This window comes from Kitasatospora sp. NEAU-CNBT7 (assembly GCF_057220535.1).
In genome coordinates, this window is sequence record NZ_JBXQQB010000007.1 from 171090 (window position 1) to 284761 (window position 113672).

94 protein-coding genes, 1 tRNA gene, 1 pseudogene and 1 riboswitch (2 of these 97 cut by a window edge) are annotated in these 113672 nt (G+C 73.1%); of the genes and pseudogenes, 53 read left to right on the plus strand and 43 right to left on the minus strand.

The features are described from left to right. The 3 genes from AC2TEW_RS12420 to AC2TEW_RS12430 all read right to left on the minus strand — a co-directional run. Positions 1 to 591: the 5' portion of a fumarylacetoacetate hydrolase family protein gene (locus AC2TEW_RS12420; RefSeq protein WP_484623415.1), read on the minus strand. Its footprint begins 261 nt before the window's first position; 591 of the gene's 852 nt are visible here — the first part of the coding sequence; the start codon lies at positions 589 to 591; its stop codon lies off the left edge, out of view. Positions 592 to 817: 226 nt separating this feature from the next. Beyond that, on the minus strand, positions 818 to 1969 hold the full coding sequence (locus AC2TEW_RS12425) for a DUF6745 domain-containing protein (protein WP_484623416.1): 1152 nt from the start codon (positions 1967 to 1969) through the stop codon (positions 818 to 820). A gap of 122 nt (positions 1970 to 2091) precedes the next feature. Next, the gene (locus AC2TEW_RS12430; RefSeq protein ID WP_484623417.1) at positions 2092 to 2418 is read right to left on the minus strand and encodes a DUF8820 family protein; all 327 of its coding nucleotides are present in this window, start codon (positions 2416 to 2418) and stop codon (positions 2092 to 2094) included. A gap of 171 nt (positions 2419 to 2589) precedes the next feature. On the opposite strand from AC2TEW_RS12430, the gene AC2TEW_RS12435 reads away from it, so the two are divergent. The 6 genes from AC2TEW_RS12435 to AC2TEW_RS12460 all read left to right on the plus strand — a co-directional run bounded on the left by AC2TEW_RS12435 (position 2590) and on the right by AC2TEW_RS12460 (position 8887). Then, positions 2590 to 3543, plus strand: coding sequence for an STM4015 family protein (locus AC2TEW_RS12435; RefSeq protein ID WP_484623418.1), 954 nt, complete (start codon positions 2590 to 2592; stop codon positions 3541 to 3543). Positions 3544 to 3645: 102 nt separating this feature from the next. After that, the gene (locus tag AC2TEW_RS12440; RefSeq protein WP_484623419.1) at positions 3646 to 4587 is read left to right on the plus strand and encodes an STM4015 family protein; all 942 of its coding nucleotides are present in this window, start codon (positions 3646 to 3648) and stop codon (positions 4585 to 4587) included. Positions 4588 to 4597: 10 nt separating this feature from the next. After that, positions 4598 to 5719 carry an STM4014 family protein gene (locus tag AC2TEW_RS12445; RefSeq protein ID WP_484623420.1) on the plus strand — a complete coding sequence of 374 codons (1122 nt, stop codon included), beginning with the start codon at positions 4598 to 4600 and terminating at the stop codon, positions 5717 to 5719. Between the two features lie 17 nt (positions 5720 to 5736). Continuing rightward, on the plus strand, positions 5737 to 6567 hold the full coding sequence (locus tag AC2TEW_RS12450) for an STM4013/SEN3800 family hydrolase (protein ID WP_484623516.1): 831 nt from the start codon (positions 5737 to 5739) through the stop codon (positions 6565 to 6567). Then, on the plus strand, positions 6564 to 7919 hold the full coding sequence (locus AC2TEW_RS12455) for an STM4012 family radical SAM protein (RefSeq protein WP_484623421.1): 1356 nt from the start codon (positions 6564 to 6566) through the stop codon (positions 7917 to 7919). The genes AC2TEW_RS12450 and AC2TEW_RS12455 overlap by 4 nt, the downstream gene beginning before the upstream one ends. 122 nt (positions 7920 to 8041) lie before the next feature. Further along, positions 8042 to 8887 carry an STM4011 family radical SAM protein gene (locus tag AC2TEW_RS12460; protein WP_484623517.1) on the plus strand — a complete coding sequence of 282 codons (846 nt, stop codon included), beginning with the start codon at positions 8042 to 8044 and terminating at the stop codon, positions 8885 to 8887. A gap of 17 nt (positions 8888 to 8904) precedes the next feature. Here the strand turns inward: AC2TEW_RS12460 and AC2TEW_RS12465 are convergent, their stop codons facing one another. The 6 genes from AC2TEW_RS12465 to AC2TEW_RS12490 all read right to left on the minus strand — a co-directional run bounded on the left by AC2TEW_RS12465 (position 8905) and on the right by AC2TEW_RS12490 (position 14474). Further along, positions 8905 to 9888, minus strand: a complete 984-nt coding sequence (locus tag AC2TEW_RS12465; protein ID WP_484623422.1) for an ABC transporter substrate-binding protein — start codon at positions 9886 to 9888, stop codon at positions 8905 to 8907. Between the two features lie 101 nt (positions 9889 to 9989). Continuing rightward, positions 9990 to 10742 carry an amino acid ABC transporter ATP-binding protein gene (locus tag AC2TEW_RS12470; RefSeq protein WP_484623518.1) on the minus strand — a complete coding sequence of 251 codons (753 nt, stop codon included), beginning with the start codon at positions 10740 to 10742 and terminating at the stop codon, positions 9990 to 9992. An 8-nt stretch (positions 10743 to 10750) separates the two neighbouring features. Next, complete coding sequence (locus tag AC2TEW_RS12475) at positions 10751 to 11791, minus strand: amino acid ABC transporter permease (RefSeq protein ID WP_484623423.1); 1041 nt, start codon at positions 11789 to 11791, stop codon at positions 10751 to 10753. Between the two features lie 72 nt (positions 11792 to 11863). After that, positions 11864 to 12799, minus strand: coding sequence for an ABC transporter substrate-binding protein (locus tag AC2TEW_RS12480; protein WP_484623424.1), 936 nt, complete (start codon positions 12797 to 12799; stop codon positions 11864 to 11866). Next, positions 12796 to 13311, minus strand: a complete 516-nt coding sequence (locus tag AC2TEW_RS12485) for a GNAT family N-acetyltransferase (protein ID WP_484623425.1) — start codon at positions 13309 to 13311, stop codon at positions 12796 to 12798. Before AC2TEW_RS12485 ends, AC2TEW_RS12480 begins: the two co-directional genes overlap by 4 nt. Then, the gene (locus tag AC2TEW_RS12490) at positions 13308 to 14474 is read right to left on the minus strand and encodes an LLM class flavin-dependent oxidoreductase (RefSeq protein ID WP_484623426.1); all 1167 of its coding nucleotides are present in this window, start codon (positions 14472 to 14474) and stop codon (positions 13308 to 13310) included. Before AC2TEW_RS12490 ends, AC2TEW_RS12485 begins: the two co-directional genes overlap by 4 nt. Before the next feature lie 636 nt (positions 14475 to 15110). Between AC2TEW_RS12490 and AC2TEW_RS12495 the strand changes: the two genes are divergently transcribed. Beyond that, entirely contained in the window at positions 15111 to 16109 is a 999-nt protein-coding gene (locus AC2TEW_RS12495) for an amino acid ABC transporter permease (RefSeq protein ID WP_484623427.1), read from the plus strand. Continuing rightward, entirely contained in the window at positions 16106 to 18019 is a 1914-nt protein-coding gene (locus AC2TEW_RS12500; protein WP_484623428.1) for an FAD/NAD(P)-binding protein, read from the plus strand. Before AC2TEW_RS12495 ends, AC2TEW_RS12500 begins: the two co-directional genes overlap by 4 nt. Before the next feature lie 15 nt (positions 18020 to 18034). Here the strand turns inward: AC2TEW_RS12500 and AC2TEW_RS12505 are convergent, their stop codons facing one another. After that, on the minus strand, positions 18035 to 18901 hold the full coding sequence (locus tag AC2TEW_RS12505; RefSeq protein WP_484623429.1) for a tetratricopeptide repeat-containing protein: 867 nt from the start codon (positions 18899 to 18901) through the stop codon (positions 18035 to 18037). A 206-nt stretch (positions 18902 to 19107) separates the two neighbouring features. Here AC2TEW_RS12505 and AC2TEW_RS12510 point away from each other — a divergent pair, with 206 nt between their 5' ends. Further along, on the plus strand, positions 19108 to 21390 hold the full coding sequence (locus AC2TEW_RS12510) for an FdhF/YdeP family oxidoreductase (protein ID WP_484623430.1): 2283 nt from the start codon (positions 19108 to 19110) through the stop codon (positions 21388 to 21390). A gap of 64 nt (positions 21391 to 21454) precedes the next feature. Here AC2TEW_RS12510 and AC2TEW_RS12515 read toward each other — a convergent pair whose 3' ends face one another. Next, positions 21455 to 23020: a C40 family peptidase gene (locus AC2TEW_RS12515; protein WP_484623431.1), complete on the minus strand. Its 1566-nt coding sequence runs from the start codon at positions 23018 to 23020 to the stop codon at positions 21455 to 21457. A 357-nt stretch (positions 23021 to 23377) separates the two neighbouring features. On the opposite strand from AC2TEW_RS12515, the gene AC2TEW_RS12520 reads away from it, so the two are divergent. Together AC2TEW_RS12520 and AC2TEW_RS12525 are read left to right on the plus strand one after the other, a co-directional pair. Beyond that, the gene (locus tag AC2TEW_RS12520; RefSeq protein WP_484623432.1) at positions 23378 to 24547 is read left to right on the plus strand and encodes an inorganic phosphate transporter; all 1170 of its coding nucleotides are present in this window, start codon (positions 23378 to 23380) and stop codon (positions 24545 to 24547) included. Positions 24548 to 24566: 19 nt separating this feature from the next. Further along, the gene (locus AC2TEW_RS12525) at positions 24567 to 24809 is read left to right on the plus strand and encodes a hypothetical protein (RefSeq protein WP_484623433.1); all 243 of its coding nucleotides are present in this window, start codon (positions 24567 to 24569) and stop codon (positions 24807 to 24809) included. A 67-nt stretch (positions 24810 to 24876) separates the two neighbouring features. Here AC2TEW_RS12525 and AC2TEW_RS12530 read toward each other — a convergent pair whose 3' ends face one another. Continuing rightward, positions 24877 to 26415 carry an MDR family MFS transporter gene (locus AC2TEW_RS12530; protein ID WP_484623434.1) on the minus strand — a complete coding sequence of 513 codons (1539 nt, stop codon included), beginning with the start codon at positions 26413 to 26415 and terminating at the stop codon, positions 24877 to 24879. Positions 26416 to 26605: 190 nt separating this feature from the next. Between AC2TEW_RS12530 and AC2TEW_RS12535 the strand changes: the two genes are divergently transcribed. Beyond that, positions 26606 to 27637, plus strand: a complete 1032-nt coding sequence (locus AC2TEW_RS12535; protein WP_484623435.1) for a DUF3533 domain-containing protein — start codon at positions 26606 to 26608, stop codon at positions 27635 to 27637. Positions 27638 to 27673: 36 nt separating this feature from the next. Here the strand turns inward: AC2TEW_RS12535 and AC2TEW_RS12540 are convergent, their stop codons facing one another. The 4 genes from AC2TEW_RS12540 to AC2TEW_RS12555 all read right to left on the minus strand — a co-directional run bounded on the left by AC2TEW_RS12540 (position 27674) and on the right by AC2TEW_RS12555 (position 33791). Beyond that, a complete protein-coding gene (locus AC2TEW_RS12540) occupies positions 27674 to 28192 on the minus strand; it encodes a GtrA family protein (protein WP_484623436.1) in 519 nt (172 codons plus the stop codon). A 75-nt stretch (positions 28193 to 28267) separates the two neighbouring features. Continuing rightward, positions 28268 to 29710, minus strand: coding sequence for a hypothetical protein (locus tag AC2TEW_RS12545; RefSeq protein ID WP_484623437.1), 1443 nt, complete (start codon positions 29708 to 29710; stop codon positions 28268 to 28270). 294 nt (positions 29711 to 30004) lie between these two features. Then, positions 30005 to 32398: an endopeptidase La gene (lon, locus tag AC2TEW_RS12550; RefSeq protein ID WP_484623438.1), complete on the minus strand. Its 2394-nt coding sequence runs from the start codon at positions 32396 to 32398 to the stop codon at positions 30005 to 30007. A gap of 586 nt (positions 32399 to 32984) precedes the next feature. Continuing rightward, on the minus strand, positions 32985 to 33791 hold the full coding sequence (locus AC2TEW_RS12555) for a rhomboid-like protein (protein WP_484623439.1): 807 nt from the start codon (positions 33789 to 33791) through the stop codon (positions 32985 to 32987). A 576-nt stretch (positions 33792 to 34367) separates the two neighbouring features. Between AC2TEW_RS12555 and AC2TEW_RS12560 the strand changes: the two genes are divergently transcribed. The 7 genes from AC2TEW_RS12560 (at position 34368) to AC2TEW_RS12590 (ending at position 44976) form a co-directional block, all read left to right on the plus strand. Continuing rightward, the gene (locus AC2TEW_RS12560) at positions 34368 to 35090 is read left to right on the plus strand and encodes a response regulator transcription factor (protein ID WP_033819094.1); all 723 of its coding nucleotides are present in this window, start codon (positions 34368 to 34370) and stop codon (positions 35088 to 35090) included. 153 nt (positions 35091 to 35243) lie between these two features. After that, the gene (locus tag AC2TEW_RS12565) at positions 35244 to 36407 is read left to right on the plus strand and encodes a sensor histidine kinase (RefSeq protein ID WP_051811990.1); all 1164 of its coding nucleotides are present in this window, start codon (positions 35244 to 35246) and stop codon (positions 36405 to 36407) included. Between the two features lie 322 nt (positions 36408 to 36729). Continuing rightward, a complete protein-coding gene (locus tag AC2TEW_RS12570; protein WP_484623440.1) occupies positions 36730 to 40479 on the plus strand; it encodes a multifunctional oxoglutarate decarboxylase/oxoglutarate dehydrogenase thiamine pyrophosphate-binding subunit/dihydrolipoyllysine-residue succinyltransferase subunit in 3750 nt (1249 codons plus the stop codon). 251 nt (positions 40480 to 40730) lie between these two features. After that, positions 40731 to 42662: a serine/threonine-protein kinase gene (locus tag AC2TEW_RS12575; protein ID WP_484623441.1), complete on the plus strand. Its 1932-nt coding sequence runs from the start codon at positions 40731 to 40733 to the stop codon at positions 42660 to 42662. Between the two features lie 51 nt (positions 42663 to 42713). Then, positions 42714 to 42893 (plus strand): DUF6104 family protein, encoded by a 180-nt coding sequence (locus tag AC2TEW_RS12580; protein WP_030267971.1) that lies wholly within the window; start codon positions 42714 to 42716, stop codon positions 42891 to 42893. A gap of 147 nt (positions 42894 to 43040) precedes the next feature. Beyond that, positions 43041 to 43937: a DUF4097 family beta strand repeat-containing protein gene (locus AC2TEW_RS12585; protein WP_484623442.1), complete on the plus strand. Its 897-nt coding sequence runs from the start codon at positions 43041 to 43043 to the stop codon at positions 43935 to 43937. A gap of 1 nt (position 43938) precedes the next feature. Further along, positions 43939 to 44976, plus strand: a complete 1038-nt coding sequence (locus AC2TEW_RS12590) for a PadR family transcriptional regulator (protein WP_484623443.1) — start codon at positions 43939 to 43941, stop codon at positions 44974 to 44976. A gap of 118 nt (positions 44977 to 45094) precedes the next feature. On the opposite strand, the gene AC2TEW_RS12595 is transcribed toward AC2TEW_RS12590, so the two are convergent. Together AC2TEW_RS12595 and AC2TEW_RS12600 are read right to left on the minus strand one after the other, a co-directional pair. Next, positions 45095 to 46057 (minus strand): zinc-binding dehydrogenase, encoded by a 963-nt coding sequence (locus tag AC2TEW_RS12595; protein WP_484623444.1) that lies wholly within the window; start codon positions 46055 to 46057, stop codon positions 45095 to 45097. 157 nt (positions 46058 to 46214) lie between these two features. Continuing rightward, positions 46215 to 47411 carry an NAD(P)-dependent malic enzyme gene (locus tag AC2TEW_RS12600; protein ID WP_484623445.1) on the minus strand — a complete coding sequence of 399 codons (1197 nt, stop codon included), beginning with the start codon at positions 47409 to 47411 and terminating at the stop codon, positions 46215 to 46217. A 682-nt stretch (positions 47412 to 48093) separates the two neighbouring features. On the opposite strand from AC2TEW_RS12600, the gene AC2TEW_RS12605 reads away from it, so the two are divergent. The 5 genes from AC2TEW_RS12605 (at position 48094) to AC2TEW_RS12625 (ending at position 52956) form a co-directional block, all read left to right on the plus strand. Then, a complete protein-coding gene (locus AC2TEW_RS12605; protein WP_484623446.1) occupies positions 48094 to 49011 on the plus strand; it encodes an ABC transporter substrate-binding protein in 918 nt (305 codons plus the stop codon). A 409-nt stretch (positions 49012 to 49420) separates the two neighbouring features. Next, positions 49421 to 50359, plus strand: a complete 939-nt coding sequence (locus AC2TEW_RS12610; protein ID WP_484623447.1) for an ABC transporter substrate-binding protein — start codon at positions 49421 to 49423, stop codon at positions 50357 to 50359. A gap of 43 nt (positions 50360 to 50402) precedes the next feature. Then, on the plus strand, positions 50403 to 51395 hold the full coding sequence (locus tag AC2TEW_RS12615; RefSeq protein ID WP_484623448.1) for an amino acid ABC transporter permease: 993 nt from the start codon (positions 50403 to 50405) through the stop codon (positions 51393 to 51395). A gap of 44 nt (positions 51396 to 51439) precedes the next feature. Continuing rightward, a complete protein-coding gene (locus AC2TEW_RS12620; RefSeq protein WP_484623519.1) occupies positions 51440 to 52192 on the plus strand; it encodes an amino acid ABC transporter ATP-binding protein in 753 nt (250 codons plus the stop codon). Between the two features lie 125 nt (positions 52193 to 52317). Next, on the plus strand, positions 52318 to 52956 hold the full coding sequence (locus AC2TEW_RS12625) for a CGNR zinc finger domain-containing protein (RefSeq protein WP_484623449.1): 639 nt from the start codon (positions 52318 to 52320) through the stop codon (positions 52954 to 52956). On the opposite strand, the gene sodX is transcribed toward AC2TEW_RS12625, so the two are convergent. Continuing rightward, entirely contained in the window at positions 52940 to 53431 is a 492-nt protein-coding gene (sodX, locus tag AC2TEW_RS12630) for a nickel-type superoxide dismutase maturation protease (protein WP_484623450.1), read from the minus strand. The two genes, AC2TEW_RS12625 and sodX, sit on opposite strands and share 17 nt — an antisense overlap. Before the next feature lie 181 nt (positions 53432 to 53612). Between sodX and sodN the strand changes: the two genes are divergently transcribed. The 4 genes from sodN to AC2TEW_RS12650 all read left to right on the plus strand — a co-directional run bounded on the left by sodN (position 53613) and on the right by AC2TEW_RS12650 (position 56514). Continuing rightward, positions 53613 to 54008, plus strand: a complete 396-nt coding sequence (gene sodN / locus AC2TEW_RS12635; RefSeq protein WP_033818871.1) for a superoxide dismutase, Ni — start codon at positions 53613 to 53615, stop codon at positions 54006 to 54008. 182 nt (positions 54009 to 54190) lie between these two features. Further along, positions 54191 to 54673 (plus strand): GNAT family N-acetyltransferase, encoded by a 483-nt coding sequence (locus AC2TEW_RS12640; protein ID WP_033818913.1) that lies wholly within the window; start codon positions 54191 to 54193, stop codon positions 54671 to 54673. A gap of 239 nt (positions 54674 to 54912) precedes the next feature. Beyond that, complete coding sequence (locus AC2TEW_RS12645; protein WP_033818914.1) at positions 54913 to 55326, plus strand: ATP-binding protein; 414 nt, start codon at positions 54913 to 54915, stop codon at positions 55324 to 55326. A gap of 126 nt (positions 55327 to 55452) precedes the next feature. Continuing rightward, entirely contained in the window at positions 55453 to 56514 is a 1062-nt protein-coding gene (locus AC2TEW_RS12650; RefSeq protein ID WP_484623451.1) for an RNA polymerase sigma factor SigF, read from the plus strand. 71 nt (positions 56515 to 56585) lie between these two features. Here AC2TEW_RS12650 and AC2TEW_RS12655 read toward each other — a convergent pair whose 3' ends face one another. After that, positions 56586 to 57005, minus strand: a complete 420-nt coding sequence (locus AC2TEW_RS12655; protein WP_484623452.1) for a hypothetical protein — start codon at positions 57003 to 57005, stop codon at positions 56586 to 56588. A 50-nt stretch (positions 57006 to 57055) separates the two neighbouring features. On the opposite strand from AC2TEW_RS12655, the gene AC2TEW_RS12660 reads away from it, so the two are divergent. Both AC2TEW_RS12660 and AC2TEW_RS12665 read left to right on the plus strand, forming a co-directional pair. Beyond that, on the plus strand, positions 57056 to 58027 hold the full coding sequence (locus tag AC2TEW_RS12660; RefSeq protein WP_484623453.1) for a diacylglycerol/lipid kinase family protein: 972 nt from the start codon (positions 57056 to 57058) through the stop codon (positions 58025 to 58027). 369 nt (positions 58028 to 58396) lie between these two features. Further along, the gene (locus tag AC2TEW_RS12665; RefSeq protein ID WP_014138019.1) at positions 58397 to 58648 is read left to right on the plus strand and encodes a WhiB family transcriptional regulator; all 252 of its coding nucleotides are present in this window, start codon (positions 58397 to 58399) and stop codon (positions 58646 to 58648) included. 350 nt (positions 58649 to 58998) lie between these two features. On the opposite strand, the gene AC2TEW_RS12670 is transcribed toward AC2TEW_RS12665, so the two are convergent. The 3 genes from AC2TEW_RS12670 to AC2TEW_RS12680 form a co-directional block, all read right to left on the minus strand. Continuing rightward, positions 58999 to 60516, minus strand: coding sequence for a PAS domain-containing sensor histidine kinase (locus AC2TEW_RS12670; protein WP_033818916.1), 1518 nt, complete (start codon positions 60514 to 60516; stop codon positions 58999 to 59001). Between the two features lie 471 nt (positions 60517 to 60987). Next, positions 60988 to 62049, minus strand: a complete 1062-nt coding sequence (locus tag AC2TEW_RS12675) for an SIS domain-containing protein (RefSeq protein ID WP_484623454.1) — start codon at positions 62047 to 62049, stop codon at positions 60988 to 60990. A gap of 162 nt (positions 62050 to 62211) precedes the next feature. Continuing rightward, positions 62212 to 63519 (minus strand): extracellular solute-binding protein, encoded by a 1308-nt coding sequence (locus AC2TEW_RS12680; RefSeq protein ID WP_484623455.1) that lies wholly within the window; start codon positions 63517 to 63519, stop codon positions 62212 to 62214. Between the two features lie 592 nt (positions 63520 to 64111). On the opposite strand from AC2TEW_RS12680, the gene AC2TEW_RS12685 reads away from it, so the two are divergent. From AC2TEW_RS12685 to AC2TEW_RS12720, 8 genes are all read left to right on the plus strand, one after another. Then, positions 64112 to 65425, plus strand: a complete 1314-nt coding sequence (locus AC2TEW_RS12685; protein WP_033818919.1) for an extracellular solute-binding protein — start codon at positions 64112 to 64114, stop codon at positions 65423 to 65425. Between the two features lie 173 nt (positions 65426 to 65598). Beyond that, a complete protein-coding gene (locus AC2TEW_RS12690) occupies positions 65599 to 66564 on the plus strand; it encodes a carbohydrate ABC transporter permease (RefSeq protein WP_484623456.1) in 966 nt (321 codons plus the stop codon). Then, complete coding sequence (locus tag AC2TEW_RS12695; protein WP_484623457.1) at positions 66561 to 67478, plus strand: carbohydrate ABC transporter permease; 918 nt, start codon at positions 66561 to 66563, stop codon at positions 67476 to 67478. Before AC2TEW_RS12690 ends, AC2TEW_RS12695 begins: the two co-directional genes overlap by 4 nt. A 54-nt stretch (positions 67479 to 67532) precedes the next feature. Further along, entirely contained in the window at positions 67533 to 69113 is a 1581-nt protein-coding gene (locus AC2TEW_RS12700; RefSeq protein WP_484623458.1) for a glycoside hydrolase family 3 protein, read from the plus strand. A 181-nt stretch (positions 69114 to 69294) separates the two neighbouring features. Next, on the plus strand, positions 69295 to 70083 hold the full coding sequence (locus AC2TEW_RS12705; RefSeq protein WP_484623459.1) for a GntR family transcriptional regulator: 789 nt from the start codon (positions 69295 to 69297) through the stop codon (positions 70081 to 70083). 199 nt (positions 70084 to 70282) lie between these two features. After that, on the plus strand, positions 70283 to 70546 hold the full coding sequence (locus AC2TEW_RS12710) for a DUF3311 domain-containing protein (protein WP_484623461.1): 264 nt from the start codon (positions 70283 to 70285) through the stop codon (positions 70544 to 70546). Continuing rightward, positions 70543 to 72162 (plus strand): monocarboxylate uptake permease MctP, encoded by a 1620-nt coding sequence (gene mctP / locus AC2TEW_RS12715; protein ID WP_484623462.1) that lies wholly within the window; start codon positions 70543 to 70545, stop codon positions 72160 to 72162. The genes AC2TEW_RS12710 and mctP overlap by 4 nt, the downstream gene beginning before the upstream one ends. 212 nt (positions 72163 to 72374) lie before the next feature. Further along, positions 72375 to 73142 (plus strand): histidine phosphatase family protein, encoded by a 768-nt coding sequence (locus tag AC2TEW_RS12720; protein WP_484623463.1) that lies wholly within the window; start codon positions 72375 to 72377, stop codon positions 73140 to 73142. A gap of 98 nt (positions 73143 to 73240) precedes the next feature. Here the strand turns inward: AC2TEW_RS12720 and AC2TEW_RS12725 are convergent, their stop codons facing one another. Next, positions 73241 to 74218, minus strand: coding sequence for a helix-turn-helix domain-containing protein (locus AC2TEW_RS12725; RefSeq protein ID WP_484623464.1), 978 nt, complete (start codon positions 74216 to 74218; stop codon positions 73241 to 73243). 417 nt (positions 74219 to 74635) lie between these two features. On the opposite strand from AC2TEW_RS12725, the gene AC2TEW_RS12730 reads away from it, so the two are divergent. The 4 genes from AC2TEW_RS12730 (at position 74636) to AC2TEW_RS12745 (ending at position 80420) form a co-directional block, all read left to right on the plus strand. Further along, positions 74636 to 75142, plus strand: a complete 507-nt coding sequence (locus AC2TEW_RS12730; protein WP_033818926.1) for a GNAT family N-acetyltransferase — start codon at positions 74636 to 74638, stop codon at positions 75140 to 75142. Positions 75143 to 75224: 82 nt separating this feature from the next. Further along, positions 75225 to 75354: riboswitch (cobalamin riboswitch) on the plus strand. A gap of 260 nt (positions 75355 to 75614) precedes the next feature. Beyond that, the gene (locus AC2TEW_RS12735) at positions 75615 to 77954 is read left to right on the plus strand and encodes a ribonucleoside-diphosphate reductase subunit alpha (protein WP_484623520.1); all 2340 of its coding nucleotides are present in this window, start codon (positions 75615 to 75617) and stop codon (positions 77952 to 77954) included. A gap of 20 nt (positions 77955 to 77974) precedes the next feature. Beyond that, complete coding sequence (locus AC2TEW_RS12740) at positions 77975 to 78970, plus strand: ribonucleotide-diphosphate reductase subunit beta (RefSeq protein WP_484623521.1); 996 nt, start codon at positions 77975 to 77977, stop codon at positions 78968 to 78970. Positions 78971 to 79100: 130 nt separating this feature from the next. Continuing rightward, positions 79101 to 80420, plus strand: a complete 1320-nt coding sequence (locus tag AC2TEW_RS12745; RefSeq protein ID WP_484623465.1) for an acyltransferase family protein — start codon at positions 79101 to 79103, stop codon at positions 80418 to 80420. A 67-nt stretch (positions 80421 to 80487) separates the two neighbouring features. On the opposite strand, the gene def is transcribed toward AC2TEW_RS12745, so the two are convergent. The 4 genes from def to AC2TEW_RS12765 form a co-directional block, all read right to left on the minus strand. Continuing rightward, positions 80488 to 81132, minus strand: coding sequence for a peptide deformylase (def, locus tag AC2TEW_RS12750; RefSeq protein ID WP_484623466.1), 645 nt, complete (start codon positions 81130 to 81132; stop codon positions 80488 to 80490). 97 nt (positions 81133 to 81229) lie between these two features. Then, positions 81230 to 82219 (minus strand): tetratricopeptide repeat protein, encoded by a 990-nt coding sequence (locus AC2TEW_RS12755; protein WP_484623467.1) that lies wholly within the window; start codon positions 82217 to 82219, stop codon positions 81230 to 81232. Between the two features lie 106 nt (positions 82220 to 82325). Beyond that, positions 82326 to 83636 carry an HD-GYP domain-containing protein gene (locus AC2TEW_RS12760; protein ID WP_484623468.1) on the minus strand — a complete coding sequence of 437 codons (1311 nt, stop codon included), beginning with the start codon at positions 83634 to 83636 and terminating at the stop codon, positions 82326 to 82328. Further along, on the minus strand, positions 83633 to 85054 hold the full coding sequence (locus tag AC2TEW_RS12765; RefSeq protein ID WP_484623469.1) for an HD-GYP domain-containing protein: 1422 nt from the start codon (positions 85052 to 85054) through the stop codon (positions 83633 to 83635). Before AC2TEW_RS12765 ends, AC2TEW_RS12760 begins: the two co-directional genes overlap by 4 nt. A 415-nt stretch (positions 85055 to 85469) precedes the next feature. On the opposite strand from AC2TEW_RS12765, the gene AC2TEW_RS12770 reads away from it, so the two are divergent. Next, positions 85470 to 86759 (plus strand): carbohydrate-binding protein, encoded by a 1290-nt coding sequence (locus tag AC2TEW_RS12770; RefSeq protein WP_484623470.1) that lies wholly within the window; start codon positions 85470 to 85472, stop codon positions 86757 to 86759. Between the two features lie 64 nt (positions 86760 to 86823). Here AC2TEW_RS12770 and rsrA read toward each other — a convergent pair whose 3' ends face one another. The 4 genes from rsrA to AC2TEW_RS12790 all read right to left on the minus strand — a co-directional run bounded on the left by rsrA (position 86824) and on the right by AC2TEW_RS12790 (position 89569). Then, the gene (gene rsrA, locus AC2TEW_RS12775; protein WP_484623471.1) at positions 86824 to 87165 is read right to left on the minus strand and encodes a mycothiol system anti-sigma-R factor; all 342 of its coding nucleotides are present in this window, start codon (positions 87163 to 87165) and stop codon (positions 86824 to 86826) included. Then, the gene (locus AC2TEW_RS12780; RefSeq protein ID WP_199520530.1) at positions 87162 to 87812 is read right to left on the minus strand and encodes a sigma-70 family RNA polymerase sigma factor; all 651 of its coding nucleotides are present in this window, start codon (positions 87810 to 87812) and stop codon (positions 87162 to 87164) included. Before AC2TEW_RS12780 ends, rsrA begins: the two co-directional genes overlap by 4 nt. Before the next feature lie 357 nt (positions 87813 to 88169). Further along, entirely contained in the window at positions 88170 to 88805 is a 636-nt protein-coding gene (locus tag AC2TEW_RS12785; RefSeq protein WP_484623472.1) for an alpha/beta hydrolase family protein, read from the minus strand. Positions 88806 to 88819: 14 nt separating this feature from the next. After that, positions 88820 to 89569 (minus strand): SOS response-associated peptidase, encoded by a 750-nt coding sequence (locus AC2TEW_RS12790; RefSeq protein WP_484623473.1) that lies wholly within the window; start codon positions 89567 to 89569, stop codon positions 88820 to 88822. A gap of 162 nt (positions 89570 to 89731) precedes the next feature. Between AC2TEW_RS12790 and AC2TEW_RS12795 the strand changes: the two genes are divergently transcribed. The 5 genes from AC2TEW_RS12795 to hisN all read left to right on the plus strand — a co-directional run bounded on the left by AC2TEW_RS12795 (position 89732) and on the right by hisN (position 94261). Then, a complete protein-coding gene (locus tag AC2TEW_RS12795) occupies positions 89732 to 90445 on the plus strand; it encodes a M50 family metallopeptidase (protein WP_484623474.1) in 714 nt (237 codons plus the stop codon). A gap of 98 nt (positions 90446 to 90543) precedes the next feature. Continuing rightward, the gene (aroA, locus tag AC2TEW_RS12800) at positions 90544 to 91863 is read left to right on the plus strand and encodes a 3-phosphoshikimate 1-carboxyvinyltransferase (RefSeq protein WP_484623475.1); all 1320 of its coding nucleotides are present in this window, start codon (positions 90544 to 90546) and stop codon (positions 91861 to 91863) included. A gap of 16 nt (positions 91864 to 91879) precedes the next feature. Further along, entirely contained in the window at positions 91880 to 92935 is a 1056-nt protein-coding gene (rsgA, locus tag AC2TEW_RS12805; RefSeq protein WP_484623476.1) for a ribosome small subunit-dependent GTPase A, read from the plus strand. 103 nt (positions 92936 to 93038) lie between these two features. Beyond that, positions 93039 to 93362, plus strand: a complete 324-nt coding sequence (locus AC2TEW_RS12810; protein WP_484623477.1) for a DMT family transporter — start codon at positions 93039 to 93041, stop codon at positions 93360 to 93362. A gap of 101 nt (positions 93363 to 93463) precedes the next feature. Further along, positions 93464 to 94261 (plus strand): histidinol-phosphatase, encoded by a 798-nt coding sequence (hisN, locus tag AC2TEW_RS12815; RefSeq protein ID WP_484623478.1) that lies wholly within the window; start codon positions 93464 to 93466, stop codon positions 94259 to 94261. A 250-nt stretch (positions 94262 to 94511) separates the two neighbouring features. Here the strand turns inward: hisN and AC2TEW_RS12820 are convergent, their stop codons facing one another. The 4 genes from AC2TEW_RS12820 to AC2TEW_RS12835 all read right to left on the minus strand — a co-directional run bounded on the left by AC2TEW_RS12820 (position 94512) and on the right by AC2TEW_RS12835 (position 101844). Continuing rightward, on the minus strand, positions 94512 to 95990 hold the full coding sequence (locus AC2TEW_RS12820; protein ID WP_484623479.1) for a catalase: 1479 nt from the start codon (positions 95988 to 95990) through the stop codon (positions 94512 to 94514). Between the two features lie 237 nt (positions 95991 to 96227). Beyond that, on the minus strand, positions 96228 to 98201 hold the full coding sequence (locus tag AC2TEW_RS12825) for a tetratricopeptide repeat protein (protein WP_484623480.1): 1974 nt from the start codon (positions 98199 to 98201) through the stop codon (positions 96228 to 96230). A 501-nt stretch (positions 98202 to 98702) separates the two neighbouring features. Continuing rightward, positions 98703 to 98776, minus strand: a tRNA-Met gene (locus tag AC2TEW_RS12830). 56 nt (positions 98777 to 98832) lie between these two features. Further along, the gene (locus AC2TEW_RS12835; RefSeq protein ID WP_484623481.1) at positions 98833 to 101844 is read right to left on the minus strand and encodes a UPF0182 family membrane protein; all 3012 of its coding nucleotides are present in this window, start codon (positions 101842 to 101844) and stop codon (positions 98833 to 98835) included. A 207-nt stretch (positions 101845 to 102051) separates the two neighbouring features. Between AC2TEW_RS12835 and AC2TEW_RS12840 the strand changes: the two genes are divergently transcribed. Further along, positions 102052 to 102627, plus strand: a complete 576-nt coding sequence (locus tag AC2TEW_RS12840; protein ID WP_484623482.1) for a PPA1309 family protein — start codon at positions 102052 to 102054, stop codon at positions 102625 to 102627. A gap of 36 nt (positions 102628 to 102663) precedes the next feature. On the opposite strand, the gene AC2TEW_RS12845 is transcribed toward AC2TEW_RS12840, so the two are convergent. The 4 genes from AC2TEW_RS12845 to AC2TEW_RS12860 form a co-directional block, all read right to left on the minus strand. Next, positions 102664 to 103728 (minus strand): YlbL family protein, encoded by a 1065-nt coding sequence (locus tag AC2TEW_RS12845; RefSeq protein ID WP_484623483.1) that lies wholly within the window; start codon positions 103726 to 103728, stop codon positions 102664 to 102666. Between the two features lie 49 nt (positions 103729 to 103777). After that, the gene (locus AC2TEW_RS12850; RefSeq protein WP_368666634.1) at positions 103778 to 103942 is read right to left on the minus strand and encodes a hypothetical protein; all 165 of its coding nucleotides are present in this window, start codon (positions 103940 to 103942) and stop codon (positions 103778 to 103780) included. 175 nt (positions 103943 to 104117) lie between these two features. Beyond that, positions 104118 to 104558: a molybdenum cofactor biosynthesis protein MoaE gene (locus tag AC2TEW_RS12855; protein WP_051814206.1), complete on the minus strand. Its 441-nt coding sequence runs from the start codon at positions 104556 to 104558 to the stop codon at positions 104118 to 104120. 120 nt (positions 104559 to 104678) lie between these two features. After that, positions 104679 to 105827 (minus strand): NAD-dependent epimerase/dehydratase family protein, encoded by a 1149-nt coding sequence (locus tag AC2TEW_RS12860; RefSeq protein WP_051814205.1) that lies wholly within the window; start codon positions 105825 to 105827, stop codon positions 104679 to 104681. A 190-nt stretch (positions 105828 to 106017) separates the two neighbouring features. On the opposite strand from AC2TEW_RS12860, the gene AC2TEW_RS12865 reads away from it, so the two are divergent. Together AC2TEW_RS12865 and AC2TEW_RS12870 are read left to right on the plus strand one after the other, a co-directional pair. After that, positions 106018 to 107667 (plus strand): zinc-dependent metalloprotease, encoded by a 1650-nt coding sequence (locus tag AC2TEW_RS12865; RefSeq protein WP_484623522.1) that lies wholly within the window; start codon positions 106018 to 106020, stop codon positions 107665 to 107667. Continuing rightward, complete coding sequence (locus tag AC2TEW_RS12870; protein ID WP_484623484.1) at positions 107664 to 108266, plus strand: NUDIX hydrolase; 603 nt, start codon at positions 107664 to 107666, stop codon at positions 108264 to 108266. Before AC2TEW_RS12865 ends, AC2TEW_RS12870 begins: the two co-directional genes overlap by 4 nt. A 224-nt stretch (positions 108267 to 108490) precedes the next feature. Here the strand turns inward: AC2TEW_RS12870 and AC2TEW_RS12875 are convergent. Next, a pseudogene (locus AC2TEW_RS12875) lies at positions 108491 to 109060 on the minus strand (M48 metallopeptidase family protein); the annotation flags it as partial. A 431-nt stretch (positions 109061 to 109491) separates the two neighbouring features. Between AC2TEW_RS12875 and AC2TEW_RS12880 the strand changes: the two are divergent. Further along, complete coding sequence (locus tag AC2TEW_RS12880) at positions 109492 to 110625, plus strand: ThiF family adenylyltransferase (protein ID WP_484623485.1); 1134 nt, start codon at positions 109492 to 109494, stop codon at positions 110623 to 110625. A 615-nt stretch (positions 110626 to 111240) separates the two neighbouring features. Further along, positions 111241 to 112584 (plus strand): ABC1 kinase family protein, encoded by a 1344-nt coding sequence (locus AC2TEW_RS12885; RefSeq protein ID WP_484623486.1) that lies wholly within the window; start codon positions 111241 to 111243, stop codon positions 112582 to 112584. Between the two features lie 392 nt (positions 112585 to 112976). Here the strand turns inward: AC2TEW_RS12885 and AC2TEW_RS12890 are convergent, their stop codons facing one another. After that, a complete protein-coding gene (locus AC2TEW_RS12890; protein ID WP_484623487.1) occupies positions 112977 to 113387 on the minus strand; it encodes a putative WhiB-interacting protein in 411 nt (136 codons plus the stop codon). After that, positions 113384 to 113672, minus strand: partial view of a WhiB family transcriptional regulator gene (locus AC2TEW_RS12895; RefSeq protein WP_082527184.1) — the 3' portion only. It continues 80 nt past the right edge of the window; 289 of the gene's 369 nt are visible here — the last part of the coding sequence; its start codon lies beyond the right edge, outside the window; the stop codon is at positions 113384 to 113386. The genes AC2TEW_RS12890 and AC2TEW_RS12895 overlap by 4 nt, the downstream gene beginning before the upstream one ends.

Consider the following 113672-nt stretch of genomic DNA (forward strand, 5'->3'; position numbering starts at 1 on the left):
CGGGTCGCCGACCTCGTCCGGGGTGACCAGCCAGGGCCCGAGCGGGGTGAAGGTCTCGGCGGACTTGCCCTTGTCCCACTGGCCGCCGCGCTCGAACTGGAAGGCCCGCTCGGTCACGTCGTTGACCGCCGCGTACCCGGCGATCACCTCGGCGGCCTGCCGGTGGTCGTCCAGGTAGCGGGCGGTGCGGCCGATCACCACGGCGAGTTCGACCTCGTAGTCGGTCTTCTCGCTGCCCCGCGGCACCAGCACCTCGTCGTGGGGGCCGACCACGGTGTTGCTCGGCTTGAGGAACACCACCGGCTCGGTCGGGAGCTGCGCGCCGGCCTCGGCGGCGTGGTCGCGGTAGTTCAGGCCGATCCCGACCACCTTGCCGGGCCGGGCCACCGGGGCGCCGGTGCGCTGCCCGGCGAGGTCCACCCGGGGCAGCTCGCCGGCCTCGACGGCGGCGGCCAGGGCCGCTCGGTCCAGGCCCGCCAGGAAGGCGCCGTCGATGTCCGCGGTGCGCTCGGAGAGGTCGTACGCGGCGCCGTCGCGGCCCAGCACGACCGGACGCTCGGCGCCCGCGGGGCCCACACGGAGGAGCTTCACTTGCCCATCACCACCTGGTTCGTCGCATCTCGACAGGGAGGTGACACACCTCTCCCGTCCTATGCCTCTGAGGTATATCAACGGCCTGGCCTGCGAACCAGTGGCCGGGGCTCGGCGAATTCCTATCAATCCGTACAGGCTGCCGGGGCCCGGAATCGGGTGGCCGTACCCTTGACAACCGGCCGCAGGACGGCCGCCGGGTGCCCGGGGCCCGACCGAGGTCCGCTCAGGTCTCGCGCTGCGGCTGGTACTCCTGCTCCGGGACGCCGAAGGTCCAGGCCACCCCGGCCCGCGCGGTCCGGGTGGACGGCGGGACCCGCAGCCAGTACGTGCGGAAGGTGCCGTCCGGCTCGGCGGTGGAGTTGACCACCTCGACCATCACCACCGGCTCGTCGTCCGGCAGCTGGATCCGCCACAGCACCCCGGTGGCGTCCCGATGCAGCGGCTCGGCGCCGGAGTCGGCGAGGTAGCGCTCGTAGCCGTAGAACTCCAGCATCACCCGGCGCAGTTCGGCGTTCTCCTCGGTGCGGATCCGCTCCGGGGTGACGGCGGCCAGCCCGGCCAGGAAGCCGGGCGGCACCGGCATGCCGCGCCAGGCGTGCAGGGCGAAGCCGTCCGGGTAGGCGAGCGCCGGGCCGTCGGCGCGGTCGAGCCGGCCGGCCTCGTCGCGGTGCAGCTCCGCGGGGCGCTCGCTGACCAGCGCCACGCCCTCGTACGGCCACCACCAGCCGGCGCCGCGGGCGATCTCGGCGAGCGGTGCCAGCGGGTGCGGTCCGTCCAGCGCCCCGGCGGCGTCGAAGGCCGCCAGCCAGGCGGCGTCGTGCGGGCCGAGCACGCCGTCCAGCAGGGCGAGCCGGGCGGCGGAGCGGACAGTGCGGGCCGTGTCCCGGGCGGCCGGCGGGTCGTCGTCGGTGGGGGCGGGGGCGAGCCGGTCGAGCACCGCGTCCCGGATCCGGGCGGCCAGCGCGCCGGTCTGCGGGCCGAGCTCGCCGCCGGTCAGCGCCCACAGCTCGGCCCAGCCCAGGGCGCCGAGCCCGGCGTGCAGCCGCTGCCGGGCAGCCTCCCAGGGCGCGGTCCTGATCCGCTCCCGGACGCTCACCGCGCCGCCGGACCCGACCCCGGCCGCTTCGAGCACGGCGAGCGCGCCGTCGAGCGGCAGCCCCTCGGGGGCGCCGCCGCGCAGCGCGAGCGCGCCGAGCGCAGCCGCGTGCGGGGAGCCGAACCACACCACGGCCGCGGGCTCGGCCAGGCCCGCCGCCCGGTACGCCGCGCGCACGGCCCGTTCGACGGCCGGCCGGTCGGCCGCGCCGGTGCCGGCCACCACCTCCCGCCAGCGGGCCACCGCCTCGCGGGGCGCGGACTGCTGCTGAACCACCATCGGAGTGCTCCGTTCCTTCTCGCCGGTCATCTGTCGCCCGCCCTCCCTGTCACCCGGGTCGCCCGGGTCGCCCGATCCGTCCGGGTCGCCCGAGTGCCCGTCGCCCTCGCCGCCCCGCCGGGTCAGTCCGCCACCATCCGGACCGCGCCCGGGGTGTACTCGCGCTGGCGCACCACCCGGTACCAGCCCTTGGGCAGCGCGATCACCGCGTGCTCCTCGTGCACCACCCGCCCGCCCTCCGGCAGCCGGAGCCAGGCGGCGGCGAACGGCCCGGCCTCACGGCGCAGCTCGCCGGGGCCGACCACCGCGTGGGCGTGGCCGGTCACCTCGCCGAGCGCCAGCACCATCCGGCCGCGGGGATCGCGCGGCTGGGGCGGCAGCGCGCCCACCACGCCCGGTACGGCGCTCTCCTCGACCGGCACGATCAGCACGTCACCCTGGCGGTACATCAGGCCTCCTGCGGGGTCGGCCCGACGGGTTGCCGGACCTCCGACCCAGAAGCTAGGGCCGGGGTCTGACAACCGGTCGGGGCGCGCGGGCGGACCCGCACGCCGGTCGCACACATGTCGGAGCGGCCTGGTAGACAGGTCGTCGTCCCGCCCCCTCACCAGGAGCAGCACATGGCCCTCAGCGAGCACCCCGACCACTTCCACGGCCTGCCGGTCTTCGACCTCGTCCCCGCACTGGAGGAGGGCGCCGAGCTGCCCGACGCGGCGGCCGTGGCCTGGAAGATCGGCCTGGACTACGACGCCGAGGAGACCTTCGAGCAGCGCTGGGAGCAGTTCCTGGCAGCCGTGGACACCGAGCGGGTGACCGCCGTGGTGATCGGCGCCTGGTGGCAGGAGGAGCAGGAGCCGGCCGCCGAGACGGTCCGCCTGGTCGCCGGCAGCGCCGGGCGGCTGCCCGCGCTGCGGGCGCTGTTCTTCGGCGAGGTCACCTACGAGCAGTGCGAGATCTCCTGGATCCAGCAGTCCGACGTGACGCCGTTCCTGACCGCCTTCCCGCAGCTGGCGGAGCTGGTGGTGCGCGGCGCGAGCGGCGGGTGGGACGGCGAGCCGGGCCTGGCGCTGCAGCCCGTGCGGCACGAGGCGCTGCGCACGCTGCGGTTCGAGAGCGGCGGGCTGCCCGCCGAGGTGGTCCGCGCGGTCGGCGCCTGCGACTTCCCGGCGCTGGAGTCGCTGGAGCTGTGGCTCGGGGTCGACCACTACGGCGGCGACGCCACCATCGCCGACCTGGCGCCGATCCTGGGCGGGTTGCGGCTGCCCGCGCTGCGGCGGCTCGGCCTGCTCGACAGCCTGGCGCAGGACGAGATCGCGGCGGCGGTCGCGCACGCCCCGGTGGTGGCCCGCCTGGACCACCTGGGCCTGTCGATGGGCGTGCTGACCGACGAGGGCGCCGGCGCCCTGCTGGAGGGCCAGCCGCTCACCCACCTCGGCTCGCTGGACCTGCACCACCACTTCCTCACGAAGCCGATGCAGCAGCGCCTGACCGACGCCCTGCCGGGGGTGGAGGTCGACCTCTCCGAGGCCGGTGCGCCGGACGAGCGCCGGCGGTACGTGGCCGTCGCCGAGTGACCGGCCGGTAGCCGACGCCCGGCCCACCGGGCGTCGCCGGGGCCTGGTAGACAGGTCCCGGCGATCACCCCAGCCGGTCCCGCCCCGCCCCAAGGAGCAGCCATGACGGTCAACAGGCACATCGAGCGGTTCCACGGACTGCCCGTGTTCGAGTTCTCCGCCGACCCGGACGGCGACGCGGCGGCCGCCCTGCCCGCGGCCGACGCCGTCGCCTGGCGGATAGCCGTCGAGTACGACTCCCCCACCGGCTTCGAGGAGACGCTGGGCGCGTTCCTCGACACGGTCGACACCGACCGGGTCCGCGCCCTGGTGATCGGCGCGTGGTGGGCCGACGGCTACGAGCCGCTGACCGCGGCGCTGGCGGCGGTGACCGGCGCCGCCGGCCGGCTGCCGGGGCTGCGCGCGCTGTTCGTCGGCGACGTCACCTACGACGAGTGCGAGATCTCCTGGCTGGAGATGTGCGACGTGACGGGCGCGCTGACCGCGTTCCCCGCGCTCCACGAGCTGGTGGTGCGCGGCGGCAGCGGCCTGGTGCTGCGGCCGGTGCGGCACGAGGCGCTGCGCGCCCTGCGGCTGGAGGCCGGCGGCCTGCCCGCCGAGGTGGTCCGCGCGGTCGGCGCGGGCGACTTCCCCGCGCTGGAGCGCCTGGAGCTGTGGCTCGGGGTCGACGAGTACGGCGGCGACCACTCGCTGGAGGACCTGGCACCGTTCCTGACCGGGGTGCGCTTCCCGGCCCTGCGCCACCTCGGCCTGGAGAACTCCGAGTACCAGGACGAGATCGCGGCGGCGGTCGCGCACGCCCCGGTGGTGGCCCGCCTGGACCACCTGAGCCTGGCGATGGGCGTCCTCACCGACGAGGGCGCCGGCGCCCTGCTGGAGGGCCAGCCGCTCACCCACCTCGGCTCGCTGGACCTGCACCACCACTACCTCACCGAGCCGATGCAGCAGCGCCTGACCGAGGCCCTGGCGGGGGTGAAGGTCGACCTCTCCGACGCCGAGGACGAGGAGGACGAGGAGGACCGCTACGTGGCCGTGGCCGAGTAGCGCCACCGTCGTGACGTCCCCCTCCCTGACCGTCCTCGGCAACCCGGGCCACCGGCGGGTCACCCTGTTCGCCGCCGCCCGGGCCGCCGGGCTGCCCGGGCCCGCCGTCCTGCCCTGGGCGGACGTGCTGCGCGGCACGTACCGGATCGCCCCGGGCACCGTGCTGCGGGTCGAGTCGCCCGGCGAGGACGAGGAGGTCGACCGGCTGCTGCGCGGCCCCGCCCTCGGCGCGCGCTACGCGCCGACCCGGGTGGAGGGCGGCGCCGCCTGGTACGCGGGGCTGACCGCCGCACTGGCCGGCGTGGCCCGGGCGGTCGGGCGGGCGCCGGGCGCCCGGCTGCTGGCGGACCCGGACGAGATCGCGGTGATGTTCGACAAGCGCCGGGCGCACCGGCGGCTGGCGGACGCCGGGGTCCCGGTGCCGCGCGCCCTGGACGGTCCGGCCCCGGGCGGCTGGGCGGAGCTCAAGGAGCGGCTGGCCGCCGCCGGGCTGCACCGGGTGTTCCTGAAGCCCGCGCACGGCTCCTCGGCCTCCGGGGTGGTGGCGCTGCAGTTCGGGCCGCGCGGGCAGCTGCTGGCCACCACCTCGGTCGAGCCGGCCGACGACGGACTGCACAACTCGCTGCGGGTGCGCGGCTACCGGGACGAGCGCGAGATCGCGGCGCTGGTCGACCGGCTGGCGCCGGACGGCCTGCACGTCGAGCAGTGGGTGCCGAAGGCGGCGCAGCGCGGCCGGGCCGCCGACCTGCGGGTGGTGGTGGTCGCGGGCCGCGCCACCCACGTGGTGGTGCGCACCAGCGGCCACCCGATGACCAATCTGCACCTGGGCGGCGCCCGCGGGGACACCGGGCTGGCCCGGGAGGCGGCGGGCCCGGCCTGGCCCCGGCTGCTGGAGACCGCCGAGCGGGCCGCGGCCTGCTTCCCGAACTCGCCGATGGCCGGGGTGGACGTGCTGCCGACCGCGGCCTGGCGGCGCGGGCTGGTGGGCGAGGTGAACGCCTTCGGCGACCTGCTGCCCGGCCTGACCGGGCTGCCCGGCGGCCCCGCCGAGGGGCTGGACACCTACGGCGCCCAGCTCGCCGCCCTGCTGCCCCACCTCGAGCCCGCACCACCGACCGGAGCCACCCGATGAACGATCAGATACCCGACATGCGGCAGGTGGTCGGCAGCCACGACCTGCTGCTGGTGACCCTGGACACGCTGCGCTTCGACGTCGCCGAGGAGCTGGCGGCGGCGGGCCGGATCCCGCACCTGGCGGCGTTCCTGCCGGGCGGGCGGTGGGAGCGCCGGCACTCCCCCGGCAGCTTCACGTACGCCTCGCACCAGGCGATCCTGGCGGGCTTCCTGCCCACTCCGGCGCGCCCGGACGGGCCGCACCCGCGGCTGTTCGCGGCCCGGTTCGCGGGCTCCGAGTCCACCGAGTCCCGCACCTGGGTGTTCGACACCCCGGACCTGCCGTCGGCGCTGGCGGCCGCCGGGTACCGGACGGTCTGCATCGGCGGGGTCGGGTTCTTCAACAAGCAGGGCCCGCTGGGGTCGGTGCTGCCGGGGCTGTTCCAGGAGAGCCACTGGGAGCCGGAGATGGGCGTGCCCTCGCCGACCTCGTTCGAGGCGCAGGTGGCCCGCGCCGAGGAGGTCTGTGCGCGGCAGCCGGCCGGGCAGCCGCTGTTCCTGTTCGTGAACGTCTCGGCGCTGCACCAGCCGAACTGGTTCCACCTGCCGGGCGCCGCCCGCGAGCACGGCGACACCCGGGCCAGCCACGCGGCCGCGCTGGAGTACGTGGACGCCCACATCGGGCGGCTGTTCACCGCGATGAGCCGCCGCCGGCCGTGCTTCGCGATCGTCTGCTCCGACCACGGCACCGCGTACGGCGAGGACGGCTACACCGGCCACCGGATCGGCCACGAGGTGGTCTGGACGGTCCCGTACGCGCACTTCACCGTCCCCGCCGCCGGGTCCGCCGAGGAGGCAGCCGCATGACCACCGTGAGCACCGCCGCCGGGGGCCCGGACGCGGCCGCCGAGGCCCTGCGCCCGTACCAGTCGTACGTCTACGCGTACCCGCACAAGACCGCCTACCGGGCGCTGCCCGAGCGGCCGGAGCTGGGCGCGCTGTGGGCGGGCGAGCCGCAGCACGCGCTCTCGCTGTACCTGCACATCCCGTTCTGCGAGGTGCGCTGCGGCTTCTGCAACCTGTTCACCCGGATCGGCAGCCCGGAGGGCCTGACCACGGCCTACCTGGACGCGTTGGAGCGGCAGGCCACCGCGGTCCGGGCGGCGCTGGACCCGGACGCCCGGTTCGCGCTGGCGGCGTTCGGCGGCGGCACCCCGACCTATCTGACGGCCGCCGAGCTGACCCGGCTGTGCGACATCGCCGAGCAGCGCGCGGGCGTCGACCTGCGGGCCGTCCCGCTGTCGGTGGAGGCCTCCCCGGACACCTGCACCGCCGACCGGCTGGCGGTGCTGGCCGAACGCGGCACCACCCGGCTGAGCCTCGGCGTGCAGTCGTTCCTGGACGAGGAGGCCCGCTCGGCGGTGCGTCCGCAGAAGCGGGCCGCGGTCGAGGCCGCGCTCGGGCGGATCCGGGCGGCGGGCTTCCCGGTGCTCAACATCGACCTGATCTACGGCATCGACGGCCAGAGCGAGGCCAGCTGGCTGCGCTCGCTGGACGCCGCGCTGGCCTGGCGGCCGGAGGAGCTGTACCTGTACCCGCTGTACGTGCGGCCGCTGACCGGTCTCGGCCGGCGGCCGGCCGAGGCCACCGGGGCCGGCTGGGACGCCCAGCGCCTGGCCCTGTACCGGGCCGGCCGGGACCACCTGCTGGCCAACGGCTACCAGCAGGTGTCGATGCGGATGTTCCGCCGGGCCGGCTCCCCGGCGGGCGACAGCGAGTACGCCTGCCAGACCGACGGCATGGTGGGTCTGGGCTGCGGCGCCCGCTCGTACACCTCCCGGCTGCACTACTCCTTCGACTACGCGGTCAACGCCGGCCAGGTGCGCGGCATCATCGACGACTACGTGGCCACCGAGGACTTCTCCCGGGCCGAGCACGGCCGCTGGATGGACGACGGCGAGGCCCGCCGCCGCCACCTGATCCAGTCCGTGCTGCAGGCCGAGGGCCTGGACCTCGCCGGGTACCGGCTGCGCTTCGGCAGCTCGCCGGCCGAGGACTTCCCCGCCGAGCTGGCCGAGCTGACGGAGCGCGGCTGGCTGGAGGGGCGGCCGGAGCGCCTGGTGCTGACGCCGGAGGGGCTGGCGTACTCGGATGCGATCGGCCCGCTGCTGTTCTCGGCCGAGGTGCGGGAGCGGATGAACGCGTACGAGGCGAAGTGACGGTCTTCCTGGGCCTGCCGGGGCAGGCGGCGGCCCCCGCGCCGCAGCCGCCGGACGAAACGCAGCCACCGGACCGAGCGCCGCTGCCGGGCCGGACGCAGCCGCCGGACCCGGCGGGGCCGCTGGACCTGACGGTCCTGTACCGGGGTCCGCTGGCCTCCTGCGACTACGACTGCCCGTACTGCCCGTTCGCCAAGCGCCGGGACGCCCCGGCGCAGCTGCGGGCGGACCGGGCGGCGCTGGAGCGGTTCACCGCCTGGGCGGCGGCGCAGCGCGGGGACACGCTGTCGCTGCTGTTCACGCCGTGGGGCGAGGGGCTGGTCCGGTCCTGGTACCGGCGGGCGCTGGTGGAGCTGAGCCGGCTGCCGCACGTGCGGCGGGTGGCGATCCAGACCAACTTCAGCTGCCGCACCGACTGGCTGGCCGACGCCTGCCTGGACACCCTGGCGTTCTGGATCACCTACCACCCCGGTCAGGTCACCCGGGAGCGCTTCCTCGCGAAGTGCCGGGAGCTGACGGCGCTGGGCGCGCGGTACAGCGTGGGCGTGGTCGGCGAGCCGGAGCACCTGGCCGCGGCCCGGCGGCTGCGGGCGGAGCTGCCGCCGGAGGTGTACCTGTGGGTCAACGCCGCCGACGGCCGGAGCTACACCGACCGCGAGGCCGCCGACTGGACGGCGCTGGACCCGCTGTTCGGCTACAGCCGCGACCCGCACCCCAGCGGCGGCCGCCCGTGCCGGACCGGTGAGTCGGTGATCTCGGTGGACGGCGACGGCACGGTCCGCCGCTGCCACTTCGTCCGCCCCCCGCTGGGCAACCTGTACGACGGCTCGTACCGGGCCGAACTGCGGCCGCGGCCCTGTCCGCTGCCGGTGTGCGACTGCCACATCGGCTACGTGCACCTGGAGACGCTGCCGCTGTACGACGTCTTCGCGGGCGGGGTGCTGGAGCGCATCCCGTTCGCCGGCTGACGGCGTGCCGGTGCGGGTCAGCCGGTCTTCGGCAGGCCGGGCGGGTTGATCTCCGAGGTCGGGACGGCCTCGCTGTCCAGGCCCCAGCGCTTGAGGACCTGGGCGTAGGTGCCGTTCCCGAGCACCTCGTTGATGGCGCCGTTGAGCGCCTTGACCAGGCCGTTGTCCTTCTTGGTGGTGGCGGCGATCTTGCCGAGGACCTGGTCGCCGGCGCCGGAGTAGGTGCCGATCACCTCGGTCTCGCCGGTCTGGGCGGCGTGGAAGGCGGCGGTCGGGTTGGGGCCGAGGTAGGCGTCGATCCGGCCGGAGGCGAGCGCCAGGTAGTAGTCGGAGGAGTTCTGGAAGTACTTGATGTCCACCGGCTCGAGACCGGCCTTGACGTTGGCCTCGTTCCAGGCGATCAGCAGCTTCTCCTGGTTGGTGCCGGAGGCGACGGCGATGGTGTGCCCGGCGACGTCCTTCGGGCCGGTGACCTTCCAGCCGGCGCCCTTCTTGGCCTCGAAGCCGAGGATGTCGAGCCGGTAGGTGGCGAAGTCGTACTTCTCCTTGCGGGCCTCGGTGACGGTGATGTTGGTGAGGCCGACGTCGTACTTGCCGCTGTCGAGACCGACGAAGACGTTCTCCCAGGAGACCGGGTTGAGTTCGACCTTCAGGCCCAGCACGTCGCCGATCAGGTAGGCGAGGTCGGGTTCGGCGCCGATGATGGTCCGGTCGTCGGTGGCGTGGAAGTCCAGGGGTGGCACGGTGCCCAGTGAGTCGACCACTTGGAGGGTGCCTCTCCTGCGGATCTCGTCCGGGACCAGCGCGGCGATCGCGTCCACCTTGGCGGTGGTCACTCTCTTCTGGTCCGGCGTCAGGTTCACGGCGATCCCGTTCGGGGCCACCGTGCCCTTGGCGGCGCCGAGGTCGGCGGAGGCGCCGGTGGAGGAGCCGCAGGCGGTGAGCGCCAGGGCGGCGGGAAGGGCGGCGGCCAGCACCAGGGCGCGGCGGGGCAGGGGCATGACGGAACTCCGTTTCGGGGAAGGGGCGTTGCCAGGAGGGGTGGTGCCGGGAGGGGTGGTGCCGGGAGGGGTGGTGCCTGGGGGGTGTTGCCGGACGAGATCTAGAGCACCTTGGAGAGGAAGGCGCGGGTGCGTTCGTGCTGCGGGTGGTCGAGGACCTCGGCGGGCGGGCCCTGTTCCACCACCACCCCGCCGTCCATGAAGACCACGGTGTCCGCCACCTCGCGGGCGAAGCCGATCTCGTGGGTGACCACGATCATGGTGGTGCCGCCGGTGGCCAGGTCCTTGATCACGTCCAGCACCTCGCCGACCAGCTCGGGGTCGAGGGCGGAGGTCGGCTCGTCGAAGAGCAGCACCTTGGGTTCCAGCGCCAGCGCCCGGGCGATGGCCACCCGCTGCTGCTGGCCGCCGGAGAGCCGGCGCGGGTAGCTGTCCGCCTTGTCGGCCAGGCCGACCCGGGCGAGCAGCTCCAGGGCGCGGGCCCGCGCCTCGGCCTTGGGGACGCCCAGTGCGCTGACCGGGGCCTCCACCAGGTTCTCCAGCACGGTCAGGTGGGGGAAGAGGTTGAAGTTCTGGAACACGAAGCCGAGCCGGGTACGCTGGCGCAGCACCTCGCGCTCCTTGAGCTCGTACAGCTTGCCGCCGGAGCGGCGGTAGCCGATCAGCTCGCCGTCGATCGCGACGTAGCCGCGGTCGAGCTTCTCCAGGTGGTTGACGGCGCGCAGCAGGGTGGACTTCCCGGAGCCGGACGGACCGAGGATGACCGTCACGGAGCCGGCCTCGGCCCGCAGGTCGACGCCGCGCAGGACGTCGAGCCGTCCGAAGCTCTTGTGGACCCCGCGGATGTCCACCATGGCCGTGGTCACGAGCTGCCTCCCGAGGGTGCGGAGAGCCGGCTCTCCTGGATCTGGCGGACGAGGGCGCGGGCGCGCTGGAGCGGGGTCGGCGGCGGGGTGCGTTCGGCGCCGCGGGCGAAGTACCGCTCGACGTAGTACTGCCCGACCGACAGCAGGGTGGTCAGCAGCACGTACCAGGCGGTGGCCACCATCAGCAGCGGCACCACCCGGCCGGTGCGGCCGTAGACCACCTGCACCTGGTAGAAGAGTTCGCCGATCGCCATCACGTAGACGATCGAGGTGCCCTTGAAGAGCGAGATCACCTCGTTGGCGGCGTTCGGCAGGATGCCGCGCATGGCCTGCGGCAGGACGATCCGCCAGGCCTGCCGCAGCCGCGGGATGCCGAGCGCCGCCGCGGCCTCCAGCTGTCCGGCGTCCACCGAGATGACCCCGGCGCGGATGATCTCGGCGGCGTAGGCGGCCTGGTGAAGGGCCAGGCCCAGGACGGCGGCGCCGAGGGCGCCGAGCACGTCCATGGTCTCGAACTCCCAGACGGTCGGCCCGAACGGGACACCGAGGCCGAGCCGCTTGTACAGGTACGAGAGGTTGAACCAGAAGACCAGCTGGACGATGAGCGGGATCGACCGGAAGGCCCAGATGTACGTCCAGGCGATGGTCTGCAGGATCGGGCTGCGCGACAGCCGCAGGGCGGCGATCACCGCGCCCAGCGCGAAGCCCAGGACCGTTCCGTAGCAGGTGAGTTGGAGGGTGGTCCCGACGGCGCGCAGGATGCTGTCGGTGGCCAGGTAGGCCCGGAAGGTGGGCCAGTCCCAGCCGGGGTTGGTGGCGAGGCCGTTCAGGAACTGCGCGACCACCACGACCGCGGCGGCCCCGGCCAGCCACCGCCAGGGGTGGCGGGCCGGGACGACGGGCAGCACGGCCGGGTCGCCGGCGCTCGCGGACGGGTGCTTCTCGGAGGAGCGTCCCCCGGGCGGATGTGTCCCGGGCGGGTGTGTCCCGGGCAGAGGTTTCTCGGGCGGATGTGTCTCGGGGGCGGCGACGGTCATGGCGGCCGGGTCCTCCGTTCGAGCCAGCGTCCGGCTGGCGGGGGTGTGCGGCACGGGATCAGCGGCGGCGGATCACGGGTGCTCGGGCGGGCTGATCAGCGATTCGGGGATGGCCGAGTCGGTGGTGCCCCACTTCTGCAGGATCCGGCCGTAGGTGCCGTCCTTGATCAGCTGATTGACCGCGGCCTGGAACGCCGGGGTGAGCGGCGAGCCCTTCTTGAACGCGAAGCCGACGTCCAGCCGGTGGAACTCGCCCAGGAACCGGGTCCCGGAGGCCGGCCGGCTCGCCTGGTAGCGCAGCCCGTTGATGGTGGACATCACCACGTCGACCCGGCCCTGCTGGAGGCCGGTCAGGGTGGCGCCGCTGTCGGCGAAGGCCCGGACCTCGTACGGCTTCTTGCCGGCGTCGGTGCACACGCTCTTCTTCGCGTTCAGCGTGGTCTCGAAGGTGGTGCCGACGCCGGTGCCGATGGTCAGGCCGCAGAGCTGGACCAGGTCGGTGACCGGCTGGAGGGCGGTGTTGTCCTGCTTCACGGCGAAGCCCTGGCCGTCGTCGATGTACGTGACGAAGTCGATGGTCTTGAGGCGCGCCGTGGTGACGCCGAAGTTCCCGGCGCCCAGGTCGTACTTGCCGCTGTCCAGCGCCGGGAGGATGGTCTCGAAGGCGGCCTCCTCGCGCTGGATGGTGATGCCCAGCACCTTGGCCACCGCGTCCGTGAAGTCGACGTCGATGCCGGCCGCCTTCTTGACCGCGGGGTCGGGGAAGTAGGCGCTGGGCGGGGTGCCCCCGGCGCCGCCGAGCCTGAGGGTGCCCGCGGTACGGACCTGCGGCGGCAGCAGCGCGGCGATCGACTCGACCTTCTGCTCGCCCGCCACCACGTCCTGCCCGGCCGCCGGTGCGCCCGGGGCCCCGGCGGCGGCCTGCGGCCCGGCGGCCGGGGCCGAGCTGCAGCCGGCCAGCACCAGGGCGGTGGCGGCGGCGAGCACGGCCGGGAGTGCGCGTCTCACGGTGCGGAGCCTTTCGACGGGCCGGCGGGGTGCCGGTCGGTGAGGTGCTTCTCGAAGGGGAGCGGGCGGAACTCCGGCGGGTCGGGGTCCGGATCGGACAGCGGGGTGTAGCCGGCCGCCAGGTAGAGCTGCTCGGCCTCGGGCTGGCGCGGCCCGGTGGTGAGGTGGATCCGCCGGTAGCCGCCCGCCGCGGCGGCCCGCTCCAGTTCGGCCAGCACCCGCCGGGCGAAGCCCCGGCGGCGGTGCGCGGAGTGCGTCCACATCCGCTTGATCTCGGCGGTGGTGTCGTCGTAGCGGCGGTACGCCCCGCCGGCCACCGGCTCGCCGTCGGCCAGCAGGAGCAGCAGCAGGCCGTGCGGCGGGGCGAACTCCTCGGCCGGGTAGCGTGCCATCTCGGCGTGCCCGCCGGGCCCGTACCGGGTGACGTACTCGTGGGTGAGTTCGCGCACCAGCGGTTCGGTCAGCGGGTCGCCGAGCCGGACCCGCTGGACCTCGAACAGCGGGGTGCTCACGCCTGCACCGCGATCAGCCGGTGCCGGTCGCGCTCCTCGGCGGCGGCCTCGGCGGCGGCCCGCTCGGCGGCCTTGGCCGCGTCCCGCCGGGCGACCTCCTCGCGGACGATCGGGATGACGTGCCGGCCGAAGTCGATGGCGTCGCCGACCAGGTCGTAGCCGCGGGCGGAGAGGATGTCGGCGCCCAGGTCGTAGTAGTCCAGCAGGGCGGCGGCCACCGTCTCCGGGGTGCCGACCAGCGCGTTGGAGTTGCCGGCGCCGCCGGTGGCGGCGGCGGTCGGGGTCCACAGCGCGCGGTCGTAGCGCTCGCCCTGCTCGGCGATCTCGATCAGCCGCTGGGAGCCGGTGTTCTGCGGCGCGCCGCCGACACCGCGGCGGACCAGGTCCCCGCCGGACTCCCGCCGGGCCTTGATCGCGGCGACCGTGCGGTGGGCCTTCTCCCAGGCGAGTTCCTCGGTCGGCGCGATGATCGGCCGGAAGGCCACCTGGATCCGCGGGGTGTCGGTGCGGCCGGCGGCGCGGGCGGCCTCCTTGACCCGTTCGATCTGCTCGGCGGTGGCGGCCAGCGGCTCGCCCCAGAGGCAGTAGATGTCGGCCTCGGCGCCGCCGGCCGCGTAGGCGGCGGGCGAGGAGCCGCCGAAGGAGACGTTCGGGCGGGGCTGCTGGACGGGGAAGACGTCCGAGACGAAGTCGTTGAACCGGTAGTACTCGCCCTCGTGGTCGAAGGGCTCGCGGCTGGTCCAGGCCTGCTTGACGATGCCGATGTACTCGCGGGTGCGGGCGTAGCGCTGGTCCTTGGTCAGGAAGTCGCCCTCGCGCTGCTGCTCGTGGTCGCTGCCGCCGGTGATGAAGTGCACGGTGAGCCGGCCGTCGCTGATCCGGTCCAGGGTGGCGAAGGTCTTGGCGGCGAACGTCGGGTAGGAGACGTTGGGGCGGTGGGCCAGCAGGATCTGGAGCCGGTCCACCTTGGCGGCCAGGTAGGCCGCGGACGGCGCGGGGTCGGGGGCGCCGGCGCCGTACGCGAACAGGACCCGGTCCCAGCCGTGGTCCTCGTGGGCCCGGGCCAGGCGCAGGGTGTAGTCGCGGTCGAAGGCGGCGGTGGTGCGGGGCGTGGTCTCCGAACCGTCGCCGGTGGCGGCGATACCGAGGAACTCGACGGGCATGGGTGCTGGCCTTTCCTTGCGGGTGCGGGCCTGCCGAGGGGCGGCCCGGCGCGGGAGGTGCTGGCAGGGCGGGAGGTGCGGGACGGGTGCCAAATGGGCGGCGCGGCGGGGCGCGCCGACGTGGGCGGGACGGGCGAACCGGCCGTCAGGCAGCGGAGTGTGACGGGAGATCGGCGGAGAGGGGAAAGAGTTCTGGCGGCAGCGCACGCCTGTCGTTCCGTCGGCTACGACGGCTTCCCGGCCCCGCGACGGGGCGGACCGAGGGAGGTCTCCGAGGGGAGATGGGGCCGGTCAGGCGGCCCGCTGCCGGGTCAGCCGCAACACGCCGCGGACCACACCCGACCGAAGTCGATGTGGCCGCGCGTGACCAGACGCTGCTCGGCATTCATGCCGTCAGTTGACCAGCGAACCTCCGCGTTCGTCAACCACCGTCCGAAATCGGCCCGCCGTACCGCCGTCCCGGCCCGGGCGGCGGACCTTGACACGGCGGGGCAGCGCCCACGTACGATCGGCCGCGGAGTGAGTGCGTATCCGGAACCGGGCCAACCGGCCCGGATCCAGGCCGGGTTGAGGGACCCGGCGCGCGCGTGACGGACAGTCGGCCCCCGCCTGCCCGCTCGCATCTGGAGCCCCGCCATGGCCACGTCGCCCGACGTCCTGCCCCTCGCCGCCTCCTCCCCGCCACCCGGACGCCCGGGCCCGGCGCGCCCGGCCTCGCCCCCGGACACCGCCGAACTGCCGATCGTGCCGCGCCGCCGCCCCGGCCGGCTGGCCGCGGCCGCCGTGGCGCTGCTGCTGCTCGCGATGGCGCTCAACTCCGTGGTCCGCAACCGGGCCTTCCAGTGGGAGGTGGTGGGCCAGTACCTGACCACCACCGCGATCACCCGCGGCCTGCTGCTGACGCTGTGGCTGACCGCGCTGGTGATGGTGCTCGGCTTCGCGCTGGGCACCCTGCTGGCGCTGGCCAGGCTGTCCGGCAACCCGGTGCTGCAGGCCTTCGGCTGGGGGTTCGTCTGGGTGTTCCGGGCGACCCCACTGCTGGTCCAGCTGCTGTTCTGGTTCAACATCGGCGCGCTCTACCCGCACCTGGGGGTGGGGGTGCCGTTCGGCCCGGAGTTCCTGAGCGTGCGGACCGTCAACCTGCTCGGGCCGGTCCTCACGGCGGTGATCGGGCTCACCCTGCACGAGGCCGCGTTCGCCGCCGAGGTGGTGCGCAGCGGGATCCTCTCGGTCGACCAGGGGCAGCTGGAGGCGGCCGCCTCGCTGGGGCTGTCGCGGCGCCGGGTGCTGCGGCGGATCGTCGTCCCGCAGGCGATGCGGACGATCGTGCCGACGGCCGGGAACATGCTGATCGGCACGCTGAAGGGCACCTCCATCGTCAGCGTGCTGGCGGTGCAGGACCTGCTGTACTCGGCGCAGCTGGTCTACAACCAGACGTACCAGGTGATCCCGCTGCTGATGGTGGCCACGCTCTGGTACATCGGGGTGACCAGTGTGCTGTCGGTCGGCCAGTACTACCTGGAGCGGTACTACGCCCGCGGCGCCACCCGGGACGGGCTGCCGCCGACCCCGCTGCAGCGGGTGCGGGCGCTGTGGCGCGGGCCGGCCGCCGGGGTGGCGGGGGCGGCCCGGTGAGCACCCTGGTGATCGTGGGGGCCGGGCCGCGCGGCACCGGCCTGCTGGAGCGGCTGGCCGCCAACGCCGCCGAACTGCTGCCGCCCGGCGCGCCGTTGGAGATCCACCTGGTGGATCCGTACCCGCCGGGCGGCGGCCGGATCTGGCGGGAGCGGCAGTCGCCGCTGCTGCGGATGAACTCGATGGCCGAGGACGTGACCATGTTCACCGATGCGACCTCGACCGCGCAGGGGCCGGTCCGCCCCGGGCCTTCGCTCGCCGAGTGGGCCCGCGAGCCGGAGCGGTACCCGCCGTACCGGCCGGTGGCCGATCCGCGGATCCGGGCCGAACTGGCGGCCCTGCGGCCGACCGACTTCGCCACCCGGCAGGCCCAGAGCGCCTACCTGGACTGGGTGTTCCGCCGGGCCGCGGCCGACCTGCCCGCGCACGTCACGCTGACCGTGCACCGGGACACCGCCCGCTCGCTGACCGGCCCGCCGGACGGCCCGCAGCTGGTGGAGCTCTCCGACCGGGTGCTGGTGGCCGACCAGGTGGTGCTGACCCTCGGCCACCTGGAGCCGGCGGCGGACCCGCGGCACCGCGAGGCGGCCCGGTTCGCCGCCCGGCACGGCCGCTTCCACCTGCCGCCGGCCTTCTCCTCCGATGCCGACCTGTCCGCGCTCGCCCCGGGTGAGCACGTCCTGGTGCGCGGCTTCGGGCTGGCCTTCGTCGATCTGATGGCGCTGCTCACCGAGGGCCGGGGCGGCCGGTTCGAGGAGGGCCCCGACGGCCTGGTGTACCGGCCGTCGGGCCGCGAGCCGGTGCTGCACGTGGGCTCGCGGCGCGGTGTGCCGTACCACTCCAAGACCGGCTACCGGCTGCAGGGCCCGCCGGCGCCGCTGCCCCGGTACTTCGACGCGGCGGCCGTGGACGCCCTGACCGCGCGGCCCGGTCGGCTGGAACTGCGGCGCGACGCCTGGCCGTTGATGGCCAAGGAGATCGGCTTCGGCTACTACCACGAGCTGTTCCACGCGCATCCGGAGCGCACCGCGCTGCCCTGGGCGCGGTTCCTGACCGGCTACGACCGGCTCGGCTGGTACGACCCGGAACTGGCGGAGCTGGTCGCGGGGGCGGTCCCCGACCCGGCCGACCGGCTGGACTTCGAGCGGCTGGACCGGCCGCTCGACGGGGTCCGGCTCGCCGACGGCGAGCAGTTGCAGCGGCACCTGCGCGGCTACGTCGCGGCCGACGCCGACCGCCGGGCCGACCCGCGGTACAGCGCCGACCTCGGTGCCTTCCTCGCCCTGCTGTCGCTGTACGGGCAGCTGCCGCGGCTGCTCGCCTCCGGCCGGCTGTCGGCCCGGTCGGTGGCGCGGGAGCTGGACGGCTGGTGGTTCGGCTTCTTCAGCTTCCTGGCCTCGGGTCCGCCGGGGTTCCGGCTGCGGCAGCTGCTGGCGCTGTCCGAGGCGGGGGTGGTGCGGTTCCTGGGCGCCGGGGTGGAGGTCGCCCTCGACGGCTCGGACGGCACCTTCGTGGCCACCAGCCCCACCGTGCCCGGCCGGCGGGTGCGGGCCACCGCGCTGATCGAGGGGTACCTGCCGCAGCACGCCCTCGCCCGCACCGCGGACCCGGTGCTGGCCGGGCTGTACCGGGCCGGCCGGCTCACCGAGGAGGAGGTCCGCGACGACGGGCACCACTACCGCTCGGGTCTGATCGTCACCACCGTGCCGGACGGGCGGATCCTCGACCCGGTGCTCGGGGGCGCCCCGCACCCGCGCCGCACCGCGCTCGGCCCGCCGACCAACGGCCGCTCCCAGGCCGCGTTCGCCCGTCCGCGCACCGACGCGCCCGCGTTCCGCCAGAACGACGCGGCGGCGCGCGCCCTGTTGCGGGCGCTGGTGGGCGCGGCGGCGGTCCCGGCCGGGCCGTGACCGCCGCCGGCGGGGTCAGGCGGGCCCGGCGGGCCGGCCGAGCGCGAGGGTGGTGACCTGTTCGACGGTCAGGTGGTCGGGCGCGCCGTAGATCCGGTCGGCGAGGCCCTTGAGGCCGGTGCGGCGTTCCAGTTCGGAGAGGCAGTCCAGGGCCTCGCGGTCGGTGTCGAAGTCCCACACCGTCAGCCGGTGGACGATCGCGACGGCCTCGATCCAGCCGAGCCCGGGCGGTGCGCCGGGTGCGCGGCCGAGCTGCTGGGCGGCCCGGCCGAGCGCGGTCCTGGCCTCGCCGAGCAGTTCGTGCTCCTCGCCCAGCGCCTGCTGGACCTGCGGCACGAGCTGGACCAGCTGGTGGACGCTCCCGCCGAGGTCGCCGACGGCGGCGGTGTGGGCGGCGTACTGCACGCGGGCCCGCAGCACCCGGGCGTCGTCGGCGCCGACGGCCGCGGTCAGCGCGGGCAGCAGGTCGTGCAGCCGGCGCAGCGCGCCGCCCGCATCGCCCGCGCGTCCCACCTCGGCGGCCAGGTCGAGCCGGGCGGTGAGGGTCTCCGGGTCGCCCGCGCCGAGCGCCTGCGCCATGTCGAGGATGACCTGTTCCAGCAGGTGGATCGCGGCGGCCGGGTCGCCCGCCTCGCCCTGCCGACGGGCGGTCTCGCGCCAGGTGGCCAGGGTGTCCCGGTCGTAGCGGCCGAGTTCGCCGACCATCTCGCGGGCGACCGCCTCCAGCAGCTCGGCGGCGCCCTGCGGGGTCCGGGCCACCTCGGCGGCGGCGCGCAGCCGGATCAGCAGCTCGCGGACGGCGGGCACCGCGTCGGCGGGCGCCTCGGCGGGGCCGAACCGGCCCTGCGGATCCTCGGTGGACGGCGGCATCGGCTGGCTCACTGGCTCGGCACTCCTCGGCGGGCGGGGTCGGGCGGCATTTTTGACGGGGTCGGGCCCGGTCGGGCGCGGCCGGGCGGTTCGGACGCGCAATTCTGGCGCGGGGGCCGGACCGGGTGCCACCCCTGTGGGACCGGATCCGGGCAGTGCGAGGATGGACGGGCAGGGGCACGGCGACGGCGCCACCCCACCAGCAGGAGGTGTCAGCCATGGCCAAGCAGGCCCCCCAGAGCGACCCGGCGCAGGACGCGCCCGAGGTCGGTGCGCCCAAGCACGCGGCGGCCGGGCTCACCGCGGTCGCCAAGAGCCTGCAGATGGCCGGCGAGCAGATGGGCGCCCGGCGGACCCTGGCCACCCTGCGCAAGGTCAACCAGCCGGACGGCTTCGACTGCCCCGGCTGTGCCTGGCCGGAGCCCGGGAAGACGCACACCGCGGAGTTCTGCGAGAACGGCGCCAAGGCGGTCGCCGAGGAGGCGACCGAGCGGCGGATCACCGCGGAGTTCTTCGCCGCGCACCCGGTGTCCGAGCTGGCCGAGCGGTCCGGGTACTGGCTGGGCCAGCAGGGCCGGCTCACCGGGCCGATGCTGCTGGAGGAGGGCGCCACCCACTACACCCCGGTCTCCTGGGAGCGGGCGTTCTCGATCGTCGCGGACGAGCTGAAGGCGCTGGACAGCCCGGACGGCGCGGCCTTCTACACCTCGGGCCGCACCAGCAACGAGGCCGCGTTCGCGTACCAGCTGTTCGCCCGGCAGCTGGGCACCAACAACCTGCCGGACTGCTCCAACATGTGCCACGAGTCCTCGGGCTCGGCGCTGACCGAGACGCTGGGCGTCGGCAAGGGCAGCGTCCACCTGAAGGACCTCTACCAGGCCGACCTGATCATCGTGGCGGGCCAGAACCCGGGGACCAACCACCCGCGGATGCTCTCCGCGCTGGAGCGGGCCAAGCGGGCCGGCGCCAAGGTGGTCAGCGTCAACCCGCTGCCGGAGGCGGGGCTGGAGCGGTTCAAGAACCCGCAGAACGCCCGCGGTCTGGTCGGCGCGGGCACCAAGCTGACCGACCTGTTCCTGCAGATCCGGCTCGGCGGCGACCTGGCGCTGTTCCGGGCGCTGAACCAGCTGGTGCTGGCCGCGGACGGCGGGGTCGACCACGCCTTCATCGCCGAGCACTGCCACGGTTTCGAGGAGTTCGCCGCCGAGGCGGCCGCCACCGAGCGGGCCGAGGTGCTGGCGGCGACCGGCCTGCCGTGGGAGCAGATCGAGGAGCTGGCCGCTCTGGTACTGGCCTCCGAGAAGATCATCGTCTGCTGGGCGATGGGCCTGACCCAGCACAAGCACGCGGTGCCGACCATCCGCGAGGTGGTCAACTTCCTGCTGCTGCGCGGCAACGTCGGCCGCCCCGGGGCGGGGGTCTGCCCGGTGCGCGGACACAGCAACGTCCAGGGCGACCGGACGATGGGGATTTTCGAGCGGCCGAGCGCCGCCTTCCTGGACGCCCTCGGCAAGGAGTTCGACTTCGAGCCGCCGCGCGAGCACGGCCTGGACTCGGTGGACACCATCCGGGCGATGCGCGACGGCCGGGTCAAGGTGTTCTTCGCGATGGGCGGCAACTTCGTCGCGGCCACCCCCGACACGGACGCCACCGAGGCGGCGATCCGCAGCTGCCGGCTGACCGTGCACGTGTCGACCAAGCTGAACCGCTCGCACGTGGTCACCGGCGCCCGGGCGCTGATCCTGCCCACCCTCGGCCGCACCGACCGGGACCGGACCGCGGCCGGGCCGCAGTTCGTCACCGTCGAGGACTCGATGAGCATGGTGCACTCCTCGCGCGGCGGGCTGCGGCCGCCGTCCGAGCAGCTGCTGTCGGAGGTGGCGATCGTCTGCCGGCTGGCGCGGGCCGCGCTGGGCCCGCAGAACCCGGTGCCGTGGGAGGAGTTCGCCGAGGACTACGACACCGTCCGGGACCGGATCTCCCGGGTGGTCCCGGGCTTCGAGGACTTCAACGAGAAGGTCCGCCGGCCCGGCGGCTTCGTGCTGCCGCACGGCCCGCGCGACCGCCGGGCGTTCCCCACCGCCACCGGGAAGGCCAACTTCACCGTCAACCCGCTCACCGCGCCCGAGGTCCCGGCGGGCCGCCTGCTGCTGCAGACGCTGCGCTCGCACGACCAGTACAACACCACGGTCTACGGTCTGGACGACCGCTACCGCGGCATCACCGGCGGCCGCCGGGTGGTCCTGGTGAACCCGGCGGACGCGGCCGAGCTGGGTCTGGCCGACGGCGCGTACACCGACCTGGTGAGCGAGTGGCGGGACGGGGTCGAGCGGCGGGCCCCGCATTTCAGGGTGGTGCACTACCCGGTCGCGCGGGGCGGCGCGGCCGCCTACTACCCGGAGACCAACGTGCTGGTGCCGCTGGACTCCACCGCCGACATCAGCAACACGCCGACCTCGAAGGCCGTGGTGATCCGCTTCGAGCCGGACAGCGGCAGCTGAACGCGGACCGGCCCGGCCCCCCCGCGCGGGGGGCCGGGCCGTCGTGTTCCCGGGCGGCGGCCGGTCAGTCCTGGGCGTGCCCGGTGCCGCTGGGCGAGACCTTCGCGGACGCGGAGGAGGGGTCGGCCGCCGAGGACCCGGACCCGGACGGGGTCCCGGTGGCGGTGGCGGGGTCGCCCGGGGTGGCCGTCCCGGCCGGCGGGGTGCCGGTGGTGGACGGTGTGCCGGTGCCGGTCGTCGGCGCCGACGGGCCCGTCGAGGAGCCTCCGCTCGGGGTGCCGGAGCCGGACGGGGTGCCCGAGCCCGACGGGGTGCCGGACGGGGTCCCGCCGGTGGACGGCGAGGGGGTGGTGTCGGGGGTGGCGGGCGCGGTCGGCGGGGTGACCGGCGGAGCGGGCGGCGCCGGGGTCAGGGTGGACGGCTTGGCGGGGGCGATCCGCACCGCGCCGACCTTGACGTCCGGAACCTTCCAGGCGCCGCCCTTGTCGTCGGCGGCGGCGTCCGGGTCGGGGCGCACCACGCCGAGGATCGGCATCGCGCCGATCTGGGACACCTTGACCACGTCACCGGTGTGCGGCGCCTGCACGATCAGGCCGCCGCCGATGTACATCGCGATGTGGGTGGCCCCGCTGTGGTAGACCACCAGGTCGCCGGCCCGGATCTGGTTCAGCGGGACGTGCTTGAGCTGGGCCCACTGCTCCTGGCTGGTGCGCGGGATCGACACCCCGGCGTGGATCCAGGCCTGCGAGGTGAGGCCCGAGCAGTCGAAGACGTCCGGGCCCGCGCCGCCCCACACGTAGTCCTTGCCGAGCTGGGCGAGCGCGTAGGCGACCGCCTTGCGGCCGGCCTCGGACGGCGTGCGCTCGCCCTTGCCGAGCACGCCGGAGGCGAGGAAGGCCAGCTGGGCCTGGTCGGCCTGCTGCTTCTCCAGCTGCTCCAGCTCGGTGCGCTGGGCGCCGGTCAGCGAGCCGACCAGCTGCTCGACGTCGGCGAGCTTCTTGGTCACCTCGCCCTTGGCCTGCTCCTCCTGGGCGGTCACGGCCTGCTGCTGGGCGAGCGAGAGCTCGGCCTGCTGCTGGAGCACGGTCAGCCCGGCCCGGTCCGCCTTGAGGCGGTCCAGGAACGCCGACTGCGAGCGCCCGGCGGCCTGCAGCAGCTCGGCGATGACCACGGCCTCGTACGGGTCGTCGGCCATCAGCAGCTCGCCGAGCTCGGAGGCGTGGCCGTTGCGGTACTGGGCGGCGGCCAGCTGGGCGGCCAGGTCGCTGCCGGCGTCCACGGCGGCCTGCTGGCGGGTGATCTGGGTCCGCAGGTCGGCGAGGCCGTTCTGAAGTTCGGCGAGCTTGGCCACCGAGCCGTTGTACTGCTCGGTGGCGGCCTCGGCCTGCTGGTAGAGCTGGTGCAGCTGGTCGAGGAGCGGGCCGAGGGTGGCCTTGGCGTCGGCGAGCGGGTCGGCGCCGGGGGCGACGGTCGGCGCGGCCACCGGGGGCACCGGCTCGGGCGCGGCGTACGCGGCACCACCGGCCAGCGACAGCGACAGGGCCGCGGCGGCGAGCACCGCGCCGCACCGCAGGGCGGCCCGCACCCAGGGCCGCAGCCCGGCCGAATCCATCCCCTGTGCAGCGCCCATCGGCCTGTTCTCCCCCATCCGGCGACCCCCGGCCGGGCGTCCCCCCGGCCGATGTACCCGCTGATCCTGCCATGGGAGGGCCGCTGCGGGGCAGATGGCACCGGTACGTACTGATGAACTTCTCATCCTGGCCGCAGGACACTGTGAGACAGGTCTCATCAAAGCATCATCAGATCGGTCATTTCACGCAAAAGTGCTGATCAGGGCCCCTGGCGACCCCGTCCGGACGCCCGCCGGAAACCTCCGAGACACCATCAGAACCCTGATTCCCGACCGAGTTAACCTCCCGTTCACCGAGTCTCCCTACGGTCTGCGTGACACCAGCGTCAGTACGACAACTACGACGATTGTTTGGGTATGGAACACATCACGTTCCTGGTGGCCGTTGTGATCATCACGGCGCTCGCCTTCGACTTCACCAACGGTTTCCACGACACCGCCAACGCGATGGCCACCTCCATCGCCACCGGTGCCCTGCGCCCGAAGGTCGCGGTCGCCATCGCGGCCACCCTGAACTTCGCCGGGGCCTTCCTCTCGGTCAAGGTCGCGACCACCATCTCGGGCGGCATCGTCAACGAGAAGGCCGGACTCCACCCCGAAGTGATCTTCGCGGCCCTGGCCGGCGCGATCCTGTGGAATCTGCTGACCTGGCTCAAGGGCCTGCCCTCCAGCTCCTCGCACGCGCTCTACGGCGGCCTGATCGGCGCCACCGTGGTCGGCGCCGGGGTGAGCGGCGTCAACTTCAGCGTCGTGGTCAGCAAGATCCTGATCCCGGCCGTGGCCGCCCCGCTGGTGGCCGGCGTGGCCGCCTGGGGCGCGACCAAGCTGGCATACCTGATCACCCGCGGCGGCACGGACACCACCACCAAGGGCTTCAAGCGGGGCCAGATCTTCTCCTCCTCGCTGATCTCGCTCGCCCACGGCACCAACGACGCCCAGAAGACGATGGGCATCATCACCCTGACCCTGGTCTCCGTGCACGCGCTGCCCAAGGGCGCGCTGCCGCCGCTCTGGGTGATCATCAGCGCCGGCGGCGCCATCGCGCTCGGCACCTACATGGGCGGCTGGCGGATCATCCGCTCGATGGGCAAGGGCCTGGCCGACATCAAGGCGCCGCAGGGCTTCGCCTCCGAGACCGCCGCGGCCACCGCGATCCTCACCTCCACCCACATGGGCTACGGCCTGTCGACCACCCAGGTCTGCTCCGGCAGCATCATGGGCGCCGGCCTCGGCGGCCCGAAGGGCTTCCTGCGCTGGGCGCTGGTCCGCCGCATGGTCTACACCTGGGGCCTGACCCTGCCGGCCGCCGCGCTCGTGTCGGGCGCCGCCGCGTACGTCGCGGGCCTCGGCGCCTGGGGCGTGGCCGTGGTCGGCGTGGCGCTGGTGACCGGCGCCGGCTCGATGTGGGTCATCTCCCGCCGCCAGCCGGTGAGCGCCGACAACGTCAACGACGTCACCCCGGTCGAGGTCCCCGGCGCCCCCGCGCCGGTCAACCCGACCCCCACCACCACCGCCGTCGCGGCCTGACGGCGAGAGGCAGCCAGACATGAGCATCAAGTGGGCCGCACTCGGCCAGACCGCGGGCTTCAGCCTGCTGATCACCCTCGCGGTGGTCGCCGTCTTCGCCCTCGGCAACCTCGCCCTGAACCGCCGCGAGGCGGCCGTGAAGGCGCGTGCGGCCGGCACGCCCGGCGCCGGCAGCGGCACCCTGGCGCTGGCCGGGGCGGGCGTCTGCTTCACCGCCTGCGCGGGCGTCGTGCTGTACGGCATCTCGCTGATCGCGGGCTGAACCCCGCCCGGTACGCCGAAGGGCCCCGCGGAGCTGCTGCTCCGCGGGGCCCTTCGCCGTCCGCGGGTCAGTCCCTGACCAGCTCCGGGGCCGGCCGGACGGCGGGCTCCTCACCGGTGCGCAGCGGCACCTCGCGGATGAACAGCACCACCAGGAAGGCCAGCAGCGCGAACGGCGCGGCCACCAGGAAGACCAGGCCGACGCCGTGCCCGAAGGCGTCGGTGACCAGCGGCACCAGCGGGCCGGGCAGCCGGTGCAGGTCGGGGATCTCGCCGCCGCCGAGGGCGGCCCCGGCGCCGGGGTTCACGTGGGCGGCGGCGAGGTTCTCGGTCAGGTAGTGCGTCACGCGGTCGGCCAGCAGGGCGCCGAGCGCGGAGACGCCCATCGCGCCGCCCATGGTCCGGAAGAAGGTGACCACGGAGCTGGCGGCGCCCAGTTCGTTGCGGGGGACGGTGTTCTGGACCGCGAGCACCAGGTTCTGCATGGTCAGGCCGAGGCCGACGCCGGTGACCGCCATGGCGAGCGTGAGCGCGCCGTACCCGGTGCCGGCCCGGACGGTGCCGAGCAGGCCGAAGCCGACGGCGAGCAGCAGGGTGCCGGCCACCAGGTAGGCCTTCCACCGCCCGTAGCGGGTGATCAGCCGGCCGGCCACGGTGGAGGAGACGGCGAGGCCGAGGATCATCGGCAGGGTGAGCAGTCCGGCCCGGGTCGGCGACTCCTCCTTGGCCAGCTGGAAGTACTGGCTGAGGAAGGTGGTCGCGCCGTACATCCCGACGCCGACCAGGACGCTGGCCACCGAGGCGAGCGCGACGGTGCGGTGCCGGAACAGGTCGAGCGGGACGATCGGCTCGGCGGCCCGGCGCTCGGCCAGGACGAACAGGACGGCGAGCGCGAGTCCGCCGCCCACCATCAGGGCGCTCTGCCAGGACAGCCAGGCGTAGTTCTTGCCGGCCAGGCTGATCCAGATCATCAGCAGGCTGACCGCGGCGGTGATCAGCAGGGCGCCGAGGTAGTCGATCCGGGCCTTGCGGCGCGGCGCCTCGGGCAGGTGCAGGGTGCGCTGCAGCACCACGATGGCGAGCAGCGAGAACGGGATGCCCACGTAGAAGCACCAGCGCCAGCCGAGCCAGTCGGTGTCGACGATGACGCCGCCGATCAGCGGGCCGCCGATGGTCGCGAGGGCGAAGACGGCTCCGAAGTAGCCGCTGTAGCGGCCGCGCTCGCGCGGCGGGACCATCGCGGCCAGGCAGATCTGGGCCAGTGCGGTGACGCCGCCGGCGCCGATGCCCTGGAGCACGCGGCAGGCGATCAGTTCGCCGGTGTTCTGGGAGAGGCCGGCCAGCGCCGAGGAGGCGATGTAGATCACCAGGGCGATCTGGACCAGCAGCTTCTTGCTGACCAGGTCGGAGAGCTTGCCCCAGAGCGGGGTGGAGGCGGTCAGCGAGAGCAGTGCCGCGGTGATCACCCAGGTGTAGGCGGACTCGCCGCCGTGCAGGTCGGTGAGGATCCGCGGCAGCGCGTTGGAGACGACGGTCGAGGAGAGCACGGCCACGAAGAGGCCGAGCAGCAGGCCGGAGAGGGCTTCGAGGACCTGTCGGTGGGTCATGGGGGTCGTCGGCATACGGATCCTTCGACGGGAGGTTTGTTGCGTTTAGCAACCATACGGAGAAATGGTTGAATGAGGCAACTTTCCAGCCGGCCCGGGCGGGCGCCCGCCACCGCACCCGCACGCCCGGAAACTACTTCATGATATGAAGTATCCATCCGCTTTGCCCTTATATCCAAGGAGCTGTGCGATGACTGAGCCGGCATCAGGTTTCCTGGCCGAACTCAAGGACGCCGTGACCCCCCGGGCCGCCCTGCTCGTGATCGGCGTCCTGCTGCTCCAGCTCGGCTTCATCACCTCGTACGTCGGGGCGCTGCACGACCCCGGCCCGCACGAGCTGTCGATCGCCGTGGTCGCCCCGCCGCAGGCCGCCCCGCAGCTGGTGGCCGGCCTCGAAGCCGTCCCGGACGACGCCGTCCGGGCCTCCACCGCCCCCGACCGGGCCACCGCCGAGGCCCGGATCAAGGACCAGAAGATCTACGCCGCCTGGCTGGTCGACCCCGCCGGCACCCGCGACACCCTGCTGGTCGCCGACGCCCGCGGCCCGGCCGCCGCGCGGGCCGCCACCGAGATCGTCACCGCGCTCGAGCAGCGGCAGGGGCGCACCCTCGCCGTCGAGGACGTCGTCCCGCTGGCCGACGGCGACGCCGAGGGCCTGTCCTCCTTCTACCTGGTGGTCGGCTGGTGCGTCGGCGGCTACCTGGTCGCCTCGATCCTCGGCATCAGCGCCGGCTCCCGGCCCGCCAACACCCACCGGGCACTGATCCGGCTGGGCACCCTGGCCGTCTACTCGGTGACCGCCGGGATCGGCGGTGCGGTGATCATCGGCCCGGTGCTGGGCGCGCTGCCCGGCTCCGTCTGGCCGCTGGTCGGCCTCGGCTCGCTGGTGGTGTTCGCGGTCGGCGCGATCACGATGGCGATGGAGTGCCTGTTCGGCATCGTCGGCATCGGCCTCGCCGTGCTGGTCTTCGTGGTGCTGGGCAACCCCAGCGCCGGCGGGGTCTTCCCACCGCCGCTGCTGCCGCCGTTCTGGCGGGCCATCGGGGCCTGGATCCCGAATGGCGCCGGCACCGACGTGGCCCGCTCCCTCGCCTACTTCGACTCCACCGGCATCACCGTGCCGCTGCTGGTGCTGGCCGCCTGGGCGGCGGTCGGCGTCGCGGTCACCCTGGCCACGGTGGTGCGCCGGCCCGGCGGCGAACCGCCCGCGGCCGCCCTCTGACGGCCGGCCCGGCCCCGGGCGGCGTACGTCCGGCGGTCAGACCCGCTCGGAGGCCCGGCGCCCGGGCTCCACACGGGGCGAGAGCCGGGTGAAGACGAACCGGTTCATCGCCCAGAACCGGAACGCCATCGCCAGCAGCGTCCCGACGATCATCCCGCTGAGGAAGTCGGCCGCCTCCTGGGTGAGGTGGCCGACCTGCGGTTCACGCAGCTCCAGCACGTACCGGGAGAAGGCCAGCGGCAGGTCGTTGACCACGATCGCCACCGCGCTGACCGCGAAGTACATCGCCGCCTCGCGCTGCCGCCCGGCGGCCCGGAACGACCACTGGCGGTTCAGCACGTACGAGAGCACGGTGGCGATCAGGGTCGCGATGGTCAGCGCGAGCACCGGCTTGTCGTGCAGCACGGTGAGCTTCAGCCCGAAGTTGATCACCAGGGTCAGGGCGAAGCAGGTACCGCCCACCATCATGAACTTCACCAGCTTGCGGTGTTTCACCAGGAACGGGCGGTACCGCTTCGGTACCCGGATCAGGGCGCGCTGAGTGGGCGACGGCACGGCGAAAGTGTTGCACGTCACACCGCCCGGCCGGTATTCGGCGCGGGGGCGTGGCGCCGGTCCGCGCCCCCGCCGTCACCTCTCGGCGATCCGCAGCACCCCGGTGGTGGTGCCCTGGAGCACCACCCGGCCGGGTGCCACGGTCCCGGCCATCTGCAGGGTGTCGAAGACGAAACCGCTGCCCAGCCACGTGGTGCGGACCACCGCGCCGGTCGCCGGGTCGATCTCGGCGTAGGAGTAGGGGTCCAGGATCGAGGCGGCGTCCGTTCCGGGGATCACCGGGGAGCGCAGCACGGTGCGGATCAGCCCGTCGGCGGTGGACAGCCGGGGCACGGCCGCCGACCGCAGCCGGTTGTCCCAGACCAGGTCGCAGCCGGAACCGTCGGCCCGGACGTCCACCCGGCTGAACCCGCCGGTGAAGGCGGCCGAGGCGGGCACGCTCGGCCCGGCCCCGTCGGGCAGCTTCGGGTACGGGTAGCCGTAGGTGCCGGCCACGAAGACCGCGTTGCCGGCCGCGATCGGCGAGTTCTCGCTGCCGCTGCCGCCCGCCCTCAGCACCGGCACCGAGCAGACCTGCTCGCCGCTGCCGGTCCGGTACACCAGCAGGTGGACGGTGGGCGCGGCGTTGTCGACGACCGTCAGGTAGTCGGTGCCGGTGGCCGGGCCGAAGAAGGTCGGGGTGGAGCCGGTCCCCCAGCTGAGCTGGCCCGGCTTGCGGCCCGGCCCCCGGTCGTACGGCTGCCGCCAGGCGATCCGCGGGGTGCCGTCGGCGTCGGCGGTCAGCAGGTAGGTGGCGTGGGTGGTGGCGACGGCGGTGCCCCCGGGCGCGGTGGAGATCGAGTTGGCGATCTGCTCGCCCGCCGGGAGCGCCAGGGTCCGTACCGCGCCGGTACGGTCGTCGGCGGTGCCGACCACCCCCTTGCCGGTGGCGAACCAGACCCGGCCCTGCCAGTCCGGCGACAGCCCGGTGACCGCGTCGCCGTCGGGGACGGCCCCGGCCAGCGGCAGCCGGCCGTCGACGAACAGCTCCCAGCCGCCCGCGGCGGTCCGGCGGTGGCCGATCCGCAGCAGGTCGCGGTCACCGTCGACGGCCACCAGCCGGTCGCGCTGGTCCAGGTAGGCGTACACCCCGCCGAGCAGCGAGCCCTTGGCGAGCGGCAGCTCGGCCAGCGAGCGGCCGTCGGTCGGGTCCAGCAGGTGGACGGTCGGGGTCAGGCCGAAGATCGCGGTGCACAGCGCCACCGGGTAGCCGTCGGCGCCGACCAGGACGGTCGGGCAGGCCGAGGCCAGCGCGGTGCGGTGCGAGGTCAGCGCCGTGCCGGGGCGCGGGCCGGGCAGCCCGGTGGCGTCGGAAGAACCGGTGTCGCCGTGCATGGTGGCGGTGCCGTCGGGGCCCGCGTACGGGTTGTGCGGCGGCAGCGGGCCGAAGCCGGTGGCCGCGGCGGGTCCGGCCGCGGCGGCGGTGAGCAGGGCGGCGACCGCCAGGACGGCGGCGCGGGCGGGCAGCGCGAAGCGCATAGGGGTGTCCCGTCAGGTGTGAGGAGGGTCGGACCGCGCGGCGGTGCACACACCCGGACGTGCTCCCGGCCACGGCCGGGCGGGGACACCGCGATCAGAGCGCGGTGCGACAGCTCGCGGAGCACGCGTACGCCAGGTCGACGTCGAGTCGACGGCTCAGGTACGCGTGGCGATGCATGGGGCCAGCCTGACGTACTGACGGACCGTCTCACAACGGTGTCTCAGAGTGCGGGCGGGACAGCCCGCGAGGGGCGCCGGGATGGTCCCGGCGCCCCTCGCTCCCACGGCCGCGCCCTACGCCGCGACCAGCACCTCGGCCGGCTCCAGGGCCAGCTTCAGCACCTCCCGGACATCGGACACCGGGTGCACGGTGAGGCGCTCCAGCACCTCGGCCGGGACGTCGTCCAGGTCGGGCTCGTTGCGCTTCGGGATGATCACCGTGGTGATGCCCGCCCGGTCGGCGGCCAGCAGCTTCTGCTTCACCCCGCCGATCGGCAGCACCCGCCCGGTCAGCGAGACCTCACCGGTCATCGCCACGTCGGTGCGCACCTTGCGCCCCGAGAGCAGCGAGGCCAGCGCGGTGGTCATGGTGATGCCCGCGCTCGGACCGTCCTTGGGCACGGCACCGGCCGGCACGTGCAGGTGGATGCCCTGCTCGCGCAGCCCGGTGACGGGCAGCTCCAGTTCGGCACCGCGCGACCGCAGGAAGGAGAGCGCGATGTGCGCGGACTCCTTCATCACGTCGCCCAGCTGACCGGTCAGGGTCAGCCCGGTCGAGCCGGTCACCGCGTCCGCCAGCGAGGCCTCGATGTAGAGGACGTCGCCGCCGGCGCCGGTCACGGCCAGCCCGGTCGCCACCCCGGGGACGGCCGTGCGCCGCTCGGCCGGCTCCTGGGCCGACTCGGGCACGTGGTGCGGCCGCCCGATCAGGGCCCGCAGGTCGTCCGGGCCGATCGCGGCGGGCAGCGCGCGCTCGCCGAGCTCGCTCTGCGCCGCCACCTTGCGCAGGATCCGGGCGATCGACCGCTCCAGGTTCCGCACGCCCGCCTCCCGGGTGTACTCCCCGGCCAGCCGGCGCAGCGCGCCCTCGTCCACCGTGGCGTCCTCGGTGCGCAGCCCGGCCTTCTCCAGCTGCCGGGGCAGCAGGTGGTCACGGGCGATGACGACCTTCTCGTCCTCGGTGTAGCCGTCCAGGCGGACCAGCTCCATCCGGTCGAGCAGCGGCTCGGGGATGGCCTCCAGCACGTTGGCGGTGGCGAGGAACACCACGTCGGAGAGGTCCAGCTCGACCTCCAGGTAGTGGTCGCGGAAGGTGTGGTTCTGCGCCGGGTCCAGCACCTCCAGCAGGGCGGCCGCCGGGTCGCCCCGGTAGTCGGAGCCGACCTTGTCGATCTCGTCGAGCAGCACCACCGGGTTCATCGACCCGGCCTCCTTGATGGCCCGCACGATCCGGCCGGGGATGGCCCCGACGTAGGTGCGGCGGTGGCCGCGGATCTCGGCCTCGTCCCGGACGCCGCCGAGCGCGACCCGGACGAAGGAGCGGCCCATCGCGCGGGCCACCGACTCGCCGAGCGAGGTCTTGCCGACCCCGGGCGGGCCGACCAGCGCGAGCACCGCGCCCCCGCGGCGCCCGCCGATCAGGCCGAGTCCCTGGTCGGCCCGGCGCTTGCGGACGGCCAGGTACTCGACGATCCGGTCCTTCACGTCCGCCAGACCGGCGTGGTCGGCGTCCAGCACCGCGCGGGCGGCGGCGATGTCGTACGCCTCCTCGCTGCGCTCGTTCCAGGGCAGCTCGAGGACGGTGTCGAGCCAGGTCCGGATCCAGGAGCCCTCGGGCGACTGGTCGGAGGAGCGCTCCAGCTTGTCGACCTCCTTGAGGGCGGCCTCGCGGACCTTCTCCGGCAGCGCGGCGGCCTCCACCCGGGCCCGGTAGTCGGCCTCCTCGTCGGCGGCGTCGCCGTTCAGCTCCGCCAGCTCCTTGCGGACGGCCTCCAGCTGGCGGCGGAGCAGGAACTCCTTCTGCTGCTTGGCCACGCCCTCCTCGACGTCCTTGCGGATGGTGTCGTTGACCTCCTCCTCGGCGAGGTGGTCGCGCAGCAGGGTCAGCGCGTACTCCAGGCGGGCCACCTGGTCGGCCTCCAGCAGCACCTTGAGCTTCTGCTCGGCGGTGGCGAAGGGGGCGTAGCCGATGTTGTCGGCGAGCTCGCCGACGTCGTCGATGGCGGCCACCCGGTCGACGATCTGCCAGGCGCCGCGCTTGCGCAGCCACTGGGTGGACAGCGCCTTGTACTCCTTGACCAGCTCGGCGGCGCGGCCGGCGACCGGCAGCCCGGCGTCGGACTCGCGGAACGCCGTGGTCTCGACCCAGAGCGCGGCGCCCGGGCCGGTGGTGCCGGACCCGATCCGGACCCGGCGCACCGCGCGCACCAGGGCGGCCGGGTCCCCGTCGGCCAGCCGGCCGACCTGTTCGACGGTGGCCAGCGTTCCGACCGCGGCGTACGAGCCGTCCAGCCGGGGCACCAGCAGCACCTGGGGTTTGCCCGCCCCGCCGGCCCCGGCCCGGGCGGCCTCGACGGCGGCCCGGACCTCGGCGTCCTTGAGGTCGAGCGGGACGACCATGCCGGGGAGCACGACCTCGTCGTCGAGCGGCAGCACGGGCAGAGTGAGCGGAGTGGACGTCGATGCCATGATCTCTCCCCAGTCAGCGAAGTTGAGTTGACCTGACTAAGGTTTGGCGCCGACGGATTGTTCCCGGGCCTGTGTTCGCTGTGAGCGATCGACCCCGCACCGCCCCCGACGGCGCCGGCGGGCACGGCATCGCCGCAGGCGGGAGCGGTGCAGGTGGAACTGTCCGGAGCCGACGCACGGGCCGATGCGGGCGACTCCGCACCGCCCCCGGCGGCGCCGCAGGCGAGAGTCGGTACGGCCGACAGCGCCACGGATCGAACCCGGCGCAGGCAGGGACCTGGCACGCACGGCATCACCCCAGACGGGCGCCGAGGCAGCCGGACCCGGCGCAACCGACGCCACCGCGGACCGAAACCGCCGCAGGCGGCACCGAAGGCGACCGACGCCGCCCCGGGCCCGCACCGGCGGGGCCGACGTCGCCACCGGCCGGAACCCTGCGCGCCCGGCGTCACCACAGGCAGGCGCCGGCGCAGCCGGGAGCCCACGCCGCCACCAGGGGCAGAACCGGGCGTCTACGACACCGCCGCAGGCGGGAGCCGGCGGGCGCGGCCCGGGTGGGCCGGGCGGGCCCGGGCCCGCGTCGGGGTCAGGCCTCGGAGCGGGCCGGGGCGGGGCGCCGGGGGCGGGCCGTCGGCCAGTGCGGCAGCGGCAGGGGGCGGCCCGGGCCGCCGCGGCCGCGGCGCACCCGGCCCCACAGCGCGACACCGACCAGCAGTGCGGCCGGGTGCCCGACGGCGGTGACCAGGTCGGTGTCGGTCAGCACCTGGCGACCGACCAGGGCGCCGGCCACCCCCAGCACGGCCACCCGGCCGGGCAGCGGCAGCAGTCCGGCCAGCGCGCCCAGGCAGGTGAGCACGCCGTAGCTGACGCCGATGTCGAGTTCGTCGAGTGCGCCGGAGGCGAGCGCGCCGCCGGCCACCGCGCCGGCGACCACCGCCTGGGAGAGCAGGGTGGCACCGATGTGCCCGGTCGCGAAGACGCCGGCCGCCCGCCGCCCGCCGATCCGGCGTTCCAGCGGGGCGAGGGTGGCGAGGAAGGCCCAGAAGTACGGCATCCACACCGGCCCCGCCACCCAGAAGCCGCTGAACAGCAGTGCCGAGACCGGCCGGACCAGCAGGTTGTGCACATCGCTGCTGGAGGCGCTCTGCAGGCGCCGCACCAGCTCGGGGTCGCCGAAGCGGGCGAAGAGCGTGGTGCCGAGCAGCAGCGCGAGGTAGCCGAAGGTGAACGGGTTGCGGCGCGGCGTCGGCAGCAGCCGCAGTGCGGCGCGCAGCGCGGCCGGCCGGGAGCCCGCGGGCAGGAGGGGGTGCAGGGGGGAACGGAGGCGTGCGCGCAGCCGTACGCGCAGGAGCGCGGCGGGACGAGGGTCGGTGGGCACCGCGTCGTCCGCCATCGCGCCTCCGTCCGCGGATGAGCCGGTCACGCCTCGCTCAACGCCCGTGCGGGCGCCGGAGATCCCCGCCGAAGTTTGTCGTGCCCACGATACGTCCACCAGCTGGGAGTCCGCTGGGGATCTGCTGAGAATTCCTCAGGTCGCCCCACGTGACCGGGACCCGCCCTGGTACGGACCAACCCTCTGCCTACGGACGAGTAGCTTCCCGTCCCGGGCGGGTTATTCGAATGGGAGGCATACATACCGTCACAAGAGCCGATTTCGGCCGGGTAAGGTATCGCCCCGTGCCCCGGTCCGGGCCCGGTCCGAGACCGGGTCCGAGCTGGTCCGCGGGCCGGAAATGTCCGGTCCACCTGCCGGAACACCCACGGTGTCCGTACTCTGCGATGAGTACGGAAGAGGTGCGTCGACCCACACGGCGCACCGTCCGCACAGCGCCTTCGGCGGAAGGGCGCTCCGCGGATCCGGGCCCGGGCACAGCCCACGACGGAAACAAGACGACTACGAGCGGAGCCCCGCCACCCCCACAGGTGGCCGGCCCGCAGCCCTGGGGGCGGTGGCGTGACCGTGACAGAAATGCAGCAAGAGAACACCAGCAGCACGGTGGGCACTCAGCGACGAGTACTCGTCGTCGAGGACGAACCCACCATCGCCGAGTCCATCGCGGCCCGGCTGGGCGCGGAGGGCTTCAAGGTCGCCGTGGCCCACGACGGGCCCGGCGCGGTGGACGGCTTCCACACCTGGCAGCCCGACCTGGTCGTGCTCGACATCATGCTGCCCGGCTTCGACGGCCTGGAGGTGTGCCGCCGGATCCAGGCGCAGCGCCCGGTGCCGGTGCTGATGCTGACCGCGCGCGACGACGAGACCGACCTGCTGGTCGGCCTCGGGGTCGGCGCGGACGACTACATGACCAAGCCGTTCTCCATGCGCGAGCTGGCGGCCCGGGTCAACGTGCTGCTGCGCCGGGTCGAGCGGGCCCAGCAGGCGGCCAGGACGCCGGCCCTCGGCAGCCTGCGCTTCGGCGAGCTGGAGATCGACCACGTGCAGCGCCGGGTGCGGCTCGGCTCGGGCGACGTCCACCTGACGCCGACCGAGTTCGACCTGCTGGCCTGCCTGGCCGCCCAGCCGCGCGCGGTGCTCACCCGCGAGCAGCTGCTGGCCGAGGTCTGGGACTGGACGGACGCCTCCGGCACCCGCACGGTCGACAGCCACGTCAAGGCGCTGCGCCGCAAGATCGGCGCGAGCTGGATCCGCACCGTGCACGGTGTCGGGTACGCCTTGGAGGCGCCGCTCTCCTAGTCGGGCGCGCCGACGGCTCGGGCCTCCGGGGGGCCCTGGTCGTATCCGCGCCCGGCTGGCTGCTGCACCCGCTCGCCGCTCGCACCGGCGGGCCGTCCGCACCCGCGCCGTGCGGAACGAAGTCCGCGGTCCGGGGCCGACGTCAGGGACACCATGACCTTTCCACAGCAACGCAACGGGGACGCCAAGGCCTCTCCGCCCCCCAGCCTGGCCACCCGCGCCGTGCTGCGGGTCTGGGCCGACATCCGGCCGCTGGACCCGGTCCGCTCGATCAAGGGCAAGCTGGCCCTGCTGGTGATCGTCTCGGTGGTGCTGGCGACCGGCATGGTGGTGGTCGCGATCAGGTCCGAGACCCAGATCCGCATCATCATGATCTTCTCGATCATCGCCTCGCTGCTCTTCATGCAGTTCCTTGCGCACGGGCTGACCGCCCCGCTGCGCGACATGACCGCCGCCGCCCGCGCGATGGCCGACGGCGACTACAGCGCCCGGGTGCACGTCACCTCGCGGGACGAGATCGGCGAGCTGGCCGCCACCTTCAACCGGATGGCCGGTGACCTGGAGGCCGCCGACCGGCACCGGCGCGAACTCATCGCCAACGTCTCGCACGAGCTGCGCACGCCGATCGCCGCGCTGCGCGCCGTGCTGGAGAACGTGGTGGACGGCGTGGTGCGGCCCGACCCGGTCACCCTGGGCGCCGCCCTGGAGCAGACCGAACGCCTCGGCCGGCTGGTCACCCACCTGCTCGACCTGTCCAAGCTGGACGACGGCGTGGTCCCGCTGGACGCCCGTCCGTTCGAGGTCCAGCCGTTCCTGGACGGCGTGCTGCGCGGGGTCACCGTGGACGGCGCGACGGCCGGCGGTGCCTACGCCCGGCGCGGCGACGTCCGGCTGCGCCTGGACGTGGAGCCCGGCGGGCTCAGCGCGGTGGCCGACCCCGAGCGGCTCCACCAGGTGGTGGCCAATCTGGTGGACAACGCCTGCAAGCACTCCCCCGCCGGGGGCACGGTGACCGTGCTGGCCCGCTCCGGGGCCGAGCCGGGCGCCCTGCTGCTGGCCGTGGAGGACCAGGGCCCGGGGATCCGGGTGGAGGACCGCGAGCGGGTCTTCGAACGCTTCGGCCGGGCCGGCAGCGCCACCGCGCAGGGCCCGGGCGCCGACGGCGGCACCGGCCTCGGGCTGGCCATCGCCCGCTGGGCCGTCGACCTGCACGGCGGCGAGATCAGGGTGGCCGAGGCGGTCCGCGGCTGCCGGATCGAGGTCACCCTCCCGGGTGCGGCCGTCCGGGGTGCCGCGGTGGACGGCGTACCGGTCTGAGCGCCGGTCCGCCGCCGGCGGCCTCCACCGGGTTGTCACACAACTGGGACACACGGCGGGCGGCCGCGATGGCCGGATCCGTCCGCACCGCCCGCCAGCTGGGCTTTTGTCCGATTTGATGCCAGTATGGATAGGCGAATGGTGCGCTCCAGTTCCCATCCCTGACGGCTTTCTAACGCACACATTCGGCCAAATAGCAGCCCGACACTGTGATCTGGGCGACGCCTGGCCCCCGGGGACTGCGCGATCACTGGTCAGGGGCGTAGCCTTAATCCCCGCTGTCCACCATCCCAAAAGGAAGCGGAAGAGGGCGGTTGCCCCGATGTCGCCACACCCAGAAACCCCCAGCAGCTCGGCAAGCTCCACCACTGGCTTCGGCCCCAATGAGTGGCTCGTCGACGAGATCTACCAGCAGTACCTCCAGGATCCGAACTCGGTCGACCGAGCCTGGTGGGACTTTTTCGCCGACTACAAGCCCGGTACCGAGGTGACTTCAGTGACCCAGGCCGCAACCCCGGTCGGCCCCACGCCGACCACCGTTGCCGCTCCCGCTGCCCCTGCCGCTGCCGCTCCGGCCGCGCCCGCCCCCGCTGCCCCGGCGCCCGCGCCGGTCCAGCCGGCGCCCGCGCCCGTTGCCGCGGCCCCCGCCGCGCCCCCGGCGCCGAAGGCCGCGGCTCCCGCCGCCGCCCCGGCCGCCGCGGCCGACGGGCCCGAGCTCGTCCCGCTGCGTGGTCCGGCCAAGGCGGTCGCCACCAACATGGACGCCTCGCTGGAGGTCCCGACCGCGACGTCGGTGCGTGCCGTTCCGGCCAAGCTGCTGATCGACAACCGCATCGTCATCAACAACCACCTGCAGCGCGCCCGCGGTGGCAAGGTCTCCTTCACCCACCTGATCGGCTACGCCCTGGTCCAGGCCATCAAGGCCAGCCCGGGCATGAACCACAGCTACCAGGTCAAGGACGGCAAGACCTACCTGGTCAAGCCCGCCCACGTGAACCTGGGCCTGGCCATCGACCTGGTGAAGCCGAACGGCGACCGCCAGCTCGTGGTCGCGGCGATCAAGAAGGCCGAGACCCTCGACTTCTTCGGCTTCTGGCAGGCCTACGAGGACATCGTCCGCCGGGCCCGCGCCAACAAGCTGACGATGGACGACTTCACCGGCGTCACCGTCTCGCTGACCAACCCCGGCGGCATCGGCACCGTGCACTCCGTGCCGCGCCTGATGCAGAACCAGGGCACCATCGTCGGCGTCGGCGCGATGGAGTACCCGGCCGAGTTCCAGGGCTCCTCCCCGGAGACGCTGGCCCGCCTGGGCATCTCCAAGATCATGACGCTCACCTCGACCTACGACCACCGGGTCATCCAGGGCGCGGCGTCCGGCGAGTTCCTGCGCACCATCCACCAGCTGCTGCTCGGCGAGCACGACTTCTACGACGAGGTCTTCGAGTCGCTGCGGATCCCGTACGAGCCGGTGCGCTGGGCGACCGACGTCGCCACCACCCACGACGACGAGGTCAACAAGACCGCGCGCGTCATGGAGCTGATCCACGCGTACCGCGTGCGCGGCCACCTGATGGCCGACACCGACCCGCTGGAGTACAAGCAGCGCAAGCACCCCGACCTGGACGTCGTCCAGCACGGCCTCACGCTGTGGGACCTGGAGCGTGAGTTCGCGGTCGGCGGCTTCGGCGGCCAGAAGATGATGAAGCTGCGCGACATCCTCGGCCTGCTGCGCAACTCGTACTGCCGCACCGTCGGCATCGAGTACATGCACATCCAGGACCCGAAGCAGCGCAAGTGGATCCAGGAGCGGGTCGAGAAGCCGTACACCAAGCCCGAGCGCGAGGAGCAGCTGCGCATCCTGCGCCGGCTGAACTCGGCGGAGGCCTTCGAGACCTTCCTGCAGACCAAGTACGTCGGCCAGAAGCGCTTCTCGCTGGAGGGCGGTGAGTCGCTGATCCCGCTGCTGGACGCGACCATCGACGCCGCCGCCGAGCACCGCCTGGACGAGGCCGTCATCGGCATGGCCCACCGCGGCCGCCTGAACGTGCTGGCCAACATCGTCGGCAAGCCGTACGCCCGGATCTTCGGCGAGTTCGAGGGCAACCTCGACCCCAAGTCCATGCACGGCTCCGGTGACGTCAAGTACCACCTGGGCGCCGAGGGCACCTTCACCGGCCTGGACGGCGAGACCATCAAGGTGTCGCTGGCCGCCAACCCGTCCCACCTGGAGACGGTCGACCCGGTCGTCGAGGGCATCGCCCGCGCCAAGCAGGACATCCTGGACCAGGGCGGCACCACCTTCCCGGTGCTGCCGCTGCAGATCCACGGCGATGCGGCCTTCGCCGGCCAGGGCGTCGTCGCGGAGACGCTGAACATGTCGCAGCTGCGCGGCTACCGCACCGGCGGCACCGTGCACGTCGTGGTCAACAACCAGGTCGGCTTCACCGCCCCGCCGGCCTCGTCGCGCTCCTCGATGTACTGCACCGACGTGGCCCGGATGATCGAGGCGCCGATCTTCCACGTCAACGGCGACGACCCGGAGGCCGTGGTCCGCGTCGCGCGGCTCGCCTTCGAGTTCCGCCAGGCGTTCCACAAGGACGTCGTGATCGACCTCATCTGCTACCGCCGCCGCGGTCACAACGAGGCCGACAACCCGTCGTTCACCCAGCCGCTGATGTACGACCTGATCGACAAGAAGCGCTCGGTGCGCAAGCTCTACACCGAGGCGCTGATCGGTCGCGGCGACATCACCATGGAAGAGGCGGAGCAGGCGCTCCAGGACTTCCAGGGCCAGCTGGAGAAGGTCTTCTCCGAGGTCCGCCAGGCCGCCGGGACCCAGCAGCCGGCCACCAACGGCAAGCCGGTCGCGGACTTCCCGGTCTCCATCCAGACCGGCATCTCCGAGGAGACGGTCAAGCGGATCGCCGCCTCGCAGGTCAACCTGCCGGACTGGCTGACCGTGCACCCGCGCCTGCTGCCGCAGCTGCAGCGCCGCGCCGCCTCGGTCGAGGACAACACCATCGACTGGGCCACCGGCGAGACCCTCGCCATCGGCTCGCTGCTGATGGAGGGCCACCCGGTCCGCCTGGCCGGCCAGGACAGCCGCCGCGGCACCTTCGGCCAGCGCCACGCGGTGCTGATCGACCGCAACAGCGGCGAGGACTACACCCCGCTGCTGTACCTGACCGAGGACCAGGCCCGCTACACCGTCTACGACAGCCTGCTGTCGGAGTACGCGGCGATGGGCTTCGAGTACGGCTACTCGCTGACCCGCCCGAACGCGCTGGTCATGTGGGAGGCGCAGTTCGGCGACTTCGTCAACGGCGCGCAGACCATGGTGGACGAGTACATCGCCTCCGCCGAGCAGAAGTGGGGCCAGCACTCCGGCGTCACCCTGCTGCTGCCGCACGGCATGGAGGGCCAGGGCCCGGACCACTCGTCCGCCCGCCCGGAGCGCTTCCTGCAGCTGTGCGCGCAGGACAACATGACGGTCGCCATGCCGACCACCCCGGCGAACTACTTCCACCTCCTGCGGTGGCAGGTCCACAACCCGCACCACAAGCCGCTGGTCGTCTTCACCCCGAAGTCGATGCTGCGTCTGAAGGCCGCGGCGTCGGCGACGGCGGAGTTCACCTCCGGCTCGTTCCGCCCGGTGATCGGCGACTCCACGGTGGACCCGGCGAACGTCCGCAAGGTGGTGATCACCTCCGGCAAGTTCTACTACGACCTGGAGGCGGCCCGCACCGAGCGCGGCATCACCGACACCGCGATCGTCCGGGTCGAGCGGCTCTACCCGCTGCCGGTGGCGGAGCTCCAGGAGGAGCTGAGCCGCTACGGCGAGAACGTCCAGTTCATCTGGGCCCAGGAGGAGCCGGCCAACCAGGGTTCCTGGCCGTTCATCGCGATGAACCTGGTCGACCACCTGCAGGTGGTCGTCGGGCGCAGCGCCAACGGCGGTGCCCGGCTGCGCCGCGTCGCCCGTCCGGCCTCGTCCGCCCCGGCGGTCGGTTCGGCCAAGCGGCACGCCGCCGAGCAGCAGGCGCTGCTCGACGAGGTGTTCAGCATCTGATCCGCTGACGGCGGGTCACCACGACGCCCGGGCCCGGGCCTTCGCTGCGGCGGAGGTCCGGGCCCGGGCGTCCGTGCGATCAGGGGTGCGGACGTTCGCCGCGGACGTCCGCCACGGCCACAGCTCGGCAACCAATTGGACAACCGGCTGGGAGCGGAAGCTGACGCACCGATAGGTTGGCCCCGGACGCCACCGCCCGTGTCCGCACCGGGCGGCGGCCGAAGGACACTCGCCACAGGGGGGCCACCGTCATGACCGCCGACACGCCGCGGGACGCCGCCGCGCCGCTTGCGCCGATCTTCCAGCCGCTGCACCCCGACGACCCGCGCGAGGTGGGCGGCTACCGGCTGTTCGCCCGGCTCGGCGCGGGCGGCATGGGCCGGGTGTACCTCTCGTACACGCCGGGCGGGCGGCCGGTGGCGCTGAAGGTGGTGCGGCCGGAGTTCGCCGAGGACGCGGAGTTCCGCCGCCGGTTCGCCCAGGAGGTGGCCAACGCGCAGCGGATCCACGGCCTGTACACCGCCCAGGTGATCGACTCCGGACCCGCCGCCGAGGCGCCGTGGCTGGTCACCGCGTACGTCCCGGGCCCGTCGCTGCAGCAGGTGGTGCGCGAGCACGGCGCGCTGCCGGTGCGTACGGTGCTGCTGCTGATCGGCGGGATCGCGGAGGCGCTGCAGGCGATCCACAGCGTCGAGGTGGTGCACCGCGACCTGAAGCCGGCCAACGTGCTGATCGCGGCCGACGGTCCGCGTGTGATCGACTTCGGGATCGCCCGGGCCGCCGACGCCACCGCGCTGACCGGGACCGGGTTCCGGATCGGCTCGCCCGCCTTCATGTCCCCCGAGCAGGCCCAGGGCAGGCCGGTCACCCCGGCCACCGACGTGTTCGCGCTCGGCGCGCTGGCCGCGTACGTGGCGGGCGGGACCCCGCCGTTCGGCGAGGGCCCGGAGACCGCGGTGCTGTACCGGGTGGTGCACGAGGAGCCGGTGCTGGACGGCGTTCCGGACGGGCTGCGCGAGCTGCTGCTGCGCTGCCTGGCCAAGCGGCCCGAGGACCGGCCGCGGCCGGCCGAGATCATCGACATCGCGCGCAGCCACCCGGCGGTCGGCGGGCAGCTGCGGTTCGCCGAGGACTGGCTGCCGCGGCAGATCAACACCGAGATCACCCGGCGCTCCGACCTGCCGAAGACCCCGCCGACCCCGCTGCCGGTCCCGCCGCCGCCCACCGCTCCGCCGGCCCCCTCGACGGCGCCGGGCGCGACGGCCGGGTACCCGCCGGCGCCGGCCGGGTACCCGACCGGGCCGGTGGCCGCGGCGCCCGCGGGCGCGTTCGGGCCGCCGCCCGCCGGTGCGTTCGGGCCTCCGACGCTGCCGACCGAGGCGCCGACCGGGCCGGTGGCACCGCCTGCGGCCACCGTGCTGCACCAGCCGTCCTTCGACACCCCGCCGCCGGGCCCGGTGGTCCCCGAGTCCCGGCCGGCCCCGGCGCCGCAGCGCAAGGGGGTGTCCTGGAAGGTGCTGCTGACGGTCGCCCTGGTGATGGCGCTCGGCGGCACGGTCGGCGGTGTGGTGCTGATGGACAAGCTGGGCGACAAGGGCGGCTCGTCCGCCTCGGGGAACACCGCAGGCCCGGGCTCGTCGGGCTCGTCCGCCGCGGCCTCCTCGGCGCCGCGGGCGAGTGCGCCGGCCCAGGACGCGGACTCGCCCGCGGCCTCGCCCTCGCCCTCCCCCAAGGCGAAGAGCAGCGCGGGCTCCGACAGTGCGGCGGGCGCCGGCAGCGCGGCACCGTCCGGCCCGGCCAAGTACACGACGGTGTACGAGAACCGCGAGCTGGCCAGCCCCGACTCCAGCCACAGCTTCGACCTGGCCAACGGCATCGTGGTGCCGGACTCCTCGTACCCGGCCTGGGCGCTGTCGCCCTCGTACGACGACTTCAACTGGTCGTCGGGGAGCAGCGACGCGTACATCACCCGGGACCAGTCGCTCAGCCCCGAGCAGTGCTCGACGGCGATCGACCAGCACCCGGTGGCCGATCTGAAGTACGACGACCTGCCGCCCGGCCGGATCTTCTGCCTGCGCAACCGGGCCAACGGCGGGGTGGTGGTCGGCAAGGTGGTCGAGCAGGGCAACAAGTCCACCGGTGCGGTGAAGATCTCGTTCACCTACTACCGCAACGACACCTGACCCGCCCGCACTATCCTGACCAGGTCAGATCCCACCGGACCGGAGCGCACCGTGTACTTCACCGACCGCGGCATCGAGGAACTGGAGAGCCGGCGCGGCGACGAGGAGGTCACCTTCGAGTGGCTGGCCGAGCGCCTGCGCGAGTTCGTCGACCTCAACCCGGACTTCGAGATCCCCGTCGAGCGGCTGGCCACCTGGCTGGCCAGGCTCGACGACGAGGACGAGGACTGAGGCGAGCCGCCCAGCGACGGCCCGGAAGGCACCCGCCTTCCGGGCCGTTCGCGTGTCCGGGCGCGGAACCGCTTGACTTCCCCGATTCGCGATATATCGTGTTGAGCAGTGGAACGCGATACATCGCGAACGGGAGGCGGGACCCCAATGGGCCAGTGGACGGTCAGCGAGCCTGACAGGATCAACTTCGACGAGCCGGTCAACACCCTGCACGTACGGATCATCGGCGGCGCGGTGAACGTGGTGGCCGGCGACGGCCCCGCCCGGCTGGAGGTGACCGAGGTCGACGGGGAGCCGCTGCAGGTCACCCTTGACGGCGGGGTGCTCACGGTCGCCTACAAGGACCTCGACTGGCACGAGTTCGGCGAGACCCTCAAGTCCGTGCAGTCGGTCAAGAGCTTCATCAGCTCGCTGCGGCGCAAGCGCCGCGCGGTGGTCTCGCTGACCGTCCCGGCCGGCGCCGAGGTCAAGGTCGGCACCGTCTCCGCCGAGTCCACCGTCTCGGGGATCGCCGGCAAGGTCGGCGCGCACAGCGCCAGCGGCGGCGCCACCCTGGTCGGCCTGTCCGGCACGGTGCAGGCCAACACGGTCTCCGGCGACGTGGACGCCCAGCGGGTGGCCGGCGACCTCAAGGTCAACACGGTCTCCGGCGCCATCACGCTGGTGGCCGGCACCGCCGACCGGATCCTCGCCAACTCGGTGAGCGGCGCGGTCACCCTCGACCTCGACGTCACCACCCCGACCGACATCAAGGTCTCCACGGTCAGCGGCCAGGTCGGTGTCCGGCTGCCCTCGCTGGCCGACGCCAAGGTCGAGGCCGGCACCACCACCGGCGACGTCTCCAGCACCTTCGAGGAGCTCACCGTCACCGGCAGCTGGGGCGCCAAGCGGCTCACCGGCCAGCTCGGCTCCGGCACCGGCAAGCTGGCGGTCACCACCGTCTCCGGCCCGGTGACCGTCCTGCGCCGGCCCGACGCGGACGACGACCACGGCGGCCCGGCCAAGGAGCTCCCGGCCGGTCCCGAGCTGACCAAGGAGGTCTGAGATGACCCCGGTCTTCGGCCACGGCCGACTGCGCCTGTACCTGCTGAAGCTGCTCGACGAGTCGCCGCGCCACGGCTACGAGGTGATCCGGCTGCTGGAGGAGCGCTTCCAGGGCCTGTACGCGCCCTCGGCCGGGACGGTCTACCCGCGGCTCGCCAAGCTGGAGAAGGAGGGCCTGGTCACCCAGAGCACCGAGGGCGGCCGGAAGGTCTACCGGCTCACCGACGCGGGCCGCCAGGAGCTGGCCGGGCGTCAGAGCGAGCTCGCCGAACTGGAGTTGGAGATCCGGGACTCGGTCGCCCAGCTGGCCGACGCGATCCGCGAGGACGTCCGGGACAGCGCCAAGGACCTGCGCGAGGAACTCTGGGGCGAGGCCAGGCAGGCCACCACCGCCAGGCCCGGCAACGCCGGGGACCCGTGGGCGGGCCCGTGGGGGGACCGGGAGTCCTGGCAGCGCGCCAAGGACGAGTTCGCCCAGTTCAAGGCGCAGGCCAAGGACCAGGCCAAGCGCGCCAAGGAGCAGGAGCGGGCCGCCAAGGAACAGGCCAAGGCCGCCGAGCGGGAGGCCCGCAGGCTGCGCGAGGAGTCGAAGGCGGCGCGCAGCGCGGCGCAGCAGGAGGCGCTGCGGCTGAAGCGGCGGGTGGAGCAGCAGGTCCGCGAACACGCGAGCCGCGGCGACTGGTCGACCGGCCTCGCCGAGGGGCTGGCCGAGCTCACCAAGGGACTGTCCTCGCTGGCGGACGCGGCCCGCTGGGGCGGCCAGCAGGAGTCCGAGGAGATCCGGGTGACCCGGATCGACCTGGACAAGGACACCGACACCGCGGAGCCGCACGCGGACACCGCCGCCGAGCTCCCCGAGTGGGCCCGCACCGACGCCGGCGCCGCCCCGGACCGCGAGCTGGACCGCCTGCTCGACCGCTTCCGCGACCAGGTCAGGGACACCGCCCGCGACTCCCGCGGCGTGACCCCCGCCCAACTCGCCGAGGCCCAGGCCGCCCTGGCCACCGCCGCCGCCCGCATCCGACGCCTCTTCACCTGACATCCCGACAGTTCCCCGCGTCCCTGGCCCAGAGGGCAACCCCCAGGGGCGCGAGGAACTGCGCGAAGCGGAAGGTACGAACCCGCACCCAACCGTCGACAGGGCTCGGATCAGCGCCTCACGGCCTCAGCACGATCTTCCCGAACACATCCCCCTCGGCCAGCCGCGCGAACCCCTCCCGCGCCTCCGCGAGCGGCAGCACGCTGTCGATGACCGGCCGCACCCCGGCCGTCCCGCACAGCGCCAGCAGCCCCGCCAGCTCCTCCTTGGTCCCCATGGTCGAGCCGACCACCCGGAGCTCCAGGAAGAAGATCCGGTTGAGCTCGGCGGCCGCCGGGCTCGGCCCCGAGGTGGCGCCGGAGATGACGATCGTGCCGCCGGGGCGCAGCGACTTGACGGAGTGGGACCAGGTGGCCGCGCCGACCGTCTCCATCACCGCGTCCACCCGCTCGGGCAGCCGCGCGCCGCTCTCGAACGCGGCGTCCGCCCCGAGCTCGACCGCCCTGGCCCGCTTGGCCTCGTCCCGCCCGGTGACCCACACCCGCAGTCCGGCCGCCTTGCCGAGGACCACCAGCGCGGTCGAGACGCCGCCGCCGGCGCCCTGCACCAGGACGGTGTCGCCGGGCTTGACGCCGGCGTTGGTGAACAGCATCCGGTAGGCCGTCAGCCAGGCGGTGGGCAGGCAGGCGGCCTGCTCGAAGGAGAGCTCCGCGGGCTTGGGCAGCAGGTTCCAGGTCGGCACGGCGACCCGCTGGGCGAAGGTGCCCTGGTAGCGCTCGGTCAGGATGGAGCGCGGCTCGGTGGGCCCGACGCCGTGGCCGCTCTGGCCGATGACGGAGTGGATGACCACCTCGTTGCCGTGCTCGTCGATGCCCGCCGCGTCGCAGCCGAGGATCATCGGGAGCCGTTCGGCGGGCAGTCCGACCCCGCGCAGGGACCAGAGGTCGTGGTGGTTGAGGGTGGCGGCCTTGACCGTCACCACGCTCCAGCCGGGTCGGGCCTCGGGCTCGGGGAGCTCGCCGAGCTCCAGCCCGCTCAGCGGATCGGCGGGGTCGATACGTGCGGCGTAGGCAGCGAACATGATCCGGACGATAGCCGCGACGGCCGGGGCCCGGAACCACGCGTCGGTGTGACCTGCACCGCGTGTCCGTCCCCGGCCGTCCGCCGCTCGTCCTTCGGACGCCCGTTCCCGGACGCTCCCGGAGCGCCCGTTCCCGGAACCCGTCCGCGGGGCGCCGTCAGAGGCGGGCGACGCCCTCGGCCCGGGCGGCCTCGGCGACCGCCTTGGTGACCGCCGGTGCGACCCGCTCGTCGAACGGCGACGGGATCACCTTCTGCGGCGTCAGCTCGTCGGCGACCACCGCGGCCAGCGCCTTGGCGGCCGCGAGCTTCATGCCCTCGGTGATCCGGGTGGCCCGGACCTGGAGGGCGCCGGCGAAGATGCCGGGGAACGCCAGCACGTTGTTGATCTGGTTCGGGAAGTCCGAACGGCCGGTGGCCACCACGGCGGCGTACTTGTGCGCCACCTCGGGGTGGATCTCCGGGTTGGGGTTGGCCATCGCGAAGACGAAGCAGCCCTCGGCCATGGTGGCGACGACGTCCTCGGGGACGGTGCCGCCGGAGACGCCGATGAAGACGTCGGCGCCGGCCAGCGCGTCGGCCAGCGAGCCCTTGATCCCGGTCCGGTTGGTCAGCGCGGCGATCTCGGCCTTGACGTCGGTCAGGTCGCCCCGGCCCTCGTGGACGACGCCGCGGCGGTCGCAGACGGCGACGTCGCCGATGCCGGCCGCGACCAGCATCTTGGCGATCGCGATGCCGGCCGCGCCGGCGCCGGAGATGACCGCCCGCAGGCTGCCGATCTCCCGGCCGCTCACCTTGGCGGCGTTCCACAGGGCCGCGGTGGTGACGATCGCGGTGCCGTGCTGGTCGTCGTGGAAGATCGGGATGTCCAGGGCGTCCTGGAGCCGGCGCTCGATCTCGAAGCAGCGCGGGGCGGAGATGTCCTCCAGGTTGACGCCGCCGAAGGAGGGCGCGAGCCGGACCACGGTCTCGACGATCTCGTCCACCTCGGTGCAGGCCAGCGCGATCGGGACCGCGTCCACGCCGCCGAACTGCTTGAACAGGATCGCCTTGCCCTCCATCACGGGCAGCGAGGCCTCGGGGCCGATGTCACCGAGGCCGAGCACGGCGGTGCCGTCGGTGACGACCGCGACCACGTTCGACTTCCAGGTGTAGTCGTTGACCAGGTCGGGCTGCTCGGCGATGGCGGTGCAGACCCGGGCCACGCCCGGGGTGTAGGCCAGGGACAGGTCGTCCGCGTCGCGGACCGGAACCGTCGCCCGGACCTCCATCTTGCCGCCCCGGTGGAGGGCGAAGACGTCGTCGACGGGATCGACGGTGTCCTGAGTACTGGATTGGATGATCTCCGCTGCCACGATGACCTCTTCGTCATTGATCAGCGAGAGCGCGTCCGGCGGCCGGCCGACCCGGCCGGGGACGGAAAACCCGGGTACGCGGACCGCGTACCCGGTGGCCGGGATCGGGGCACGGCCTTCGGGCGGCGCCCTCGGATGAGGGTTTCAAGTGTTCTGCGCTGTACTTCCGGTCTTACCCAGGCATCACCAGCCGGAGCCGGGAAGGTGACAGACACCGCTTGAGCCTAGGTCGGGCGAAGGCACCGCACCTGTGCCTTTTCGTCCTTGTCACGCACTGTTCACGGCCTTTGAGCCACTTGACGGCACCGGATCTCGGAAGGATCAGGCGCCAGCGACGGCAACGGCCGGGCCAGCACGGACACCCGTAGGAGTGAACGCAGACACGGAGGGGAGCCGGTGCCTCGGATCCAGAGTCGACGTCTGCGGCTTCCGGTCCTGCGCACCCCGGTCCTGTCGCGAACCGGCGGTCTGTGTTCGGGCTTCGGGGGTTACCCGATACCGGATTCTGACACACCCGAGACCCGGGACAGGAGGGTGGGATGGCAGGATCCTCGCAATCGACCACCGGAACCGGACGGGCCCACCCCCTCTCGGCAGCACCGAGACGTGCCCGTACACCGCCGGCGCACACCCGCGCACCCGGTGGGACAGCACCACCCTCTCCCACAGGAGGACCAGCTCCATGCACCACAGCGCCCGCATATCCGGCCGCTTCACCAGATCCGGCGCCGCCGTCGCGGCCGGGTCCCTGCTCCTGACCGGCTGCAGCTCGATCGGCGCGGCCAAGTCCCCCGAGGAGGAGCTGCACGACCGGCTCCCCGACGCGGTGAAGACCGCCGGCGTCCTGCGGATCGGTTCGGACGTCAACTACGCGCCGGTCGAGTTCAAGGGACAGGACGGGCTCCCCACCGGGTTCGACCCGGATCTCGCCGAGGCCATCGGGCGGCAGCTCAAGGTCAAGATCAAGATCATGGACACCGACTTCGACAAGCTGATCCCGGACCTCCAGGCCAAGCAGTTCGACGTCGCGATGTCGGCCCTGACCGACAACCGCCAGCGCCGGGACGGCACGGACGACAACGGGCAGCAGGTCAACCCGGGTGTCGACTTCGTGGACTACTTCCTGGCGGGCACCACGATCCTGGTCCCCAAGGGCAACCCCAAGAAGATCAAGTCCCTCGACGACCTGTGCGGCCAGACCGTCGCGGTCCAGCGCGGCACCACCCAGGCGGCCATCGCCCAGCGCCAGACCGGCGCCTGCGACAAGGCGCACAAGACCCTCACCATCACCCTGACCGAGACCGACAACGACGCGCTGGCCCTGGTCGCCTCGGGCAAGGCCGTGGCCGACATGAACGACTACCCGGTCGCCGCCTACACCGTGCAGAAGGGCTTCAACGGCGCACAGTTCGAGATCACCGGGCAGCAGCTGCAGCCCTCGCCGTACGGTCTCGCGGTCGCCAAGGAGAACACCGAGCTGCGCGACACGCTGGCGAAGGCGGTGAACCAGATCATCCGCAGCGGTGAGTACGACAAGATCCTGGAGAAGTGGAACCTCAAGGACGGCGCCGCCCAGAACGCGGTGGTGAACGGCGGCTGAGGCCGCAGGCGGCCGGGGTGCTCGCCTTGAGCACTCCGGTCTGCATACTTATACACAGGGTGACAGGGGCACGGAATTCGTCCGAATAGCGGACATTGAGGCGCCTCGTTATCCGATTTTGATCTGCAGACGGACCCGTTCCCCGGTACTCAGTGGCAGGATTCCACCCAACTCGGTCGCAGCGGCCTTCCCCCAGCCCAAGCAGCCGGGTGTCGTCCCAGTCGAGGCAGTTCGATCAATTTCGTCCACCTCGGCGGAGGGTGGCGATTGAATTCAGGCAGGACCAGCACAAACCGAACGACCGGTCGCGGCCGGCCCGGACAGCGACGCCCGGGTCCGACGCCTCCGGTGCACCGCTTCCCCCGGCGGCGTGCTCCGCCCGTCTCTCCTACAGGAGGAGATCCCCCTGATGTCCGCTCGTACCCCGCGCCCCCGCCTCGTCGTGGCCGGCGCCGCCCTCGCCGCCGGCACGCTGCTGCTCACCGCCTGTAGCAGCAGCAGCTCCTCCGGTTCCGGTTCCGGCTCCAGCGCCGTGAACCCGAGCGCGTCGGTTTCGGCGGTGACGGCCGACCCCGCGCTCGCCGCTCTGGTCCCCGCCGACCTCAAGTCGTCCGGCAAGCTGGTCGTCGGGTCGGACGCCTCCTACGCCCCGAACGAGTTCCAGGACGACAAGGGCACCATCGTCGGCATGGACGTCGACCTGGCCAACGCCATCGCCGCCAAGCTGGGCCTGAAGGCCGACGTCCAGAACGCCGGTTTCACCGCGATCATCCCGGGTATCGGTGCCAACAAGTACCAGCTCGGCATGAGCTCCTTCACCGACACGAAGGAGCGCGAGCAGACCGTCGACATGGTCACCTACTTCACCGCCGGTACCGGTATCGCGGTCAAGAAGGGCAACCCCGACAAGATCTCCGCCGACGACCTGTGCGGCAAGAAGATCGCGGTGCAGACCGGCACCACCCAGGCGGACCAGATCACCGACGTGATCAACCCCGCCTGCGTCGCCGCCGGCAAGCCGCCGGTGCCCAACGACGGTGACAAGTTCGACCTGCAGACGGACGTCACCAACGCCGTCGTCTCCGGTCGCGACCAGCTGATGATGGCCGACTCCCCGGTCATCGACTACGCGATCAAGCAGACCGAGGGCCAGCTGGAGAAGCTCGGCCCCACCACCGACTCCGCCCCGTACGGCATCGCGCTCGCCAAGGGCTCGGCGCTCACCCCCGCGGTGCAGAAGGCGGTGCAGTCGCTGATGGACGACGGCACGTACAAGCAGATCCTCCAGAAGTGGGGCGTCGAGGCCGGCGCGATCGACAAGGCGCAGCTCAACGGCGCCACCAGCTGATCTCGTCCCCTTCGCTCCGAGCGACCTGTTCTGAGGCCACATCGTGAACTCTCTCCACAAGGGGCCGGAGGCGACCCCGGGACGGCATGAGGCCATCAAGGCCGTCCCGGTCCGTCACCCCGGCCGGTGGGTCGGCGCCGCAGTGATCCTGCTGTTCGCGGCCATGCTGATCCACGCCATCAAGACCAACCCCGCCTTCAAGTGGAACCTGGTCGGTCACTACCTCTTCGACGACCGCATCCTGCACGGCCTGGTGGTCACCCTCGAGCTGACCGGGCTGGCCATGGTCATCGGCGTGCTCGGCGGGATCCTGCTGGCCGTGATGCGGCTGTCGCCGAACCCGCTGCTGTCCGGCACCGCCTGGGTGTACATCTGGGTGTTCCGCGGCACGCCGGTGCTGGTGCAGCTGGTGTTCTGGAACTTCCTCGGCGTGCTCTGGGCCCGGCTGTCGATCGGCATCCCGTTCGGCCCGTCGTTCTGGTCGCAGGAGACCAACGTCCTGATCCCGACCTTCGTCGCGGCCCTGCTGGGCCTCGGCCTCAACGAGGCCGCGTACATGGCGGAGATCGTCCGGGGCGGCATCCAGTCGGTGGACGAGGGTCAGCACGAGGCGTCCCAGGCGCTCGGCATGAGCCGGTTCGACACCATGCGGCGGATCATCCTGCCGCAGGCGATGCGGGTGATCATCCCGCCGACCGGCAACGAGACCATCTCGATGCTGAAGACCACCTCGCTGGTCAGCGTGATCGCCCTGGAGGAGCTCTTCCGGGCCGGGCAGAACATCTACTCGCGCAACTTCCAGAGCATCCCGCTGCTGATCGTGGTCAGCCTCTGGTACCTCTTCCTCACCTCGATCCTGACCATCGGGCAGTATTACATCGAGCGCCATTACGCCCGCGGCTCCAACCGGGCCCTGCCGCCCACCCCGCTGCAGCGGATGCGCGGACTGTTCCAGGGCCTGCGGTCGAAGCCCGCACCGAAGCCCGCCGACGCCGGTGTCCACGGCGGCGGCGGTGAAGGAGGCGGTCTCGGATGACCGATCTGACGAACAACCCCACCGAGGCCCAGCCCGGCGGCCTGATGGTCCGCGCCGAGGGCGTGCGCAAGTCGTACGGCCTGGTCGAGGTCCTCAAGGGGATCGACCTGGAGGTCCGGCAGGGCGAGGTGTTCTGCCTGATCGGCCCGTCCGGTTCCGGCAAGTCGACCTTCCTGCGGTGCATCAACCACCTGGAGAAGGTCAACGCCGGCCGGCTCTGGGTCGACGGCGACCTGGTCGGCTACCGCCAGAAGGGCGACAAGCTGTACGAGCTGAAGGACCGCGAGGTCGCGATGAAGCGTCGCGACATCGGGATGGTCTTCCAGCGGTTCAACCTGTTCCCGCACATGACGGCGATAGACAACGTCATCGAGGCGCCGGTCCAGGTCAAGGGCGAGTCCAAGGCCGCCGCCCGGGAGCGCGGGATGGCGCTGCTGGAGCGGGTCGGGCTGGCCGACAAGGCCAAGAACTACCCGTCCCAGCTCTCCGGCGGCCAGCAGCAGCGGGTCGCCATCGCCCGGGCGCTGGCCATGAAGCCCAAGCTGATGCTGTTCGACGAGCCCACCTCGGCGCTCGACCCCGAGCTGGTCGGCGACGTGCTGGACGTCATGCGGGGCCTGGCCGAGGAGGGCATGACCATGATCGTGGTCACCCACGAGATGGGCTTCGCCCGCGAGGTCGGCGACGCGCTGGTCTTCATGGACGGCGGTGTGGTGGTGGAGGCCGGCCACCCCCGCGAGGTGCTCGGCAACCCGCAGCACGAGCGGACCAAGGCGTTCCTGTCCAAGGTGCTCTGAGCCCGGGGCCGCGGCCCCGGAGCGCGTCACGGCGGTCCACCGGTACTCCGGTGGGCCGCCGCGGTGCGTCCGGAACGTAATACCCTGGAGGCTGTATACCCGTTACCGCCTCTGGAAGGACCACCGTGGAGCTCGCTTCGTACGCCGACTTCGCCGTCCGGCTGGTGAACAGCGAGGAGCCCGAGCGCGGCACCGACGGACTGACCACGGTGGACGCGGTGCGCGCGCTGTTCAAGGTCCCCTCGCGGGCCGCCGCGCTCACCGACGAGTCCGACCTGCCGCGGCTGCGGGCGGTCCGGACCCGGCTGCGCGGGGTGTTCGAGGCCGCCGCCGAGGGCGAGGACGTCCGGGCGGTCGACCTGCTGAACAGCCTGATGGTCGAGTACCCGGTCAGCCCGATGGTCTCCGGCCACGACGACCTGGACGAGACCGGCAGGCCCCACTGGCACCTGCACCTGGCCGACAACGCGCCCACCGCGGCCGCCAACTACGCGGCCGTGGCCTGCATGGGGCTGGCCATCCACCTCACCGAGCTCGGCGTGGACCGGCTCGGGATCTGCCAGGCCGCGCCCTGCCGCAACGCCTACCTGGACACCTCCACCAACCGCTCCCGCCGGTACTGCTCCGACCGCTGCGCGACCCGCGCCAACGTGGCCGCGTACCGGGCGCGCAAGCGCGAGGAGGCCCAGCGGGGAGAAGCGCTGCGGGGAGACGCCCAGCGGGGAGAAGCACTGCGCGGGGCCCAGCTCACTCCCCGTCCCTGAGCGCACCGTCCCTGAGCGCCCCGTCCCCCAGCACCCCGTCCCCCAGCACCGGCGGGGTGCGGTCCACCCCCAGCCGGCGCAGCGCCGCGGCCGGCAGCAGCGTCCACGGCCAGCCGGCCAGCGCCCGTGCCAGCCAGGGCGCCGGGGCGAGCCACGCGGGGGCCGGCCGCAGCCGCAGCAGCACCCGGCCGAGCACCAGCTCGTCCGGGACCGCGCCGTACTCCCGGCTGTCGGTGCGCACCAGCGGGTTGTCGGAGAGCATCCACCAGCCGCCGGGGCGGCGGCCGACGGCCCGTTTGACCACCAGCAGGTCCTGCTGGAACGGGTGCCGGAACAGCACCACCGCGCCCGGCCGCAGCGGCGCGCCGTAGCGGACCAGCACCTGGTCGCCGTCGCGCAGCAGCCGGCGCATCGACGGCCCCGCCACGTCCACCACCCCGAACGGCGCACCGCCGCCGCGCCGACTCACCGGCATCCGTTCACCCCTGACCTCGTGTCCGCTGCTGTGCACCCTCCAGTGTGGCGTGCCCGGCGCACCGCCCGGTATCGGCCGGTTCGGCCTCATCCTTTGGTCCCGGGCCCACGGGGCAGACGCGAAGTGCGGGGCGCGTGCGGGTAATCTCGGGCGCGGGAAGACGATCCAAGGAAGGACTCCCATGTTCTCTCGTCTGTTTGCTCCGCGCGTCACCGCGCACGCCCACTGCGACCTGCCCTGCGGTGTCTACGACCCGGCCCAGGCCCGGATCGAGGCCGAGTCGGTGAAGGCCACTCAGGAGAAGTACCAGGCCAACGAGGATCCGCAGTTCCGCGCGCGCGCCATCGTCATCAAGGAGGAGCGCGCCGAGCTGGTCAAGCACCACCTCTCCGTGCTGCACACCGACTACTTCAAGGCCCCGCACTTCGAGGCCTACCCCGGTCTGCACGACCTGTTCAACCGGGCCGGCAAGGCCGCCTCGGCCGCCAAGGCCTCCTCGGACCCGGCCACCGGCCAGGCCCTGCTCGACCTGATCGCCGAGATCGACGCCATCTTCTGGGAGACCAAGAAGGCCTGATCACGGCAGCCACTGCCCCGGCGGAGCCCCGGCCCGCCGGGGCAGTGCCGTACCCGGCCGCACCCCGCCGGCCATACCCCGCCGACCGGCGCCGCGTCCAGGGCCGGAAGGTCCCGGCGCGGGCCGCCGCAGGGGCAGAAAGTCCTTCCCGGCCGGGCCCCGCGTCCGAGTACGCTCGCCATATGATCCGCACCGCCGTCACCGCCGACGTCCCCGTCATCCACGCCCTGATCCGCGAGCTGGCCGAGTACGAGAAGGCCCCGCAGGAGGCCAGGGCCACCGAGGAGCAGCTGCAGGACGCGCTGTTCGGTGCGCACCCGGCGCTGTTCGGGCTGATCGCCGAGGACGACGCGACCGGGGAGCCGGTCGGCTTCGCGCTGTGGTTCCGTAACTTCTCCACCTGGCGCGGGACCCACGGGGTGTACCTGGAGGACCTGTACGTCCGTCCGGGCAACCGCGGCGGCGGCCACGGCAAGGCGCTGCTGACCGAGCTGGCCCGGATCTGCGTGGAGCGCGGCTACTCCCGGATGGAGTGGTCGGTGCTGGACTGGAACGCGCCGTCGATCGGCTTCTACAAGTCGCTGGGCGCCGTCCCGATGGACGGCTGGACCGTCTACCGGCTCACCGACGAGCCGCTCGCGGCGCTCGGATCGACCCCGCGCTGAGCCCGTGGCGGCCGCCGGGTTCGCTCGTTCCCGTGACGGTGGCCGAAGATCACGACATCTGTCCCCCGATCGCGGTAACGTCACGGGCGGATGCACGGCGTTCCGGCCCTTCCCAGTGGGTATGACCGGAACGTACCGCACCACCGCTGCGCACAGTTGGGGCGAAGCAGTTGAGCCATGCAAGAGGAAGTGCCGCGGCCGTTCGGCCGCAAGCACCGCGCGTCACCCAGGAGGTGAGGGTGTCCCAGATCGACGGCGAGCCCGGAGTGAAGGACTTCGTGGAGGTCCGGCTGCCCGCTGCGGGGGCCTACCTCTCGGTGCTGCGAACGGCGACAGCCGGTCTCGCGGCCCGGTTGGACTTCACCCTGGACGAGATCGAGGATCTCCGGATCGCGGTGGACGAAGCCTGCGCCATCCTGCTCCAGCAGGCTGTCCCGGGTTCCGTCCTGAGCTGCGAGTTCCGGCTGGTCGGCGACTCCCTGCGGGTCACGGTCAGCGCACCGACCACGGACGGGCGGGCCCCCGAGCGGGACACCTTCGCCTGGACGGTGCTCTCCGCGCTGGCGGGCGAGGTGGAGTCCTCGGTCGAGGCGGACAACACGGTCAGCATCAGCCTGCACAAGAAGCGCGGCGGGTCGTCCACCCCGGCGTAGCCCGTCGTGCCGCAGTCCCCCGCCGTACGCACGGTGTCGTATTCACCGCGCGTACGGCGCCCCGTATCGCAGTGCTCTGCGGTACAACCAGTGAGAAGTGCTCCCGGAACGGAACGGGTGATCGCCGTGAGTGATCTGGACCGCACAGCTGCCGCCGCCGGCGCGGCCGCCGCCGACCTGACCGTCCGTGCCGAGTCCGCGGTCCTCGACCGCGGTACGGCCGGCCCTGCCGTACCGCCGCAGGCGAGCGCCGCCCGCACCGCCGCCCAACCCGACGCGCACCCGAAGGACTCCCACCGGATGACCCAGCCGACCGATCCGACGCCCGAGCGGCCCGAGGCGGTGCCCGCGGGCCAGAGCGACGCGGACGGGCTCAGGGCCGCCGCGGAGGCCGTCCGCGGTGCCGTGCCCGCCCAGGGGCACCGCTCGGGCGCGCCGGACCGGGAGGCCGCCCGGGCCCTGTTCGTCCGGCTGGCCGCGCTGCCGGAGGGGTCCGCCGAGCGGGTGGAGATCCGCAACCAGCTGGTGCGGATGCACATCCCGCTGGTCGAGCACCTGGCCCGGCGGTTCCGCAACCGGGGCGAGCCGCTGGACGACCTGACCCAGGTCGCCACCATCGGCCTGATCAAGTCGGTGGACCGGTTCGACCACGAGCGCGGGGTGGAGTTCTCCACCTACGCCACGCCCACCATCGTCGGTGAGATCAAGCGGCACTTCCGGGACAAGGGCTGGGCCGTCCGGGTCCCGCGCCGCCTCCAGGAGCTGCGGCTCTCGCTCACCACGGCGACCAGCGAGCTCTCCCAGCGGCACGGCCGCTCCCCGACGGTGCACGAGCTGGCGGAGCACCTGGGGATCTCCGAGGAGGACGTGCTGGAGGGCCTGGAGTCCGCCAACGCGTACTCCACCCTGTCGCTGGACGTGCCGGACAGCGACGACGAGTCGCCGGCCGTCGCGGACACCCTGGGCGCCACCGACGAGGCGCTGGAGGGCGTGGAGTACCGGGAGTCGCTCAAGCCGCTGCTGGCCCAGCTGCCGCCGCGCGAGCAGAAGATCCTGGTGCTCCGGTTCTTCCGGAACATGACCCAGTCGCAGATCGCCGCCGAGGTGGGCATCTCGCAGATGCACGTCTCCAGACTGCTCGCCCGCACCCTCGCCCAGCTGCGGGAGAAGCTGCTCGTCGAGGAGTGAGAACGGGCGCGGACACACCGACGGCCGGAGGGTTCCTCCCTCCGGCCGTCCGTCGTCTCCGGGCCCGGGCCTCAGTCCTGCGGGCGGTACAGCAGCGCGGTCACCTTGGGGTTGAGCAGTGCCACGATGCCGGTCAGGCCCAGCACCGCGACGGCCACGGCGGCGCCGGCCATCGCGCCGCCGGACTGCCCCATGTAGTAGGCGACCGGCAGGCAGATCGAGTTGGTGAGCACCGCCGGGCTGCGGCCCCAGCGGCGGCCGAGCAGCAGCGCCCGGCCGGCCAGCAGCGGGAGCAGGCCCATCAGCAGCAGCACCACGCCGCCGGCCTCACTGCGCCCGAGCGCCGCCGGGTCGCCGGCCAGTCCGGCGACGAGGTCGTAGACGCCCCATCCGGCCAGGGCGACGCCCTCCAGGACGGTGATACCGGCGCCGAGCAGCAGCGGGGCGGGCCGGGCGGGCGCGGGGGCGGGAGCGGGGGATTCTGCGGTCACTCCAGCAGGGTAACCGCCGTCCCTCCGGTACCGACCCGTAGGCTGGCGCCATGCGCGCTCTCCTGGTCGTGAACCCCAAGGCGACCACCACCAGCACTCGGACCCGGGACGTGCTCACCCATGCGCTGCGCAGCGATCTGAAGCTGGACGTCGCGCACACCGAGTACCGGGGCCACGCGCGCGACCTGGCCCGGGACGCGGCCGCCGAGGGCGCGGTGGACCTGGTGGTGGCGCTGGGGGGCGACGGCACGGTCAACGAGGTGGTCAACGGGCTGCTGGCGCAGGGCCCTTCGGAGCGGGTGCCGCGGCTGGCGGTGGTGCCGGGGGGCAGCACCAACGTGTTCGCCCGGGCGCTCGGGCTGCCCAACGACCCGGTGGAGGCGACCGGCGCGCTGCTGGACGCGCTGGCGCACGGGCGGGAGCGGGCGATCGGGCTCGGCAAGGCGATGACGGAGGGGCTGCCGGACCGCTGGTTCACCTTCACCGCGGGCCTCGGTTTCGACGCGGGCGTGGTCGGCCGGGTGGAGCAGCAGCGCCGGGCCGGGCGCAAGTCCACCCACGCGCTGTACGTGAACCAGGCGCTCCGGCACTACGTCACTGAGCGTGAACATCGCCGTTCGGGCCCCGTCACCCTGGAAATGCATGGGCAGGAGCCGGTTCCGGGCCTGGTCCTGGCCATAGTCTCCAACACCTCGCCATGGACCTATCTGGGCAGCCGCCCGGTGTTCCCCTCTCCCTCGGCCTCCTTCGACACCGACCTCGACGTCTTCGGCATCACTCGGATGACGGCGTTCGGCACGGCTCGAACGGTCCGTCAGATTCTGCGCTCGCACGCCCCTGCGGACGGGGGCGCCAAGGCCTCCGGGCCGAGCGGCAAGCACGTCGTCTCCTATCACGACGTCCGGCACTTCACCTTGGTTTCACAGGAACCGGCCCCGTTTCAGGTCGACGGGGACCACCTTGGAGACAGGAGTCGCGTCAGTTTCACAGGCGTTCGGCGGGCACTGCGTGTGATTGTGTGACCAGAAGGGGGTCCCGCCCTTCTTCTCGAACGCGCTAGCCCCCTTCACCCCATAGAAGTACGGGCTGTGAGCTAGGCGACACCGAAGAATCAAAAATTCCTCCCCGAAGGGGGTTGTATCCGAGCCCGAGGTTTGCGAACCTCTACATGGCGATCGGGACACGTCGCAGCGACAGCGGGAACCAGCCCTCACGGGCGTGGCCGCGGCGAATCCCTTGATAGCCGGAACCCCACCCCAGCACAGACCACCCGGGCCCGATGGGCCTTTGGTCCCTTTTGCTGTTGCGGGATTCGTGAAAGCGTTCACATTCACAAGCCATCGAGTGTGTCGGCCGGGCCACAGCCCGGCGACCGGAGGAGTTGGACGACCATGGACTGGCGCCACCGCGCTGTCTGCCGCGAAGAGGACCCGGAGCTGTTCTTCCCGATCGGGAACACCGGTCCTGCTCTGCTGCAGATCGAGGAAGCCAAGGCCGTGTGCCGCCGCTGTCCCGTCATGGAGCAGTGCCTGCAGTGGGCGCTGGAGACCGGCCAGGACGCCGGCGTCTGGGGCGGCATGAGCGAGGACGAGCGTCGTGCGATGAAGCGTCGCGCCGCCCGCAACCGCGCCCGCACCGCCTGACACATCGTCAAGCAGCAACCCGATCAACCCATGATCAAGGGCTCCGCCGCATCGGACGGCCGAGCCTTCCGCTCAACGGACCGCGCCTCGGCGAGGTCCCACGACGCGAGCGGCCCAGGCACTTGATACTGCTCACTGAGAGCAATATCGTGGAGCCCAGGCGCTCACCGTGTGCAACACACGGGGCGGGCGTCGCGCCACCCAGAGCCCCCGTTCCGGCCGACTCCCCCCGACGGCCGGAGCGGGTCGAGAGGCCCTGTCGACCCACCCCCCCCCGGTCGACAGGGCCTCGTTTCGCTCTCCGCCGCCCGCCGCGAGGCCGCCGGAGCGGCCCCACCGGCGGACGCGCCCTACGGAACCGGGATCTCCAGGACGACCTTGGTGCCGCCGCCGGGCGCCGCGACCATGTCGAAGGTGCCGCCGAGTTCGCCGGTCACCAGGGTGCGGACGATCTGCAGTCCGAGGTTGCCGCCCTGCTGGGGGTCGAACCCCTCCGGTACGCCCTTGCCGTCGTCCTGCACCGTGATCAGCAGGTACTCGTCCGGCTTGGCCCCGCCGTTCCAGCTGTCCGACCAGCCCATCCCGGTCGCGGGGGCGCGTCCGCGCAACGCGCTGACCTCCAGGTTCCCCGAGGCGGACGGGCCGAAGGCGTGCTCCAGGGCGTTCTGCAGCACCTCGGTGAGGATCATCGCCAGCGGGGTGGAGATCTCCGCCGAGAGGATGCCGAAGCTGCCGGTGCGCCGGGCCACCACCCGGCCGTCCTGGGACAGCTCCACGCACATCGCCAGCACCCGGTCGGCGATCTCGTCGAAGGCGACCTGCTCGTCCAGCGCCTGGGAGAGCGTCTCGTGCACGATCGCGATCGAGCCGACCCGCCGGACCGCCTCGTCCAGCGCGGCCCGGCCGGCGTCCGAGTCCATCCGCCGGGACTGCAGCCGCAGCAGCGCCGCCACCGTCTGCAGGTTGTTCTTCACCCGGTGGTGGATCTCCCGGATGGTGGCGTCCTTGGTCATCAGCTCCCGGTCGCGGCGGCGCAGTTCGGTGACGTCCCGGCAGAGCACCAGCGAGCCGGTGAGCTGGCCCTTGGGCTTGAGCGGGATGGTCCGCAGCGTCACCACACCGCCCTGCGCCTCCACCTCGGTCTGCCGGGGGGCCCAGCCGCTGGCCATCTTGACCAGCGCCTCGTGCACCGCGCCGCGCGAGGGCGGCACCAACTCGGCGGTGGTACGGCCCAGGTGGCTGCCGACCAGGTCGGTGGAGAGCCCGATCCGGTGGTAGGCGGAGAGTGCGTTGGGGCTGGCGTAGGTGACCACGCCGTCCACGTCCAGCCGGATCAGGCCGTCGCCGACCCGCGGCGCCGCGTCCATGTCGACCTGCTCCCCCGGGTACGGGAAGGTGCCGGCCGCGATCATCTGGGCCAGGTCGGAGGCGCTCTGCAGGTAGGTGAGCTCCAGCCGGCTGGGAGTGCGGACGGTCAGCAGGTTGGTGTTGCGGGCGATCACGCCCAGTACCCGCCCCTCCCGGCGGACCGGGATCGACTCCACCCGGACCGGCACCTCCTCGCGCCACTCCGGGTCGCCCTCGCGGACGATCCTTCCCTCGTCGAAGGCGGCGTCCAGCAGCGGCCGGCGGCCGCGGGGGACCAGGTGGCCGACCATGTCGTCGTGGTAGGAGGTGGGGCCGGTGTTGGGCCGCATCTGGGCCACCGAGACGTAGCGGATGCCGTCCCAGGTGGGGATCCACAGGACCAGGTCCGCGAAGGAGAGGTCGGAGAGCAGCTGCCACTCCGAGACCAGCAGGTGGAGCCACTCCACGTCGGCACCGGTGAGGGTGGTGTGGCGGCGGACGAGTTCGTTCAGCGAGGGCACAGCCCGAGCCTAGTCACCCGGCCCGGGCGGCGGCCTGCCGGAGTGGCCCGCCACGTTGTCCAGACCAATTCCGGCCGCGCCCTGGACAACCCAGATTGGTCTAGTCCACAATGAAGACGCACCAAGGAGAAGCCCCCCGCGCACACTGCCCTGACCGCGCGAGGCGACTCCTCGGTCGGGTGCCGCCGGAGTGGGAGTCCCGCACAACTCCCGCCTCTCCAGGCGCCCGACGACAGCTCCGGGCTGCGGTGCCGCACAGGTTGAGGGTCCTGTGTCGGCGCCGTGGCCCGTAGTGCTTCTCCGCCTCCGGCGGGGTTGCTCGGGGCGGGCAGGCGGCCGACCACCGAAGGGGCGCCGGGGGCGGAACGGCGCGGGCGGTAGGCGCGGCGCCGCACTCTCCCGCCTTCGCGCCGTTCCCCGCGCCCCTTCGGGAGACCCCGCGCCCCTTCGAAGAACGCTGCCGGGCGGGGGTCAGTGGGTCTCGGTGACCTTGGCGAGGGCGCGGGGGGCGTCCGGGTCCTGGCCGCGGGCGATGGTGACCTCGTAGGCGAGCAGTTGCAGCGGGAGGATCTCCAGGATCGGCTGGACCTCCTCGGGCACCCCGGCCGGCAGCACGAAGCCCGCCGACGCGGCGCGCACCTGCTCCCGCTGGCCGATCACCACCAGGTCGGCCCCGCGGCCCCGCAACCGGTCCAGCACCGGCTGCAGCGCCTCGCCGCCCTTGCCGTCCGGCACGATCGCGATCACCGGCGAGACGTTGTCCACCATGGCCAGCGGCCCGTGCAGCAGGTCCGCGCCGGAGAACGGGCTGGCCGGGATGTACGTGGTCTCCATCAGCTTCAGCGCCGCCTCCCGGGCGGTCGGGTAGCCGTACCCGCGCGAGGTGATCACCAGCCGCTGGGCGAACCGGTACCGCTCGGCCAGCGCCTTCACCTCGGCCTGCCGGGCGAGCACGTCGGCGGCCAGCCGCGGCAGTGTCCCGGCCGCCGCGCCGTCGCCCCCGCGCAGCCCCTCGACCAACAGGTAGAGGGCGAGCAGTTCGGCGGTGTAGGTCTTGGTGGCGGGCAGGGCCTTCTCCGGTCCGGCCAGGACGTCGATGTGGAACTCGGAGACCTCGGCCAGCGGCGAGGCCGCGTTGTTGGTGACCGCCAGGGTGATCGCGCCGGCCTCGCGGGCGGCCTTGGTGGAGGCGACCAGGTCGGGCGAGCCGCCGGACTGGCTGACGGTGATCACCAGCACGTCGGTCAGATCGGGCCGGGCCCCGTACGCGGTGGTGGTGGACATCGAGGTGAGGCCGGCCGGCTTGGCGAGCAGGACCTCGATCAGGTACTTCGCGTACAGCGCCGCGTTGTCGGAGGTGCCGCGCCCGGTGAGCAGGAAGAACCGGGGCGCGCGGGCGGCGATCTCGGCGGCGATCCGGCGGATCTTCGGGGCGCCCTCGTCGAGGATGCGCTGCAGGACGGCCGGCTGCTCGGCCATCTCGGCCGCCATGATCCTGCCGGGTGCCGGGGAGAGGGCGTGAGGGTCGGACATCTGGTGTGCCTCCGATGAGATGGGTCGACCCCGCTCGGACGGCTGCCCGGCGGGGACCTCTACGGCGGCGAGTCCGCACACTCGCTGCGGGCGCCGGTCCGGCCGGCGTCCACGGTGATCCTACGGGGGCGGCACCCGCCGGGCACGGGTGCCGCCGCGGTCTCAGGACGGGTTGTTGATCAGCTGGTCGATCTGCGCGTCGGCGGCCTTGGTGGCGTCCTCCACCGACTTCCCCTTGAGGATGTCGTTCAACATGTTGACCAGCACGTTCTGCTTCTCGACCGCGCCCCAGCCGGGTGCCATCGGGATGAACCAGGCGTCCGGCACGGCGTTCGCGGCGGCGGCGGTGGCGGGCTTGGAGCGCAGCGGGGCCAGCTGGTTGAGGTTGTTCGGCAGGGTGTCCTTGTCGACCAGCATCTGCTGGGACTTGGCGGAGGTGAACATCCGGATCCAGTCCGCGGCGAGCGCGGGCGCCTGGGACTTGGCGGTGACGGCGAGGTCGGAGCCGCCGATGAAGGAGGGCAGCGGCTTGCCGTTCGGGCCGGGCATGCCGGCCAGCTTGACGGTGTCCTTCAGCTTGGGGTCGCCGGTGATCGCCGCGGTCGCGACCGAGACCTCCCAGCCGTTGCCGTACAGCATCGCGGCCTTCCCGCGGCCCAGCACGTTGGCCTGGTTGAGCTCGTTGACCTTCCAGTCGCCGTGGTTGTACTTCTTCACCAGGTCGACGAAGTGCTGCACGCCCTGCTGGGACTTGGGGTCGCTGAGCGTGCCGTGCCAGGTGCCGGCGCTGTCGAAGCGGGCGATGGCGCCGCCGTAGGCCGTGACGTAGGACATCGCCGCGTACCAGTAGGGGCCGGGGAGGTAGAGCGCGGAGAATCCCGCGGTGCCCTTGTTCTTGGCCTGGATCTTGTCGAGCGCCGCGAACAGTTCGTCCTCGGTCTTCGGGACCTCCGCACTGCCGGTCGCGTCCTGGAACAGCTGCGAGTTGAAGATGCCCACCCGGGCGCCCGCGTAGTACGGGACGCAGTAGAGCTTGTCCTGGTAGGTGCAGGTGTCGGTGAGGGCCTTGATCCAGCTGTCCGAGTTCTCGAAGGTGGTCCGGTCCACCGGGTTGAGCGCGCCGGTGAGGATGTACTTCATGGTCTCGGTGTTGCCCAGTTCGACCACGTCCGGGGCGTCCCCGGCCTTGATCGCGGTGTCCAGGTTGGCGATCTTGTCGGTCCAGGTCTGGTAGCTCAGCCGGAGCTCGACCTTCGGGTACTTGGCCGCGAACTCGTCGTTGACCTGCTGGACCAGCTCCGGCCAGGTGGTCTGGGCCTCGTTCATCAGCCAGACGGTGACGCTGCCGGTGAGGTTCTTCGGATCCGTGGCCGCCGAGGCCGCCGCTCCGCCCGGTCCGCCCGAGGAGCAGCCGGCGACGGTGGACAGCAGTGCGGCGGCGCTCAGGACGGCCAGGATCTGACGCTTCACGCAATTCCTCCGGGGACGCACGGGGTCTGCGCAGTGGTACAGACCAGATTGCTCGGATCCTGGCCTAGACCACTTGTGGCGTCAACGCGCCGACGGGACCCAAGTGACTTCCGTTGCAGACCCGTTGTCCAGCCTGAGCGGTGCGCGTCAAGAAATCCGTTTAGGGGCCGATTGAGGACCCTTTAATGCCGGCTTAAGGAACCGGCCGCCGGACCGGGGTGCGGCGGGCCGCCGGCGGGTGGTCGGGTGGGCATCGTCCACCCGATCGGTCAATTTGCCCCGTTCCAGGGGCTTTTGCGAGCCATGTTGGTCCGGACCAACCCCCGTTGGCCACCGGCAGTGCACGGTCGCATCAAGCGTTGGTAACGGCTTGCCCCGACGCCTGGGGAACCCTTGACGCCCTTCATTGGTCCATGCCAATCTCCAGGCGTTGGTCTAAACCAATGGTCTACTCCACCGCACGGATTGCACCGCCGCCCGCGGCAGTTCGTATCCGCGCCATCCGGTGACATCCCCCCACAGGCACAACGACGCTCAGGGCGCAGGCCCGGCAGCCCGGTGCCATTCCTTGCTCATCCCTATGGAGGATGGTTTGAACCGCAAGATCGCAGCCGTGGCCGCCATTGCCACCGTGCTCGTCGCTTCCGCTTGCTCCTCGTCCGGTTCCAGCAGCGACGCCAAGCAGGCCACGCTCAGCAAGGACGGCAAGGGCAAGACCGTCACCGTCTGGCTGATGGACGACGCGCAGAAGGGCTGGCCGGCGGTTGTCGACGCGGCCAAGAAGCAGTTCGAGGACGAGACCGGCGCCACCCTGAAGATCGAGTGGCAGACCTGGACCAACTACACCACCAAGCTCGACACCGCGCTGCTGTCCGGCAACGCGCCCGACGCCCTGGAGCTCGGCAACACCCAGGCCGCCAAGTACATCGAGGCCGGCTCCTTCGTCGACCTGACCGGCGTCAAGGGTCAGTTCGACAACTCGGACAAGTGGCTGGACTCGCTGGCCGCCTCCGGCCAGAGCGCGGACGGCAGCAAGACCTACGCCGTGCCGTACTACGCCGGCGCCCGCGTGCTGATCTACCGCAAGGACCTGTTCGCCGCGGCCGGCGTCACCAACCCGCCGACCACCCTGGACGAGCTGAAGGCGGGCCTGGCCAAGGTCAAGGCCGCCAACGCGAACGTGCCCGGCTTCTCGGCCCTCTACATCCCCGGCCAGAACTGGTACACCGCCACCGCGTTCGGCGCCGGCACCTTCGGTGTCAAGAACGTCATCGCCAAGAAGGACGGCGACAAGTTCACCGGCACGCTGACCGACCCCAAGTTCGTCGACGGCATCAAGACCTGGAACGACCTGCAGAAGGAGTTCTCGGTCGGCGGCACCACCACCGACGAGGCCACCCAGGACGCCCTGATGGCCAAGGGCAACATCGCCGCGATCATCGGCGCCGGCTGGGAGGTCGGCTCGGTCGTCGACCCGAAGACCGGTGACCCGTCGCTGGCCGACAAGCTCGGCACCATCGCCCTCCCGGGCACCGCCGCCGGCGCCCCGACCCCGGCCTTCCTCGGCGGCTCCGACCTGGCCGTCCCGGCCAAGGCGGCCAACGCCGGCCTCGGCGCGACCTTCCTGCAGATCTACACCAACACCAAGCAGCAGACCGAGCTCGCCAAGTTCGCGATCCCGAACAACAAGACCCTGGTCGCCGCCTACAAGGCCGCCAAGCCGGAGAACAAGGCCGCCGGTGACGCGGCCGAGGGTTCGACCTGGTTCATCCCGAACTCGCCGCTGTGGTCCGGCGCCGACGAGACCGCGCTGAAGAACGCCTTCGGTGCGATCGCCGCCGGCGGCGACCCGGCCGCCGAGCTGAAGAAGGCTCAGGACACGATCGTCAAGGACCTGAACGGCTGAACCGGCTGACCGCAGCGTCCTGGGGAGCCCGCCGGGGCCCCCGGGCCTGCACACACTGAGCGCCGAGGGGGTGGGCAGTTCGCGGCAACCGCGGACTGCCCACCCGTGCGCCAGGACCCACCAGTTCCGCGGGCCCGGGAAGGACCCTGATGAGTGTGACTACCAACGAGGCCGTGACACGGTCCGACACGGCCGGGCCCGCCCCGGCGGCCAGGCCCGCGGCGCGCGGCTTCTTCGCGGCCGGCCGGCACATCCCGTACGCGCTGATCCTGCCGGCGGTCGCCGTGCTGCTGGGGATCATGGCGTACCCGCTGTTCAGACTGTTCGACCTGTCGTTCCAGAACATCAACCGGTACGCCTACATCGTCAACCCGTCGCTCGGGAAGTACATCGGGTTCGACGGCTTCGGCAAGATCCTCGGTGACGGCCAATTCTGGGAGGTCGTGCTCCGCTCGGTCTACTTCACGGCCGAGCTGGTCATCCTCTCGATGGTGCTGGGCATGCTGTTCGCCCTGCTGCTGAACCGGGTCTCGAACTGGGTCAAGGTCACCGTCATCACCGTGCTGATGTTCGTCTGGGCGATCCCCGCCCTGGTCAGCGGCACCGTCTTCCGCTGGCTGTTCGCCAGCAACGGCGGCGTCGTCGACTACATCGGCTACCTGCTCACCGGTGATGAGTCGGTCAAGCACTACGACTGGTTCGGCGACCCGACCGTCGGCCTCTACGTGGTCAGCGCCTCGGTGATCATCTGGGGCGCGCTGCCGTTCCTGGTGCTCGGCCTGAACGCCGCGCTCACCCAGGTGCCCAAGGAGCTGATGGAGGCCGCCAAGCTGGACGGCGCCGGCCCGCTGCAGGCCTTCCGGCACGTGGTCATCCCGGTGATCCGGCCGTTCCTGCTGGTCACCACGGCGCTCAGCTTCATCTGGGACTTCCAGGTGTTCGCGCAGATCTTCTCGCTGCGCAACACCTCCCCCGAGGACGGCTACTGGACCATCGGGATCTACCTGTACGAGAAGGGCATCGTCGCCTCCAAGTACAGCGACAGCTCGGTGATCTCGATCGCCATGATCGTCCTCATGCTGGCGGTGCTGGTCTTCTACATCCGCCAGATGCTCAAGATCGGAGCCAACGAGCGATGACCACCCTCGACGTACAGCCGGCCCCGCAGGCCGAGCCGGCCGCGGCCGGCGCCAAGGTCCGGGCCAAGGTCCGCGCCACCGGCGAGAGCCGGGCGATGACCTGGGTCTGGAACACCCTCGGGATCTGCTTCGCCGCCGTGATGGGCTTCCCGATCTACTGGATGATCATCACCACCTTCAAGACCAACCGGGACCTGATCTCCAAGGACCCGACCTTCTGGCCCAGTTCGTTCTCGTTCGACAGCTACTCGACGATCTTCGACGACAAGGCCTTCCTGCCGGCCCTGCAGAACACCGCCGTGATCACCCTCGGCTCGGTGCTGCTCGGCCTGGTGATCGGCTTCCTGGCCGCGGTCGGCGTGGCCCGCTTCAACTTCCGCGGCCGCAACTTCTTCATCGTCACCATGCTGGTGGTCCAGATGGTGCCGCTGCTGGCCATCCTGATCCCGCTCTACGTGGTGATGAACGAGGCCGGGCTGACCAGCACGCTCATCGGCGTGGTCCTCGCGTACCTGGTCTTCACCGTGCCGTACGTGGTCTGGACGCTGCGCTCGTTCATCGTCAACATCCCGGCCGAGCTGGACGAGGCGGCGATGGTCGACGGCTGCACCAAGTGGGGCGCCTTCTTCCGGATCATCCTGCCGCTCACCCTGCCCGGTCTGATCACCACCGGGGTCTACACCTGGATCCAGGCCTGGAACGAGTTCATCGTCGTCAACACCATGCTCAGCAGCGGCGGCAAGCAGACCTCGATGGCCTGGCTGACCTTCTACGCCACCACCCCCACCCGTGGCGCGGACTACGGCGCGCAGATGGCCGGCGCCCTGCTGGTCTCGGTGCCGGTGATCCTGCTGTTCGTGATCTTCCAGAAGAAGGTGTCGGCGGGCCTCACCGCCGGTGCGGTCAAGGGCTAGCCCTTCCTCACCCCACCGCACCTCCAGCACTTCTCATCCCCCAGGGAAGGAACCATGGCGACTCCTGGTACGGAAAGCGTCGAACTCCTGACGGACGCCGGAGCGGTCCTCCAGCCCGGTTTCGCCGGCCTGACCGCGCCCGACTGGCTGCGCCGCAGACTCGGCGAGGGCGAGCTGGGCGGGGTCGCCCTGTTCGGCCGCAACATCCGTACCCCGCAGCAGGTGGCCGGTCTGACCGGGGAGCTCTACGCGCTCAACCCGGACCTGCTGATCGCCACCGACGAGGAGGGCGGCGACGTCACCCGGCTGGAGGTGACCAGCGGCTCCTCGTACCCGGGCAACCTGGCGCTCGGCCGGGTCGACGACGTCGAGCTGACCGAGCGGGTGGCCCGCTCGATCGGCTTCGACCTCGCCAGCGTCGGGGTCAACCTGGACTACGCACCGAGCGCGGACGTCAACTCCAACCCGGACAACCCGGTCATCGGGGTGCGTTCGTTCGGCGACGACGGCGAGCTCGCCGCCCGGCACACCGCCGCGTACGTGCGGGGCCTGCAGTCGGCCGGTGTCGCGGCCTGCGCCAAGCACTTCCCGGGCCACGGCGACACGGTCGGCGACTCGCACCTCGGGCTGCCCCGGATCGACCTGGGCCAGGACAAGTTCCAGCAGCACCTGCTGCCGTTCCGGGCCGCCATCGCGGCCGGCGTGAAGAGCATCATGACCGCGCACATCCTCTTCCCCGCCTACGACGAGCGGCTGCCCGCCACGATGTCCGCGGCGATCCTGACCGACCTGCTGCGCGGCGAACTCGGCTACGACGGGCTGATCGTCACCGACGGCATCGAGATGGGTGCCATCTCCGGCACCCACGGCGTGGCCTCCGGCACCGTCCAGGCCATCGCCGCCGGGGCCGACACCATCTGCGTGGGCGGCGGCCTGCACGACGAGGACGCCTTCCTGTACCTGCGCGACGCGCTCGTCTGGGCGGTCCGCGAAGGCCGGCTGCCGGCCGAGCGGCTGCACCGGGCCGCCGAGCGCAACCGGGCCGTGGCCCGCTGGTCGGCGGCGGTCCGCCGGTCCCAGGTCGGCACCCACGGCGAGGTCGGGATCGGCCTGGCCGCGGCCCGCCGGGCGCTGCGGGTGCACGGCGAGCTGCGGCCGCTCCAGGGCGTGCCGCACGTGGTCGAGTTCTCCCCCGGCGCCAACATCGCGGTCGGCGAGGAGACCCCGTGGGGGGTGGCCGGGCCGCTCGCCGAGCTGATCCCCGGCACCACCCGGGCCCGGGTCGGCGCCCCGGCCACCCGGATGGAGGGCTCCGGCCTGCTGCACGTCCCGGTCGCGGCCGAGGGCGCGGAGGTGGACGTCGCGCCGCTGCTCGGCGCCGCCGTCGGCCGTCGGCTGGTACTGGTGGTCCGTGACGTCCACCGGCACCCGTGGATGCGCCGCGCCGCGCTCGCCCTGGTCGAGGCCCGGCCGGACGCGGTGGTGGTCGAGATCGGCACCGCGCACGGGCTCGGCGAGCTGTTCGGGTCCCGCGGGGTGACCGTGCTGGCCACCCACGGCGGGTCCCGGGTGTGCGGGATCGCCGCCGCCGAGGCGCTCGCCGGGCTCGGGGTGCCGACCGCCCAGTCGGGCTGATCCGTTACCGTTCCTGCCGTCCCCCGCGGGTGCCCCGGCGGTTGCCGGGGGTTCCCGCCGGGGACGTCCGGATTTTGGTTGCAGAAGGGAACTCACGCCGACCGGCCCCCGCGTGCGACCATGTGCTGATAGATCGATGGAGGAGCCGGTGACGGCTGCACTGCGAGGAGTGAGAGCGGCCATGAGCGGCGACAGGGACACGGCGGACCTCCCCGGAGGAACCACGGTGCCGGCCCAGTCCGGACCTGCCACCGACACGGCGGCGAGGATCCCCAAGTACTACGGCCTGAAGCGGCACCTGCTGCAGCTGACGGAGGTTCAGCCGGCGGGCACGCCGGTGCCGCCGGAGCGGGCGCTGGCGGCCCAGTTCGACACCTCCCGGACCACCGTCCGCCAGGCCCTGCAGGAGCTGGTGGTCGAGGGCCGGCTGGAGCGGATCCAGGGCAAGGGCACCTTCGTCGCCAAGCCCAAGGTCGCCCAGGCACTGCAGCTGACCTCGTACACCGAGGACATGCGCGCCCAGGGCCTGGAGCCCACCTCCCGGCTGATCGAGCTCGGCTACATCACCGCCGACGACCGGCTCGCCCCGCTGCTGGACATCAAGCCCGGCGGGCGGGTGCTGCGGATCGAGCGGCTGCGGCTGGCCAACGGCGACCCGATGGCGATCGAGGTGGCCCACCTGTCGGCCAAGCGCTTCCCGGCGCTGCGCCGCAACCTCGCCAAGCACAACTCGCTGTACACCGCGCTGCGCGAGGTCTACGGCGTGACGGTGGCCGAGGCCGAGGAGACCATCGAGACCACCCTGGCCAACCCGCGCGAGGCCGGTCTGCTCGGCTCCGACCTGGGCCTGCCGATGCTCCAGCTGTCCCGGCACTCCTTCGACACCGAGGGCAAGCCGGTGGAGTGGGTGCGCTCGATCTACCGCGGCGACCGGTACAAGTTCATCACCCGGCTCAAGCGCCCGGAGTAGGCGGCGATTTGCCCGGATTGGACCGATCCGTCCGTCCGGCACGCGAGAAGTTCTGTCATGAGCAGTGACACAGGTCACTGCGTGCCCTACATTTCGCTCCCGTACTGACTACTGGTCACCACAGGTGCTGCTCGGCGGGCGGACAGTGATGTGCGCTGCGGCGCCGACGAGGTGAGCCCTCTTCAGCCGGAGCCGTCACATGTCGTCAGAAGTCCCCGCTCAGCCGCCGGTCACACCGGCCCGGGTGCTCGCCGGGCTGTGCCTGGCCGTCCCCGTCGTCGCGATGCTCTGGGTCGCCTCCTACACCAAGGAGGGGCCCGAGCTCGGCGGCGTCCCCTTCTTCTACTGGTACCAGCTGATGTGGGTGCCGCTGTCGGCGGTGTTCACCGTCGGGGCGTACCTGCTGATCAACCGGGACGAGAAGGCCCGCCGGGCCGCCGCCGCGGGCGGTGGTGAGCGGTGAAGGACGTCAACGGCGTCGCACTCGCCGTCTTCCTGCTGTTCTTCGTCGCGGTCACCGTGATGGGCTTCCTCGCCTCGCGCTGGCGCCGGGCGGACGACGCGCTGCACCTGGACGAGTGGGGCCTGGGCGGCCGCAGCTTCGGCACCTGGATCACCTGGTTCCTGCTCGGCGGCGACCTGTACACCGCGTACACCTTCGTCGCGGTGCCGGCGGTGATCTACGGCGCGGGCGCGGCGGGCTTCTTCGCGGTGCCGTACACGATCATCGCGTACCCGCTGGTGTTCCTGTTCCTGCCGCGGCTGTGGTCGGTCTCCCGGGTGCACGGGTACGTCACCCCGGCCGACTTCGTGCGCGGGCGGTACGGCTCCAAGGGGCTGTCGCTGGCCGTGGCGCTGACCGGGATCCTGGCCACCATGCCGTACATCGCGCTGCAACTGGTCGGCATCCAGGCCGTGCTGGACGTGCTCGGGGTGGGCGGCAGCGGGAACTGGTTCATGAAGGACCTTCCGCTGTTCCTGGCCTTCGGCGTCCTGGCGGCGTACACCTACTCGTCCGGGCTGCGGGCGCCGGCGCTGATCGCCTTCGTCAAGGACACCCTGATCTACGTCGTGATCATCGTGGCGGTGATCTACATCCCGATGCGGCTCGGCGGGTACGGGCACATCTTCGACGCGGCCGCGCAGAAGTTCTCCGCCAAGAAGCCGGACGGCACCCCGGTGGGCTCGCTGATCACCGGCCCGAAGGCGCAGTGGGGCTACGCGACGCTGGCACTGGGCTCGGCGATGGCGCTGTTCATGTACCCGCACTCGGTCACCGGCGTGCTGGCCTCCAGGTCGCGCAACACGGTCCGCCGGAACATGGCCCTGATGCCCGCCTACTCGCTGATGCTGGGCCTGCTGGCGCTGCTCGGCTTCATGGCGGTGGCGGCCGGGGTCGGCAAGGGCGTGAAGGGCTTCAACGCCCAGCTGTCCGTGCCGCAGCTGTTCGAGGACATGTTCCCGGACTGGTTCACCGGGGTGGCCTTCGCCGCGATCGGGATCGGCGCCCTGGTGCCGGCCGCGATCATGTCGATCGCCGCGGCCAACCTGTTCACCAGGAACGTCTACAAGGAGTTCATCCGACCGGACGCCACCGCCGCGGACGAGACCAGGGTCGCGAAGATCGCCTCGCTGCTGGTGAAGGTCGGCGCACTGGCCTTCGTGCTGACCATGGACAAGCAGTTCGCGATCAACCTGCAGCTGCTGGGCGGCCTGTGGATCCTGCAGACCTTCGTCTCGATCGTCGGCGGCCTGTTCACCCGCTGGTTCCACCGCTGGGCGCTGCTGGCCGGCTGGGCGGCGGGCATGGTCTACGGCACCTGGAAGGCGTACGGGGTGTCCTCGCCCGCCACCAAGCACTTCGGCGGCAGTTCGGCCGAGATCCCCGGGATCGGCGAGATCGGCTACATCGGGCTGACGGCGTTCGTACTGAACCTGGTGGTGGCCGTGGTGCTGACGCTGGTGCTGAGGGCGGCCAAGGCCCCCGAGGGACTGGACGCCACCTCGCCGGGCGACTACACCGCCGACGCCGGGGAACCCTCCATCGAGAAGGCCCCGCAGCCTGCGGTGGCGCACTGAGGCGGCGCACCGAAACAGCCGGCGCACTGAGGCATTGGGGGCGCACTGAAATCCGGCACGCGCCCTGCAATGCCGTACGCGCCCTGTGATCGCGCCGTCGCCTCGGTCGACACTGGTCGGCACTTGAGGTGACGGCGCGATCATATCGGGTGATCATCCATGTGGCGGGCCGTTCGTCCCGGGCAGAGACACGGAAACGGGGAGACGCTGCCATGACAGAGCTGGGCACCATCCTGAACGGACACCGGGGCCGGCACGAGGGCGTCAGACTGCCCTCGCTGCTGATCGCCACCCGGCACGGCGAGTCGACCGCCAATGTGGAGTTCCGGCACGCCGACGCGACCGGCGCGCTGACCGTACCGATCACCAGCCGGGACGCCGACATCCCGCTCTCCATCCGGGGCCAGGCCCAGGCCCGGGCGCTCGGCCGCTGGTGGGCCGAGCTGCCGCCGGACGACCGGCCGCGCAGCGTCTGGTGCTCGCCGTACCTGCGCACCACCGAGACCACCCGGATCGCGCTCGCCCAGGCCGGCGGCCTCGGCGCGGTGCCGGTCACCACCGAGGTGCGGCAGGACGAACGGCTGCGCGACCGCGAGCTGGGCGTGCTGGAGATGCTCACCAAGGCCGCCATCGACAAGGAGCACCCCGCCGAGGCCGCCCGCCGCCGCCGGATGGGCGAGCTGCACTACCGGCCCCCGGGCGGCGAGTCCTGGCTGGACGTGGCCCTGCGGATGCGCAGCCTGCTGGCCGACCTGACCCGGGAGGAGGACGGCCGGCCGGTACTGGTGGTCGCCCACGACTGCACCGTGCTGATGCTGCGCTACATCCTCGACCGCCTCACCGAGCAGCAGCTGCTCGCCCTGGAGCCGGTCCGCAACTGCTCGGCCAGCCGCTGGCGGGCCGAGCACGGCCGGCTGGTCCCGGCCGGCTGGAACGACACCGGCCACCTGGACCGGGCACCCGACCGGCCCGCCGACTGAACCGCGTGCCGGTCCGGCGGTCCCGGCCGGGTGCGCGGGCGGCCGCGCGCCGGTCCGACGCGCCGGTCCGACGGGGGCCCGGAGAAGGCCGCGAGGGGTCAGCGGAGGCTCTCGGCCCGCTGCTGCGCCGGCGTCCCGCCGAACGCCCGCCGGTAGGCCTGCGGGGTGGTGCCGAGCCGGCGGCCGAAGTGGTGGCGCAGGGTGGCCGCGTTGCCGAAGCCGCAGCGCGCCGCGACCGCGTCCACCGGCTCGCCGGTGGCCTCCAGCAGGCGCTGGGCCAGCAGCACCCGCTGGCCGGTCAGCCAGCGGTGCGGGGTGGTGCCGGTCTCCTGCTGGAAGCGGCGGGCGAAGGTGCGCGGCGACATGTGGGCGCGGGCGGCCAGCTGCTCCACGGTGAGCTCGCGGTCCAGGTGGTGGCGCAGCCACTCCAGCAGGCCGCCCAGCGACTCGCCGTCCTCGGCCGGCAGCGGGCGGGCGACGAACTGCGCCTGGCCGCCCTCGCGGTGCGGGGCGACCACCATCCGGCGGGCGATCCCGCGGGCCACCTCGGGCCCCTGGAGCTTGCGGACCAGGTGCAGGCAGGCGTCGATGCCGGAGGCGGTGCCGGCCGCGGTGATCACCGGGTCCTCGTCGACGTACAACACGTCGGGCTCGACCGTGGTGAGCGGGAAGCGTGCGGCGAGCAGGTCGGAGTGGCGCCAGTGGGTGGTGCAGCGGCGGCCGTCGAGCAGGCCGGCCGCGCCGAGCAGGAACGTGCCGTTGCAGATCGACAGCACCCGGGCGCCGCGCGCCACGGCGGCCCGCAGGGCCTCGATCAGCGGGGCCGGGTAGTCGTCCCGGATGCCGGTGGCGGCGGCGATCACCAGGTCCGCGCCGGCGATCCGCTCCACGCCGTGCGGGACGTCGACGCTGAAGCCGGCGTGGGTGCGCAGCGGTCCCGGGCGGGCCGAGGCCAGTGCGAAGTCGTAGACCGGCAGGCCGTCGTCGCTGCGGTCGAGGCCGAAGACCTCGCAGGCGACGCCCAGTTCGAAGGGGTGGATCTCCTCCAGCACCACGGTGACGACGTTGGTCAGCATGGCCCCAGGATGCCGGTGGCAGCTTTTCGAGGCAAGTGGTCTTTTCTGCCACTCGTGGCCGGGTCCGGCCGTCGCGAGAGTGGAGCGCATGGACTCTTCGGCACTCATGGGCGTACTCGCCCCGGCCGCCGCGGTCGGGGCCTTCGGCCTGCTCGGCCTGCTGGCCGGCCGCGACCTGGAACGCACCTCCCGGCACGGCCGGGACAACTGGCACCGCCCCGGCGGCTACCCGGCCGACCCCGGCCGGCCGGACCGGCTGCACGGCGCCGCGGCCGGAGCGGGCACCCCGACCGCCGCCGCCCCGCCGCCGGCCGCCCAGCCCCCGACCACCCCGCCGCCGGCCGGCCCGGCCTTCGCCACCCGGCTCGCCACCACCCTGGCCGCCGCCGCCGATCGGGGCCCCGGCAGACTGGTGGCATGGACACCGCCCCCGACCTCGTCATCCGCCGGGCCCTCCCCGAGGACCTGGACGCCGCCGGAGCCCTCTCGGTCGAGGTCTACGTCGGCGAGGGCTACAGCCGCCCGGACGGGCCCTATCCCGAGCTCCTGCGGGACACCCGGCGCCGCGCCGAGGAGGCCGAGCTCCTCGTCGCCGTCGACCCGGCCGGCGGAGCCGTGCTCGGCAGTGTGACCTTCGCCCCGGGCGGCAACCCGTGGGCCGACATCGCGGCGCCGCACGAGGGCGAGATCCGGATGCTGGCGGTGGCCCGGGCGGCCCGCGGCCGGGGCGCCGGGAGCGCGCTGGTGCGGGCCGCGATGGCGCGCAGCCGGGAGCTGGGGCTGACCGGGATGGCGTTCTCGACCCGCCCGGCGATGACCGCGGCCCACCGCGTCTACGAACGGCTGGGGTTCCGGCGGAGCCCCGAGCGGGACTGGGAGCCGGCCCCCGGCATTGATGTGATCGTCTATTCGATCACATTCTGACGGCTCACCCCGTGGCGCAACGCAGTCGAGCGACCACGACACGCGGCACTACATCTGGTGGCGCATCCTGACCCCGCCCACAACATGTATGCTCGCTCTCGCTGTCGACGCAGGGGAACCCGGTGGGAGTCCGGGACTGCCCCGCAACGGTGAGCGGGCTTCGCAACACCCTGACCCGCGAGTCCGAGACCTGCCGACGGCGTGCCACACGGCTTCCCCGCAGATGCCTTGCAGCACCGCAGTACTTGTCCGGGCCTCGCGGGTGGGCCGGGGTGGGACCACGCACGCCTGGTGATTCGGCGTGCCGCTCCGCCCTGCCTGAAACGGTCCGGCCGATCTCGTCCGCCGCCGCCACAGGAGAGAGTGCGCCTTGACCGTCGCCGCCTCAGTCGCCCTGCCGTCCCAGGGTTCCTCCCCCAGCCTCCGGCCGGGTGGTGCCACCACCGCCGCCGACGCTGATCCCGGTGCCGCGCTGCTGCGCCTGCTCACCGACCGCAGCGTCGACCTTCCCCAGGTGGACCCCGGCCACGTCGCCGCCGCCGCGCTGCGCGGCCGCCACGCCGGCTCCGACTTCGCGGAGCTGCGTGGACTGGCCGTGGAGGCCGCCGCGTCGATGATCGCCGAGGACCCGCAGTACTCCAAGCTCGCCGCCCGGCTGCTGGCGCTGGAGATCTCGGACGAGGCCGTCGGCCAGGGCGCCGTGTCGTTCTCCGCCTCGATCGCCGTCGGCCACACCGAGGGCCTGATCGGCGACACCACCGCGGACTTCGTGGCGAAGCACGCGGACGCCTTCGACGCCCTGATCGACGAGCGCGGCGACGACCGCTTCGAGTACTTCGGCCTGCGCACCGTGCAGTCCCGCTACCTGCTGCGGCACCCGATCACCCGCAAGGTGATCGAGACCCCGCAGCACTTCCTGCTCCGGGTGGCGGCGGGCCTCGCCGTGGGCGACGGCGAGCGGGCGGTGCGCGAGGTCGCGGAGCTGTACGCGCTGATGAGCGCGCTCTCCTACCTGCCGTCCTCGCCGACCCTGTTCAACTCCGGCACCAAGCACCCGCAGATGTCCAGCTGCTACCTGCTGGACTCGCCGCTGGACAACCTGGACTCGATCTACTCGCGCTACGCGCAGATCGCCCGGCTGTCCAAGCACGCCGGCGGCATCGGCCTGTCCTACAGCCGGATCCGCTCGCGCGGCAGCCTGATCCGGGGCACCAACGGCCAGTCCAACGGCATCGTGCCGTTCCTGCGCACCCTGGACTCCTCGGTCGCCGCGGTCAACCAGGGCGGCCGGCGCAAGGGCGCCGCCTGCGTCTACCTGGAGACCTGGCACGCCGACATCGAGGAGTTCCTGGAGCTGCGCGACAACACCGGCGAGGAGGCCCGCCGGACGCACAACCTGAACCTGGCGCACTGGATCCCGGACGAGTTCATGCGCCGGGTGAACGCCGACGCCGACTGGTCGCTGTTCTCCCCGGCCGACGTGCCCGAGCTGGTCGACCTGTGGGGCGCCGACTTCGACGAGGCGTACCTGAAGGCCGAGCAGGCCGGCAAGGCCGTGCGCACCATCCCCGCGCAGACCCTGTACGCCCGGATGATGCGCACCCTGGCGCAGACCGGCAACGGCTGGATGACCTTCAAGGACGCCTCCAACCGCGCCGCCAACCAGACCGCGCTGCCCGGCCGCACGGTGCACTCCTCCAACCTGTGCACCGAGATCCTGGAGGTCACCGACGACTCCGAGACCGCGGTCTGCAACCTGGGCTCGGTCAACCTCGGTGCCCACGTCGCCGACGGCGCCACGGCCGGGGACCTGCTCGGCGCGATGGACTGGGACCGGCTGGACGCCACCGTGCGCACCGCCGTGACCTTCCTGGACCGGGTCATCGACATCAACTTCTACCCGACCCCCGAGGCCGGGAACTCCAACTCTCGCTGGCGCCCGGTGGGCCTGGGCGTGATGGGCCTGCAGGACGTCTTCTTCAAGCTGCGGATCGACTTCGACTCGGCCGAGGCCAAGCAGCTGTCGACGCTGATCGCCGAGCGCATCATGCTGACCGCCTACGAGCGCTCCAGCGAACTGGCCGAGGAGTTCGGGCAGCACAGCGCGTACGGCGAGACCCGCGCCGCCCGCGGCCAGCTGCACATCGACCACTTCGACGCGGCCCCGCAGTGGACCGCCCGCTGGGACGCGCTGCGCGCCAAGATCGCCGTCACCGGCCTGCGCAACTCGCTGCTGCTGGCCATCGCGCCGACCGCCACCATCGCCTCGATCGCCGGCGTGTACGAGTGCATCGAGCCGCAGGTCTCCAACCTGTTCAAGCGCGAGACGCTGTCCGGCGAGTTCCTCCAGGTCAACCCGTACCTGGTGCGTGAGCTCAAGGAGCTCGGCGTCTGGGACCAGCAGACCCGCGACTCGCTGCGCGAGTCCAACGGCTCGGTCCAGGAGCTGGGCTGGCTGCCCGCCGAGGTGCGCTCGCTGTACCGGACCGCCTGGGAGCTGCCGCAGCGCGCGCTGATCGACCTGGCCGCCGCCCGGCAGCCGTACATCGACCAGAGCCAGTCGCTGAACCTCTTCATGGCGGCGCCGACCATCGGCAAGCTCTCCTCGATGTACGCCTACGCGTGGAAGGTCGGTCTGAAGACCACCTACTACCTGCGTTCGCGCCCGGCCACCCGGATCGCCCAGGCCGCGTCCGGCGCCGCCCGCACCGCCGCCCCGGTGCCGGTGCCCACCCCGACCCTGACCCCGGAGGAGGAGGCGGCCCTCGCCTGCTCCCTGGAGAACCCCGAGTCCTGCGAGGCCTGCCAGTGAGTTCCGCCGATCGCGACAAGATGCTGCTCGACCCCGGCTTCGAGCTGACGCTGCGTCCGATGCGCTACCCGTCGTTCTACGACCGGTACCGGGACGCGATCAAGAACACCTGGACCGTGGAGGAGGTGGACCTGCACTCCGACGTCGCCGACCTCGCCAAGCTGAGCGAGGGCGAGCGGCACATGATCGGCCGGCTGGTCGCCTTCTTCGCCACCGGTGACTCGATCGTCGCCAACAACGTGGTGCTGAGCCTCTACAAGCACATCAACTCGCCCGAGGCCCGGCTCTACCTGTCCCGGCAGCTGTTCGAGGAGGCCGTGCACGTCCAGTTCTACCTGACGCTGCTCGACACCTACCTGCCCGATCCCGAGGACCGGGCGGCGGCCTTCGCCGCGGTGGAGAACATCCCCTCCATCCACCAGAAGGCGCAGTTCTGCTTCAAGTACATGAACGCCGTCGACCACCTGGACTCGCTGCAGTCCAAGGACGACCGCCGCGCGTTCCTGCTGAACCTGATCTGCTTCGCGGCCTGCGTCGAGGGCCTGTTCTTCTACGGCGCCTTCGCGTACGTGTACTGGTTCCGCAGCCGCGGTCTGCTGCACGGCCTGGCCACCGGCACCAACTGGGTGTTCCGGGACGAGTCCATGCACATGGACTTCGCCTTCTCGGTGGTGGACACCGTGCGCGAGGAGGAGCCCGACCTCTTCGACGACGAGATGGCCAAGCAGGTCACCGAGATGCTGGAGGAGGCCGTCGAGGCCGAGCTCCAGTTCGCCCGTGACCTGTGCGGCGAGGGCCTGCCCGGGATGAACACCGAGTCGATGCGGGAGTACCTGCAGGCCGTCGCCGACCAGCGGCTCGCCCGGCTCGGCATGCCGGTGCGCTACGGCTCCAGCAACCCGTTCGGGTTCATGGAGCTGCAGAACGTGCAGGAGCTGACCAACTTCTTCGAGCGCCGGGTCTCGGCGTACCAGGTCGCGGTCGAGGGCTCGGTCGCCTTCGACGACGACTTCTAGGCCGCCCCGGGAACCCGGTTCCCGGCCGCCCGCCACCGCCGCCCCGTCGTGCATGACGACGGGGCGGCGGTGCTGTTGCGGCCCGGTCACCGGCGGCCTTCGGATTCGAACAATGCGCTAGCCTCTTCGGGTGTCTCACACCTCACCCGTACCGACCCTTGAGGCGCACCCTCAGCCGGGTCCCCCGCCCGGCCCCGCCGTCGCCGCGGCGACGCCCGCGAAACCTCGTCTCGGCTGGCTCGACGCCTTGCGCGGGCTGGCGGCGCTGACCATCGTGGTCCAGCACTTCAGCCAGTTCCTGCTGCCCGGACTGTTCGCCCGCACCAGCCACTGGCTCGATCTGGGCTCCTACGGCGTCTTCCTGTTCTTCCTGGTGAGCGGCTACATCGTGCCCGCCTCGCTGGAGCGGCGGGGCAGCGTCCGCGGCTTCTGGGTCAGCCGGCTGTTCCGGATCTACCCGCTGTGCCTGGCCGTGGTCGCCGCCGGCGTCCTCGTCTGGAAGCTGGACGCGTACCGCACCCTCTCCCCGGTCAACGGGTTCTCCACGGCGCATCCGGCCATCGCCGCGCTGGGCAACCTGACGATGCTGCACGACTTCCTGGGCATGGGCGGCACGCTGTTCGTGATGTGGACGCTCTCCTACGAGATGGCGTTCTACCTCCTGGTCGCCGCGCTGTTCGTGCTCGGGGTGCACCGCCGCAGCGCCGAGATCTCGGTCGTCTTCGCGGTCGCCGCGGTCGCCCTGGTCGGGGTCTTCCCGCTGATCCGCCTCGGCCACGACCTGGACGGGGTCCGGCGGTCGACGGCGCTGGTGGCCGCCGTGATGGCGGCGGGGCTGCTGCTGGTGATGAGCCGGCGCCGGCCGCTCGCGGTCCTCGGCGCGCTGCTGCTCGGCGGTCTCTCCCTGACCCTGCTGGTGACCAGCGGCCGGACCGGCTGGTTCAGCATGGCCATCCTGGCCACCATGTTCGCCGGCACCGCGTTCTACCGGGCCGAGCAGGGCCAGATCCGCCGGGTCACCTGCGCGGTGGCCGGCGCCGTCGCCTTCGGTGCGATCGTCTGGGTCGGCACCTGGTACGGCGAGGGCGACGTGGTGGCCGTCGAGGTGCAGAAGCAGTGGCCGATCACCATGTTCGCCACCTGGGCGACCTTCGGCGTCGGGTACGCCCTGCGCAACCGCCGCATCCCGCGGTTCCTCGCCTGGCTCGGCTCGATCAGCTACTCGATCTACCTCGTGCACGCCGTACTGCTGTGCGTCCTGCTCCGGCTGGTCGGCCCGAACGCCACCACCGACCTCTCCACCGCGGCCCGGCTCGGGCTGGGTGCCGGGTTCTGCGTCGTCGTGGTCCTGGTGAGCCACCTGACCTTCCGTCTGGTCGAGCAGCCGTTCCAGCGGCTCGGCCACCGGGTGACCCGGCGGGTCGAGCGGATCGGCGGGCGCGCCGGCTGACCGGGGCGGCAACGCGAAGGGCCGGGGCGCGACGTGCGCGCCCCGGCCCTTCGGCGTTGCCGGTCCGTCAGGCGTTCGGCACGGTGGCGTAGCGGGCGGTGCCCTCCGCCATCTGCTTCAGGGCGTCCTTGCGGTCGCGCTTGGAGAGCCGGTCGATGTACAGGTACCCGTACAGGTGGTCGGTCTCGTGCTGCAGGCAGCGGGCGAAGAAGCCGGTGCCCTCGACCCGGATCGGGTTGCCGTCCTTGTCCTGGCCGGTGACCGCCGCGTAGTCCGGGCGGGCCAGGTCCATGTAGGCGGTGGGCACCGACAGGCAGCCCTCGGGCGAGTCGTCGAGGACCCGGCGGCCGGCCGGCAGGTCCTCCAGCACCGGGTTGATCACGTGGCCGATGTGGCGCACGCCCTCGTCGTCCGGGCAGTCGTAGACGAAGACCTTGAGGTCCACGCCGATCTGGTTGGCCGCCAGGCCGACGCCCTGGGCCGCCTCCATCGAGACGAACATGTCGTCGATCAGCGCGGAGAGTTCGGCGTCGAACGAGGTGACGTCCTGGCACTCGCGGTGCAGGACGGGGTTGCCGACCACGGTGATCGGCCGGGCGGTGCCCTTGGAGAGGTCGGGCACCTCCCCGATCACCTGCGGGGCCGCGGGCTCGTCGTGGCCGTGCTGATGGCCGTGCTCGTGGTCGTGCTCGTGGTCGTGCTGGTCCGCCATGGTCGCTTCCGCTTTCGTGGATCTACCGGATGTACCGCTCAAGGGTACGGCCCCCCGATCCCGGCCGGTCCTTACTCCGCGAAGCCCGCACCGGGTCTCAGCAGACCTCCTCCAGGTCCCGGTAGGCCCGGGTGGCGGGCGAGGCGGCCACCCAGCGCTCCAGCAGGATCCGCACCAGCGCGGTGGGCGCGGCGATCCCGCACTCCCGCTCCGCCAGCCAGGCGGTGCCGGTGCTGCCCTGGCTGAGGTGGCTGAGGTGGCCGGGGTGGAAGGCGTCACCGTCGTCGTGCGGGTCGTGGTGCACGGTCCGGCCGTCGTCGATCGCCATCCGGCTCTCCGAGCAGGCCCGGCACAGCAGCCGCACCGAGGAGGTCCAGTCCTCGGCCGCGTAGCCCGCGTCGGACACCAGGCGCTCCAGGGCGTCCCGGTCACCCGCGGTGGCGGCCTGTAGCAGCACCACGTGGGTCGGCACCGGGGACGGCGCCCACAGCTCGATCTCGTCGAAGACCGGGTACGCCACCGAATCCGCGACCCGCTCGCCGTTCGGTGCGCCGTCGTGCAGCACCACCTCGCCCCAGCGGCGGCCGGAGGACGGCAGCGGGATGGACAGCACCTCGATCCGGGCCGGGTCCAGCCGGCGGCCCCACACCACCTCGGACTCGCCGTCCGGGGACAGCCGCACCGGGGTGGTGCCCAGGTCCAGCTCGATCGTCGCGGCGGCGGCCGCGGCGGGGGCGCCGGGCAGCTTCAGGCCGTACGCCTGCCAGGCGCGGCGGGCCAGCGGCCAGTCCTGCAGGGCGGTGGCGGTGATGCCGAGGTTCCACCAGTCCGGGGCACCCTGGCCGCGGTCCAGCAGGGCGACGGCGCGCAGGCCCGCGGTGCGCGACTGCTCCCAGTCACGGCGGAACTTGTGCAGCAGGGCCAGGTTGAACCAGGAGTCGGAGAGCCACGGTTCGAGGTCCGCGGCCATCACCAGCAGGGCCCCGGCGTCCTCGTACCGGCCGTCGCCGATCAGCGTGAAGGCCCGGTCGGTCGTCTGCCGCCAGGTGGCAGACGGCCGGTGCCGTGCGCGGTGGAAGATCCTCACGTTCGTCCCTTGCCGTCCGTCGTCACCGGGTCGCCCCGCCTCGGGTGTTCCCGCCACGACCGCATCCAACCACGGCACCCGTGACACGCGCTCCCCGCGCGGTCGTTCAGTTGGCCGCACGGCCGTCACCCACCGTCGCCGCCGGTCCCCCGCCACCCACTCTGACCAGCGCGTCCAGCACCACCGGGTCGTAGGCGCGGCCGCGTTCCAGCCGGAGCCGTTCCAGCGCCTCCAGCCGTCCCGCCACCTCGGTCAGGCCGGCGCTGCGCGCGGCGGTCAGCAGGTCGTCGTGCGCGTTGGCGACCCGGATGATCCGGGCGGCCACCGGCAGTGAACGGTCCGGGCGGCCGTCGGGCAGCCGCCCCGGGTCGGCCAGCATGGCGACCTGCTGCCAGACCTGCCGGGGCACCCCGGTGCGCCGGATCACCTCGCTGCCCAGCCGGGCGATCCGCTGCTGCTCCTCGGCGGGCAGCAGGGCGGTCGCGCCGTCCGGGACCGGCTCGACCAGGGAGAGCTGGCCGATGTCGTGCATCAGCGCGGCGTACTCCAGCATGGCGAGGTCACGGGTGCCGAGGCCCAGTTCCCGGCCGAGCGCGCAGGCGGTGTCGGCGACCCGCCGGGCGTGGCCGGGCGTGGTGTAGCCGGCCACCTCGGTGGCCCGGGCCAGCGCGGCGATGGTCTGCCCGGTGGTGGTGCGGACGGCCGCCGCCCGGCGGAAGGCGGCCCGCGCCAGCAGCAGCGGGGAGCAGAACAGCGGCAGCGCCCACAGTCCGACCTCGCCCGCCAGCAGGCTCAGCAGCATCCCGGTGGCGACGATCGCCGAACCGATCCCGGCCAGTGACCGCAGTTCGTCCTCCAGCGCGGCGGCGAACCGCACCCCGGTGCGGGAGCGCTGCAACACGGCCGCCAGCGCGGCGTCGCAGAGCGCGGCCAGCGCGGCCACCGCGATCAGGAACGCCCCGTACCGGGGGCCGGTCAGCGGGAGCCGGTCGATCGCGCCGCTGGTGTACAGCGGCTGGAACAGCACCGCGGCGAAGGCCGCCGTGAGCAGCCGGCGCACGGCGGCGTCGGCCCGCGCCCGGACCGCCCCGGGCGGGCGCCCGGCCGGCCGCCGCAGCAGCGCCCCGGCCAGCGTGCCGAGCCCGGCCACGGTCACCACCTGGAGGGTGCCGTGCGAGGTCGGCAGCCCGCGCAGCGGTCCGAGCAGGGCGTACGCCAGGGCGGCGGCGGTGCCGACCGGGGCCTGCTCCCGGTCGCCGGGCAGGACCACCCGGACGCACTCGCCGGCCGCGATCAGGGCGACGAAGGCCAGCGCGACGGCCGGCTCGGCCAGACCGTGCACGACGGTGTGCGCCAGCGCCGCCACGAACAGCCCCGCCGCCGCCCCGTACAGCGCCGCGGGCGCCGCCCCGCTCACGAGGGACCGCCCCGGGTGGGGACCGCGGGGCCCCGGCCGCGGGACCGGCGGGCCGGCTCGGGCACCCCGAGCGGGATGTCCGGCACCTCGCCGTCCCAGCCGCCGGGCGGCGGCGGCTCGACCTGCCAGCCGTGCCGGTCCAGGGCGCTGACCAGCGCGCCGACCATCACCGGGTCGAACTGGCTGCCGGCGCAGCGGCCGAGCTCCGCCACCGCCTCGTCGACCGGGCGGCCGCGCCGGTAGGAGCGGGTGGAGGTCATCGAGTCGAAGGCGTCGGCGACCGAGATGATCCGGGCGAACTCGGGGATCCGGCTGCCGGCCAGCCCGTCCGGGTAGCCGCGGCCGTCGAGGCGCTCGTGGTGGTGCAGGATGCCGTCCCGGGCCTCGCCGAGGAAGGCGAGGTCGCGGACCAGGTCGTGGCCGGCCACCGGGTGCACCTCGACCGCGTGCCGTTCGGCCTCGCTGAGCGGACCGTTTCGGCGCAGCAGTTCGGTGGCGACGGCGAGCTTGCCGACGTCGTGCAGGGTGCCGGCGAAGTGCAGGGTGCGGATCCGGTCCTCGGCCATGCCGAGCTGGCGGGCGATCAGCACCGAGGCCCGGCCGACCCGCTCGCTGTGCCCGCGGGTGTAGGCGTCCTTGATCTCCACCGCCTGCACCAGGGCCTGGACGGTGGCCCGGTGGGCGGCCTGCTCCCGGTGGGTCTGCGCGGACACCCAGGCGGAGATGGACAGCGGCAGCAGGGCCAGCAGCACGGCGAGCGCGCCGTACGGGCCCTGCCAGAGCACCGCGACCATCAGTCCGGCCGCGCCGTGCAGCAGCGCGGGCACCAGGCACGCCCACAGTGCCCGGGGGCCGCCGATCGGTTCGCCGCTCCCGGACAGCCGCCGCACGATGCCCACCAGGACACCGTTGACCACACAGAACACCAGGACGGCGGCGAGTGCGCCGAGCGCCGCGGCGGGGAAGCGGGAGCCGAGCAGCAGGCGCGGGCCGCCGAGCAGGTGGAAGGCAACCGCGCCGGCGAAGGCGGCCAGTGCCAGCTGGGCGGCGTTCCACAGCCGGCGCACCGGGCCGGGCCGGGCGGCGTTGCCGAACAGCGCGGCCGGGACCGCGACCAGGGCGGCGGCGGCCGGGGGCAGCATCAGCACACCGGCGAACAGGACGGGGAAGAAGCTGCTGCCGCCGCGCCGGCCCGGCCGGTCCGGGTGCGGGGCGCGGCCCGCGAGCCGGCGCCAGATCCGGGAGCACGGGGTGGGCGCGCCGTCCGCGAGCGACTCGAGGCACAGGTGCAGCAGCGCCAGGGGCGCGAGCCGCCGCAGGTCCACCGGTCCGCCGAGCCAGTCGGCGGGCGCGGGCGCCACCAGGGGCAGCAGGCACAGCAGGCCGGCCAGCAGCACCCCGGCGACACAGACGGCCACCGGGCCCGGCAGGGGCGCCCCGTCGCGATTCCTGGCGATACCGGCCTCCCCACCGCGTGCTCCGGCCCTGCGTCGTGAGGGCCAGTCAGGAGGATAGGGCGCGACCCGCGGGCTGCGGCGCACGATGGCGGATTGCCGCTGCCGCCACCGCGTCAGCTCACCCGAACGAGTGAAACGGCGTGCCGGTGGGCCGGCTCCACCGCCGCGCCGCAACGGGACCTTAAGAGAGTCCCAAGCCTGCGCCGGGCTCTTGACCCCCACAGGTGGTCCAGTCCATTTTATGGAGCAGCCCGGTCTCCGGTCAGGTCGGTCCCGGGCCGCAATCCCCCTGCCGCGCACCTCGGTTCAGCGCCATCCGGCCGCGCCCCGCCGCGGCCGGGCGATCCCCCACACCCCCGCTCGGAGAGGTTCCGCCATGGAACGCACCATGCTCCGCTCCCCCGCCGCACCGCCCGGACGGCACCGCCGCCGCCGGGGCGCGGTCGCCGCCGCCGCCACCGCCGCGCTCGGCCTGCTGGCCGGCGGCGTGGCCGCGCTGTCCGGCACCGCGGCGTCCGCCGCCCCGGCCGCCGCCGAAGCCCTGGGCAGCAACTGGTACGCCTCGGCGCCGTACCTGATGCCGGAGGACAACAGCCCGCCGGACCCGGCCGCGGTGATGGACGCGACCGGCCAGAAGGCCTTCCAGCTGGCCTTCATCCTGGACGCGGGCGGCTGCCGGCCCGCCTGGGGCGGCACCTCCTCGATCGACACCGACACCGTGATGCCCGCGGTCATCCAGAAGATCCGGGCCAAGGGCGGCGACGTCTCGGTCTCGGTCGGCGGCTACGGCGGCAACAAGCTCGGCCAGGGCTGCGGCACCCCGGAGGCGACCGCGGCCGGGTACCAGAAGGTGATCACCAAGTACCAGCTCAAGGCGATCGACTTCGACCTCGAGGAGCCCGAGTACGAGAACACCGCGGCGATCCACAACGAGATCGGCGCCGCGAAGATCCTCCAGCGCGACAACCCGGGCCTGTACGTCTCGATCACCACGGCCGGCACCAACGCGGGCACCGGCTGGTTCGGGACCCAGATGCTGCTGGAGGCCAAGGGCCAGGGCTTCACCCCGGACAACTACTCGATCATGCCGTTCGACGGCGGGTTCAACGGCGCGGCCGCGCAGACCGACGCACTGGTGAAGTTCAACCAGATCCTGCAGACCACCTTCGGCTGGAGCGAGGCCACCGCCTACGCCCACGAGGGCGTCTCGCTGATGAACGGCCGCACCGACGCCGCCGAGTACTTCCGGCAGGCCGACTTCCAGACCGTGCTGGACTTCGCCACCGCGCACAAGCTGGCCCGCTACACCTACTGGTCCGTCAACCGGGACCGCCAGTGCGCGGGTCCGGTCGATCCGGGCCTGTCCGGCTCCTGCTCCAGCGTGGCGCAGAACGACTGGGACTTCACCAAGTTCACCGTGAAGTTCGCCGGGGCGACGCCGCCCACCACCCCGCCGACCAGCCCGCCGCCGACCAGCCCGAGCCCCAGCTCCAGCCCCACCTCGGGCTCCTGCACGCTGCCGGCCTGGAGCGCCACCACCACCTACACCAACGGCAACCAGGTCTCCTACCAGGGCCGCAAGTACCACGCGAAGTGGTGGACCCTGAACGAGGTCCCGACGGCCAGCGGCCAGTGGGGCGTCTGGGCCGACGACGGTCCCTGCTGACGACGGCGCGGGCCGGCTCCGGGACCTCCCGGGGCCGGCCCGCGCGCGTGCGGGTGCGGGGGCGCTACTCGGCGGTGGCCGCCGCCGGGGCGCCGTGCCCGGCCGGCGGACCGTCGGCGGCGGAGGCCGCCGCGGCCTGCGCGGAGCGCTGGCCGGCCCGGATCGAGTCGATCCGCGCCAGCACCTTGGTGCGCAGGTCCGCAGGCGTGTCGTCGCAGCCGCAGGACCGCTTGATCAGCGCCTTGATGGCCTGTTCGAGACCGTACTTCTCCAGGCAGGGGGAGCACTCCTCGAAGTGCACCCGCAGCTTGGCGCAGTCGCCCTCGGCCATCTCGTTGTCGAGGAATTCGTAGAGGTGGTCGAGCACCTCGCCACACTCGGTGTCGTGCGGATCGCCGCAGCTCATGAGCCCGCGCCCTTCGCTTCCTGCCCTGCTCCACTGCCCGCCGGGACCAGCCCGCGGTCACGGGCGTAATCCTCCAGCATGCCGCGCAACTGACGGCGGCCCCGGTGCAGTCGGGACATCACCGTACCGATGGGTGTACCCATGATGTCCGCGATCTCCTTGTACGCAAAGCCCTCTACGTCCGCGAGATACACCGCGATGCGGAATTCCTCCGGGATCGCCTGCAGGGCGTCCTTCACGTCGCTGTCCGGCAGGTGGTCGAGCGCCTGCGCCTCGGCCGAGCGCAGCCCGGTCGACATGTGCGACTCGGCGCGCGCCAGCTGCCAGTCCTCGATCTCCTCGGCCGCGGTGCGCTGGGGCTCGCGCTGCTTCTTGCGGTACGAGTTGATGAAGGTGTTGGTGAGGATGCGGTACAGCCACGCCTTGAGGTTGGTGCCCTCACGGAACTGGTGGAAGGACGCGTACGCCTTGGCGAACGCCTCCTGCAGCAGGTCCTCCGCGTCGGCCGGGTTGCGCGTCATCCGGAGCGCCGCCGAGTACATCGGGTCGAGGTACATCAGCGCGTCACGCTCGAAGCGCTCGCGCCGGGCCTCCTCGCTCTCGTCCGCGGACACCCGGAAGGTGTCCTCGCCGATCGCCTCGGCCAGCTCCTCGCCGGTCAGCGCCTCGCCCGCGGGCAGCCCCTCGTCCGGGGTGCCCACGTCCGGCACGGACTCGTCATCGGTCGCGACGACCGGACCCACCTCCTCGACAGCACCGGCCCGGCCCACCACGGGCCGACCCGAGATGGAGGATATCGGGCTCACGGGCTTCTCGCCCGCGACCAGCCACTCCGACCAGTCGGGTACGAGGGCGTTGGCCGCCGCTCGCTCCTCCGGCCGCTCGGGGCACGCGATCGAACCCATGTGCTGCGCCGCCTTTCACCCGGGACTCTGCTGACGGTGGGGTCAACCATCGGACACCGTTTCGCATTCCCGGGCCCGGCGGCGGCCCGGCCGGGCGGCTCAGACCAGGCGGGCCAGCCAGTCCGCGACCGCCCCGGTGATCAGGTCGAGCACCTCCTGCGGACCGAGCGCGGCCCGCTTGGGGACCTTGAACCCGTGGCCCGCCTCCGGCACCTCCACCAGCCGGTGGGTGGCGGGCAGCCGCGGGAACTCCGCGGGCCCGCCGAAGGTGTCCGCGCCGCCCTGCACCACCAGGGTGGGCAGACCGCTGCCGAGCAGTTCGGCGGCCCGGCTGCGCTCGGGGCGGCCCGGCGGGTGCAGCGGGAAGGACAGCGCCAGGACGCCCGCCGCACCGGACGCCAGACCGGTCCGGCAGGCCACCCGGGCGCCCGCGCTGCGGCCGCCGACCACCAGCGGCACCTCGGCCGCGGACAGCGCCGGAACCACCGGCAGCCAGCCGCCGTCCAGGGTCTTCGGCGGCGGCGCGACCTTCTTCCCGGCCACCCGCCAGGGCTGCTCGACCAGCGCGACGGCGAAGCCGAGCGGCGGCAGCACCCGCGCCAGCGCCTGCAGGTCGGCGGCCTCCACGCCGCCGCCCGCGCCGTGGCCGAGCGCCAGTGTGGCCCGCGGCCGGCCGGCCGGCTCGAACAGGGTGATCCGGGCGTCGCCGGCGGGGGTGGGGACCAGACTCTGCACGCGTGGCTCCGGGGTCAGAAGAGGGTGGTTCGGTCCTCGTCGGTCAGCTCGCGGACCAGCTCGGGACCGTTGTTGCGGATGCTGCCGACGGCGGCGCCCACCGGGTGCACCCGCAGCGCGCCGGGGGCGGGCGGCACCAGCAGCGACCGCAGGTCGTCCGGGTCGGTGCGGGCCGGGTCGAGCCAGGCGTCGAAGCCGCCCGGGTCGAGGAAGAGCGGCATCCGCTCGTGGATCGGCGCGAGCAGCGGCTCGGCCTCGGTGGTGACGACCGTGCAGGTGACCCGCCAGGCGTCCGGGTGGTCGGCGGGCAGCGTGCGGTCGCGCCAGAACTCGTACAGGCCGGCCAGCGCCAGCACCCCGCCGTCCGCGCGGGAGACGAAGTACGGCTGCTTGCCGGCCCGGCCCTTGGCCCCGGGTATCTGCTGCCACTCGTAGTAGCCGTCGATCGGGAGCAGGCAGCGGCGGGAGGCGAAGGCCTGCCGGTAGGCGGGCTTCTCGTGCACGGTGTCGGCCCGGGCGTTGATCATCTTGACCGCGGTCTCCGCCGACCTCGACCACGCCGGCACCAGGCCCCAGCGCAGCACCCGCAGCTGCCGCACCGGCGCCGGGCCGCCCCGGGGGGCGCGGTCCAGCACCACGTAGGCCCGGTCGGTGGGGGCCACGTTCCAGCTCGGCGCGAGCGTCTCCGCAGGGTCCCACTGCTCCACCCCGAAGAGCTCGACCAGGTCCTCGGGCGCGGTGGAGGAGGCGAAGCGTCCGCACATGGGGATCAGCTTGCCATGCCCGCGCCCGCCGCACGGCGCCGCTGCGCGGAGCGGACCCGTACGGCGGGAACGGCCGCGGGGAGAACCGCGCGCTACCGCTGCACCGTCCCCGCATGGGAGGCTGCCGCTCCGGCAGAGGACCGAGCGAGGTGGACGGTACGGATGGACATCGCTGACGTGTGGCACCGGCTGGTGGACCCGCAGCCCATGCCGCCGGGCTGGCTGGTGCTGGCCACCGCCGCCGCCGCGCTGCTCGCGGTGGTGCTGCACCCGGCCTGGCGGCTGAGCCGCAACGTGGTGACCATCGCGCACGAGGGCGGGCACGGCCTGGTCGCCCTGCTCACCCGGCGGCGGCTGTCGGGCATCCGGCTGCACTCCGACACCTCGGGCCTGACCCTCTCCTCCGGTCCGCCGACCGGCCCTGGCATGGTGCTGACCGCCGCGGCCGGCTACACGGCGCCGTCGCTGCTGGGGCTCGGCGGCGCCGCCCTGCTGGCCGCCGGCCGGGTCACCGCGCTGCTGTGGATCTCCATCCTGCTGCTGGCCGGGATGCTGATCATGATCCGGAACGCCTTCGGGGTGCTCTCGGTGGTGGTCACCGGGGCCGCGTTCGTGCTGGTGTCCTGGTACGGCGGCGACGAGCTGCAGGCCGGCTTCGCCTACCTGGGCGTCTGGTTCCTGCTGCTGGCCGGGGTGCGGCCGGTGGTCGAGCTCCAGCGCAAGCGGCGGCACGGCGGGGCGCCCGACTCGGACGCCGACCAGCTCGGCCGGCTGACCGGGGTCAGCCCGCTGCTGTGGGTCACGCTGTTCCTGGTGGTCTCGCTGGTGTGCCTGCTGATCGGCGGCGGCCGGCTGCTGGACTGGCCCACCCGCTGAGCTGCGGCCGGCCGGGGCGGGGCGCAGCGTCCGCACGCCCCCGGCACGCGCCCGGGCGCCGCACCGGCCGGTACACCCACCACCCCTAGACTTGGCGCATGACCGACACCCTGTGGCCTGCACCCGTCGCCACCGCCGCCGTCGACGCGACCGTGACCATCCCCGGCTCGAAGTCCGCGACCAACCGCGCGCTGGTGCTGGCGGCGCTCGCGGACGGCCCGGGCTGGGTCCGCCGGCCGCTGCGCAGCCGCGACTCGCAGCTGATGGCGGACGGTCTGCGGGCGCTCGGCGTCGGCATCGAGGAGACGGTCAACGCGGCCAGCGGCGGCACCGGCGGCGGTGAGGCCTGGCGGGTCATCCCGGCCGGCCGGCTGCGCGGCCCGGCCCAGGTGGACGTCGGCAACGCCGGCACCGTGATGCGCTTCCTGCCCCCGCTCGCGGTGCTCGCCGACGGCGCGGTCCACTTCGACGGCGACCCCCGCTGCTACGAGCGCCCCCAGCACGGCGTGATCGACGCGCTGCGCGCCCTCGGGGCGCGGATCGACGACGGCGGGCGCGGCGGCTTCCCGCTCACCGTGCACGGCACCGGTTCGCTGGACGGCGGCCCGGTCGAGCTGGACGCGTCCTCCTCCTCCCAGTTCGTCAGCGCCCTGCTGCTGTCCGGCGCCCGCTACAACAACGGCGTGGAGATCCGGAACACCGGCTCCACCGTGCCCTCGCTGCCGCACATCCGGATGACCGTCGACATGGTCCGCAAGGCCGGCGGCCAGGTCGACGCCCCCGAGGACGGCGGCGAGAAGGACGTCTGGCGGGTCACCCCGGGCGCACTGATCGGCCGCGACCTGGTGGTCGAGCCGGACCTCTCCAACGCGGCGCCGTTCTTCGCCGCCGCGCTGGTCACCGGCGGCCGGGTGACCGTCCGGGACTGGCCGAAGCACACCTACCAGCCGGGCGACCAGCTGCGCGAGCTGTACACCCGGATGGGCGGCGAGTGCCGCTTCACCGACGAGGGCCTGGAGTTCACCGGCACCGGCCGGATCCACGGCATCGAGGCCGACCTGCACGACGTCGGCGAGCTCACCCCGGTGATCGCCGCGGTGGCGGCGCTCGCCGACTCGGAGTCCCACCTGTACGGCATCGCGCACCTGCGGCTGCACGAGACCGACCGGCTGGCCGCGCTGGCCAAGGAGATCAACGACCTCGGCGGCGACGTCACCGAGACCGAGGACGGCCTGCGGATCCGCCCGCGCACCCTGCACGGCGGGGTCTTCCACACCTACGAGGACCACCGGCTGGCCACCGCCGCCGCCGTGCTGGGCCTCGCGGTCAAGGGCGTCGAGGTGGAGAACGTGGCGACCACCGCCAAGACCCTGCCGGACTTCCCGCAGATGTGGTCCGACCTGCTGGGCCAGAGCTGACGGGAAGTAGAACAGCATGCGCCGCTACGGCAAGGACGCCGACGAGGACGACATCCGCAACCGCCCGGGCCGCAAGGGCTCCCGGCCGCGGACGCGGATCCGGCCCAAGCACGAGGACGCCGCCGAGGCGATGATCCTCACCGTGGACCGGGGCCGGCTGACCTGCCTGGTGGACGCGGGCACCAAGCAGGAGCGCCAGGTCATCGCCATGAAGGCGCGTGAGCTGGGCCGCAAGGGCGTGGTGGTCGGCGACGTGGTCAACGTGGTCGGCGACCTGTCCGGCGAGGCCGACACGCTGGCCCGGATCGTCCGGGTCGAGGAGCGCAGCTCGGTGCTGCGGCGCACCGCGGACGACGACGACCCGTACGAGCGGATCGTGGTCGCCAACGCCCAGCAGCTGGCGATCGTCACCGCGCTGGCCGACCCGGAGCCGCGGCCCCGGCTGATCGACCGCTGCCTGGTGGCGGCGTACGACGCCGGCATGGAGCCGCTGCTGGTGCTCACCAAGTCCGACCTGGCCCCGGCCGAGCCGCTGCTGGAGGCGTACGCGCCGCTGGGCATCCGGTACGTGGTGACCCGGCGGGACGAGCTGGAGACGGTCGGCGCGGAGGCGGTCCGGGAACGGCTGCGCGGACTGTCCACGGTCTTCATCGGCCACTCCGGGGTCGGCAAGACCACCCTGGTGAACGCGCTGGTGCCGGAGCGCCAGCGGTCCACCGGGCACGTCAACGCCGTCACCGGGCGCGGCCGGCACACCACCGTGTCGGCGCTGGCGCTGCGGCTGCCGCCGCCGCCCGGGGCCAAGCCGGGTTCGAAGAAGGCGCTGGATCCGGGCTGGGTGATCGACACCCCGGGCTTCCGGTCCTTCGGGCTCTCGCACATCGACCCGTCCCGGGTCATCCTCGCCTTCCCCGACCTGGAGCCGGGCACCGTGGACTGCCCGCGCGCCTGCAGCCACGACGAGCCGGACTGCGCGCTGGACGCCTGGGTCGCGGACGGCCACGCCGACCCGGCCCGGCTGTACTCGCTGCGCCGGCTGCTCTCCACCCGCGAGGCGGGCGAGGGCGACTGACCCACGTTCGGCCGGTCGGGAGGTGTCGGAGGGCCCCGGCGTGGCGATCATAGGAAGGTCGGACCGTCCGGTCCGGTGCCGCCGGGCGCAGGGAGACAGCGCGATGCCATGGGCCATGGTGATCCTCGCCGGTCTGCTGGAGACCGGCTTCGCGGTCAACCTCAAGCTGAGCCACGGCTTCACCAAGCTCTGGCCCACCGTCGCGTTCTGCTGCTTCGCGCTGGGCAGCTTCGGCCTGCTCACCCTCTCGCTGAAGTACCTGCCGGTGGGCAGCGCCTACGCGGTGTGGACCGGGATCGGGGCGGCCGGCACCGCGGTGTACGGGATGGTCTTCCTGGACGAGTCCAGCAGCACCCTGAAGCTGCTCTCGATCAGCCTGGTGATCGCCGGGGTGGTCGGGCTCCAGCTCAGCGGCAGCGGGCACTGACCGCCGGGGCGTCCCGGTCCGCCCGGCCCGCCCGGTCCGCCCGCGCGTCCACCGAGCGAGCCGTGGTGTCGGGAACGCGGGCGGCTCGCTATCGTTCGGGCATGGCCGACTACCACGACGATCTCCGCCTTGCCCACGTCCTCGCCGACTCGGCCGACTCCGTCACCATGGAGCGCTTCAAGGCGCTGGACCTCAAGGTCGAGACCAAGCCCGACCTGACGCCCGTCAGCGACGCCGACAAGGCCGCCGAGGAGCTGGTGCGCAGCGTGCTGCAGCGGGCCCGGCCGCGCGACGCGGTGCTCGGCGAGGAGTACGGCCTGCAGGGCAACGGCCCCCGGCGCTGGGTGGTCGACCCGATCGACGGCACCAAGAACTACGTCCGCGGGGTGCCGGTCTGGGCCACCCTGATCGCGCTGCTGGAGGAGGGCGTGGACGGCGAGCTGCAGCCGGTGGTCGGCATCGTCTCCGCCCCCGCGCTGAACCGCCGCTGGTGGGCGGCCAAGGGCCTGGGCGCGTACGCCGGCCGCAGCCTGGCCAAGGCGAGCCGGATCTCGGTCTCGGGCGTGGCCGACCTCGGCGACGCCTCGCTCTCCTACTCCTCGCTCACCGGCTGGGAGGAGCGCGGGCGGCTCGACCCGTTCCTGGACCTCACCCGGGCCTGCTGGCGGACCCGCGCGTACGGCGACTTCTGGTCGTACATGATGGTCGCCGAGGGCGCGGTGGACATCGCGGCCGAGCCCGAGCTGAGCCTGTGGGACATGGCCGCGCCGTGCATCGTGGTGCAGGAGGCCGGCGGCCGCTTCACCGGTCTGGACGGCTACGACGGGCCGAACGGCGCGGACGCGGTCGCCAGCAACGGGCTGCTGCACGAGGAGGCGCTGCGCCGTCTGAGCGTCTGAGCCGCCGGTCCGGTCCGGCCGTGTGACCGACCGGCCGGCCCCCCGGTCAAGTGGCCGTCCGGTCGGCTCCTCGTCCGGTCAACTGGTCGCGGGGGGGGGGGGGGGGGGGGGGGGGGGGGGAGCGGGGAATCGATAGGCAATAACTCCCTCCCTTTTTTGCCCCGCTCTGTTCTTCCTCTTTTTTGTTAAATTGCTCGGGGTCCCGAAACCCCCTTCCCCCCCCCCGGGCCCGCAGCTCGTGCGGCCGCCGCTACTTCTGCTTGCGCAGCCCGCGGACGGCCTCCTCCAGGCGGCGGCCGTAGTCGGCGTCGGCCCGGCGGAAGTTGTCGATCGCCCGCTCGACGATGTCGTCGCGGTCGGCCGAGACCTTGCCGATGAAGCCCGCCAGGTTGGCGATCAGGCGCTGCTTCTCCTCCTCGGAGAACAGCCGGTAGAGGCTGCCGGCCTGGCCGAAGTCGTCGTCCTCGGCGTGCGCGGGGGCCTCGTGGGTGCCGGTGGCACCGGCCACCGGGACGGCGGCCCACAGCGGGCGGCCGGTCTGCACCGGGCCTCCGAAGCTGTTGGGCTCGTAGTTCTTGCGGCGGCCGTGGCGGCCGTCGTAGAGGTGGCCGTCGCGGTGGTTGGTGTGCGCCTCGGTGGCGTGCGGGCGGTTCACCGGCAGGTGGTCGGCGTTGATGCCGACCCGGTAGCGGTGGGCGTCCGCGTAGGCGAACAGGCGGCCCTGGAGCATCTTGTCCGGGGACGGGCCGATGCCGGGGACGAAGTGCGCCGGGGAGAAGATCGACTGCTCGACCTCGGCGAACACGTTGTCGGGGTTGCGGTTGAGCTCCAGGCGGCCGATCTCGATCGGCGGGTAGTCGGCGTGCGGCCAGACCTTGGTGAGGTCGAAGGGGTTGAACCGGTAGGTGGCGGCGTCGGTGGCGGGCATGATCTGCACCTGCACGGTCCAGCTCGGGAAGTCGCCGCGCTCGATCGACTCGCGCAGGTCCCGCTGGTGGCTGTCCGGGTCCTCACCGGCGAGCGCGTTGGCCTCGGCCTGGGTGAGGTTGCGGATCCCCTGGTCGGTCTTGAAGTGGTACTTCACCCAGAAGTGCTCGCCGGCCTCGTTCTGCCACTGGTAGGTGTGCGAGCCGTAGCCGTTCATGTGCCGCAGGGTGGCCGGGATGCCGCGGTCGCCGAACAGCCAGGTCACCTGGTGGGTGGACTCGGGCGAGAAGCCCCAGAAGTCCCAGACGTTGTCCGCCTCCTGCGAACCGGTGTACGGGTCGCGCTTCTGGGTGTGGATGAAGTCCGGGAACTTGACGGCGTCCTTGATGAAGAAGACCGGGGTGTTGTTGCCGACCAGGTCGTAGTTGCCGTCCTCGGTGTAGAACTTCAGCGCGAAGCCGCGCGGGTCGCGGACCGCGTCCGCGGAGCCCAGGCTGCCCGCCACGGTCGAGAACCGCAGGAAGGTCTCGGTCTGCTTGCCGACCTCGGACAGGAACGCCGCCCTGGTGTACGGCGTCACGTCGGCGGTCACCGTGAAGGTGCCGTAGGCGCCCGCGCCGCGGGCGTGCACCACGCGCTCCGGGATGCGCTCGCGGTTGAAGTGCGCGAGCTTCTCGAAGAGGTGCTGGTCCTGGAGGAGCGCCGGGCCGCCCACACCGGCCGTCTCGGTGTTCTGGTTGTCGGCGACGGGCGCGCCGGCCTCCGTGGTGAGGGTGGGCCGCAGGTCGTCCTGGGTGGTCATGGCATGCCTCCGCGTGGTCCGGTCGTGACAGACCAGATCCTAGCTTGGACATTGTCTAAGTCAACACGTGCACCAATCCCAGAGGCTTCCTAGGTCACTGGGCCGGGCAGCGCTCTTCGCGTCCCGGACCGGGCGGCGCTGCTCAGGGGCGCGGAGAACTGCGCGACATCGGAAGTGACGGCGCCGCACCTTCCGTTTCGCGCAGCTCCGCCCCCGGCCTCCAGCCGGGGTTACGCCTCAGGCGCTGAGTTCCGCGTTGAGCGCGCCCAGCAGCCGTGCCGCCCGCTCCGCGACCTCCGCCGGCCCGTACTCGCCCGCCCGGCGGCACCAGTTCTCCGCCTGCACCGGCTCACCCCGCCGCAGCGCCAGCAGTGCGAGCCGCAGTGCCGCCCGCCCGTGCCCGGCATCCGCGGCCCGGGTGTACCAGAGCATCGCCTCCGCCTCGGAGTCCTGCCGGGCCAGCAGCAGCCCGAGGTTGAACGCCGCGCTGCGGCTCCCCGCCTCCGCCGCCCGCCGGTACCAGCTCTCGGCGATCTCCAGTGCGCCGCGCTCGGCCGCCCGCACCCCCATCCGGACCTGGGCCCGCCGGTGCCCGGCGTCCGCGGCCACGGCGTACCAGTGCTCCGCCTCGGAGTCCACGTCGCCGCGCCGGTCCAGCAGCGAGGCGAGCCGGAACGCGCCCTCCGCCGAACCGCCGACCGCCGACTGGCGGTAGCGCTCGAGTGCGGCCGTCAGGTGACCGCGCTGCTCCTGGGCGACGGCCAGCTGAAGCGCCGCCTCGCCGTGCCCCTCCGCCGCGGCGCGCGCGTACCACTCGTGCGCCTGCTGCTGATCCCCGCGCCCGGCGTGCAGCACACCGAGGTTGAACGCGCCGTCCACGCTGCCGGCTTCGGCCGCCTTGGAGAACCAGGGCTCGGCGCCGGACTCGTCACCGCGCTGGAGCAGGATCACCGCCAGCGCGTTGCAGGCCTCCCGGTGCCCCGCGTAGGCGGCACGGCGGTACCACTGCTCGGCCTGCGCCTCACGGCCGGCGCCCGCGCACAGCAGGCCGAGGTTGAACGCGCCGTTGTGGTCGCCCGCCTCCAGTGCCACCCGGTACCAGCGCTCGGCCTCGACCGGCTCGTTGCGGCTCGCGTGCAGCGCGCCGAGCGCGTTGGCGGCGGTGCCGTCACCGGCGTCGGCCGCCTCCTGCCACCACTCGGCGGCCGCGGTCAGGTCGCCGGTGTCGCGCAGCAGGAAGCCCAGCGCGCAGGCCGCCCGGGCCTCGCCGTTCTGCGCGGACTGCCGGTACCAGCGCGCGGCCTCCTCGACCAGCGCGGGCTCCTCCTGGGCGCGCTCCTCCAGCAGCACGCCGAGCCGCAGCGCGGCGCGGGCGTGGCTGCGCGCGGCGGCGGTGCGGTACCAGGTCTCGGCGGTCTCCTTGTCACCGGCCGCCTCCCGCATCCGGGCCAGCCGGTACGCGGCCTCGCGGTGCCCGGCGTCGGCGGCCGCCTTGAACCAGCGCTCGGCCCGGACGTCGCGCCGATGCTCCATCAGATCGCCCAGCGCGTACGCCCCGAGCGGGTGGCCGTGCTCGGCCGCGAAATGCAGCCAGTACTCGGCGGCCTCCTCCTCGCCCTGGTCGCGCAGTTGCAGACCGAGCGCGTGCGCCGCCGGGGCGCTGCCCGCGACGGCGGCCTGCCGCCACCACTGGGCGGCCTCGGCGCGCTGGCCCTGCTGGTGCAGCAGCACACCCAGGTTGTTGGCGGCGGCCCGCAGCCCGGCCGCCGCGGCCGACCGCAGGTACGGCTCGGCGTCGGCGAGGTCGCCCCGGCGCAGCAGCAGCGCACCGAGCTGGCTCGCCGCGTTGGCGTCACCGCCGTCGGCGGCCTGCCGGTGCCGGGACTCCAGGGCGGCCTGCTCCCGGGCGGCGAGCGCGCTCTCGAAGCTGGCGGCCTCCGGCTCGACGGCCTCGGGGGCGGCGCTCCGGGCGTACGGGCCGATGGCGTCGACGAGTTGCCGGGCGGAGACGTGCACCAGGCTCTCGGGGCCGTAGCCCTCCGGCCGCGGCGCGGTCTGCACGCCGGTGCGCTGGGCGGGCAGAGCGGTGTGCGTGTCGTCGGGGCTGATCGCCCAGCCCTCGGTGTCCGCCTCGATACCGTGGTGCGGGTCGTCCGCGCCACGGGCGGCGCCGGTCCCCGCTCCTCGCTCGTTCCTGCCGATCAGCTTCATGCCGACTCCCGCTCCCCCAGAGTGCTGCGGCACCCTCCCCCAGCCTTCGGCCGGGGGGACCCCCACCCCAGCCTTCCGACCGGGACGGACCCCCACCCCAGCCTCACGACCGGAGCAGACCCCCACCCCAGCCTTCCGACCGGAGCGGACCCCCGCCCCAGCCTCACGACCGGGACGGACCCCCGCCCCGGCCCACGGCCGGAGACAGACCCCCGAGGGACGTGTCGGAGCCGACGGCCCGTCAACGGCCGTACTGCGTCCCCCATGTGCTCCATCGTCGCACCACCCGCAACCCGCGTACACCTGCCCCGGACGAATTTGACGGGGCGGAGCCGAAGCCCGGCGAGATTGCTTCAGCGCTTTGTCGATTTCCCGACACTTGTCCCCCACAAACCCCGGTCAGGCATCGTACCGGAGTTGATCACTCATTCGGCCACTCATGACACCCACCTCATGGCGAAGGCCCGGAGGATCTGATCCTCCGGGCCTTCTGCTACTGAGTAGCGGGGACAGGATTTGAACCTGCGACCTCTGGGTTATGAGCCCAGCGAGCTACCGAGCTGCTCCACCCCGCGTCGGTAGCTCCACAGTAGCACGGACGCGGGGCAGATCATCAATCGGTTACCGCAGCTCAGGAGCCGGGCGTGGGCGAGGCACTCGGCGTCGGCGCCGCGGTGGCGCCACCGCTCGGCGGTGCCGGCTGCGCCGACTGCTGGGCCGGCTGCTGGGCCGACTGCGCCGCGGCCGCCCGGTTGAGCGCCTCCTGGAGCGCCTTCTGGGCCTCGCCGTACTTGGCCCAGTCACCGCTCTTCAGCGCCGCCTGGCTGTCGTCGTACGCCTTCTGCGCGTCCTGGATCGCCTTGGTCACGGCCGGGTCCGTCCCCGTCCCCGCCCCCGGGGCAGGGGTGCTCGGGGTGGCGCCCGGGCTCGGGGTGGTCCCCGGGCTGGGCGTGGTCGGCGTGGTGGGGGCGGTCCCCGGTGCGGTCGGCGCCGTCGGGGTGATCGGTGCGCCGCTGGCCGCGTTGCCGAACACCTTGGCGAGGGCCTTCTCCAGGGTGTCCTCCAGCGCCACGTTGTCGTTGCCGTACACCGCGAGGACCTTCTTCAGCACCGGGACCTTGGCGCTGCGGCCGAGCAGGTAGACCGGTTCGACGTTGAGCAGGCCGCCGCCGACCGGGAGGGTCAGCAGGTTGCCGTACTCGATGTCGGAGTCGGTGCCGGTGCGCAGCAGGGTGAGCTGGTTGGCCACGGCCGGGTCGGAGTTGAACTTGGCCTGGGTCAGCTTCGGTCCGAGCGCGCCGGAGCCGCTCGGCACCTTCAGGATGCGGATCTTCCCGTAGTCCGGGCCGGGGTCCGCGCTGACGGCCATGAAGGCGGCCAGGTTGTCCCGGCCGCTGGGCACGAAGCTGGTGGTCAGCGAGAAGCTCGCGGCCGGGGCGTCGGGCATCCGGACGGTCAGGTAGTACGGCGGCTGGACCTCACCGGCGGCGGTGGTCGGGTCGACCGGCACCTGCCAGATGTCGGTGCCGTTGAAGAAGCCGCTGGCGTCGGTCATGTGGTACTGCGAGAGCAGGTCGCGCTGCACCTTGAACAGGTCCTGCGGGTACCGCAGGTGCGGCAGCAGGGTGGCCGGGATGTCGGTCCTCGCCTTGACCGTGCCGGGGAAGGCCTTCATCCAGGTCTTCAGCACCGGGTCGGTGTCGTCCCACTGGTAGAGCGTCACCTCGCCGGTGTAGGCGTCGACGGTGGCCTTCACCGAGTTGCGGATGTAGTTGACCGTGTTGACGGCGGTCAGCGTGCGGCCGCGCTGGTCGGTCAGCGAGTCCTTGGTGACGTCGCCGAGGGTGGTCTTGGAGGAGAACGGGAAGCCGTCCGAGGTGGTGTAGCCGTCCAGCACCCAGACCAGCTTGCCGTCCTGCACCACCGGGTACGGGTCGGCGTCGATGGACAGCCACGGGGCGACCTTCTCCACCCGCTCCTTGGGGGTGCGGTCGTAGATCACCTTGGCGCCGTCGCCGATCGCACCGGAGTAGAGGATCTGCGGCTCGGCGAACTTCACCGCGTACGCGGCCCGGGTGAGCGGGTTGTCCAGCGAGACCCCGCTGCCGCCGCTGTACTTGTAGCTGACCGCGGCGCCGGACTCCGAGGTGTAGTCGATCTCGTCCATGTCGGTGCCGGCGACGATCGAGTAGGTGCCGGTCTTCTCGCCGTAGTAGACCCGCTGCTGGTAGTCGCCGAGCGAACCCTGGGTCGGCAGCGAGGACTCGGTGTAGACCGGGTTGCCCAGCGCGTCGACCTGGTTGCCCTTGGCGGCGACCAGGCCGTAGCCGTGGGTGTACTTGAAGTGGTCGTTGATCCAGTTGCGCTGCTGGACCCCGTTCAGGTCGAGTTCGCGCACGCCGACCACGGTGTCCTGGCTGCCGTACCGGTCGACGTCCAGGGTCTTGGGGAACGCGTAGTACTTCCGCAGCGCCTCGTTCTGCTGGAACGTCGGCGAGACCACGTTGGGGTCCAGCAGCCGGATGTCGGCGACCGTCTGGGCGTCCGGCTTCAGCGCGTCGGCGCTGGTGGTGCCCTTGGGGTCGTACTGCTGGGTCTGGCTGTCCGCGATGCCGTACGCCTGCCTGGTGGCGTCGATATTCTTCTGGATGTACGGCGTCTCCTTGGCCTGCTCGTTCGGCTTGACCTGGAACTGCTGCACGATCGCCGGGTAGACGCCGCCGATCAGCACCGCGGAGAGCGCCATCAGGCCGAAACCGATCAGCGCCGGGGCCCAGGTGCGGCGGACCGGGGTGAGGAAGAACAGCAGCGCGCAGATGATCGCGACGAAGAACAGGATGGTCTTGGCCGGCAGGAACGCGTTGGCGTCCACGTAGCGCAGGCCGGTCCAGCCGTCCACGCCCTTGTACGCACCGGACTTCACCGCCAGCGCGTACCGGTCCAGCCAGTACGCCACCGCCTTCAGCAGCACGAACACGCCGAGCAGCACCGCGAGATGGCCCTGCGCGCCGGCGCTGGCCCGGCGGCCCGGGCCCTGCAGCCGCAGGCCGCCGTACAGGTAGTGCACCAGCAGCGAGGCCAGCAGCGAGACGATCACCGCGCTGAACGCGAAGCCCAGCAGGAACTCGTACCAGGGCAGTTCGAAGGCGTAGAAGGAGACGTCCAGGTGGAACTGGCTGTCCTTGACCCCGAACGACGTCTCGTTGGTCCACAGCATCCAGGTCCGCCACTGCCCGCTCGCCGCGGCGCCCGCGACCAGGCCGACCAGCAGCGAGACGCCGATCAGCAGCCACTTCCGGTACGGGGCCACGCCCATCCGGTAGCGGTCCAGGCTCTGCTGCTCGACCGACATCGCGGCCAGCGGCGGGCGCAGCCGGTACGCCAGCCAGACGTTGGCCCCGACCACCACGGCCATCGCCAGGCCGAAGACGGCGAACAGCCCGGCCTTGGTCCACAGCTGGGAGGTGAAGACGGAGGAGTAGCGGACGGACTTGAACCACAGCCAGTCCGTCCACACCCCGGAGAACAGCACGAAGAGCACGAACAGGGCGGCGAGCACGCCCGCGGTCAGCAGGAGCACCTTGGTGCGACGGGAGGGCGGGCCGACTCTGGCACGGAAGCCCGGGCCGGGGCGATCCGGCATCTGGAATACCAAGGTGGCACCTCTGCTGTTGTGTCGTGGACGTGTGTCGTGGACTTCGTGGTGGGTCGGACTCCAGTGCAACTTAATCGGTCTTTACCGGAGTTCCCACGGTTGGGAACGAGATCGGGCCTTCCCCGGACCCGGGCCGCGGCCGGGCCCGCGGCCCGGCGGAGCGGCGGGCCCTTCGGCGCATGTGAGGATTGGGGCATGTCCGATGCCCACAACACCCCGTCCGGCACGCCGTCCGAGGCCGCCGGCCTGCCCGCCGCGACCCCGCTCACCCGGGCCGCGCTGGAGATCGACGAGTACGCCGCCACCCTCGGCTGGGACCTCCCGGCCCGGCTGTTCGCCCTGGTGGACACCGCGAAGCTGCGCAAGGCGGACCCCCGGCTGGCCAAGCAGCTCGGCCTGACCGACGGCGACGCCGCCGGTCTGACCCCGGTCGAGCAGGAGGAACTGCCGGCCGGTACGGCGCTGGACAAGTTCCTCGGCACCATCGCCTGGCCGGACCAGGTGGTCGGCTGCGCGCTGGTGGTCGAGCGGCTGATGCTCCCGCCGGGCGCCGAGCAGACCCGGCCGAAGAACGCCACCGAGGCCGAGCTGGCCGACTGGGTGGCGAACCACCCGGCCCGTCAGGAGGTCCGGATCACCGCGGCGGTGCTGCGCGACGGCTCGCGCGAGATCGCCCTGCGGCTGCGCGAGAAGGACGTCGCCCGTGAGGTGCTGACCGGGCCCGACCTGGTGCCGGGGCTGACCGAGGCCCTGCTGGCGACCTTCTCCTGACCGGCCGCCCGTCCCGCCTCCGCCGGCCCGGCCGGGTCAGCGGGGGCAGGCGGGCAGCGCGTCGTTCCGGCCGGCCCGGACGGAATCCAGTGCCTTGAGCGCGCCGTCCAGGTTGTCCACCTTGATCAGGGTCAGCCCGCTCGGGGTGCCCTTGACCGCCTCGGCGCAGTTGTCGGCCGGGGTGAAGAAGTACTGGGCGCCCTTGTTGCGGGCGGCGATCAGCTTCATCTGGATGCCGCCGATCGGCCCGACCTTGCCGTCGTCGGCGATGGTCCCGGTGCCGGCCACGAACTTGCCGCCGGTCAGGTCGGTGGGCGTCAGCTTGTCGACGATGCCGAGCGCGAACATCAGGCCGGCGCTCGGGCCGCCGACGTCCTGCAGCCCGATGTCGATCTTGAACGGGTAGGTGTGGTCGATCCCGGGCACGATGCCCACGATCGCCCGGTCGCCGCCCTGGGCCTTCGCCGTCGGGATCGGGACGTCGGTCTTGGCGGAGTCCGCCGCGCCGTGCGGGACCACGGTGAAGACGGTGGTCTCACCCGGCTTGTGCTTGGTCACCTGCTCGGCCACCGAGGCCGCGGTGGTCACCGGCGTGCCGTCCACCGCGAGGATCCGGTCCCCGGCGTGCAGCCGGCCCTCGGAGGGCCCGCCCGCCGCCACCGAGGCCACGATCACCTGCGCGCCGACCGGGATGCCGAGCTCCGTGAGGGCGGCGGTCTTGGCGCTGTCCTCGGACGAGGCGAACTCCTCGGCGTTCTGCTGCTGGGCCTCCTTGTCGGTCTGGCCCTTGGGGTACACGTTGTCGTGCGGCACCACCAGCACGTCGTCGCGCAGCCAGCCGACCACGGCGGAGACCAGGCTGGGCTGGTAGTTGGCCCCGGTCACCTGGACGGTGGTCATGTTGAGGTTCCCGCTGGTCGGGTACGTCTCGTGCCCCGTGATGGTGATCACCGGCTGCCCCGTGCCGTCCTGCACCCCGAGGGTGTTGAAGGTCGGACCCGGGCTCATCTCGGTGTACGGGACCTTCATCACCACTGAGGCGCAGAGCAGGCCTATCAGCAGCAGGGTGGCGGCGAGCATCGTCGCGGAGCGGCGTGGCATGGCTCGACAGTACGGGAAGCCGGTGACCGGGCGCTGCCGGGGCCCGGGCTCAGCGCCCGCCGGGTTCGCGGCCGCCGGCCGTGCTGCGCTCCATCGCGGCGCGGAAGCGCTGGTGCTCGGCGAGCGAGGCGGGATCGGCGGTGGCTCTCGGGGTACGGGCGGCCCACAGGGCCCACAGGGTGCCGAGCAGCAGGGCGACAACGGGAATGATCAACCAGGCGAGCGCAGCCATATCCGTACTCCCAGCTCGTCGTGTCTATGAGCAGATTAGCCGCCCGGGTGGAGAACGGCTGCAGCGCCATCCGGGTTACGGGAGCCCTGGAGGCGTCACCGCCACGGGGGATGCCCGGCCCCGCCCGTCGGCCGAACGGGTGAGGACCCGGGCGCGCTCAGCAACCGCCGGCGCCGACCCACTCCTCCTCGCCGTCGGCGAAGACCTGGTGCTTCCAGATCGGCACCTCGTGCTTGAGGTCGTCGATCAGCCGGCGGGCCGCCGCGAAGGCCTCGCCGCGGTGGGCGCAGGAGACCGCGACGATCACCGCCTTGTCGGTGATCTCCAGCCGGCCGATCCGGTGCACGGCCGCCAGCGCACGGACCGGGAAGTCCGCGACGACCTTCTCGGCGACCCGGCGCAGCTCGCGCTCGGCCGTGGGATGGGCGCTGTACTCCAGCGCGGCGACCGACTTGCCGCCGTCGTGGTCGCGCACCGTCCCGACGAAGACGGTGGTGCCGCCGGCCGCGTCGTCACCGACCGCCTCGTAGACCTCGTCGAGCGAGAGCGGGGTCTCGCGGATCGCGAGCAGACGGATCGGGTCGTGGTTCTCGGACATGCCCCCATGATTGCCCATCGCCGCCACGGGAGAGCAAGGGCCTTCCGCATTACGATTCGACAATTTCGCATCGTGACATTGCTGAGGTCCGGGTGCGGGCGGGTCCCGCCGACCCGGGTCTCAGAACCGGCGCCGCTTGCGGGCCCGGCGCACCAGTGCCGCGGTACCGACCAGGGCGACCGTGGCCCCCGCCGCGCCCAGGCTGGTCGCCGCCTCCTTGCCGCCCAGCCGGCGCCCGGCCACCGCGTGCTTCCCGGAGACCTGCGCGAGCAGTTCGGCCAGCACCTCCTCGTTGGTGAAACCGGGCCGCCAGCCCGCCTCGTGCAGCCGGCTGCCGGAGACCACCCACGGGTACATGGTGTACGCCAGGTCCCCGGCCGGGGCCGGGGTCAGGCCGAGCCGGTGCAGGCGGGCCGCGGTGCCCAGCGCCAGCGCGGCCGGCAACTCCATCCGGCGGATGCCGGAGAGCTTCTCGACGTCCTCCTGCTCCAGCCAGCCGTCGCAGCCGACCGTCACCTCGCCCTCGACCAGGCCGAGCGCCGCGTACTCCAGCGCCGACGCCAGGTCGTCCACGTGGCAGAACTGCCAGCACGGCCGGGACCCGGCCACCACCAGCAGCCTGGGCGCCTCGAAGTGCCTGGTCAGCACGGTGTCGATGCCGGGGCCGACCACCACCGCCGGGCGCAGCACCGTCACCTGCAGGCCCGGGTGGGCGCGCGGTGCCCGGCGGGCCAGGCGCTCGATCTCCAGCAGGTCGCCGACCAGCGAGGCCTCCTCGGTGGCCCGCAGTTCGGAGTCCTCGGCCAGCGGCACCTCGTTGTCCGGCAGCGCACCGTAGACCATCGCCGAGGTGCACAGCACCACCCGGTGCACACCGGCGGCCGCGGCGGCGGTCACCACCGTCTGCGCGCCCCGCACGTTGTACGCGCTCCGGGCGCGCGGGTCCGATTCCATGCCGAGGTCCATCGCCAGGTGGACCACCACGTCGACGCCGGCCAGCCGTTCGGCCACCGCCGGGTCGCGGATGTCCAGCACCCGCCACTGGGCGCCGGGCACCTCGCCGCGCCGGTCGTCGACCGCGAGCACCTTGCGGACCGCGGGCGAGGCCACCAGGCGCGCGGCGACCCGCTCGCCGAGCACCCCGGCCGCGCCGGTGACCGCCACGGTGAGCGGCCGGCCGCCGTAGGCTGGAGGCGGCGAACCCGTGGTGACAGGGGCGTCCTCATCTCCGGTCAGCCCAGAGCGAACGTCCGAAGGCGGGGAACTCACCGACCATCCTCCACGGTTAGCTTATGTGCGTACGTACGAGTGTCACGTACGGTCCATCCTGCCCGAGGCGCGGGCCCAGCGGTGCACCCGGCGCGGTCGGGCCGCCAGACCGTTGTCCCGCCCGCCGCCGCGGGCGCGCCGCCTCCCCCGCCACACCACCTGCGTGACGGCCGACCAGATCGAGGACCCCGTGAGCGACCTCCCCTTCGGATTCTCCACCCCGCCCGAGGAGCCCGAGGACGGCAAGGGCAAGCCCGGACAGAGCGGCCAGGACAAGGACAGGAGCGGCCAGGACGAGGGCGCCTCGAAGGATCCGGGCACCCCGGGCGCCTCTCCGGAAGGTACCCCGCCGCAGCAGCCCTTCGGCTTCGGTCCGGGCAATCCGCTGGGCGCGTTGTTCGGCATGGGCGCCCCCGGCGCCCCCGGCGGCGACAACCCCTTCGGCGCGATGCTCGGCAACCTCAACCCCGGCGACCTGGGCGCGGCCTTCCAGCAGCTCGGCCAGATGCTCTCGTTCGAGGGCGGGCCGGTCAACTGGGACCTCGCCAAGGACATCGCCCGGCAGACCGTGGTCGCCGAGCAGCCCGAGGGCCGGTCCAAGGACCGCTCGGTCAGCGCCACCGAGCGCACCGCGGTCGCCGACGCCGTCCGGCTCGCCGAGCTGTGGCTGGACTCCGCCACCGAGTTCCCCTCCGGCGCGAACACCGCCGTGGCGTGGAGCCGGGCCGAGTGGATCGAGGCCACCCTGCCGGTCTGGAAGGACCTGGTGGACCCGGTCGCCGAGCGGGTCGGCAACGCGATGGGCGGCGTGCTGCCCGCCGAGATGCAGGCGATGGCCGGTCCGCTGATGGGCGTGATGCGCTCGATGGGCGGCGCGATGTTCGGCACCCAGATCGGCCAGGCGCTCGGCGCGCTCGCCGCCGAGGTGCTCGGCTCCACCGACGTCGGCCTGCCGCTCGCCCCGGCCGGGAAGGCCGCGCTGCTGCCGCAGAACATCGCCGAGTTCGGCGAGGGCCTGAGCGTGCCCGCCGAGGAGGTCCGGCTGTACCTGGCCCTGCGGGAGGCCGCCCACCAGCGGCTGTTCGCCCACGTGCCGTGGCTGCGGGCGCACCTGTTCGGGGCGGTCGAGGCGTACGCCCGCGGCATCAAGGTCGACAGCTCCCGGATGGAGGAGCTGGTCGGGGAGCTCGACCCGAGCAACCCCGAGGCGCTCCAGGAGGCGCTGGCCGGCGGTCTGCTGCAGCCCGAGGACACCCCGGAGCAGAAGGCGGCGCTGGCCCGGCTGGAGACCGCACTCGCGCTGGTCGAGGGCTGGGTCGACGCGGTGGTGCACGCCGCCGCCGAGCCGCACCTGCCGCAGTCCGGCGCGCTCCGCGAGACCCTGCGCCGCCGCCGCGCCACCGGCGGCCCGGCCGAGCAGACCTTCGCCACGCTGGTCGGCCTGGAGCTGCGCCCGCGCCGGCTGCGGGACGCCTCCCGGCTGTGGGCCTCGCTGGCCGACGCCCGCGGCATCGACGGCCGCGACGCCCTGTGGAGCCACCCCGACATGCTGCCCACCGCGGCCGACCTGGACGACCCGGACGGCTTCGTGCACCGCCCGGCCGGCGACGGCCTGGAGGGCGGCATCGACTTCGACGCCTTCGACAAGCTGCTCGGCGACGCCGCCAAGGGCAAGGACGCCGCGGACGGCAGCGGCACCCCCCGGGAGCGCGGCGCCGACGGCGGACCGGCCACCGACGGCGGGTCCGGCGCCGGCGGCGGGTCCGGCGCCGGCGGCGGGTCGGACACCGACGACCGCAATGGCGACGACCGCAAGGACGGCGAGGGCCCGAAGGCATGACGACCGCGCACACCGGCGCCGGGCCCGACACCTCGGCGGCGCTGCACGCGGACGCCGTCCGCGCACTCGGCGCCTGGGCGCCCGAGGGGTCGGCCCAGCAGCAGCTCCGCCGGGACTACCTCGACCACCTCGCCGCCCACCCGGACGGCCTGTGGCGGGCCTGCCTGCCGGCCCACATCACCGCCAGCGCGGTCGTCGTGGACCCGGCCGCCCGCCGGGTTCTGCTGACCCTGCACCCCAAGGTCGGGCGCTGGCTCCAGATGGGCGGCCACTGCGAACCGGGTGACCCGGACCTCGCCTCGGCGGCGCTGCGCGAGGCCACCGAGGAGTCCGGCATCCCCGACCTGGAACTGCTCGCCGTCGGCGGCGGTCCGGCCCCGGTCAAGCTCGACCGGCACCAGGTCCGCTGCTCCGGCAAGGACCGGCCCGAGAACACCCACCTCGACGTCCAGTACGTGGCGCTGGCACCGGCCGGGGCCACCGCCCTGATCAGCGAGGAGTCGCTGGACCTGCGGTGGTTCGGCTACGACGAGCTGCCGGAGCTGACGGACGCCTCCGTCCGCGAACTGGTCGCCATCGCCCGGCGGCTCACCGGCTGATCCGCCGATCCGGCTGACCTGCCGATCCGGCGGCTTCGGCCGCTCCGGCCGCCCCGGCCGCCCCGGCCGCCCCGGCCGATGGCCGAGGCCCGGCGGCCCCTGACCGCCGGGCCTCGGCCACCGGCCATCGGCCCGCGGTGGTCAGGGCGCGCCGGGCCGCCGGGGGTCAATCGATCGGGCGCCGGGGTCGGCGCGGCCCGGGGTCGGCGCGGCCGGGCGGTCGCTCAGCCGCAGATCTCGTGGGAACCGGCCGGGTCGTCGGTCTCGTCCCCGGGCCGGCCGGGGCCGGTCCGGGCGCCCGGGATGTGCGGCAGCCGGGCGGCCGAGGCGACGCCCTCCAGATAGCCGCGGGCCCGTTCGGTCCGCGGGTAGCTCTCCAGCAGCGCCCAGAAGCGCGGGCCGTGGTCGGGCACCAGCAGGTGCGCGAGCTCGTGCAGCAGCACGTAGTCGACGACGTACTCGGGCATGCCCTGCAGGCGGTGGGAGAGCCGGATCGTGCGCTCGCTCGGGGTGCAGGACCCCCAGCGGGAGTTCTGGTTGGTCACCCAGCGGACCTGGCCGGGCACCGCGCGGCCGTTCAGGTACGCCCGGGACAGCTCGGCCGCCCGGCGCTCCAGCGCATCGTCGCCGAGCGTGCGACGGCTCTCCTGCGCGGCCAGCCGGTCCAGCATCTGGGCCACCCAGCGCTGCTCCTCGGCGTGCGACATCCGGGCCGGGATCAGCACGATCGTCCGGTCACCCTCGCGGTAGGCCGAGACGGTACGGCTGCGGCGGGCGCTGCGACGGACCTCGACCTCGGGCCGGTGCGCGGGTGACGGCTGGGTGCGGGACCCGCCCGCGTCGCCCCTCGGGACGGCGCCCGGGGCGGTCGACGGGCCGGTGGCCCCCTCCGCGGCTGGCCGGCCGCGCGCGCCTGGTGCCGCGACCCCGGCCCCGGAGGCCGGCCGCGCACGCCGACGCGACGCCGACCGCTGGGAATCCCGTTCGGCTGTCACGGCACAGGACGTTACCTGGTGGCACTGACAGAAGTCCGCTGTCGCGGCCGGAACCGGGGAGAACCACCGCGGGGTGGGAGGGCCGAAAGTTATCCACAGGCTGTGCATGCAGATTGTCCGACCATAGGCCCGAGCCTGTGGACAACCGGATTCACGGCCTCCCCAGGGTCGGGCATGCTGCTCCCACCCAGGGCGGCCGGCCCTGGTGTACGACGGCCCTGGAGGCAGCCATGCGTCCGATGCTCAAGCCTGCCCTGCCCCGGCTCTGGCGTGACCGGGAGACCCTGCAGTTCGGCGCGGTCCGCCGGCACGCCCGGGTGGTCGAGTCCGTCGACCGGGCGGTGGCGGCCTTCCTGGAGCTGATCGACGGCAGCCGGGACAGCCCCACCCTGCTCGCCGCCGGGGAGCGGCTCGGCCTCGACCGCGACTACTGCAACGCCATGCTGGACTCGCTGGCCCGCAGCGAGCTGCTGGACGACGCGGACGCGCTCCAACAGGCACTCGGGCGCCATCCCCGCCCTCGCCAGGAGTTGCTGGGCCCGGACCTGGCCTCGCTCTCCCTGGTCCACCCGGAGCCGGGCGAGGCCGCCGAGGTGCTGCAGGGGCGGGTGCTGGCCAGGGTCGAGGTGCGCGGGGCCGGCCGGGTCGGCTCCGCGGTCGCGGCCGTCCTGGCGGCCGGCGGGATCGGTGCGGTCACCGTGGCCGACCGCGGCCGGGTGTCGGCCCGGGACTGCTCCCCGGCCGGCTTCCCGCCGACCGAGGTGGGACGGCTGCGGTCCACGGCCGCCCGGGAGGTGGTGCACCGGGCCGGCGGTGCGGCGGCGGCCGACCGGCAGCGGCACCGGCGGCCGGGCGCCGAACCACCCGGCCCGCCGACGCTGGTGGTGCTCGCACCCCGCAGCGGCGGCGGCGCCTTCACCGGCCTGGCCACCGAGGCGCGGGAGCTGATGCGCTCCGGCCGCCCGCACCTCTACGTCGGCGTCCTGGAGCACCTGGGCGTGGTCGGGCCGCTCGTGGTGCCCGGGGCCTCCGCCTGCGGCAGCTGCGCGACCCTGGCCCGGACGGACGAGGACGAGGCCTGGCCGAGACTGCTCGCCCAGCTCGCGGACGACGGCCCGGGCCGCGCCCGCAGCCCGGCCTGTGACAGCGCGCTGGCCACCACGGTCGCCGGGCTGGCCGCCCTGCACGTGGAGCTCTACCTGGACGGGGTGCTGCCGCCGAGCGTCGACGGCTGGTGCGAGATCTCGGCGGCCGACGGCATGGTCAGACGGCTGCGGCTGCCCGGCCACCCCGACTGCGGCTGCCGCTGGCAGTCGGTCCCGCTGGCCCGCCCCGGACCGGCCGAGACCGTACGGGGCGGGTGAGGCCCTACGGCGAGGCCGGACCCGAGCTCCAGGGTTCCGGCAGTCCCGAAGCGCCCGCAGCCCCGCAGCACCGCAGCACCGCTACCCGGCGGCCCTCCCGGCCCCCGCGGCCCGGTGCACCGCGCAACGGCTCGACGGCTCGACGGCCACCAGCTGGCGACAGGGCGGCCACCGAGCGGTGGCTGTGCGGCCCCTCGCCGACCTCACGCCACCGGTCGGCGCGCTCCCGACCCCACGCGCCCCAGTTCGCAACCAGCCCCCGGCGCACCCGCCCCGAGCATGCGCCTACCGTCCGCCGCCCGCGCCCTGCCTCGGCCTCGGCGACTCGGCCACCTCTGCGTGCCGCCCGCCGGGCACCCTCCCCGTCGACGATCCCACCACCGATCCCACCACCGATCCGACCGCCGATCCCCCACCGATTCCGTCGCCTCTCCCGTCGCCGACCCCGCCGACCGCCCACCGGTGGGATCGGCAGGCCGAACGACAGTCCGGATCTTCCGTCGGCCGCAGAAGGGCGAGCGGGCACAATGGCCTGGTGACCACGGCCCCGTGGTGCGCCGCGCCACACCGTGGGCGGCGGCGACGGCACGGGGCGTACCAAGAGGGAGGCCCGGGTTGAGCGATCTTCCGCGCAAGGCAGTGACCCGCACGGCGCGGCTTGCCGCCCTGCCGCTCGGCATTGCCGGCCGGGCCACTCTCGGGCTGGGCAGGCGGATCGGCGGACGCCCGGCCGAGGAGGTGACCGCCGAACTCCAGCAGGCCACCGCCGACCAGCTGTTCAAGGTGCTCGGGGAGCTCAAGGGCGGCGCCATGAAGTTCGGGCAGGCGCTCTCGGTCTTCGAGGCCGCGCTGCCCGAGGAGGTCGCGGGGCCGTACCGGGCGGCCCTGACGAAGCTTCAGGAGGCCGCTCCGCCGATGCCCGCGGCCAAGGTGCACGCGGCGCTCGCGGAGCGGCTGGGCCCGCAGTGGCGCAAGCAGTTCCGCAGCTTCGAGGACCGGCCGGCCGCGGCCGCCTCGATCGGCCAGGTCCACCGGGCGGTCTGGCACGACGGCCGGCAGGTCGCGGTCAAGGTCCAGTACCCGGGCGCCGGGGACGCGCTGCTCGCCGACCTCGGCCAGCTCAGCCGGGTGGCCTGGCTGATCGGCCCGCTGATCCCCGGTCTGGACGTCAAGCCGCTGATCTCCGAGCTGCGCGCCCGGGTGGCCGAGGAGTTGGACTACCAGCTGGAGGCCGAGGCCCAGCGCCGGCACGCGGAGGTGTTCACCGACGACCCGGACATCCTGGTGCCCAGCGTCGTCGCGCAGGCCGACCAGATCCTGATCACCGAATGGATGGACGGCACCCCGCTGGCCGAGGTGATCGCCAAGGGCACCCAGGAGGAACGCGACCGGGCCGGCCGGCTGCTGGCCCGCTTCCTGTTCGCCGGGCCGTCCCGGACCGGGCTGCTGCACGCCGACCCGCACCCGGGCAACTTCCGGCTGCTCAAGGACGACGGCCCGATCGAGCGGTGGCGGCTCGGGGTGCTCGACTTCGGCACGGTCGACCGGCTGCCCGGCGGCCTGCCGACCCCGATCGGCGACTCGCTGCGGATGGCGCTCGCCGGTGACGCCACCGGGGTGCTGGAGATGCTCCGGGAGGAGGGGTTCGTCAAGCCCTCGGTCGAGCTGGACCCGGACGCGGTGCTCGACTACCTGCTGCCGATCATCGAGCCCGCGGCGGTGGACACCTTCCACTTCACCCGGAGCTGGATGCGCGCCCAGGCCGCCCGGATCGCCGACCCGCGTTCGCCCGCCTACAACCTCGGCAAGCAGCTCAACCTGCCCCCCGCCTACCTGCTGATCCACCGGGTCACGCTGAGCACCATCGGGGTGCTCTGCCAGCTGGGCGCCAACGCGCCGTTCCGGGAGGAGATGCTGACCTGGCTGCCGGGCTTCGCCGAGAAGCCGACACCCGCCTGACAGCCCGGCCCGGACATCACCGGCCCGGACACCGCGGGTCCTGCCAATCCGGGCCCTGGTACTCCGGGCCCAGGCAATCCCGGCTCAGGCAGTCCGGGCCCAGGCGCTCCCGGCCCGACCAACGGCGATGGCCGCTCCCCCTGCGTGGGGAGCGGCCATCGCCGTCTGTGGTACTGGTCCGCCGACACCTGCCCCGCCGACACCGTGCCGCCCACACCGTCCCCCGTCCCACCGCCGCACCGACCCTGGCGGCCGCCGGTCGTGCGGGTGGTGGTGCTGGTGTCGGGCAGGCCTGGTGTCGGGCAGGACCGGCGGCGGGCGGAACCGGCGGCGGGCGGTGCCCGTGGCCGGCGGTGTCACCACCGGCCGTCGGAGCTACCGGTGACCGGCCGTCACATCAGCGCGACGGCAAGCGCCCGGCGGGCGCGCAACGAGGCCCGCTCGGCCTTCCGGACGAGCTTCGCCGCCCGGTGGGCCCGCAGGGCCATGCGTTGGTGTTCGGCCTCTTGCAGGCGTTCCTGCATATGGGCTCGGGCCAGGGATTCCTGGAGAAGATGCATTTCGAGGGTCCTGTTCTGGATCTGAAGTTCGGTGGCCCGTTCGGCGCGGGCGGTCATGTCGATGGCGTTGGGGGTCATGTGGTGGTCCTGCTTGTGATGCGTCGTCGGAAAGTGGCTGGCTGCTGCGGCATCCGCCTTGGCGGCGGCGAGGCGTACGGACAGGCGCAGTGCGCGGTCCGTCGGGGGCTGCTCTCCCCGTCGGATCACGGCTGAGCGTGCGGTGGTCGTACCGGCGGGGTTCACGCCATGACCTCGGTCTTGCGCGGACGGCCACGCGGCCGCTTCCGGGCCACGACCACACCCTGGACGAAGAGCTCGCCGCCCCAGACGCCCCACGGCTCGCGGCGCTCCAGCGCACCGGTCAGGCAGGCCGCCTTGACCGGGCAGGTGCCGCAGAGCGACTTGGCGTACTCGACGTCGGCCGGCGTCTCCGCGAAGAAGACCTCCGGGTCGAAGGAGCGGCAGGGGACGGGCACGCCGAGGGCGTCGGCCTCGTCGATCGCGGTGAGCTGCATAAGAGAAACCTCC

What these genes read in the sequence shown, in the direction of transcription:
- AC2TEW_RS12425 (WP_484623416.1), bottom strand. Translation starts at nt 1,969, where the DNA reads ATGGTGGTTCAGCAGCAGTCCGCGCCCCGCGAGGCGGTGGCCCGCTGG.
- AC2TEW_RS12430 (WP_484623417.1), bottom strand. Translation starts at nt 2,418, where the DNA reads ATGTACCGCCAGGGTGACGTGCTGATCGTGCCGGTCGAGGAGAGCGCC.
- AC2TEW_RS12435 (WP_484623418.1), top strand. Translation starts at nt 2,590, where the DNA reads ATGGCCCTCAGCGAGCACCCCGACCACTTCCACGGCCTGCCGGTCTTC.
- AC2TEW_RS12440 (WP_484623419.1), top strand. Translation starts at nt 3,646, where the DNA reads ATGACGGTCAACAGGCACATCGAGCGGTTCCACGGACTGCCCGTGTTC.
- AC2TEW_RS12450 (WP_484623516.1), top strand. Translation starts at nt 5,737, where the DNA reads ATGCGGCAGGTGGTCGGCAGCCACGACCTGCTGCTGGTGACCCTGGAC.
- AC2TEW_RS12455 (WP_484623421.1), top strand. Translation starts at nt 6,564, where the DNA reads ATGACCACCGTGAGCACCGCCGCCGGGGGCCCGGACGCGGCCGCCGAG.
- AC2TEW_RS12465 (WP_484623422.1), bottom strand. Translation starts at nt 9,888, where the DNA reads ATGCCCCTGCCCCGCCGCGCCCTGGTGCTGGCCGCCGCCCTTCCCGCC.
- AC2TEW_RS12470 (WP_484623518.1), bottom strand. Translation starts at nt 10,742, where the DNA reads ATGGTGGACATCCGCGGGGTCCACAAGAGCTTCGGACGGCTCGACGTC.
- AC2TEW_RS12475 (WP_484623423.1), bottom strand. Translation starts at nt 11,791, where the DNA reads ATGACCGTCGCCGCCCCCGAGACACATCCGCCCGAGAAACCTCTGCCC.
- AC2TEW_RS12490 (WP_484623426.1), bottom strand. Translation starts at nt 14,474, where the DNA reads ATGCCCGTCGAGTTCCTCGGTATCGCCGCCACCGGCGACGGTTCGGAG.
- AC2TEW_RS12495 (WP_484623427.1), top strand. Translation starts at nt 15,111, where the DNA reads ATGGCCACGTCGCCCGACGTCCTGCCCCTCGCCGCCTCCTCCCCGCCA.
- AC2TEW_RS12510 (WP_484623430.1), top strand. Translation starts at nt 19,108, where the DNA reads ATGGCCAAGCAGGCCCCCCAGAGCGACCCGGCGCAGGACGCGCCCGAG.
- AC2TEW_RS12515 (WP_484623431.1), bottom strand. Translation starts at nt 23,020, where the DNA reads ATGGGCGCTGCACAGGGGATGGATTCGGCCGGGCTGCGGCCCTGGGTG.
- AC2TEW_RS12520 (WP_484623432.1), top strand. Translation starts at nt 23,378, where the DNA reads ATGGAACACATCACGTTCCTGGTGGCCGTTGTGATCATCACGGCGCTC.
- AC2TEW_RS12525 (WP_484623433.1), top strand. Translation starts at nt 24,567, where the DNA reads ATGAGCATCAAGTGGGCCGCACTCGGCCAGACCGCGGGCTTCAGCCTG.
- AC2TEW_RS12530 (WP_484623434.1), bottom strand. Translation starts at nt 26,415, where the DNA reads ATGACCCACCGACAGGTCCTCGAAGCCCTCTCCGGCCTGCTGCTCGGC.
- AC2TEW_RS12535 (WP_484623435.1), top strand. Translation starts at nt 26,606, where the DNA reads ATGACTGAGCCGGCATCAGGTTTCCTGGCCGAACTCAAGGACGCCGTG.
- AC2TEW_RS12545 (WP_484623437.1), bottom strand. Translation starts at nt 29,710, where the DNA reads ATGCGCTTCGCGCTGCCCGCCCGCGCCGCCGTCCTGGCGGTCGCCGCC.
- lon (WP_484623438.1), bottom strand. Translation starts at nt 32,398, where the DNA reads ATGGCATCGACGTCCACTCCGCTCACTCTGCCCGTGCTGCCGCTCGAC.
- AC2TEW_RS12555 (WP_484623439.1), bottom strand. Translation starts at nt 33,791, where the DNA reads ATGGCGGACGACGCGGTGCCCACCGACCCTCGTCCCGCCGCGCTCCTG.
- AC2TEW_RS12560 (WP_033819094.1), top strand. Translation starts at nt 34,368, where the DNA reads ATGCAGCAAGAGAACACCAGCAGCACGGTGGGCACTCAGCGACGAGTA.
- AC2TEW_RS12565 (WP_051811990.1), top strand. Translation starts at nt 35,244, where the DNA reads ATGACCTTTCCACAGCAACGCAACGGGGACGCCAAGGCCTCTCCGCCC.
- AC2TEW_RS12570 (WP_484623440.1), top strand. Translation starts at nt 36,730, where the DNA reads ATGTCGCCACACCCAGAAACCCCCAGCAGCTCGGCAAGCTCCACCACT.
- AC2TEW_RS12575 (WP_484623441.1), top strand. Translation starts at nt 40,731, where the DNA reads ATGACCGCCGACACGCCGCGGGACGCCGCCGCGCCGCTTGCGCCGATC.
- AC2TEW_RS12585 (WP_484623442.1), top strand. Translation starts at nt 43,041, where the DNA reads ATGGGCCAGTGGACGGTCAGCGAGCCTGACAGGATCAACTTCGACGAG.
- AC2TEW_RS12590 (WP_484623443.1), top strand. Translation starts at nt 43,939, where the DNA reads ATGACCCCGGTCTTCGGCCACGGCCGACTGCGCCTGTACCTGCTGAAG.
- AC2TEW_RS12595 (WP_484623444.1), bottom strand. Translation starts at nt 46,057, where the DNA reads ATGTTCGCTGCCTACGCCGCACGTATCGACCCCGCCGATCCGCTGAGC.
- AC2TEW_RS12605 (WP_484623446.1), top strand. Translation starts at nt 48,094, where the DNA reads ATGCACCACAGCGCCCGCATATCCGGCCGCTTCACCAGATCCGGCGCC.
- AC2TEW_RS12610 (WP_484623447.1), top strand. Translation starts at nt 49,421, where the DNA reads ATGTCCGCTCGTACCCCGCGCCCCCGCCTCGTCGTGGCCGGCGCCGCC.
- AC2TEW_RS12620 (WP_484623519.1), top strand. Translation starts at nt 51,440, where the DNA reads ATGGTCCGCGCCGAGGGCGTGCGCAAGTCGTACGGCCTGGTCGAGGTC.
- sodX (WP_484623450.1), bottom strand. Translation starts at nt 53,431, where the DNA reads ATGCCGGTGAGTCGGCGCGGCGGCGGTGCGCCGTTCGGGGTGGTGGAC.
- sodN (WP_033818871.1), top strand. Translation starts at nt 53,613, where the DNA reads ATGTTCTCTCGTCTGTTTGCTCCGCGCGTCACCGCGCACGCCCACTGC.
- AC2TEW_RS12640 (WP_033818913.1), top strand. Translation starts at nt 54,191, where the DNA reads ATGATCCGCACCGCCGTCACCGCCGACGTCCCCGTCATCCACGCCCTG.
- AC2TEW_RS12660 (WP_484623453.1), top strand. Translation starts at nt 57,056, where the DNA reads ATGCGCGCTCTCCTGGTCGTGAACCCCAAGGCGACCACCACCAGCACT.
- AC2TEW_RS12665 (WP_014138019.1), top strand. Translation starts at nt 58,397, where the DNA reads ATGGACTGGCGCCACCGCGCTGTCTGCCGCGAAGAGGACCCGGAGCTG.
- AC2TEW_RS12675 (WP_484623454.1), bottom strand. Translation starts at nt 62,049, where the DNA reads ATGTCCGACCCTCACGCCCTCTCCCCGGCACCCGGCAGGATCATGGCG.
- AC2TEW_RS12695 (WP_484623457.1), top strand. Translation starts at nt 66,561, where the DNA reads ATGACCACCCTCGACGTACAGCCGGCCCCGCAGGCCGAGCCGGCCGCG.
- AC2TEW_RS12700 (WP_484623458.1), top strand. Translation starts at nt 67,533, where the DNA reads ATGGCGACTCCTGGTACGGAAAGCGTCGAACTCCTGACGGACGCCGGA.
- AC2TEW_RS12705 (WP_484623459.1), top strand. Translation starts at nt 69,295, where the DNA reads ATGAGCGGCGACAGGGACACGGCGGACCTCCCCGGAGGAACCACGGTG.
- AC2TEW_RS12710 (WP_484623461.1), top strand. Translation starts at nt 70,283, where the DNA reads ATGTCGTCAGAAGTCCCCGCTCAGCCGCCGGTCACACCGGCCCGGGTG.
- AC2TEW_RS12720 (WP_484623463.1), top strand. Translation starts at nt 72,375, where the DNA reads ATGACAGAGCTGGGCACCATCCTGAACGGACACCGGGGCCGGCACGAG.
- AC2TEW_RS12725 (WP_484623464.1), bottom strand. Translation starts at nt 74,218, where the DNA reads ATGCTGACCAACGTCGTCACCGTGGTGCTGGAGGAGATCCACCCCTTC.
- AC2TEW_RS12730 (WP_033818926.1), top strand. Translation starts at nt 74,636, where the DNA reads ATGGACACCGCCCCCGACCTCGTCATCCGCCGGGCCCTCCCCGAGGAC.
- AC2TEW_RS12740 (WP_484623521.1), top strand. Translation starts at nt 77,975, where the DNA reads ATGCTGCTCGACCCCGGCTTCGAGCTGACGCTGCGTCCGATGCGCTAC.
- def (WP_484623466.1), bottom strand. Translation starts at nt 81,132, where the DNA reads ATGGCGGACCAGCACGACCACGAGCACGACCACGAGCACGGCCATCAG.
- AC2TEW_RS12770 (WP_484623470.1), top strand. Translation starts at nt 85,470, where the DNA reads ATGGAACGCACCATGCTCCGCTCCCCCGCCGCACCGCCCGGACGGCAC.
- rsrA (WP_484623471.1), bottom strand. Translation starts at nt 87,165, where the DNA reads ATGAGCTGCGGCGATCCGCACGACACCGAGTGTGGCGAGGTGCTCGAC.
- AC2TEW_RS12790 (WP_484623473.1), bottom strand. Translation starts at nt 89,569, where the DNA reads ATGTGCGGACGCTTCGCCTCCTCCACCGCGCCCGAGGACCTGGTCGAG.
- AC2TEW_RS12795 (WP_484623474.1), top strand. Translation starts at nt 89,732, where the DNA reads ATGGACATCGCTGACGTGTGGCACCGGCTGGTGGACCCGCAGCCCATG.
- aroA (WP_484623475.1), top strand. Translation starts at nt 90,544, where the DNA reads ATGACCGACACCCTGTGGCCTGCACCCGTCGCCACCGCCGCCGTCGAC.
- rsgA (WP_484623476.1), top strand. Translation starts at nt 91,880, where the DNA reads ATGCGCCGCTACGGCAAGGACGCCGACGAGGACGACATCCGCAACCGC.
- AC2TEW_RS12810 (WP_484623477.1), top strand. Translation starts at nt 93,039, where the DNA reads ATGCCATGGGCCATGGTGATCCTCGCCGGTCTGCTGGAGACCGGCTTC.
- hisN (WP_484623478.1), top strand. Translation starts at nt 93,464, where the DNA reads ATGGCCGACTACCACGACGATCTCCGCCTTGCCCACGTCCTCGCCGAC.
- AC2TEW_RS12820 (WP_484623479.1), bottom strand. Translation starts at nt 95,990, where the DNA reads ATGACCACCCAGGACGACCTGCGGCCCACCCTCACCACGGAGGCCGGC.
- AC2TEW_RS12825 (WP_484623480.1), bottom strand. Translation starts at nt 98,201, where the DNA reads ATGAAGCTGATCGGCAGGAACGAGCGAGGAGCGGGGACCGGCGCCGCC.
- AC2TEW_RS12835 (WP_484623481.1), bottom strand. Translation starts at nt 101,844, where the DNA reads ATGCCGGATCGCCCCGGCCCGGGCTTCCGTGCCAGAGTCGGCCCGCCC.
- AC2TEW_RS12840 (WP_484623482.1), top strand. Translation starts at nt 102,052, where the DNA reads ATGTCCGATGCCCACAACACCCCGTCCGGCACGCCGTCCGAGGCCGCC.
- AC2TEW_RS12845 (WP_484623483.1), bottom strand. Translation starts at nt 103,728, where the DNA reads ATGCCACGCCGCTCCGCGACGATGCTCGCCGCCACCCTGCTGCTGATA.
- AC2TEW_RS12855 (WP_051814206.1), bottom strand. Translation starts at nt 104,558, where the DNA reads ATGTCCGAGAACCACGACCCGATCCGTCTGCTCGCGATCCGCGAGACC.
- AC2TEW_RS12870 (WP_484623484.1), top strand. Translation starts at nt 107,664, where the DNA reads ATGACGACCGCGCACACCGGCGCCGGGCCCGACACCTCGGCGGCGCTG.
- AC2TEW_RS12880 (WP_484623485.1), top strand. Translation starts at nt 109,492, where the DNA reads ATGCGTCCGATGCTCAAGCCTGCCCTGCCCCGGCTCTGGCGTGACCGG.